This is a genomic window from Yinghuangia seranimata (assembly GCF_029953285.1).
GTDB lineage: Bacteria > Actinomycetota > Actinomycetes > Streptomycetales > Streptomycetaceae > Yinghuangia > Yinghuangia seranimata.
This window is the reverse complement of sequence record NZ_JASAOI010000047.1, coordinates 1-115,343: the sequence shown is the minus strand read 5'-3', so window position 1 is coordinate 115,343 and position 115,343 is coordinate 1. Positions and strand designations below refer to the sequence as shown.

At 72.4% G+C, this 115,343-nt stretch carries 99 protein-coding genes, 1 tRNA gene and 2 pseudogenes (1 of these 102 running past the window's edge); 62 read left to right on the top strand and 40 right to left on the bottom strand.

Annotation, left to right across the window (positions count from 1 at the left end; genetic code table 11):
* The 6 genes from QI554_RS29025 to QI554_RS29000 all read right to left on the bottom strand — a co-directional run.
* Positions 1–187, bottom strand: partial view of a glycosyltransferase gene (locus QI554_RS29025; RefSeq protein WP_281473903.1) — the beginning only. 713 nt of this gene lie to the left of the window's left edge; only the first 187 of its 900 coding nucleotides appear in the window; its start codon is at positions 185–187; its stop codon lies beyond the left edge, outside the window.
* The gene (locus QI554_RS29020) at positions 184–1,308 is read right to left on the bottom strand and encodes a glycosyltransferase family 4 protein (protein WP_281473902.1); all 1,125 of its coding nucleotides are present in this window, start codon (positions 1,306–1,308) and stop codon (positions 184–186) included. Before QI554_RS29020 ends, QI554_RS29025 begins: the two co-directional genes overlap by 4 nt.
* Positions 1,301–2,524: a glycosyltransferase gene (locus QI554_RS29015; RefSeq protein WP_281473901.1), complete on the bottom strand. Its 1,224-nt coding sequence runs from the start codon at positions 2,522–2,524 to the stop codon at positions 1,301–1,303. Before QI554_RS29015 ends, QI554_RS29020 begins: the two co-directional genes overlap by 8 nt.
* Before the next feature lie 4 nt (positions 2,525–2,528).
* Positions 2,529–3,704 carry an ABC transporter ATP-binding protein gene (locus QI554_RS29010; RefSeq protein ID WP_281473900.1) on the bottom strand — a complete coding sequence of 392 codons (1,176 nt, stop codon included), beginning with the start codon at positions 3,702–3,704 and terminating at the stop codon, positions 2,529–2,531.
* Positions 3,694–4,776 carry an ABC transporter permease gene (locus QI554_RS29005; RefSeq protein WP_281473898.1) on the bottom strand — a complete coding sequence of 361 codons (1,083 nt, stop codon included), beginning with the start codon at positions 4,774–4,776 and terminating at the stop codon, positions 3,694–3,696. The genes QI554_RS29010 and QI554_RS29005 overlap by 11 nt, the downstream gene beginning before the upstream one ends.
* A gap of 243 nt (positions 4,777–5,019) precedes the next feature.
* Positions 5,020–6,171 (bottom strand): glycosyltransferase family 4 protein, encoded by a 1,152-nt coding sequence (locus QI554_RS29000; protein ID WP_281473895.1) that lies wholly within the window; start codon positions 6,169–6,171, stop codon positions 5,020–5,022.
* A gap of 196 nt (positions 6,172–6,367) precedes the next feature.
* Between QI554_RS29000 and QI554_RS28995 the strand changes: the two genes are divergently transcribed.
* From QI554_RS28995 to QI554_RS28970, 6 genes are all read left to right on the top strand, one after another.
* Positions 6,368–7,522 (top strand): glycosyltransferase, encoded by a 1,155-nt coding sequence (locus tag QI554_RS28995; RefSeq protein ID WP_281473893.1) that lies wholly within the window; start codon positions 6,368–6,370, stop codon positions 7,520–7,522.
* Between the two features lie 141 nt (positions 7,523–7,663).
* Positions 7,664–9,676, top strand: coding sequence for a tyrosine-protein kinase domain-containing protein (locus tag QI554_RS28990; RefSeq protein ID WP_281473891.1), 2,013 nt, complete (start codon positions 7,664–7,666; stop codon positions 9,674–9,676).
* Positions 9,673–10,923, top strand: a complete 1,251-nt coding sequence (locus tag QI554_RS28985) for a glycosyltransferase (RefSeq protein WP_281473876.1) — start codon at positions 9,673–9,675, stop codon at positions 10,921–10,923. Before QI554_RS28990 ends, QI554_RS28985 begins: the two co-directional genes overlap by 4 nt.
* A complete protein-coding gene (locus QI554_RS28980) occupies positions 10,920–12,104 on the top strand; it encodes a GNAT family N-acetyltransferase (RefSeq protein ID WP_281473874.1) in 1,185 nt (394 codons plus the stop codon). Before QI554_RS28985 ends, QI554_RS28980 begins: the two co-directional genes overlap by 4 nt.
* On the top strand, positions 12,101–13,576 hold the full coding sequence (locus QI554_RS28975; protein ID WP_281473872.1) for a hypothetical protein: 1,476 nt from the start codon (positions 12,101–12,103) through the stop codon (positions 13,574–13,576). Before QI554_RS28980 ends, QI554_RS28975 begins: the two co-directional genes overlap by 4 nt.
* Positions 13,567–14,754 (top strand): DegT/DnrJ/EryC1/StrS family aminotransferase, encoded by a 1,188-nt coding sequence (locus QI554_RS28970; protein ID WP_281473871.1) that lies wholly within the window; start codon positions 13,567–13,569, stop codon positions 14,752–14,754. Before QI554_RS28975 ends, QI554_RS28970 begins: the two co-directional genes overlap by 10 nt.
* Positions 14,755–14,902: 148 nt before the next feature.
* Here the strand turns inward: QI554_RS28970 and QI554_RS28965 are convergent, their stop codons facing one another.
* A complete protein-coding gene (locus tag QI554_RS28965) occupies positions 14,903–15,937 on the bottom strand; it encodes an ADP-ribosylglycohydrolase family protein (RefSeq protein WP_281473869.1) in 1,035 nt (344 codons plus the stop codon).
* A 299-nt stretch (positions 15,938–16,236) separates the two neighbouring features.
* On the opposite strand from QI554_RS28965, the gene QI554_RS28960 reads away from it, so the two are divergent.
* Complete coding sequence (locus QI554_RS28960) at positions 16,237–16,830, top strand: DUF6643 family protein (protein WP_281473867.1); 594 nt, start codon at positions 16,237–16,239, stop codon at positions 16,828–16,830.
* 376 nt (positions 16,831–17,206) lie between these two features.
* Positions 17,207–18,424, top strand: coding sequence for a beta-ketoacyl-[acyl-carrier-protein] synthase family protein (locus QI554_RS28955; RefSeq protein ID WP_281473865.1), 1,218 nt, complete (start codon positions 17,207–17,209; stop codon positions 18,422–18,424).
* Between the two features lie 51 nt (positions 18,425–18,475).
* Here QI554_RS28955 and mshC read toward each other — a convergent pair whose 3' ends face one another.
* The gene (mshC, locus tag QI554_RS28950) at positions 18,476–19,702 is read right to left on the bottom strand and encodes a cysteine--1-D-myo-inosityl 2-amino-2-deoxy-alpha-D-glucopyranoside ligase (RefSeq protein ID WP_281473863.1); all 1,227 of its coding nucleotides are present in this window, start codon (positions 19,700–19,702) and stop codon (positions 18,476–18,478) included.
* Between the two features lie 180 nt (positions 19,703–19,882).
* Here mshC and QI554_RS28945 point away from each other — a divergent pair, with 180 nt between their 5' ends.
* On the top strand, positions 19,883–20,638 hold the full coding sequence (locus QI554_RS28945) for a TetR/AcrR family transcriptional regulator (RefSeq protein ID WP_281473861.1): 756 nt from the start codon (positions 19,883–19,885) through the stop codon (positions 20,636–20,638).
* Positions 20,639–20,749: 111 nt separating this feature from the next.
* On the top strand, positions 20,750–22,303 hold the full coding sequence (locus QI554_RS28940) for an MFS transporter (RefSeq protein ID WP_281473859.1): 1,554 nt from the start codon (positions 20,750–20,752) through the stop codon (positions 22,301–22,303).
* Between the two features lie 136 nt (positions 22,304–22,439).
* On the opposite strand, the gene QI554_RS28935 is transcribed toward QI554_RS28940, so the two are convergent.
* The 3 genes from QI554_RS28935 to QI554_RS28925 form a co-directional block, all read right to left on the bottom strand.
* Complete coding sequence (locus QI554_RS28935) at positions 22,440–23,279, bottom strand: SCO1664 family protein (protein WP_281473966.1); 840 nt, start codon at positions 23,277–23,279, stop codon at positions 22,440–22,442.
* A gap of 35 nt (positions 23,280–23,314) precedes the next feature.
* Positions 23,315–23,881: a DUF3090 domain-containing protein gene (locus QI554_RS28930; RefSeq protein ID WP_281473964.1), complete on the bottom strand. Its 567-nt coding sequence runs from the start codon at positions 23,879–23,881 to the stop codon at positions 23,315–23,317.
* A gap of 100 nt (positions 23,882–23,981) precedes the next feature.
* The gene (locus QI554_RS28925) at positions 23,982–24,752 is read right to left on the bottom strand and encodes a histidine phosphatase family protein (RefSeq protein WP_281473858.1); all 771 of its coding nucleotides are present in this window, start codon (positions 24,750–24,752) and stop codon (positions 23,982–23,984) included.
* A gap of 82 nt (positions 24,753–24,834) precedes the next feature.
* Here QI554_RS28925 and corA point away from each other — a divergent pair, with 82 nt between their 5' ends.
* Both corA and QI554_RS28915 read left to right on the top strand, forming a co-directional pair.
* On the top strand, positions 24,835–25,809 hold the full coding sequence (corA, locus tag QI554_RS28920; RefSeq protein ID WP_281473857.1) for a magnesium/cobalt transporter CorA: 975 nt from the start codon (positions 24,835–24,837) through the stop codon (positions 25,807–25,809).
* A gap of 365 nt (positions 25,810–26,174) precedes the next feature.
* A complete protein-coding gene (locus QI554_RS28915) occupies positions 26,175–26,750 on the top strand; it encodes a hypothetical protein (protein ID WP_281473856.1) in 576 nt (191 codons plus the stop codon).
* A gap of 24 nt (positions 26,751–26,774) precedes the next feature.
* Here the strand turns inward: QI554_RS28915 and QI554_RS28910 are convergent, their stop codons facing one another.
* The gene (locus QI554_RS28910; RefSeq protein ID WP_281473962.1) at positions 26,775–27,821 is read right to left on the bottom strand and encodes an LLM class F420-dependent oxidoreductase; all 1,047 of its coding nucleotides are present in this window, start codon (positions 27,819–27,821) and stop codon (positions 26,775–26,777) included.
* Positions 27,822–27,989: 168 nt separating this feature from the next.
* On the opposite strand from QI554_RS28910, the gene QI554_RS28905 reads away from it, so the two are divergent.
* Complete coding sequence (locus QI554_RS28905; RefSeq protein WP_281473854.1) at positions 27,990–28,970, top strand: aldo/keto reductase; 981 nt, start codon at positions 27,990–27,992, stop codon at positions 28,968–28,970.
* A 45-nt stretch (positions 28,971–29,015) separates the two neighbouring features.
* Positions 29,016–31,673, top strand: coding sequence for a helix-hairpin-helix domain-containing protein (locus tag QI554_RS28900; RefSeq protein ID WP_281473853.1), 2,658 nt, complete (start codon positions 29,016–29,018; stop codon positions 31,671–31,673).
* A 227-nt stretch (positions 31,674–31,900) separates the two neighbouring features.
* Here QI554_RS28900 and QI554_RS28895 read toward each other — a convergent pair whose 3' ends face one another.
* A complete protein-coding gene (locus tag QI554_RS28895; RefSeq protein WP_281473852.1) occupies positions 31,901–32,527 on the bottom strand; it encodes a hypothetical protein in 627 nt (208 codons plus the stop codon).
* A gap of 112 nt (positions 32,528–32,639) precedes the next feature.
* On the opposite strand from QI554_RS28895, the gene QI554_RS28890 reads away from it, so the two are divergent.
* Together QI554_RS28890 and QI554_RS28885 are read left to right on the top strand one after the other, a co-directional pair.
* Positions 32,640–32,825 carry a DUF5703 family protein gene (locus QI554_RS28890; RefSeq protein WP_281473960.1) on the top strand — a complete coding sequence of 62 codons (186 nt, stop codon included), beginning with the start codon at positions 32,640–32,642 and terminating at the stop codon, positions 32,823–32,825.
* A gap of 321 nt (positions 32,826–33,146) precedes the next feature.
* Positions 33,147–33,695 (top strand): hypothetical protein, encoded by a 549-nt coding sequence (locus tag QI554_RS28885; protein WP_281473968.1) that lies wholly within the window; start codon positions 33,147–33,149, stop codon positions 33,693–33,695.
* Between the two features lie 20 nt (positions 33,696–33,715).
* Here QI554_RS28885 and QI554_RS28880 read toward each other — a convergent pair.
* The 3 genes and pseudogenes from QI554_RS28880 to QI554_RS28870 form a co-directional block, all read right to left on the bottom strand.
* A pseudogene (locus QI554_RS28880) lies at positions 33,716–33,943 on the bottom strand (chaplin); the annotation flags it as partial.
* A gap of 254 nt (positions 33,944–34,197) precedes the next feature.
* Positions 34,198–34,437: a chaplin gene (locus QI554_RS28875; RefSeq protein ID WP_281473850.1), complete on the bottom strand. Its 240-nt coding sequence runs from the start codon at positions 34,435–34,437 to the stop codon at positions 34,198–34,200.
* A gap of 125 nt (positions 34,438–34,562) precedes the next feature.
* Positions 34,563–35,897: a M20/M25/M40 family metallo-hydrolase gene (locus tag QI554_RS28870; protein WP_281473848.1), complete on the bottom strand. Its 1,335-nt coding sequence runs from the start codon at positions 35,895–35,897 to the stop codon at positions 34,563–34,565.
* 173 nt (positions 35,898–36,070) lie between these two features.
* On the opposite strand from QI554_RS28870, the gene QI554_RS28865 reads away from it, so the two are divergent.
* Positions 36,071–36,154: transfer RNA gene (locus QI554_RS28865), tRNA-Leu, on the top strand.
* 256 nt (positions 36,155–36,410) lie between these two features.
* Here the strand turns inward: QI554_RS28865 and QI554_RS28860 are convergent.
* A complete protein-coding gene (locus QI554_RS28860; protein ID WP_281473846.1) occupies positions 36,411–37,268 on the bottom strand; it encodes an aquaporin in 858 nt (285 codons plus the stop codon).
* A gap of 245 nt (positions 37,269–37,513) precedes the next feature.
* Between QI554_RS28860 and QI554_RS28855 the strand changes: the two genes are divergently transcribed.
* A complete protein-coding gene (locus tag QI554_RS28855) occupies positions 37,514–39,217 on the top strand; it encodes a serine/threonine-protein kinase (RefSeq protein WP_281473845.1) in 1,704 nt (567 codons plus the stop codon).
* 148 nt (positions 39,218–39,365) lie between these two features.
* Here QI554_RS28855 and QI554_RS28850 read toward each other — a convergent pair whose 3' ends face one another.
* Positions 39,366–39,734, bottom strand: a complete 369-nt coding sequence (locus tag QI554_RS28850) for an ArsR/SmtB family transcription factor (protein ID WP_281473843.1) — start codon at positions 39,732–39,734, stop codon at positions 39,366–39,368.
* Between the two features lie 105 nt (positions 39,735–39,839).
* On the opposite strand from QI554_RS28850, the gene QI554_RS28845 reads away from it, so the two are divergent.
* The 5 genes from QI554_RS28845 to QI554_RS28825 all read left to right on the top strand — a co-directional run bounded on the left by QI554_RS28845 (position 39,840) and on the right by QI554_RS28825 (position 44,749).
* Complete coding sequence (locus QI554_RS28845) at positions 39,840–41,381, top strand: FAD-dependent oxidoreductase (RefSeq protein ID WP_281473841.1); 1,542 nt, start codon at positions 39,840–39,842, stop codon at positions 41,379–41,381.
* The gene (locus tag QI554_RS28840; RefSeq protein ID WP_281473839.1) at positions 41,374–42,666 is read left to right on the top strand and encodes an MFS transporter; all 1,293 of its coding nucleotides are present in this window, start codon (positions 41,374–41,376) and stop codon (positions 42,664–42,666) included. The genes QI554_RS28845 and QI554_RS28840 overlap by 8 nt, the downstream gene beginning before the upstream one ends.
* 97 nt (positions 42,667–42,763) lie before the next feature.
* Entirely contained in the window at positions 42,764–43,198 is a 435-nt protein-coding gene (locus QI554_RS28835; protein ID WP_281473836.1) for a hypothetical protein, read from the top strand.
* Positions 43,199–43,313: 115 nt separating this feature from the next.
* Complete coding sequence (locus QI554_RS28830; RefSeq protein ID WP_281473834.1) at positions 43,314–44,495, top strand: urease accessory protein UreH domain-containing protein; 1,182 nt, start codon at positions 43,314–43,316, stop codon at positions 44,493–44,495.
* Entirely contained in the window at positions 44,492–44,749 is a 258-nt protein-coding gene (locus tag QI554_RS28825) for a heavy-metal-associated domain-containing protein (protein ID WP_281473832.1), read from the top strand. Before QI554_RS28830 ends, QI554_RS28825 begins: the two co-directional genes overlap by 4 nt.
* 134 nt (positions 44,750–44,883) lie before the next feature.
* On the opposite strand, the gene QI554_RS28820 is transcribed toward QI554_RS28825, so the two are convergent.
* Positions 44,884–45,342, bottom strand: a complete 459-nt coding sequence (locus QI554_RS28820; protein WP_281473829.1) for an ArsI/CadI family heavy metal resistance metalloenzyme — start codon at positions 45,340–45,342, stop codon at positions 44,884–44,886.
* Between the two features lie 139 nt (positions 45,343–45,481).
* Between QI554_RS28820 and QI554_RS28815 the strand changes: the two genes are divergently transcribed.
* From QI554_RS28815 to QI554_RS28800, 4 genes are all read left to right on the top strand, one after another.
* Complete coding sequence (locus QI554_RS28815) at positions 45,482–45,841, top strand: ArsR/SmtB family transcription factor (RefSeq protein ID WP_281473828.1); 360 nt, start codon at positions 45,482–45,484, stop codon at positions 45,839–45,841.
* A gap of 75 nt (positions 45,842–45,916) precedes the next feature.
* Positions 45,917–46,222 (top strand): ArsR/SmtB family transcription factor, encoded by a 306-nt coding sequence (locus QI554_RS28810; protein WP_281473827.1) that lies wholly within the window; start codon positions 45,917–45,919, stop codon positions 46,220–46,222.
* 60 nt (positions 46,223–46,282) lie between these two features.
* Entirely contained in the window at positions 46,283–47,059 is a 777-nt protein-coding gene (locus QI554_RS28805) for an aquaporin (protein ID WP_281473826.1), read from the top strand.
* Between the two features lie 84 nt (positions 47,060–47,143).
* Positions 47,144–47,554, top strand: coding sequence for an arsenate reductase ArsC (locus QI554_RS28800; RefSeq protein ID WP_281473824.1), 411 nt, complete (start codon positions 47,144–47,146; stop codon positions 47,552–47,554).
* A 103-nt stretch (positions 47,555–47,657) separates the two neighbouring features.
* Here QI554_RS28800 and QI554_RS28795 read toward each other — a convergent pair whose 3' ends face one another.
* Positions 47,658–48,332, bottom strand: coding sequence for a class I SAM-dependent methyltransferase (locus tag QI554_RS28795; RefSeq protein ID WP_281473823.1), 675 nt, complete (start codon positions 48,330–48,332; stop codon positions 47,658–47,660).
* A gap of 175 nt (positions 48,333–48,507) precedes the next feature.
* Here QI554_RS28795 and QI554_RS28790 point away from each other — a divergent pair, with 175 nt between their 5' ends.
* The 7 genes from QI554_RS28790 to QI554_RS28760 all read left to right on the top strand — a co-directional run bounded on the left by QI554_RS28790 (position 48,508) and on the right by QI554_RS28760 (position 53,230).
* Entirely contained in the window at positions 48,508–48,843 is a 336-nt protein-coding gene (locus QI554_RS28790; RefSeq protein ID WP_281473822.1) for an ArsR/SmtB family transcription factor, read from the top strand.
* The gene (locus QI554_RS28785; protein ID WP_281473821.1) at positions 48,843–49,556 is read left to right on the top strand and encodes a cation efflux transmembrane domain-containing protein; all 714 of its coding nucleotides are present in this window, start codon (positions 48,843–48,845) and stop codon (positions 49,554–49,556) included. Before QI554_RS28790 ends, QI554_RS28785 begins: the two co-directional genes overlap by 1 nt.
* 185 nt (positions 49,557–49,741) lie before the next feature.
* Positions 49,742–50,137: an ArsR/SmtB family transcription factor gene (locus QI554_RS28780; RefSeq protein WP_281473820.1), complete on the top strand. Its 396-nt coding sequence runs from the start codon at positions 49,742–49,744 to the stop codon at positions 50,135–50,137.
* Positions 50,121–51,020 carry an alpha/beta fold hydrolase gene (locus QI554_RS28775; protein ID WP_281473818.1) on the top strand — a complete coding sequence of 300 codons (900 nt, stop codon included), beginning with the start codon at positions 50,121–50,123 and terminating at the stop codon, positions 51,018–51,020. The genes QI554_RS28780 and QI554_RS28775 overlap by 17 nt, the downstream gene beginning before the upstream one ends.
* 5 nt (positions 51,021–51,025) lie before the next feature.
* A complete protein-coding gene (locus tag QI554_RS28770; protein ID WP_281473816.1) occupies positions 51,026–51,544 on the top strand; it encodes a DUF2306 domain-containing protein in 519 nt (172 codons plus the stop codon).
* Positions 51,545–51,680: 136 nt separating this feature from the next.
* Positions 51,681–51,998, top strand: coding sequence for a DUF190 domain-containing protein (locus tag QI554_RS28765; protein ID WP_425528074.1), 318 nt, complete (start codon positions 51,681–51,683; stop codon positions 51,996–51,998).
* Positions 51,995–53,230: an MFS transporter gene (locus tag QI554_RS28760; RefSeq protein ID WP_281473812.1), complete on the top strand. Its 1,236-nt coding sequence runs from the start codon at positions 51,995–51,997 to the stop codon at positions 53,228–53,230. Before QI554_RS28765 ends, QI554_RS28760 begins: the two co-directional genes overlap by 4 nt.
* 111 nt (positions 53,231–53,341) lie before the next feature.
* Here QI554_RS28760 and QI554_RS28755 read toward each other — a convergent pair whose 3' ends face one another.
* Both QI554_RS28755 and QI554_RS28750 read right to left on the bottom strand, forming a co-directional pair.
* A complete protein-coding gene (locus QI554_RS28755) occupies positions 53,342–56,179 on the bottom strand; it encodes a hypothetical protein (RefSeq protein WP_281473810.1) in 2,838 nt (945 codons plus the stop codon).
* 291 nt (positions 56,180–56,470) lie between these two features.
* Complete coding sequence (locus tag QI554_RS28750) at positions 56,471–58,402, bottom strand: sialidase family protein (RefSeq protein WP_281473809.1); 1,932 nt, start codon at positions 58,400–58,402, stop codon at positions 56,471–56,473.
* Positions 58,403–58,787: 385 nt separating this feature from the next.
* Here QI554_RS28750 and QI554_RS28745 point away from each other — a divergent pair, with 385 nt between their 5' ends.
* The 3 genes from QI554_RS28745 to QI554_RS28735 are packed head-to-tail and all read left to right on the top strand — an operon-like array spanning position 58,788 to position 60,405.
* On the top strand, positions 58,788–59,147 hold the full coding sequence (locus tag QI554_RS28745) for an ArsR/SmtB family transcription factor (protein WP_281473808.1): 360 nt from the start codon (positions 58,788–58,790) through the stop codon (positions 59,145–59,147).
* Positions 59,144–59,893: a methyltransferase domain-containing protein gene (locus QI554_RS28740; RefSeq protein ID WP_281473807.1), complete on the top strand. Its 750-nt coding sequence runs from the start codon at positions 59,144–59,146 to the stop codon at positions 59,891–59,893. The genes QI554_RS28745 and QI554_RS28740 overlap by 4 nt, the downstream gene beginning before the upstream one ends.
* A 41-nt stretch (positions 59,894–59,934) precedes the next feature.
* Positions 59,935–60,405, top strand: coding sequence for a GNAT family N-acetyltransferase (locus QI554_RS28735; protein WP_281473805.1), 471 nt, complete (start codon positions 59,935–59,937; stop codon positions 60,403–60,405).
* 220 nt (positions 60,406–60,625) lie between these two features.
* Here the strand turns inward: QI554_RS28735 and QI554_RS28730 are convergent, their stop codons facing one another.
* Together QI554_RS28730 and QI554_RS28725 are read right to left on the bottom strand one after the other, a co-directional pair.
* Positions 60,626–60,949: a hypothetical protein gene (locus QI554_RS28730; protein WP_281473804.1), complete on the bottom strand. Its 324-nt coding sequence runs from the start codon at positions 60,947–60,949 to the stop codon at positions 60,626–60,628.
* Positions 60,950–61,130: 181 nt separating this feature from the next.
* Positions 61,131–62,771: a carboxylesterase/lipase family protein gene (locus QI554_RS28725; protein ID WP_281473803.1), complete on the bottom strand. Its 1,641-nt coding sequence runs from the start codon at positions 62,769–62,771 to the stop codon at positions 61,131–61,133.
* Positions 62,772–63,205: 434 nt separating this feature from the next.
* Between QI554_RS28725 and QI554_RS28720 the strand changes: the two genes are divergently transcribed.
* On the top strand, positions 63,206–63,862 hold the full coding sequence (locus tag QI554_RS28720; protein WP_281473801.1) for a zinc-binding dehydrogenase: 657 nt from the start codon (positions 63,206–63,208) through the stop codon (positions 63,860–63,862).
* Positions 63,863–64,286: 424 nt separating this feature from the next.
* Here the strand turns inward: QI554_RS28720 and QI554_RS28715 are convergent, their stop codons facing one another.
* The 3 genes and pseudogenes from QI554_RS28715 to QI554_RS43615 form a co-directional block, all read right to left on the bottom strand.
* Positions 64,287–66,983 (bottom strand): SpoIIE family protein phosphatase, encoded by a 2,697-nt coding sequence (locus tag QI554_RS28715; protein WP_281473799.1) that lies wholly within the window; start codon positions 66,981–66,983, stop codon positions 64,287–64,289.
* A gap of 203 nt (positions 66,984–67,186) precedes the next feature.
* Positions 67,187–68,083 (bottom strand): glycosyltransferase, encoded by an 897-nt coding sequence (locus QI554_RS28710; protein ID WP_425528073.1) that lies wholly within the window; start codon positions 68,081–68,083, stop codon positions 67,187–67,189.
* Positions 68,084–68,548: pseudogene (locus tag QI554_RS43615) on the bottom strand (glycosyltransferase); the annotation flags it as partial.
* A 324-nt stretch (positions 68,549–68,872) separates the two neighbouring features.
* Between QI554_RS43615 and QI554_RS28705 the strand changes: the two are divergent.
* From QI554_RS28705 to QI554_RS28685, 5 genes are all read left to right on the top strand, one after another.
* Complete coding sequence (locus QI554_RS28705; protein ID WP_281473797.1) at positions 68,873–69,175, top strand: hypothetical protein; 303 nt, start codon at positions 68,873–68,875, stop codon at positions 69,173–69,175.
* 302 nt (positions 69,176–69,477) lie between these two features.
* Complete coding sequence (locus QI554_RS28700) at positions 69,478–70,767, top strand: molybdopterin-dependent oxidoreductase (RefSeq protein WP_281473957.1); 1,290 nt, start codon at positions 69,478–69,480, stop codon at positions 70,765–70,767.
* A gap of 2 nt (positions 70,768–70,769) precedes the next feature.
* Positions 70,770–71,240, top strand: coding sequence for a hypothetical protein (locus QI554_RS28695; protein ID WP_281473956.1), 471 nt, complete (start codon positions 70,770–70,772; stop codon positions 71,238–71,240).
* Positions 71,241–71,325: 85 nt separating this feature from the next.
* Positions 71,326–72,543: an NAD(P)/FAD-dependent oxidoreductase gene (locus QI554_RS28690; RefSeq protein ID WP_281473796.1), complete on the top strand. Its 1,218-nt coding sequence runs from the start codon at positions 71,326–71,328 to the stop codon at positions 72,541–72,543.
* 18 nt (positions 72,544–72,561) lie between these two features.
* Positions 72,562–73,521, top strand: coding sequence for a sigma-70 family RNA polymerase sigma factor (locus tag QI554_RS28685; protein ID WP_281473794.1), 960 nt, complete (start codon positions 72,562–72,564; stop codon positions 73,519–73,521).
* Here the strand turns inward: QI554_RS28685 and QI554_RS28680 are convergent.
* The gene (locus QI554_RS28680) at positions 73,508–75,694 is read right to left on the bottom strand and encodes a caspase, EACC1-associated type (RefSeq protein WP_281473792.1); all 2,187 of its coding nucleotides are present in this window, start codon (positions 75,692–75,694) and stop codon (positions 73,508–73,510) included. The two genes, QI554_RS28685 and QI554_RS28680, sit on opposite strands and share 14 nt — an antisense overlap.
* Before the next feature lie 3 nt (positions 75,695–75,697).
* A complete protein-coding gene (locus QI554_RS28675) occupies positions 75,698–76,117 on the bottom strand; it encodes an effector-associated constant component EACC1 (RefSeq protein WP_281473790.1) in 420 nt (139 codons plus the stop codon).
* Positions 76,118–76,334: 217 nt separating this feature from the next.
* Here QI554_RS28675 and QI554_RS28670 point away from each other — a divergent pair, with 217 nt between their 5' ends.
* The 5 genes from QI554_RS28670 (at position 76,335) to QI554_RS28650 (ending at position 85,661) form a co-directional block, all read left to right on the top strand.
* Positions 76,335–76,997 (top strand): TetR/AcrR family transcriptional regulator, encoded by a 663-nt coding sequence (locus QI554_RS28670; RefSeq protein WP_281473788.1) that lies wholly within the window; start codon positions 76,335–76,337, stop codon positions 76,995–76,997.
* 643 nt (positions 76,998–77,640) lie between these two features.
* Entirely contained in the window at positions 77,641–79,809 is a 2,169-nt protein-coding gene (locus QI554_RS28665) for an MFS transporter (protein ID WP_281473787.1), read from the top strand.
* Between the two features lie 3 nt (positions 79,810–79,812).
* Positions 79,813–82,683, top strand: a complete 2,871-nt coding sequence (locus QI554_RS28660) for an ABC transporter permease subunit (protein WP_281473785.1) — start codon at positions 79,813–79,815, stop codon at positions 82,681–82,683.
* Entirely contained in the window at positions 82,680–83,990 is a 1,311-nt protein-coding gene (locus QI554_RS28655; protein WP_281473782.1) for an ABC transporter substrate-binding protein, read from the top strand. The genes QI554_RS28660 and QI554_RS28655 overlap by 4 nt, the downstream gene beginning before the upstream one ends.
* Positions 83,991–84,056: 66 nt before the next feature.
* On the top strand, positions 84,057–85,661 hold the full coding sequence (locus QI554_RS28650; RefSeq protein ID WP_281473780.1) for a family 20 glycosylhydrolase: 1,605 nt from the start codon (positions 84,057–84,059) through the stop codon (positions 85,659–85,661).
* 153 nt (positions 85,662–85,814) lie between these two features.
* On the opposite strand, the gene QI554_RS28645 is transcribed toward QI554_RS28650, so the two are convergent.
* Genes QI554_RS28645 through QI554_RS28635 form a run of 3 tightly spaced genes read right to left on the bottom strand, consistent with a single transcriptional unit; the run spans position 85,815 to position 88,335 of the window.
* Positions 85,815–86,765, bottom strand: a complete 951-nt coding sequence (locus tag QI554_RS28645) for a metallophosphoesterase family protein (RefSeq protein WP_281473778.1) — start codon at positions 86,763–86,765, stop codon at positions 85,815–85,817.
* The gene (locus tag QI554_RS28640) at positions 86,762–87,451 is read right to left on the bottom strand and encodes an HAD family hydrolase (protein WP_281473777.1); all 690 of its coding nucleotides are present in this window, start codon (positions 87,449–87,451) and stop codon (positions 86,762–86,764) included. Before QI554_RS28640 ends, QI554_RS28645 begins: the two co-directional genes overlap by 4 nt.
* 8 nt (positions 87,452–87,459) lie before the next feature.
* Positions 87,460–88,335, bottom strand: coding sequence for a MurR/RpiR family transcriptional regulator (locus tag QI554_RS28635; RefSeq protein WP_281473776.1), 876 nt, complete (start codon positions 88,333–88,335; stop codon positions 87,460–87,462).
* A gap of 59 nt (positions 88,336–88,394) precedes the next feature.
* On the opposite strand from QI554_RS28635, the gene QI554_RS28630 reads away from it, so the two are divergent.
* The 3 genes from QI554_RS28630 (at position 88,395) to QI554_RS28620 (ending at position 90,926) form a co-directional block, all read left to right on the top strand.
* Positions 88,395–89,246: an MgtC/SapB family protein gene (locus tag QI554_RS28630; protein WP_281473775.1), complete on the top strand. Its 852-nt coding sequence runs from the start codon at positions 88,395–88,397 to the stop codon at positions 89,244–89,246.
* A 9-nt stretch (positions 89,247–89,255) separates the two neighbouring features.
* Entirely contained in the window at positions 89,256–89,912 is a 657-nt protein-coding gene (locus QI554_RS28625) for a TetR/AcrR family transcriptional regulator (RefSeq protein ID WP_281473773.1), read from the top strand.
* Positions 89,913–90,074: 162 nt separating this feature from the next.
* Positions 90,075–90,926: an esterase/lipase family protein gene (locus QI554_RS28620; protein WP_281473771.1), complete on the top strand. Its 852-nt coding sequence runs from the start codon at positions 90,075–90,077 to the stop codon at positions 90,924–90,926.
* Between the two features lie 58 nt (positions 90,927–90,984).
* On the opposite strand, the gene QI554_RS28615 is transcribed toward QI554_RS28620, so the two are convergent.
* On the bottom strand, positions 90,985–92,022 hold the full coding sequence (locus tag QI554_RS28615) for an Lrp/AsnC family transcriptional regulator (protein ID WP_281473769.1): 1,038 nt from the start codon (positions 92,020–92,022) through the stop codon (positions 90,985–90,987).
* A 114-nt stretch (positions 92,023–92,136) separates the two neighbouring features.
* Between QI554_RS28615 and QI554_RS28610 the strand changes: the two genes are divergently transcribed.
* The 5 genes from QI554_RS28610 to QI554_RS28590 all read left to right on the top strand — a co-directional run bounded on the left by QI554_RS28610 (position 92,137) and on the right by QI554_RS28590 (position 99,105).
* Complete coding sequence (locus tag QI554_RS28610) at positions 92,137–93,618, top strand: MFS transporter (protein ID WP_281473767.1); 1,482 nt, start codon at positions 92,137–92,139, stop codon at positions 93,616–93,618.
* A gap of 79 nt (positions 93,619–93,697) precedes the next feature.
* A complete protein-coding gene (locus tag QI554_RS28605) occupies positions 93,698–95,419 on the top strand; it encodes an alpha/beta hydrolase family protein (RefSeq protein WP_281473765.1) in 1,722 nt (573 codons plus the stop codon).
* A gap of 100 nt (positions 95,420–95,519) precedes the next feature.
* The gene (locus QI554_RS28600; RefSeq protein WP_281473763.1) at positions 95,520–97,562 is read left to right on the top strand and encodes a protein kinase domain-containing protein; all 2,043 of its coding nucleotides are present in this window, start codon (positions 95,520–95,522) and stop codon (positions 97,560–97,562) included.
* Positions 97,563–97,715: 153 nt separating this feature from the next.
* Positions 97,716–98,165, top strand: a complete 450-nt coding sequence (locus QI554_RS28595) for a cupredoxin domain-containing protein (RefSeq protein WP_281473761.1) — start codon at positions 97,716–97,718, stop codon at positions 98,163–98,165.
* A 130-nt stretch (positions 98,166–98,295) separates the two neighbouring features.
* The gene (locus QI554_RS28590) at positions 98,296–99,105 is read left to right on the top strand and encodes an SDR family NAD(P)-dependent oxidoreductase (protein ID WP_281473760.1); all 810 of its coding nucleotides are present in this window, start codon (positions 98,296–98,298) and stop codon (positions 99,103–99,105) included.
* A 72-nt stretch (positions 99,106–99,177) separates the two neighbouring features.
* Here the strand turns inward: QI554_RS28590 and QI554_RS28585 are convergent, their stop codons facing one another.
* The 3 genes from QI554_RS28585 to QI554_RS28575 form a co-directional block, all read right to left on the bottom strand.
* On the bottom strand, positions 99,178–101,889 hold the full coding sequence (locus QI554_RS28585) for a SpoIIE family protein phosphatase (protein WP_281473759.1): 2,712 nt from the start codon (positions 101,887–101,889) through the stop codon (positions 99,178–99,180).
* A 92-nt stretch (positions 101,890–101,981) separates the two neighbouring features.
* The gene (locus QI554_RS28580; RefSeq protein ID WP_281473756.1) at positions 101,982–102,857 is read right to left on the bottom strand and encodes a hypothetical protein; all 876 of its coding nucleotides are present in this window, start codon (positions 102,855–102,857) and stop codon (positions 101,982–101,984) included.
* On the bottom strand, positions 102,854–103,852 hold the full coding sequence (locus QI554_RS28575) for a quinone oxidoreductase family protein (RefSeq protein ID WP_281473754.1): 999 nt from the start codon (positions 103,850–103,852) through the stop codon (positions 102,854–102,856). Before QI554_RS28575 ends, QI554_RS28580 begins: the two co-directional genes overlap by 4 nt.
* 142 nt (positions 103,853–103,994) lie before the next feature.
* On the opposite strand from QI554_RS28575, the gene QI554_RS28570 reads away from it, so the two are divergent.
* The 5 genes from QI554_RS28570 (at position 103,995) to QI554_RS28550 (ending at position 110,510) form a co-directional block, all read left to right on the top strand.
* Positions 103,995–104,618, top strand: a complete 624-nt coding sequence (locus QI554_RS28570) for a TetR/AcrR family transcriptional regulator (protein WP_281473752.1) — start codon at positions 103,995–103,997, stop codon at positions 104,616–104,618.
* A gap of 62 nt (positions 104,619–104,680) precedes the next feature.
* Positions 104,681–105,307, top strand: a complete 627-nt coding sequence (locus tag QI554_RS28565) for a TetR/AcrR family transcriptional regulator (RefSeq protein ID WP_281473751.1) — start codon at positions 104,681–104,683, stop codon at positions 105,305–105,307.
* A gap of 160 nt (positions 105,308–105,467) precedes the next feature.
* On the top strand, positions 105,468–106,835 hold the full coding sequence (locus QI554_RS28560) for a GH1 family beta-glucosidase (protein ID WP_281473750.1): 1,368 nt from the start codon (positions 105,468–105,470) through the stop codon (positions 106,833–106,835).
* A gap of 12 nt (positions 106,836–106,847) precedes the next feature.
* Positions 106,848–108,209 carry an ABC transporter substrate-binding protein gene (locus tag QI554_RS28555; RefSeq protein ID WP_281473749.1) on the top strand — a complete coding sequence of 454 codons (1,362 nt, stop codon included), beginning with the start codon at positions 106,848–106,850 and terminating at the stop codon, positions 108,207–108,209.
* A 66-nt stretch (positions 108,210–108,275) separates the two neighbouring features.
* On the top strand, positions 108,276–110,510 hold the full coding sequence (locus QI554_RS28550) for a GH92 family glycosyl hydrolase (protein WP_281473748.1): 2,235 nt from the start codon (positions 108,276–108,278) through the stop codon (positions 110,508–110,510).
* A gap of 25 nt (positions 110,511–110,535) precedes the next feature.
* Here QI554_RS28550 and QI554_RS28545 read toward each other — a convergent pair whose 3' ends face one another.
* Both QI554_RS28545 and QI554_RS28540 read right to left on the bottom strand, forming a co-directional pair.
* Positions 110,536–110,718 carry a hypothetical protein gene (locus QI554_RS28545; RefSeq protein WP_281473747.1) on the bottom strand — a complete coding sequence of 61 codons (183 nt, stop codon included), beginning with the start codon at positions 110,716–110,718 and terminating at the stop codon, positions 110,536–110,538.
* 345 nt (positions 110,719–111,063) lie between these two features.
* Positions 111,064–112,092 carry a magnesium and cobalt transport protein CorA gene (locus QI554_RS28540; RefSeq protein ID WP_281473745.1) on the bottom strand — a complete coding sequence of 343 codons (1,029 nt, stop codon included), beginning with the start codon at positions 112,090–112,092 and terminating at the stop codon, positions 111,064–111,066.
* Positions 112,093–112,309: 217 nt separating this feature from the next.
* Here QI554_RS28540 and QI554_RS28535 point away from each other — a divergent pair, with 217 nt between their 5' ends.
* Entirely contained in the window at positions 112,310–112,978 is a 669-nt protein-coding gene (locus QI554_RS28535; protein WP_281473743.1) for a response regulator transcription factor, read from the top strand.
* Between the two features lie 135 nt (positions 112,979–113,113).
* Here QI554_RS28535 and QI554_RS28530 read toward each other — a convergent pair whose 3' ends face one another.
* Together QI554_RS28530 and QI554_RS28525 are read right to left on the bottom strand one after the other, a co-directional pair.
* Positions 113,114–114,496 (bottom strand): sensor histidine kinase, encoded by a 1,383-nt coding sequence (locus QI554_RS28530; protein WP_281473741.1) that lies wholly within the window; start codon positions 114,494–114,496, stop codon positions 113,114–113,116.
* 65 nt (positions 114,497–114,561) lie between these two features.
* Complete coding sequence (locus QI554_RS28525; RefSeq protein WP_281473739.1) at positions 114,562–115,170, bottom strand: phosphatase PAP2 family protein; 609 nt, start codon at positions 115,168–115,170, stop codon at positions 114,562–114,564.
* Positions 115,171–115,343: the final 173 nt, after the last annotated feature.

Sequence of the window (115,343 nt, the reverse complement as noted above, 5' to 3'; positions counted from 1 at the left end):
ACTCGGCGGCGAGCATCTCGGCGGTGTCGTCGGTGGAGGCGTTGTCGACGACGACGACCTCGTCGACCGGGCGCGTCGACCCGGCGAGCGCGGTGAGCGTGTCGCGCAGCAGCGCCGAGCGGTTGAACGTGACGAACACCGCCGCCACGGACGGTTCCCGGCGTGCGGGCGGCTCCCCGGACGTCATGCCAGCCCTTCCACGATCGTCTGGGCGACGTGCGGCCACGTCATCGTGGCGCGCAGCACCGCGCCGTGCTTCTCGGCGCGGGCGCGCAGTTCCGCGTAGTCGCGGTGCAGCGCGCGCAGCGCGTCCGTGAGCGCGTCGACGTCGCCGGGTGGGACGAGGACGCCCGCGTCGCCGACGATGGTGCGCTGGTTGCCCACCGTCGTGCCGACGCACGGCAGGCCGCGGGTCAGCGCCTCGACGAGCGCGATCCCGAACGGCTCTCGGTGCGTGGGGATCACCAACGCGTCGGCCTGCGCGTACAGTTCGGGCATCCGTTCGTGCGGGACCCGGCCCGCCGACGTCACGCCGGGCGGTAGCGCGCCCTCGGGGGCGCTGCCGGCGAGCGTGAGCCGCCACGACGGCTCCTCGGCCCGCACCCGCCGGAAGGCCTCCATGAGCTCGGGGCCGCCCTTGCGCTCCCACTCGACGCCGACGAACAGCAAGTGCGGCGTCTTCTCGGGCAGTTCCCGACCCGCGGGCACGTCGCCCTCGGCGGGGACGTTGACGCCCGCGCCGACCACGACCACGCGCTCCTCGGGAACGCCGTAGCGCTCGACGACCGCGTCGGCGGTGCTCTGGCCCATGACGAACACCCTGTGGGCGCGGGCGATCATGGCGCGTTCCCGCGCCAGCCAGCCGCGTGTGTAGCGGGACCGGTGCTCGCCGGTGCCACCCGCCGGGTCGTGCCGTTCGCCGGCTCCGTCGCCGCCTTCGGTGCCCTCGAGGCCGACGCGGTCGGTGTAGACGCCGTAGCGCACGCCCGCGGGCGGGAGCAGCGCCGGCAGCGTCTGCACGATCAGCAGGGGGCGGCCCTGTTCGAGCAGTCCCCGCCGCTGCACGTACCGCTGGACGGCGGCGGGCCACGCGGCGGTCTTGGTCCACGGCGTCCCGGCCCCGGTGCGCCGCGCCTCGGCCGTCGCGCGCAACCGGGCGGCGGCGAGCCGGGGTTCGCGGGCGAGCGGCATGAGGTCGAACGCCGTGACGCCGGTGCCGCGGCCGCGCAGCGCCTTGAGCAGCCCGGGCGCGGAGCCGGAGAACGCCCCGGCGTGCAGGAAGACGAGGTCGTCGGACCGATCAGCCATGGGCCCCTCCTCGCGACCGCCGTGCCCGCACGGCCTCCGTCAGCTTGAACCCGGCGAGCCGCCCGAAGGTGCCGGCCGCGTCGGCCGTGCGGCCCACCGCGCCGCGCGCCTTCCGGGCCTCGACGGCCGCCTCGTAGCACGCCAGGAGCACTCCGGCCTGCCGTTCGAGGCTCATCCGGTCGACGACCAACTTCCTTGACCAGGCCGCGAGTTCCCCGCGGCGTGCGTTGTCCGCGAACAGCTCGCGCAGCAGCCCGGGCAGCGGGTCCGCGGCCGGGTCGAGCCCGGAGCCCACCCCGTGGAAGCCGAACCGGTCGAACACCGGCACGGTGTCCGGCCGCACGGGCTCGGTGAAGCCGCGCTCGCCGACCACCACCCCGGCGACCCCGAAGGACATGCCGCGCAGGATCGAACTGCCCATCCCGCACACCACGTCCGCGCACGCGTAGGCCGCCCGCGGGTCGTCCATCGCGCCGGTCATGACGACCGCCCGGCGCCCGAGTCCGGCGTTGACCTTTTCGACCCGGCGCCGGATGTCGTCGCCCGCCGAGCCGTCGCCGACCACCACCGCCCGGACACCCGGCACGTCGGGGTCCAGTGCGGCGACCGCGTCGACCACCCGCTCGACGCTCTCCTGCTTCATGTTGCGCGCGAGCCGCGACACCACGGCGAGCGTCGGCGGGCCCTGCGGGAGGTCGTGCGCGGCGCGGAACGCCGCCAGGTCGACGCCGTCGGCGTCGACGCTGTCGTACACCGTGTCGATCGGCGGCTCCAGCAGCGTCGCGCCCGCCCGCGCCGCCCACGGCTCGGCGCGGACCTCGTCGTACAGGTCGCCGTAGCCGAGCGTGAGCGTGACGCGCGGGATGTACGGCGGCAGGCTGCCCATCGACATGATGGTCCCGACCGTCGCCGCCCCGGACGCGCCGAGGTGGCCCTCCAGCGTCGGCCAGTACTCGTAGCCGTGCACGACGTCGATCCGGTGCCGCCGTACGGCCGCGCGCACCGCGCGCACGACCGCGGGGGACGGCCGCAGCCGCATCTCCTCGGGCGCCTCGACGAGCGGGAGCCCGAACGCGGCCATCCGGTCGCGCAACGGCCCCTGACGGGCCATCACCCACACCTCGTGGCCGCGCTCGCGCACGGTCCGCGCCAGGTCCAGCGCGTTGATCGAACTGCCCCCGAGCTGCATGTCGTGCGGAACGACGAGGACGCGCACGCGATCAGGACTCCCAGACGTGGTCCACGTACACCGGCGCGGCCATGACCACGGCGCGCGGCGGGGTGTCGAGGTCCGGGCCGGCGACGTCGAACTGTTTGGCCGGCGCCCACGACATGAGCGGGTGGCCGTCGCGGTCGTAGATGCCGACCCACAGGGCGTAGCGGCCGCGCGGCAGCGGCAGTTGGCCGATGGTGCAGCGGGACTGGTTGCCCGCCCAGCCGAGGTAGATGTCGCGCCGCGCGGTGAACACCGGGCTCGCGGTGCCCTCGGTGACGCCGATGTGCAGCACGGCCGGGCCGGTGCGCTCGGTCTGGAAGTCGAGGTCGACGACCATGGGTGCGCTGGTGGTGACGCCCGGGGTCTCGCCGCCCCGGATGTCGCAGTACGTCATGTGGACCGGCTCGTCGGTCCGCACCCGCAGCCCGGTCTCCGCCTCGACGCTGTCGCGGTAGCCGCGCAGCGCGGCGCGGATCGGGCCGTCGGCGCGGATGTCGCCCTGTTCGAGCCAGATGCCGCGGGTGCAGATCGACTCGACGGACGCGAGGTCGTGCGACACCAGCACGAGCGTGGTGCCCTGCTCGAGGACGGCGCGCATGCGGTCGAGGCACTTCTGCTGGAACAGCGCGTCGCCGACCGCGAGGACCTCGTCGACGAGCAGCACGTCGGGCTCGAGGAACGCGGCGACCGCGAAGCCGAGCCGCATCTGCATGCCGGACGAGTACCACTTGACCTGCCGGTCGATCGCGGTGCCCAGCTCGGCGAAGTCCACGATGTCGTCGAACCGCGCGGCCACCTCGGCCCGCTTGAGGCCGAGCAGCGAGCCGTACAGGTAGGCGTTCTCACGGCCCGTCAGGTCGGGGTGGATGCCGGCGCGGACCTCGATGAGCGCGCCGATGCGGCCGCGGACGTCGATGGTCCCCGCGTACGGGTACATGACGCCGGTCAGCATCTTGAGCAGCGTCGACTTGCCGGATCCGTTCGAGCCGATGAGGCCGACCGCCTCGCCCGGCTGGATCTGGAAGTCGATGTCGCGCAACGCCCAGCGCCAGTCCGCCGCGTCGCGCCGCGTGATCTTGCGGACCATCCGGCCGAGGTTGTCGCGCAGCAGCATGCGGCGGCTGTCGGCGCGGAACCGCTTCCAGAGGTGGTTGGCCTCGATGCTCCCGTTAGGCAACATCCGCGATCCCCGTTTCGAGCTTCTTGAACACCCGGTAGCCGACGAGCAGCATCAGCGTGGCCGAGGCGGCCGCGACGCCGGTGAGCTTCCAGTCGGGCATCTGGCCGTACAGGATGGTGCGCCGGTAGCCGTCGATGACGGCGGCCAGCGGGTTGGCGGCGACGTACGGGACCAGCCACTCCTTGGTGATCTGGTCGAGGCCGTACGCGACCGGGGTGGCGAACATGCCCATCTGCATCAGCAGCGGCAGCATGTGCCGGATGTCTCTGAAGTAGACGACGGACGCCGACAGCAGCAGCGCCGCCCCCATCGCGACCTCGATCTGGATCACGAGGAACAGCGGTGCGACGTACACGGTGTGCGCGGGCAGCTGCGTGTAGACGCCGAACAGCACGACCAGCACGATCGTGGCGATCATCATGTCGAACAGCGCGACGATGATGGTGGCCAGCGGGAAGACCTCACGCGGGCAGTAGACCTTGTTGAGCAGCGGGCCGTTGGACACGATCGCGCTCGCGCCCTGGGTGACCGCCGCCATGAAGAACGTCCAGCCGAGCAGGCCGACGTAGCTGAACAGCGGGTACGGCGCACCGTGCGAGCGGGCGATCTTGCTGACGTCGCCGACGCGTTGGAACACGACGGTGAAGACCAGCATCAGCATGACCGGAGTCAGGATCGCCCACGCGAAGCCGAGCACCGCCTGCTTGTAGCGGGCCCGCAGGTCGCGTTCGGCAAGGGTGCGGACGAGCTCCCGGGCGTGCCACAGCTCGCGGACGCCGCGCAGCAGGCCGACCTTGCGCTTGAAGCGCAGCTCGGGCGGCGGCGCGTCCGGGATGTCGGTGCGCGGCTGGATGACGGCGGACGCGTGTGCGCCGAAGTTGCGCGGCGGCGTCCCCCCAGGCGCCGCGCCGCGGCCGCCTTGCTGCCCGGCCTGCGGCCTGCCCTGCCCGTTCGGCCCGGCGGGGCGTGTCTCCTCGACCGCCGGCCCCGGCCTGGCGTGCCGTCCGCCGCGCGGTGCCGCCGTCGGCGCGGCCGTGCCGAAGCCCTGGCCGACCGCCGGTGCGGGCCCCACGCCCGCGCCCGGCGCGTGATGGTGTGTCTGACCGTTCATCTGGGTGTGCGGCCACGCGCCTTCGCCGCGCGCGCCGACAGACCCCCCCACAGCGTCCCCCACGGACTCCCCCTCCCTGGCCCGCCGACAACTCTGGCACATGGCTCAGCGCCGCGAACGCGAATCACTCGTATGAGATCAACCGGATGTTCGTGGGCATACGTATTCGGACCCCCGCCCGAACTCCCCCAACCCACTCCCCTGTTACGCCCTGTCTACCATCCCTGCGGGTCCCGCGAGGGCGTCCAGGAGATCTTGCCAGGCGTCCACCACGCCATCCATCGCGTAGGTCGCGAGGCAGTGGTCGTACGCGCGGTCGCCCAAGGCGGCGCGGTCGGCCAGCACCCGGTCCAGGGCCGCGGCGATCGCTACAGGGTCGTTCGGCGGGGCCAACGCGCCCGTCTCGCCGTCGAGGACCACGTCGCGCACGAACCCCACATCCGTGGCGACCGCCGGGATCCCCGACAGTCCGGCCTCGACCAGCACGCCCGGCACGCCTTCGCTGTCGCTGGTCAGCAACAGCGCGTCGGCGGCGCGGTACACCCGTCCCGGATCGGCGACGGTCCCCAGGAACCGTACGCGGTCCGGCGCGAGTTCGTCGGCGATCCGCGACAACCGGTCACGCTCCGTACCGTCGCCGGCGACGAGCAGGAGCCTTTCTCCGACCGGAAGTTGACGGCCGGAAGCGGAACGCGCGACCGAATTTCCGGTTGGCCCGTCGACGCGTTCGCCGGCGGATGCCGCGGCGCGCCGGGCGAAGGCCCGGACGGCGAGGTCGACGCGTTTCTCGGGGCCGAGCGCGCCCACGACCGCGACGACTTCGGCGTCCTGGTCGATGCCGAGCTCCTTGCGCGCCGAGGCCCGCGACTCGGCGTCGACGCGCGGGAACGCCTCCGGACGGCGGCCGTTCGGGATCGCCCGCACACGCGCCGACGGCAGCCCGTAGCGGGCCACGAGCAGGTCGCGGCCCTGCGGCGACACGGACGCGACGGCCGCCGCGCGGCGCAGCATGAAGCCGACGCGCGCCCGGCGGGCCGGAGTGGCCGCCCAGTGCCGCGGGTCGCCGATGTTCACGTACACGAACGGCACGCGCGTGGGCGCGAGCGCGAGGGCGCAGGCCGGGAGCGTCGAGGAGCCGTGCGCGACGACGACGCGCGCCCGGCGCGCGCGCCGGTACAGGGCGCGCAGGGTCGCGGGTGCCAGGCGGCCGGATCCGAGCGCCGGGACGTCGAGCGGATCCTCCGCCCCGGTGCCCGCGAGCGCGACGACCGACGAGTCCGCACCGCGGGCGAGCAACTCGCGGTGCAGGTCGACGGCGAACGTCTGGGCCCCGCGGCGGCGCGGGTCGGTGATCACGTGCAGCACCCCGGACCGGGGTGGTGTGCGGCGCATAAGAAGGCAGGTTGTCACACATCCCGCTGCGCGGAGGCGGTTCTGATGACATGCTCATGCCGGGGACCGTCGTCGGGGAGTGCGGCGGTCGCACTCGGGGTCGAACTCGGGGTGGTACCGGGGCGCGCGTGGGACGCGCACCGGGGAGACATTGGGGGTTGTGCCCGTGCACGTGTTGCACGTGATCGACAGCGTCGACCGGGCCGGGGGGGCCGAACAGGCGCTCGCCGTGACGGCTTCGCACCTGATCCGGCGCGGCGTCGAGCTGGACGTCGCGTATCTGCTCGACATGGACGGTTTCCAGCCGGAACTCGACGCCGCAGGGGTCGCGCTCTTCGGCGTGCACCGCGACTCGCGCGCCGGTTCGGCCGCCGGGCTGCGCCGGGTGATCCGCGACCGGCGCCCCGACCTGGTGCACACGACGCTGTTCGAGGCGGACGTCGCGGGACGCGCGGCCGCCGTGGCGTGCCGTGTCCCGGTGGTGTCCAGCCTGGTCAACTCGGCCTACGGCCCCGAGCAGTTCGCCTCGCCCACGCTGCGCCCCTGGAAGCTGCGAGCGGCGCAGGGGCTCGACGCGGCGACCGCGCGCGGTGTGCGCCGGTTCCACGCGCTGACCGAGCACGTCGCGGACGTCATGGCGCGCCGGTTGGCGGTGCGTCGCTCGCTGATCGACGTCGTGCCGCGCGGCCGCGACCCCGAACTGCTGTCCGCGGCCCGCACGCGGCGCGCTGTGGTGCGCGACGAACTCGGCCTGGCGGCGGACACTCCGATGCTGCTGGCCGCGGCGCGGCAGGAGTACCAGAAGGGCCTCGACGTCCTGATCGAGGCGTACGGCGAGGTCCGCAAGGCGGTCCCGGAGGCCGTGCTCGTGCTGGCCGGCCCGTCCGGCAAGGAAACGGAACGGTTGCGCGCCGCCGCGGAGGCGGTCGGCGGCGAGGAGTGCGTGCGCTTCCTCGGGGAGCGCACCGACGTCCCGGAACTGATGGGTGCCGCCGACGTGTTCGTGCTGTCCTCCCGCTGGGAGGGGCTGGGCAGCGTGGTCATCGAGGCGATGGGCTGCGGGACCCCGGTGGTGACCACCGACCTGCCGCCGGTGCGCGAGATCGTGGGCTCGGACGCCTGCGCCGCGCTGGTGCCGGTCGAGGACGCGCCCGCGCTGGCCGCCGCGCTCACCGCGGCGCTGACCGACCGCCCCGCCGCCGAGGCCCGCGCGGAGGCCGCGTTGGCGCGCTTCACGGACACGTTCACCGTCGACCGGGTTTGCGACCGAATGGTCGACTTCTACGCACGCGCACGGGCAGGTAAGCGCAAGTGACCCACCAGTACCGCGAAAACCTCCACAGTTCCGGCACACCAGCGCGCCACCCCGGCGACCGCGAGCAACTACCGTTGACCTGCCGCGGGAACACGCCGTGCCCGTCCGCTCACTCCTTGACCGCGAACCGGAGGGGGACCGGTGGAGACCTCTAGCTACTTCTCCGTCCTGCAGCGCCGCTGGAAGCTCGTGCTGGCGTGCCTGGCGGTGGGGTTGATCGCCGGTTTCATGCTCACGCCGAAGAACCCCAAGGCGGTGGGGAACCAGTGGAGCAGCACCATCGACCTGGTGAAGGCCCCCGAGTCGATGGACAACGAGCAGTTCAGCCTCATGCAGGTGAAGCTGGTCTCGGAGTCGGGCGACGTCGCCAAGGACGTCGGCACCAAGACCCACCAGGACCCCGCGCTGATCGGCGCGCGTGTGAACATCGGCGTCGACACGCAGGCGGGCACCCTCTCGGTCACCGCCAAGGGTGCCTCGAAGAACGACGCCGAGCTGCTGGCCCGCACCTGGGCGGAGTCCCTGCGGGACGCGTTCGCCGCGAAGACCCGCGCGAATTTCCAGCAGAGCGCGGACGGCGTCAAGCCGGAGATGCAGAAGGCCGAGGCGGACATCGCCGCGCTGCAGAAGCAGGTCGACCAGCTCCCCGAGGCCAAGCGCGCTACCAGCACTCAACTGGCCAACCTGAACGCCAAGTTGGACAGCTACAACAAGCTCGTCAAGAACTACGAGAAGTGGTCGTCGTCGGTCAACGACCCCAAGGTGCTCGTGCAGGACAACATGCGCAGCACCCCTCAGGCCGCCACCAGCATCCTCGCGCCGACTTCGCGCCCGCTGCGGCTCGCGCTCGCCGCCGCGCTCGGCCTCGCGCTCGGTCTGGTCGCCGCGCTGATGGTCGACCGGATGGACATGCGGCTGCGGAGCCGGATGCAGGTCGAGGACGCGTTCGGGATGCCGGTCATCGCCGAAGTGCCGGTCGCGTCCCGGCGCATGCGGGCCGGGCACGCGGTGCTCGTCGCGGCGCGTCCTGACAGCCCGGTGGCGGAGGCGTACCGCGCGCTGCGGTCGGCGCTGCTGCTCTCCGGCCCGCCCGGGCTGGCGTTCCGGCTCGGCGAGGCGCCGCGCACCGGACGCACGTCGTCGCTGCCGGCCCGGCAGTTCACCGACCCGGCGCCGGTCATCCTGGTGGTGTCGCCCAAGCCCGGCGACGGCCGCACCAGCACGGTCGCCAACCTGGCCGCGGCACTCGCCGAGGCCGGCCGCTCGGTGCTCGTCCTCGACTGCGACTTCCGCAACCCGGAGACGCACCTGTACCTGGGCGCGAAGCCCGGCACGGGGCTGTCCGAACTGCTGCTGTCCGAGCGGGAGACCGACCTGGTGCACGTCATCCGGTCGACCGAGATCCCGCACGTGAAGGTCATCACCGGCGGTGCGCCGACCAGTTACCCGGCCGCGCTGCTGCTGCGGGTCGGCGACGTCATCGCCCGCGCGCGGCACCACGCCGACGTCGTACTGCTCGACAGCGCGCCGCTGCTGTTCGCCAACGACACCAACGACCTGATCCAGCACTCCGACGCGATGCTGGTGGTCACGCGCAGCGGCAACCTGACGCCCGACCAGGCGTCGCGGGTCTCCGAACTCCTCACCCGCACCGGCGTTCCGGTGGCCGGCATCGCGCTGATCGGCACCGACCCGTCGACGGTCGGCGTGCGCGGCCGGGGCTTGGGCGGGCTCGCCGTGCCGGGCTCGGGCCTGATCCTGCGCGGCCGCGGCGGCGCGGCGGCGCTGGAGGCGGCGGACGACGGCCAGCGCTCCGCCCCGAGTTGGGCACGCCGCGAGATCGGCGACGGCTCGGCCCCGCCCGCGGTGGTCCGCCCCGGCGGCGGCGAGGACGACGACCTGCCGCGGGGCTCGCAGCCCGCCGACCCGGACTCGTTCATGCACACCGCCGAGCTGCGCACGATCAGCGTCCGCCCGGGCGAGCCGCGCGGCGGCTTCCCGTCGCCGGCGTCGGACGACGACAGCCGCTTCGAGCGCCCGCAGAACAGCTACGGCGGCGGCTTCCTGGACGACGACCCGGCCGACCACGGCCACTTCGGCCGCCCCGGCGGGCGCCAGGGCGGCGGCAGGTCGGACTCCGAGGGCCGCCCGTGACGGCGGAGGAGGGCGCCGGGGCCACGCGGCCCGACCCGTCCTCTTCCCTCTCCCCCGCTCCAGGGCCTGGCGCGGTGCCGCCCGAGAAGGTGCGCGTCCTGTGGCTCACCAAGGGCCTCGGGCGGGGCGGGGCCGAGCAACTCCTCGTCAACTGCGCCCGGCACGTGGACCGGGAGCGGTACGAGGTCGAGGTCGCCTACGTGCTGCCGTGGAAGGACGCCCTCGTCCCCGCGCTGCGGGACGCCGGGGTGACCGTGCACTGCCTCGGCGACCGGGCCGGGCAGGCCGCGGGTGACGCCGCCGAACTCGACACGGCGCCCGAACACGCGGACCGGACGTGGCCGTTGCGGCTGCGCCGGCTCGTCGCGGCGCGCGGGTACGACCTGGTGCACACGCACATGCCCGTGCCCGCGGTCGCCGCGCGCATGCTGGTGCGGCGCGGGGTCGTGCTCGTCCACACCGAGCACAACCTGTGGCACCGGTACCGCGCGCCCACGCGGCTGGCGAACGCCTGGACGTACCGCCGCAACGCCGCGGTCATCGCCGTCTCGCAGGCGGTGGCGCGCACCGTCGACCCGGCGCGGCTGCCGCGCACCCGGGCCGGCGTCGAGCCGCTGCGCGTCGTGTACCACGGACCCGACCTCGGGGGCGCGGTACCGGGCGCCGGCGGCCGGGAGCGGGCGCGCAGGCTGCTCGACCTGGACCCGGACGCCTTCACGTACGGCGTGGTCGCGAACTTCACGCCGAAAAAGGACCACACGGGCCTGTTGGAGGCGCACGCACTGCTGCGCGCGTCCGAACCCCACGCCACACTGGTACTGATCGGCCTGGGCCCGTTGGAGGCGACGCTGCGCGAGCGGGCGTCGCGCCCGGACCTGGCCGGTTCGGTGGTGTTCACCGGCTCCCGCGGCGACGTACCGGAACTGCTGCCCGCGTTCGACGTGTTCGCGCTCGGCTCCCGTCAGGAGGGGCTGCCGGTCGCGCTCATGGAGGCGATGGCCAGCGGACTCCCGGTGGTGGTCACGGACGTCGGCGGCATGCCGGAGATCGTGACGGACGGCGTGGAGGGTCGGGTCGTCCCGCCGGGCGACCCCGCGGCGTTGGCCGCGGCGCTGACCGAGGCGGCGGCGGACCCGGCGCGGCGCCGGGCGTGGGGCAAGGCGGCGCAGCTGCGTTCGGAGACGTTCGACGTCGCCGCGGCGCAGGCGCGGATCGAGGACGTGTACCGGGAGGTACTGGCGCGATGACGAGCGCGGGCGAAGGCGGCTTCCACCTTCGGGAGTTGGCGAAGGACGACGATCCGCAGGTGCTGGCGCTGCTCGAGGCCGCGCTGGCCGGCGGGCCGACGGGCGAGCGCACGCAGGCGTTCTTCGACTGGAAGCACCGGGACAACCCGTTCGGTGCGAGCCCGGGCCTGGTCGCCGAGGACGCGGACGGCCGGATCGTCGCCGTACGGCTGTTCCTGCGCTGGGAGTTCGTGCACCAGGGCGAGGTCGTGCGGGCGGTGCGGGCGGTGGACACCGCGACGCACCCGGCGGCGCAGGGCCGCGGCCTGTTCAAGAAGCTCACGTCGGAGCTCCTCGATCGGCTGTCGGCCGACACGGACCTGGTGTTCAACACGCCGAACGCCAACAGCCTGCCGGGCTATCTGAAGATGGGCTGGCGCGAGGTCGGCAAGGTGCCGGTGTCGCTGCACCCGATCCGGCCGATCGCGTTCGCGAAGGGGCTGCGCGAACTGCGCGGCGGCGAGCCGGACAAGCCGCGCTCGGACGCGGGTTCGGACGGTTTCGGGCGGCGCGGCGCGGTGAGCAGCTCGTACGCGGGCGGGCGGGACACCTCCCTGCTGCCGCCGTTGCCCGACGCGGCGGCCTCACGGGCGGACGGCGCGGAGATCCGCTGCCGGTTCCCGACCGCGCGGCAGTTCTTCGCCGACCCGGTGGCCACGAACGGCCTCGCCGAGCTGATCGGCGACGCGGACTCGGCGGACGCGGCGCTGTGGCCGGACCGGCTGCGGACCCGGCCGACGGACGCGTACCTGCGCTGGCGGTACGGCGAGGCGCCCGGCCTCGACTACCGCGTGGTGGCGGCGTACCGGCGCGGCGTGCTGGACGGCGTGGCGTTCGGCCGGCCGCGGATGCGCGGCCCGTTGGCCGAGTTCACGCTGTCGCAGCTGCTGATCCGCCCCGGCGACCGGCTCACCGCGCGGCGGCTGCTGTCGGCGGCCGGCCTGTCCGGCTGCGACCACGTGGCCACCCACCTGACGCCCGGCTCGGACGCGGCGCGCGCCGCCCGCTACGCCGGTTACGCGGTGCCGCCGCGCACGGGCATGCTGCTCGTCGCCCGACCGCTGCGGCCGCTCCCGTACGACCTGGACCCGTACACCCTGAACTCCTGGCATCTGGCCCTGGGTGACCTGGAGGTCTTTTGATCGGGTCGGCGCTGCCGCGCCTCCCCTCCGTGCCGTGGGCGGGGGTGGCCGCGACCGGGGTCGTCGGGTTCTACGTGGCGGCGTTCGCGTGGTCGATGGAGCACCGCGCGTACGACATGTGGGGCGCGCTGATCGTGTTCCCGCTGCTGCTCACCCTCAGCATCCCGATCCTCGAGCGGCTGACCCGGGACGACGACGTCTGGGTGCAGAAGCTCGTCGTGTGGGCGCTGGTCGCCAAGCTGGTGGCGTCGTTCGCGCGGTACTGGATGGCGTTCGTGCTGTACGGCGGCAACGCGGACGCGGCCACCTACGACCTCGTGGGCCGCGACCTGGCGGTGCACTTCCGGGACGGCGACTTCACGGTGGACATCCACCGGAAGGTGATCGGCACCGGCTTCATCATGATCATCACGGGGATCGTGTACGCGTTCGTGGGCCAGTCGATCCTGTCCGGGTACCTGGTGTACTCGTGGTTCGGGTTCTGGGGCCTGTTCCTGTGCTACCGGGCGTTCTGCATCGCCTATCCGGACGGTGACCGCAAGCGCTACGGGAAGCTGGTGTTCTTCCTGCCGTCGCTGTTGTTCTGGCCGTCCGGCATCGGCAAAGAACCATGGATGATGCTGTCGCTCGGCATGTGCGCGTACGGGTGCGCGCTGCTGCTCGTGCGGCGACGCGGCGCGTACCTGTTGCTGCTGCTCGGCATGACGGGCACGACGATGGTGCGGCCGCACGTGACGGTGCTGATCATGTGCGGGCTGATCGTGGGGTACCTGCTCCGCACGCGCCCGCAACAGGTGTCCGCGCTGGGGCCGTTGCGCGCGGGGTTCGGCGCGGTCGTGCTGGGGGTGGGCGCGGTGGTCGCGCTCAAGCAGGTCGGCAAGTTCTTCGGGACGGCCGACCTGAGCGCGGGTTCCGCGACCGAGGTGGTCAACCGCACGCAGACGCTGACGTCGCAGGGCGGTTCGGCGCAGCAGACGGCGGAGCAGTCGAGCGCGATCGACCCGGCGCACCTGCCGCAGTCGCTGATGACCGTGCTGTTCCGCCCGTTCCCCTTCGAAGCGCACAACCTGCAGGCGCTGTTGGCGTCGTTCGAAGGCGTGTTCCTGCTGGCGCTCATGGTGACGTCGATGGCGCGGCTGAAGAAGATGCCGACGCTGTTGGTGCGACGGCCGTACATGGCTTTCGCGCTGGCGTATGTGCTGGTGTTCGCGATGGCGTTCGCGAACATCAAGAACTTCGGGATCCTGACGCGGGAACGGGTGCAGGTGTTCCCGTTCGTGCTGATCCTCCTCGCGGTGTCCAAACCCGAGGCGCCGGACGGGCCGACGCCCAAACGGCGCCGCCGGGTTCCGGCCAAACCGCGGGGCACGGCGGGTGTCGTGCCCGTGGGTGGGGCAAGTGGTGGGGCAGGTTCGAGTCCGGCCGGGACGGGGATCCCGGCCGCAGGGAGGGGGGATCCGCAATGGCGGTGACAACGGGCGAGGCCGGGCTTCCGGCGGCCCTGGGGGGTACGGCGGCGTTCCCGGAGGGGCTGCCGCTGACGCGCGTCGAGGTGCCGGACCGGGAGGAGCTGACGCGGCGCTTCGACGCCGTGCTGGACAGCGGCCAGCTGACCAACGGCACGACGGTGCGCGAACTCGAGGAGGCCGCAGCTGAGTTCCTCGACGTGCCGCACGTCGTGGCGGTGGCGAACTGCACCAGCGGACTGATGCTGGCGCTCCAGGCCTTCGGGGTCGCGGGCACGCGCGTCGTGATGCCGAGCTTCACGTTCTCCGCGACCGCGCACGCGGCGCACTGGGCGGGCGGCACACCGGTGTTCGCCGAGATCGAGCGGGACACGCTCACCCTCGACCCCGCGGACGCCGAGGCGGCGCTGGCACCGGGGGTCGGGGCGCTGATGGCGACGCACGTGTACGGCACGCCGTGCCGCGTCGAGGAGCTGCAGAAGATCGCCGACGAGGCCGGCGTACCGCTGCTGTACGACGCGGCGCACGGCCTCGGCAGCCGCCGCGCCGGCCGGCCGATCGGCGGGTTCGGCTCGGCGGAGGTCTTCAGCCTGAGCCCGACCAAGGTCGTGGTCGCGGCCGAGGGCGGCCTGGTGGCCACGCACGACGAGGCGCTCGCCGAGGCGGTCCGCCTCGGGCGCGGCTACGGCAACCCGGGCGACTACGACTGCGTCTTCCCGGGCCTCAACGCCCGCATGTCCGAACTCCACGCGGCCCTGGCCCTGGTGTCGCTCCGTTCGCTGCCGGAACGCATCGCCCACCGCACCGCGCTGGTCGGGGCGTTCGCGTCCCGCGTGCAGGGCCTCCCGGGTCTGCGCCTCCCGGCGCTGGCGCCGGAGGACACCTCGACGTGGAAGGACCTGACGCTGATCCTGGACGCCGAGGCCTTCGGCTGCGGAGCGGTGGCCCTCGCCGACGCCCTGAAGGCCGAAGGCATCGACTCCCGCCGCTACTTCCACCCGGCGGTCCACCGGCAGAAGGCCTACGCCGACCTTCCGGAGAAGCGCGAGCTTCCGGTGACGGACGAGATGGCCGAACTGGTCCTGACGGTCCCACTGTGGTCCCACATGGACGAGGCCACGATCCTGAAGGTGGCCGACGCGGCGATCCGCATCCAGGCGCACGCCGACCAGTTGCCGAAGTAGTACCGACGAGGCGGCCGCGCACGGCTCCGACGCTGTGCGCGGCCGCCTCGCTCCACACCGGCCGGACCGCCCTCACTCGTCCAGCAGCCGCCACTCGGAGACCGGTGTTCGTCGGGTACGGCATCCGTCGGGGCGCGTAGGGCCCCGGTCAGGCGAGGGCCAGTCTGGCGACGGCGTAGGTGCGGCCTGCGAGGTCGGCGATGCGGCAGTCGCCGGCGTCGGGGACGGCGGTGCGGACTCGGTCGGTGGCGGCTTGGCGCCATTCGGCGGGGATGCCTTGGGTGCCGGCGAGGACGCCGGCCACCGAGCCGGCGGTGGCGGCGTCTACCGGGGTGTCCCAGCCGCCTTGGACGGTGAGGGTCAGGGTCGCGGTCCAGTCGCCCTCGCCCCACAGGAGGCCGGCGGCGATCAGGCAGGCGTTGCCGACGGTGTGGTGGGGGCCGTGGTGGCCGTGAGTGGCGTGGATTTCGTCTATGACGTCCTGCCAGGCGCGGCCGCGGGCGTGGGCGACGAGGACCTCGCACAGGGCCTCGAACAGCCGGGACTTGGAAGGGATGTGGCGCAGGGAGATCGCCACGGCCTCCGTCGCGTCGTGGGCGGTGAACGCCGCGGAGGTCAGCGCGGCGACCCACATCGCGCCGTAGAGGCCGCTGGCGGCGTGGGAGAGTTGCGCGTCCTTGCGGGCCAGCCGCGCGGCGCGGCGGGGGTCGCCGGGGGCGATGTAGCCGTAGAGGTCGGCCCGCGGGAGCGCGCCGTCGCCTTCCTGGTGGGCCTCGGGTGTCGGGATGCTCCCCGGGCGGGTGGTGCCCGGCGTCTGGGCGCCGTTCACGAGCATGCGGTAGGCCGCCCGCTCCGCGCCGCCCGGTCGGAGGAACGGCAGCGTGAGCAGCCACAGGGACGCCATCTGCTCGTGGGTGAAGCCCGGTCCGTAGGTCTCCAGCAGTCGGAGGGTCAGCACCGCGCGGTCGACGGCGTCGCAGCGTTCGAGCATCTCGCCGGGGTGCGCGAGCATGTGCGCGCCCGCGCAGCGGCCGAGCCAGCCGCCCTGGATCCGGTCGAGGAGTACGTCGTCGGGCGGCGGCGGGTCGGGCGGGCCGACCGGCGGCAGGCCGGCGTCGATCGCCTCGTCGCCGGCGGGCTCTCCTTCGTCGGCCGCGGACTGGCCGGTTCGTTCGGGTCGCACGTGGTTCTCCCCGTCCCTCCCCCGTCGGGCGGGCGATGCGTTACAAGTAACGGACGCCCTTGTCGGGTTGCCGACGGCCATCATGCTCCGTGTCGGCGATTATGGCCACAGTTCGGCGCACATCCGCACGCCGACGGCTCAATGGGAGCGAATCGGCCGAAGCCGACCGCCCGAAGTTACGCGGAGGTTGCGTGCTAGGGCGGTGCTCCGGGTCCTTGGCGTAAAACCAACGCGTACCCCGGAAATTCGACAGGCCGAAGGGGGTTCGCAACCGGCGCGGATCGCGTACCTTATCGGCCATGACCTCGGCTCGTGCCTTTGACGGCGGCATCTATTCGCCGTATTCGGAGACCCCGATCTACGACCGTCTGGTGGCCGAGCGAGGCCGCCCGGAGATCGGGCCCATGCATGTGCCCGCGCCGGACTTCTCGGGGCTCGGACACTACTCGCGCTTCGGCGACCGCCCGGCCCTGCCGGCGCTGCCCGCGCTCCCCTCGTCGTACTCGTCGTCCTCGTACGGCGGTTCGTCGTATTCGTCGTCGTCGTTCGGCGCCTCGTCGAGCAGCTACAGCGGTGCCCAGTACGGCAGTTCGTCGTACGGCAGCACCGGCTACAGCGCGCCGGGGTACGCCGCGGCGGCTCCGGCCGGGCCCGCGCCGCTGCCGTTCTCGCAGATCCCCACGCAGTCCGGCGGGTACGCGGCCCCGCAGCCGCAGGCGCCCGTGCAGGCGTTCTCCGGCGGCCAGCCGCTGCCGCAGGGCTACCGGCCCGCCCCGGGCGCGCCGCAGGGCTACCGGCCGGCGCCGGGCGCCCCTCAGCAGTACGTGCAGCAGGTTCCGCCGCCGCGTGTGGCGGGCCGTCCGGACCAGGGCGGGTTCCAGGACCGCTACTGATCCAACGCGCGCGGCGGCACTCGCCGCGCCACCGAATTCCCTCCGCGCCGCCCGGGTTTCCGCCCGGGCGGCGCGGTCGTTTTCCGGGCGTCTTCCGCGTCCGTTCCCAGGCGCCTTCCGGGTCCGTTCGCGGACGTCTTCCGTGTCCGTTCCGTGCGTGTTCCGGGTGTGTTCCGGTCCCCGGTTTTCGGCAGGCTATTTCGCCGGCCCGTCGCTGGGAAACACGTGAAACCTACAAAGCCGTCTGTGCGGACTCGGTTGATCACGACATCGGGTCATACGTATTTCCCCTGACAGAGTCGCAGGCAAGTCGATCTTCCCGGCCGGCACCGCCAGCCGGGGGGTTGTCACTTCGCCACAAGAGGGGGCTGAACTCATGTCTGTCGGCACCGACTTCGCGACCGTCACCGGACTCGGCGCTACGACGCCGTTGGGCGGCGACGTCGCCACCACATGGGCCGGGCTGCTGGCCGGCCGCAGCGGCGTCAGGGCACTCGACGCGGACTGGGCGGCGGGTCTGCCGGTCCGCATCGGCGGGCCGCTCGCCGTCGAACCCACCGACGTGCTGGACCGGGTCGCGGCACGCCGCCTGGACCGCTGCGAGCAGGTCGCGCTGATCGCCGCGCGCGAGGCGTGGGCCGACGCGGGCGCGCCCGACGTCGACCCGGAGCGGCTGGCCGTGGTCATCGGCACCGGCACCGGGGGCGCGCTGACCCTGCTCGGGCAGGACGACGTGCTGGAGCGCTCGGGTCCGCGGCGGGTCTCGCCGCACACGATGCCGATGGTGATGGCGAACGGCCCGGCCGCGTACGTGTCGATGGAGCTCGGCGCGCGGGCCGGTGCGCACACGCCCGTCAGCGCGTGCGCGTCGGGCGCGGAGGCCATCGCCTACGGTCTCGACCTGATCCGGCTCGGCCGCGCCGACGTCGTGGTCGCGGGCGGCGCGGAGGCATGCCTGGCGCCGCTGCCGCTGGCCGGCTTCGCGCAGGCGCAGGCGCTGTCCACGCGTAACGACGAACCCGCGCGCGCCTCGCGGCCGTTCGACGTCGAGCGCAACGGCTTCGTGATGGCCGAGGGCGCGGCCGTGGTGGTGCTGGAACGGGCCGGCTTCGCGAAGGCGCGCGGGGCCCGCCGGTACGCCTCGCTGGCCGGCGCCGGCGTCACCTCCGACGCGTACCACATCACGGCCGGCGCGCCGGAGGGCCAGGCCCGTGCCATCAACCGCGCGCTCGCCTCGGCCGGGCTCACACCGCAGGACATCGACCTGGTGCACGCCCATGCGACGTCCACCCCGCGCGGCGACCTCGCCGAGGCGGAGTCGGTCACGACGGCGATCGGCACCCACCCGGCGGTGACCGCGATCAAGTCGATGACCGGCCACCTGTGCGGCGCGGCAGGCGCGTTGGGCGCGGTCGCGACGATCCTGTCCCTCCACGAGGGCACGGCCCCCGCCACGCTGAACCTGGACAACCAGGCCCCCGAGGTGAAGCTCGACGTGATCACCGGCACCCCGCGCAGGTCCGCCTACACCGCCGCCCTGACCAACGCCTTCGGCTTCGGCGGCCACAACGCTGCCCTGGTCTTCACGGCCTGACGCGCGGCAGCCCCGCCCGGCACCGTGTGCGGGCGGGGCTGCGCGTACGAACTACAGGGCCACGCCGAGGATCGCGTCGACGGCGCGGGAGGTCACGCCTGGGGCGGCCTCGTCGGTTCCGCCTTCGGTGAGGGCGCGTTCGGCCCAGGCGTCCATGGCGCGGAGGGCGCCCGGGGCGTCGAGGTCGTCGGTCATGCGTTCGCGGATCGCGGCGAGCAGGTCGTCGGCCGGGGGGCCGTCGGGGCGGGAGACCGCGGCGCGCCAACGGCCGAGCCGCAGTTGGGCGGTGGCGAGGACGTCGGCGGTCCACTCCCAGTCGGAGCGGTAGTGGTGGGCGAGCAGGGCGAGCCGCATCGCCATCGGGTCGACGCCTTCGGCGCGCAGCTTGGAGACGAAGACCAGGTTGCCGCGCGACTTGGACATCTTCTCGCCGTGCAGCGCGACCATGCCGGCGTGCACGTACGCCTTGGCGTAGGGCGCGTCGCCGGTGAACACCTGGGCGTGCGAGGCGCCCATCTCGTGGTGCGGGAAGACCAGGTCGGAGCCGCCGCCCTGGACGTCGAACGCCATGCCCAGGTGCTCCAGCGCGATGGCGACGCACTCGATGTGCCAGCCGGGCCGGCCGGGGCCGAGCGGGCTGGGCCACGACGGCTCGCCGTCGCGCGCGGCGCGCCACAGCAGCGGGTCGAGCGGGTTCTTCTTGCCGGGCCGGTCGGGGTCGCCGCCGCGCTCCGCCGAGAACTTCAGCATGTCGGCGGTGCTGAAGCCGGAGACGCCGCCGAAGCGTTCGTCCGAGGCGACGGAGAAGTACACGTCGCCGTCGACGTCGTACGCGGCGCCCTTGGCCTTGAGGTCGACGATGAGCGGCACGATGCGGTCGATGGCCTCGACGACGCCGATGTAGTGGTCCGGCGGGAGCACCCGCAGCGCGGTCATGTCCTCGCGGAACAGCGCGGTCTCGCGCTCGGCGAGGTGGGTCCAGTCCTCGCCGTCGCGGGCGGCGCGCTCGAGGAGCGGGTCGTCGACGTCGGTGACGTTCTGGACGTAGTGCACGCGGTGGCCGGCGTCGCGCCAGACCCGCTGGAGGAGGTCGAAGGCGACGTAGGTGGCGGCGTGCCCCATGTGGGTGGCGTCGTACGGCGTGATGCCGCAGACGTACAGCCGGGCCACCGGCCCCGGGGAGGTCGTCACAAGGTCCCGGACGGCGCTGTCATAGACGCGCGGGGACGCGCCCTGACCAGGCAGGACGGGCAACTCGGGTGCGGGCCAGGCATACATGCCTATGAGCCTAACGGCAGCGGGCGATCACACGCCGTCGGGCCGGTCCCCGGCGCCGCGGAAACGATGAACGGAGAAAATCTCTCCACTTCACTGGAGAATTTTCCTCCACTTCTGCTAGCGTCGGAGTCAAGCGGAGAGAAACCCTCCACCTGGGCACCGGCAGAGCGGGAGACGGCGATGGGCGGCACGACACAGCGGCACTCGGAGACAGCCGCGACCCCGGCCGCGCCCCTGCGGGCGGACGCGCAGCGCAACCGCCAGCTGGTGATCGACGCGGCCCGCGAGGTCTTCATCGAGTCGGGCCCCGACGCGCCGCTGGACGAGATCGCCCGCCGCGCCGGCGTCGGCATCGCCACGCTCTACCGCCGCTTCCCCGACCGCGAGGACCTGATCCGCGGCGTCGTCGTGGACACGTTCGACAAGGTCCGCGCGGCCGCCGAGCGCGCCGACGAGGAGTCCGCCGAGCCGCTGGAGGCGCTGCGCTCCTTCATGCACTACGCGCTCGACGCCAAGATCGCCGCCACCATGCCGGCCCTCATCGGCCGCGTCATGGTCGACGAGGAGTTCGACGCGATGCGCCGCTCGCTCGGCGAGCACGTCGAGGCTCTCATCCAGCGCGCCCAGGCGGCCGGCAAGATCCGCCCCGACATCGTGTTCGGCGACATCACGCTGATGCTGATGCGCCTCTCCCGCCCGCTCGCCCCGGTGACCGACGCGCTCCTCGGCCAGCCCGCGGGCGACCCGCTGGCGCACCGCCAGCTCGACATCTACCTCGACGGCCTGCGCGCCGGCGGCCACGACGAGCGCCACGAACTGCCCGAACCCCGCTTCACGCTCGCCGACTTCGACCGCATCCGCGACGTGGCCGCCGCCATGCACGACGCCGACCGGGCCGAGCGCAAGCGCCGCGACGACGAACGCGCCGACGGCTGACCCGCCGCCCCCGGCACCGCGAGCACTGCACGGCACACCAGGAACGCACCCACCGCACCGCGTCCCCTGTCCTGCACCACCCGCACACAGCAGACGAAGAAGGCGATCCGCATGAGCACCGCCGCCACCCCCGCCAACAGCAGGCCGCAGCACGGAGACGACAGCGCGGGCACCACACCGACCGCCACGACTCCCCCGGTCAACCCGCGCCGCTGGCTGGCCCTCATCTTCATCGCGATCGCCCAGCTCATGGTGGTCGTCGACGTCACCATCGTGAACATCGCCCTACCGTCGGCCCAGGATTCGCTGGGCGTCTCCGACGGCGCCAAACAGTGGGTCATCACGGCCTACACGCTCGCGTTCGGCAGCCTGCTGCTGCTCGGCGGACGCATCGCCGACTACACGGGACGCAAGAGGACGTTCCTCATCGGGATCGTCGGCTTCGCGGGAGCCTCCGCGCTCGGCGGCGCGGCGCAGTCGTTCGGGATGCTGCTCGCGTCCCGGGCCCTGCAGGGTGCTTTCGGCGCGCTGCTCGCACCGTCCGCGCTGTCGCTGCTGGCCGTCAACTTCACCGAGCCGAAGGAACGCGCCAAGGCGTTCGGCGTGTTCGGCGCGATCGCGGGCGGCGGCAGCGCGCTCGGGATGGTCCTCGGCGGCGTGCTGACCGAGTACCTGGACTGGCGCGCGTGCTTCTACGTCAACGTGCCGATCGCGGTCATTGCGGGTGTCGGCGCCTACATGGTGCTTACCGAGACGCGTATGCCGGGCCGCACCCGGTTCGACATCCCCGGCGTCCTGCTCGTCACCAGCGGACTGTTCGCCGTCGTGTACGCACTCAGCGAGGCCGAGTCCAAGGGCTGGGGCTCCGCGCTCGTGCTCGGCCTGCTGGCGGCCGGCGCGGTGCTGCTCGCCGTGTTCGTGTACGTCGAGTCGCGCGCCGAACGGCCGCTGCTGCCGCTGCCCATCGCGCTCAACCGCACCCGGGGTTCCGCGTACCTGGCGATCGGCCTCTCGGTGATCGGCATGTTCGCGATGTTCCTGATCCTGACCTACTACTTCCAGGGCGTGCGGCACTACTCGCCGCTGAAGGCCGGTCTGGCGTTCCTGCCGATGTCGGTGGCCGTGGTGGTGGCCGGCGGCGGGATCTCCGCGCGGCTGCTCCCGAAGGTCCCGCCGCGCGCGCTGATGGTGCCGGGCCTGCTGATCGCCGCGTGCGGCATGTTCCTGCTCAGCCAGATGACGGTCGACTCCTCGTACGCGGCGGTCGTGCTGCCGGCCGAGCTGCTGCTGGGCGGCGGCATGGGCCTGGTGATGGCGCCCGCGATGAACTACGCGACGCACGGCGTCGCCGCGAAGGACACGGGCGTGGCGTCGGCGATGGCCAACACGGCGCAGCAGGTGGGCGGTTCGATCGGCATCGCGCTGCTCAACACCATCGCGACGCGGGCGACCGGCACCTACATGGAGGACCACCGCGCCGAGCTGATGAAGGACCCGTCGGTCAAGTTCGACGGCGTCGTCCACGGCTTCTCGGTCGCGACCGGCTGGGCCACCCTGATCCTGGTCGCCGCCGCCGCGCTCGTCGGACTGCTCATGAACACCCCGCGCCCCAAGATCGCCGAGGTCGGCGCGGACGCCCCGGCCCCCGCGGTGCACGTGGGCTGACGGGCCGGACCGCAACGACGAGAGGGACGAACCCGTGCGGGTTCGTCCCTCTCGTCGTCGGCGTCGGCGGCGTCGTCCGCGTCGGCGATCTGTGTTCTGTGTTCTGTGTTCTGTGTTCTATGTTCTGCGTTCGACGTCAGATCAGCGGCCACGGAACCGCCGGGCGCCGCCCCGGGGTCGGGAGCGGGTGGCGGCCGGTGTCCAGGAGGCGGGCCACACGGGCTCCCACGGCCTCGACCTCGGGCTTGGTCAGATGGGCCGCCAGGGCGGCGTCCAGGCCCGTCGTGAGGGCGTCGCGCAGGCCGCGCAGGGCTTCCAGGGCCTCGTCGGTCAGCGGTTCGTCGGCCCAACCCCACAGCAGCGTCCGCAACTTGTTCTCGGTGTGCAGGCAGATGCCGTGGTCGATGCCGTACACGTGGCCGTCCGGGCCGGGCAGCAGGTGCCCGCCCTTGCGGTCGGCGTTGTTCACGACGGCGTCGAACACCGCGATGCGGCGCATCGGTTCGCTCGCCAGGTGGCACAGCAGCGCCGGCTTCTGACCGCCTTCGCCGTCGTCGACCGCGACCTGCGCGATCGGCAGCCAGCCCGGTTCGGGCTCGGGCCCGTCGGTCAGGCCCACGAGGCCCTCGCCCGGCTCGCCCGGCATCCACAGCTGGCACATGCCCGGGCCGTAAGGCCCCTCGCGGTGCACGGTCGGCGGCACGATGTTCCAGCCGAGGGCCTCGGACAGCGCGTACGTCGCGACCTCGCGCCCCGCGAGCGTCCCGTCCGGGAAGTCCCACAACGGCCGTTCGCCCGCGACCGGCTTCCACACGCACTCGCGCTCGACGCCTTCGTACGCGATGCGGCAGTACAGCGTCGCGTTCGACGCGTCCCGCAGCCGCCCCTCGACGGTGATCTCGCCGCGCGTGAGCAACTCGTCCACGGCGGCCGCGTCCAGGCCGCCGGTCGGGTCGGGCGTGGTCGGCGGAGGCACGTTGCCCACGTCGCCTGCGGGGCCGTTCGCGGCGCTCAGCGGCGGTATCCGTTCGCGCGGGGGCAGATGTGGCCGTCGGCGTCCATCGGGAGCCCGCAGAACGGGCACGGGGGACGGCCGGCGGCGACCACGAGCAGCGCGCGCTTGGCGAACGCCCGCGCCATCGGCCCGGTCAGCCGCACGCGCAGCAGCGGCGGCCCTTCTTCGTCGTCCTCGCCGAGCAGCGTGTCCTCGGGGTTGTCGTCGTCGGGGACCTGTGCCTGCGCCTCGACGACGAGCCGGTCGTCGTCCGAGTCCCACGCGAGCGCCATCGTCCCGACCCGGAACTCCTCGAGGATCGGCGCCTCGAGCGGCGCGGCGTCCTCCAGGTCCGGCGGCGCGACGGCCGGCACGGGGGTCTCGCCGCCGCTGCGCCGCACCAGTTCGTCGAGCAGTTCGTCGACGCGTTCGGCGAGGACCGCGACCTGCGCCTTCTCCAGCGCGACGCTGGTGACGCGCCCGCCGGCCGAGGCCTGCAGGAAGAAGGTGCGCTGCCCTGGTTCGCCGACCGTGCCTGCGACGAAACGGTCCGGGGGGTCGTACAGGAAGACCTGGCGGGGCACGAGCTGCTCCGTACTACTCATTCACGGGTACTGGACAAGGACTGCGGGGGTGCGACGTCTTGCGGGGTGCCTCCAGGAGCGCATACCCCTCCGGTGCACCTTATGGGGCTCCGGCTCCGCCTCCCACCACCGCGTCGTCGGTTGCCGCCGCGGATTTCCGGGAAACGCCGGATTTGCCGCCCGAGGACGCCTTGGCGCGGCGGCGCTTGGGCGCGGGGATCAGCCCTTCGACGCCGCCGCCCGTGTCGTTCAGGCGGGCGACGAACGGCCGCATGGTGCCGTACCGGACGACCGTGAGGGAGCACGGGTCGACCATGATGCGCTGGAACAGGTCGAGGTGCAGGCCGAGCGCGTCGGCGACGATCGCCTTGATGACGTCGCCGTGCGAGCACATCAGGTACTGCGCCTCGGGGCCGTGCTCGGCCTCCAGGCGCGCGTTCCAGTCGCGCACCGCGGCGACCGCGCGGGCCTGCGTGTCGCGCAGCGCCTCGCCGCCCTCGCCGGGGAAGACCACCGCGCTCGGGTGGTTCTGCACGACGGGCCACAGCGGGTCCTTGACCAGCGTCTTGATCTCGCGGCCCGTCCAGTCGCCGTAGCGGCACTCTCCGACGCGGTCGTCCACCTGCACGCCGGCGTCGAGCGCGAGCTTGGTGCCCTCGCGGACGGCGGCGATCTCGGCGGACGTCTCGCGGCACCGCTCCAGCGGGCTGGAGACGACGGCGGCCAGCGGCACGTCGGCGATCCGGCGGGCGAGCGCGGCGGCCTGCTCGCGCCCCCGTTCGTCGAGGCGGACCCCTGGGGTCCAGCCGGCCAGTACGCCCGAGGAGTTCGCGGTGGTCCGGCCGTGCCGGACCAGGAGCAGCGTCGCCATCCGATCACTCTACGGCCGGGACGGGTCCGGCGTGCCGGACGGTGTCCTCCCACCTGGGCCGCGCACCCGACACAATGGCCAGGTGATCGTGGACTGCGCCATCTACCGCAACGGGGTACGCACCCAGGGCCCGACCGACTTCTCGGACGCGCTCGACGAGGCCAGGGCCTCCGGCGACGCCTTCCTGTGGATCGGCCTGCACGAGCCCACCGAGACGGAGTTCGACATCGTGACCAGCGAGTTCGGGCTGCACCCGCTGGCCGTCGAGGACGCGCTGCACGCACACCAGCGCCCGAAGCTGGAGCTCTTCGACGACTCGGTGTTCGTGGTCCTCAAGACGCTGTACTACATCGACGAGACGTCGAGCGTGGAGACCGGCGAGCTGATGGTCTTCGTCGGCGACTCGTTCATCGTCACGGTGCGGCACGGCCACGGCAATCCGCTCGGCCAGGTCCGCAAGCGCCTGGAGGCGAAGGAGGACGTGCTCAGGCACGGGCCCGGCGCGGTGCTGTACGCGGTGTGCGACGCGGTCGTGGACGCGTACGTGGCGGTCGCGAACGAGCTGGAGATCGACCTCCAGGAGCTGGAGAGCCGGGTGTTCTCGGCGCACCGCGACAACGACGCCGAGTCGATCTACCTGCTCAAGCGCGAGGTGCTGGAGTTCCGGCGGGCGTCGCTGCCGCTGAGCGAGCCGGTGCGGAGGCTGTCGTCGGCCGAGGTGATGTACGTCCCGACGGAGACCCAGCCGTTCTTCCGGGACGTCGGCGACCACCTCTCCCGGGTGAACGAGCAGGTCGAGTCGTTCGACCGGCTGCTGTCGGACGTGCTGAGCGCGAACCTCGCGCAGGTCGGCGTGCGGCAGAACGAGGACATGCGCAAGATCTCGGCGTGGGCGGCGATCGCCGCGGTGCCGACGATGATCGCCGGCGTCTACGGGATGAACTTCGACCACATGCCCGAGCTGCGGCAGGCATGGGGCTACCCGACGGTGCTCCTCGTGATGGCGGCCGCCTGTGTGGGCATCCACAGAATGTTCCGGCGCCGCGGCTGGCTGTGACGCCACCCACATCCGTGCGGCGCGCCCCGTCACCCACACGAGTGGGCTCGGCGGTTTCCGCCGCGTCGGCCCACAACCCTTTCAGGGCACGGTCGTTGGAATGGATGACGGCCGCGGCGGGGCTGCTCGAACCCCCCGCCCCGGCCGTAATTACGTGCCGATGTCGAGCCTGTGACGTGGCAATTACGTGCCGGGATCGGCGTGATGCACTCTTTCGTGATCCCCCGGAGCGGGCTTCAGCACCCCGCCCCGGCACTTCCCACGCCGATCCCCGCTTAGGCTGGTGCGGTAAGCAGGCCAGGGGAGAGCAGGTGGGGATGTTCGGCAGGCCGGGTAGGCAGCGCATGTCGCGGACGGAGCCACCCGTGGTTCCGGGTTCCGGTGCCGCGGGCGCCGACTGGTCCTCGCACCGCGAACTGGAGGACGCGGTGCGGGCGTACCTCCTGCACCCCGACATCGCCATGGAGGCGCTCGGCTCGGTGCTGGGGCGCCGGCCGGTGCGTGGGTTCACCCTCGAACGCGTCGTGGACATCAACGCGAACGGCACCTCCGTGTGGCAGGAGGCCGCGGTCTGCGACGACCACCGGCTGGTGCTGTGGCACAGCGAGGACATGACGGACGCGTCCGCGCCCGGCGGCACGGTGCTCGACTCGTCGGTGCAGGTCATCCCGCTCGGGTCGGTGTCGCACGTCGGCATAAGAACCCTCGTCGGCACCGGTGCCGACGGAGAGCGCGAGATGCGCGGGGCGTACGTGTTCCTGGCGACGCCCACACTTCAGGAGATCGCGACCGTGCGGGGCGAGGAGGGCACCTCCACCGGGCGGTTCCGGCAGGAGGCGTACCGGTTCAGCAAGTCGCTGGACGACGGAGGCCCGGGCCAGATCCGCCGCCTGCTGGAGTTCGCGCAGGTCGTGGCGGACCGGGTCCCGGGCCCCCGGTAGCCGGTCGGGCGGTCCGGCGGGGGGTCAGCCCCGGCCGGACAGCTCCAGCGCCTCGGCGATCGTGCGCAGCGTCGCGATGCGGCCCTCGAGGCTGTCGGCGGTCGGCGCGACGGTCAGGGTGGTGACGCCGCTGTCCGCGTACGCCTGCATGCGGTCGGCGATGCGCTCCTTGGTGCCGAGCAGCGCGGTCTTGTCGATGAGGTCGTGCGGGACGGCCATGCCGGCGCCCATGTAGTCCTTCGCCAGGAACTTGTCCTGGATCTCGACGGCTTCCTTCTCGTAGCCCATGCGCACGGCGAGCTTGTTGTAGAAGTTCTGCTCGCGGCTGCCCATGCCGCCGATGTAGAGCGCGGCGTACCCGCGGACGGCGTGCGCGGCCTCGACCGGGTCGTCGCCGAGCGAGACCATCGCGGTCGGGACGACGTCGAAGCCGTCCATGCCCAGGCCGGCCTTCTCGCGGCCCGCCCGGACGTGCGCCAGGGACTCCTCGGCGTGCTCGGGCGCGTAGAAGACGCCCAGCCAGCCGTCGGCGATCTCGCCGGTCAGCTCGAGGTTCTTCGGGCCGACCGCGGCGATGTACAGCGGGATGTGCTCGCGCACGGGGTGCACGGTCAGCTTGACCGGCTTGCCGGGGCCGCCGGGCAGCGGCAGGTCCCAGTGCGCGCCGTGGTGCTCCAGGCGCTCGCGGCGCATCGCCTTGCGGATGATCTCGACGTACTCGCGGGTGCGGGCGAGCGGCTTGTCGAAGCGGACGCCGTACCAGCCCTCGGAGACCTGCGGGCCCGAGACGCCGAGGCCGAGCCGGAAGCGGCCGCCGGACAGCACGTCGAGCGTGGCGGCGGTCATCGCGGTCATCGCCGGGGTGCGGGCCGGGATCTGGAAGATCGCCGAGCCGACGTCGATGCGCTCGGTCTGGGCGGCGACCCAGGTCAGCACGGTGGCGGCGTCGGAGCCGTACGCCTCGGCCGCCCAGCACACCGAGTAGCCGAGCCGGTCGGCCTCCTGCGCGACGGCGAGGTTGTCGGCGTCGTTGCCCGCGCCGAAGTAACCGAGGTTGATGCCGAGCCGCATGCCCATGCCGATACCCCTCTTGTGTCGGTCTGTGTCAGGACGGACCCTACCGCTATTACTACCGCTCAGTAACCTGCCTGGGGCAAGACCGTGGAACGGCACACGGCGCACGCTCGTACGGCCCCGCCATCCGCGCCCCGTCCCCCGGAACGGCTAGTCTCCCGATCCATGGAGCAGCGACATCTGGGCCGCACCGGACTGCGGGTATCCCGGACCGGCCTCGGCACGATGACCTGGGGGCGGGACACCGACGAGCAAGACGCCGCGGACCAGATGAAGGCCTTCCTCGACGCGGGCGGCAACCTCGTCGACACCGCCGACGTCTACGCCGACGGCGAGGCCGAATACCTGCTCGGCCGGCTGCTCGACGGATACGTGCCGCGCTCCGAAGTGGTCATCGCCACCAAGGCCGCCAGCGTGCCGTACAGCGAACGCCGGTTCGACGGCTCGCGCGCCCACCTGCTGCAGGCCCTCGACGCGTCGCTGGCCCGCATGGGCACCGACCACGTCGACCTGTGGCAGCTGCACGCCTACGACCCGGCCACGCCGCTCGACGAGACCCTCCACGCGCTCGAACTCGCCGTCTCCAGCGGGCGCGCCCGGTACGTCGGCGTGTCCAACTTCTGCGGCTGGCAGCTCGCCAAGGCCGCCACGTGGCAGCTCGCGGCGCCCGGACGGGTCGTCGTCGCCAGCGCGCAGATGGAGTACTCGCTGCTGCAGCGCGGCATCGAACGCGAGGTCCTGCCGGCGGCCCTTGACCTGGGCGTCGGCCTGCTCCCGTGGTCCCCGCTGGGGCGCGGCGTGCTGACCGGCAAGTACCGGCACGGCATGCCGGCCGACTCGCGCGGGGCGTCCGCCGACATGGGCCCGTTCGTCGCCACCTACCTCGACGCCGACTCGCGCCGCATCGTCGACGCGGTCGCCACCGCCGCCGACGGCCTCGGCGCCGCCCCGATCGAGGTCGCCCTGTCCTGGGTCCGCGACCGCCCCGGCGTCGTCGCCCCGATCGTCGGCGCCCGCAACGCCGGCCAGCTCCGGGCCTCCCTGGCCGCCGAGGGTCTGACCCTCCCGACGGAGATCCGTGCCGCCCTGGACGACGTGTCCGCGCCGCTGACGGGGTATCCCGACCACGACTGGAGCCAGGCGTAACGGCGGACGCGCCGCCACGCCGACCGACCGCTTGAGATGACGAGAATGAGCCCCCGTTCGAACGTCCCCGACCCCCAACCGGGCCCCGACGCCACCCTGGCCGACCTCCGTGCCGCGGTAGCCGCGATCGACGCCCGCCACGCCGCGGAAGCAGCCGCCCAGGCGGCAGCCGAGGCCGAGCAGGAGGCCCCGCCACCCCCGGCCCTACCGAAGCAGTCGAAGGGCGAGGGGGACACCCCGGGCCCCGACGAGCCGAAGCCGAAGACGAAGGGCCCCCGGAAGCCCGCCGCGGCTGAGAGCGACGAGGGCGGCTCCGCCGAGACGCAATCGCCCGCGGAGCCGGTCGGGGCCGCCACCCAGGGCGCCCCGCCCACCGCGACGCCTGGCGGCGCGTCGAGCGACGGGTCTCAAGCCGACGCGTCCGCGACGGAGTCGCTGGACGACACCACCGGCCGGCCCGCGGTTGAGGACGAGGAGCAAGCCCCTGCTGCGGACGCTGGCGCCCGTGCGCGCGCAAAGTCGTCTTCCGCTGCAGCTGGATCGTCTGCGCCGCCCAGCGAGGCCACGCGGAGCGCCGCGTCGGCGACGGGGCTCGACGCCACCGAGCAGGCCGACTCCGCCGCTCTGGGGTCGACAGCGCCTGGCGGCGCGTCGTCGCGCCAGGCCGCCACGTCGTCCAGCCAGGCCATCCCGTCGGTCCGCCGGGTCGTCCGGGACGATGCCGACGACATTCCCTGGGCCGTGCCCGGTGCGCTCCCCCACACCGGCGCCGCCGAGCCCGAGCGTGTGCCCGATGAGCCTGCGGCGCGGGTCGAGCGGCGGGTGCGGCCCAAGGCCTCCGCCGGGCGGGCTCCCGTCGACGGCGACGCGCTTGATGCGCCTGTCGACGAGGCGGCCGTTGCCGCCGTCGCGGCGCTGCTCACCGCCGGTGGGGCGCCTGCCGCGCTCGCTCCGCAGGTGATTGCGGCGGTCGGGGCGGAGGCCGCCGAGTTGCTGGGCGCCGATCCCTGGGTGCTGCTCGCTGTGCCCGGTGTGTCGCCGGAGAAGGCCGATCTGTTCGCGCAGGAGGCCGAGGGGCGGGTGCCCGACCCCGGGGACGAGCGGCGGGCGCATGCGTTGGTCTCGTGGCACCTGACGCGCGCCGCCTATGAGGGCCACACGGCCGTCGACGCGGCCGCGGTCCGCGATGTGCTGCGGCACTTCGGTGTGCCCGATCCCGGCGCCGCCCTGCGTTCCGCCTATGAGGCCGGTCGCGTCATGGCGTTCGCCGAGCGTCCCGAACCGACACCTGTCGTCGAGGACTTCGCGGATTTCGACGAGCCCGACGACTACCCCGACTTCGACGAGTTCGGCGAGGACGACTTCGAGGACCCGGACTTCGCCGACCCGTTCGCGTCGGACCGCCCCGTCCAGGTCGCGTTGGAGCGCTACGCGCTCGCGGAGGAGAGCATCGCCGACGCCGTCGTGCGCCTCGTCTCCACCGTCGAACCGTCGGACGACCCGGCCCTGACCGCCGCGGAAGGCGCCGCGGGCAAGGCCCTGGGCGCCGCCCTGCGCGGCGCCGCGGTCGTGCTGTTCGCCGTCGGCCCCGGTGAGGCCGTTCCGGGCGGTCCCGTGGCCCTCGCCGCGCGGGCCGCCGCGGAAGGCGTCCGTGCGGTCGTCGCCGCGCCCACCACCGACGGCCGGGAGCTGCTGCGCGCGTCCGCGCCGGAGAGCGACGCCGTGTCGCTGTCAGGCCTGCTGCGCGGCGCCGAGGGCCCCGGCCGGGACGTCGACGGCCTGCTCGACCTCGACCTGCTGGTCGTCGTCGACGCGCATCTGCTGGACGTCGAGGCGGCCGCGGCCGTCCTCGAGGCCCTCCCCGACGGCGGCCGCGTCGTGCTGGCCGGCGACTCCGGCGAGCTCGAATCGGCCGGTCCGGGGCGGGTCTTCGCCGACCTGCGGGACAGCGGTCTGCTGCCCGTGGTCACGTCGGACGGCTCCGCTCCGGGTGTGCTCGGCCGGCTCGCGGGCGGCGTACGGGGCGGCCGGCTGCCGCAGGTGGAGTCGCCCGACCGGCAGGTCGTGCTGGTCGCGGCCCGGTCCGCCGCCGAGGCGGTGCACCGGTGTGTGCAGCTGGTCGGCGACTCGATCCCGCGCGCGCTCGGCATCCCGTCCGAGGACGTGCTGGTCGTGACCCCGGCGCACGGCGGGAGCGCCGGCAGTGCCGCGCTCAACACGGCGCTCAAGGCGCGCCTCAACCCGGGCCCCGGCCAGTTCGCCGGCTTCGACGTCGGCGACCGTGTCGTACGCGTTCCGCCGCCGCGGTCGACCGGGCTCGTCGAGGGCCGGGTCGTCGAGGCGGTCGCGGACGGCCTGGCGGTCGCGTTCCGGGACGCCCCCGAGCGGCCGGTGGTGGTCCCGCGCGGCCGCCTGCACGAGCTGCGGCACGGCTGGGCGGTGACGGTCGCGCAGGCGTCCGGTGTGCGGCGTCCCGGCGCGGTCGCGATGATGCCCGGCGACGCGGCGCAGCTCCTGACGCGGCCGCTGGTCTACACGGCGTTCACGCGTGGCACCCGGCACCTGTCGGTCGTGTACGCCGCCGGTGGAACGCTGCCGCAGGCGGTCGCCCAGCAGCCCACCGGTGCCCGTACGACCCGGCTCGCGGACGCGCTGAAGGCGGCGGCCTCGGAGTCGGGGCTGGTCGAGGAGGGGCCGGCCTGACGCCGACCACCCGGCCGAACGGCCGGGTCGGGCGCGGCCATGTCCGGCACGGCCGGGCCAGGCGCGGTCCGGCAGGAGCAGCCAGGTCAGCCTGGGGCGGGCGTCCGTCGCGGCGTCCGCCCCGATCCCACCGGCGGCAGGTCAGGCCCAGGCGGGCATCCGTCGCGGCGTCCGCCCATAACCCGGGCCTCGTCGGCGGCCGACCCCGACCGTCGGCCCGTCGCGCGTCAGCGCAGGTCTTCCTCCAGCGCCTCGAGGTCGTCCTCGTACGCCGTGCTCGTCTCGAAGCGGTAGATCACGCCGCGCGGGTCGATGTCGTCGAACGGCGCGTCGAGCCACTCCCCCGGGTCGCCCTGCTCGACGGCCGCGACCCACAGCGTCGAGTCGCCCGACTCCAGCCCGAGTTCCTCGGCGCGTGCGGCGATCTCGTCGGGGTCGTAGACGTCGAACAGCACCGCGAGCGCGGTGGACGTCGTCTCGACGCCCTCGCCGCCGCCCGGCTCGTCCGACTCGGCGTCGGCGCGGCGGGCGTGGTCGAGGAGCGTGAGCGCGTCCTTGACGATGTAGTCGCGACGGATCAGCACGCTGATGGCGTCCGGGTTCTCCGGGCCGAGGTAGTCCTCGGCCTCGGAGCGGTCGGGCACCTCGAACGGCGTGACCTCGTCGTAGACGTCGTAGAGCACCTCGTCGTACGCCTCGGCCGCGGCGGCCAGTTCGTCGTACGCGGCGAACACGGCCGGGTCGCTCTCGCCCTGCCGCCGCTCGACGGCGGCCAGGTGGCGGTCGACGGCCGACTTGAGTGCCTCAGCGGCTGCTCGGACCTGCTCGGGGGTGGGCTCAGCAACACCGGTCATGGCATGACGCTATCCGCAACAGCCCCGGTTGCGCACAATGGTTGTGATGCCGGATGCCGATACGTTGGTGAATCGGTGGTTCGTAACTGTCCGGGCTATGTGGGGTGATCGATTGGCGGACTACGAGTTCCAGCAGCTGCACCTGCCGCGCGGCACGTCGCGCGGCGACGCTCGGCGCATCCTGACCGAGCACGCGGAGTACGGGCTGTGGGAGTTGGATCGGCTGACGATCCGCAGGGACGGCAGCCGCAAGGTGGTCCTGCGCCGAAGGATCATCCGTCAGCTGCGCACGTTCTGACCCTCCCGCACCACACGTAAGGTCCCGTCCTCCGCACGGCGAAGGCCGCCCACCCGCTCTACGCGGAGTGGACGGCCTTCGCTGTTTTCGTGCTTCTCGCCGGTTGCCCTAGGGCACCCTCAGTGCCGCGCTCAGCCCTGGTTCGGCCGGGAGCGGCGGTAGAGGATCACACCGCCGAGCAGGAACGCGACGCCCGCGGGAGCCAGCACCATGGTGGCGGCGCCGGTCCTCGCGAGACCGTGCTTGGGGGGAGTGGTGTTGCCCCCGGTCGTACCGCCACCGTTGGTCCCGGCCGGCGGAGTGCTGGCGGGCGGGGCCGTCGTGGGCGGCTTGGTCGACGGCGGACCGCTGGTGGGCGGCTTGGTCGTCGGCGGCGTCGTCGTGGGCGGCGCCGTGGTCGGCGGCGTCGTCGTAGGCGGCGTGGTCGTCGGCGGGGTCGTCGTCGGCGGCGCCGTGGTCGGCGGCGTCGTCGTAGGCGGCGTGGTCGTCGGCGGATGCGTGGTCGGCGGCCTCGTCGTCGGCGGATGCGTGGTCGGCGGACGCGTGGTCGGCGGGCACGTCGTGGGCGGCGGAGGCGGCGGGCACGACGTCGTGGGCGGCGGCGGCATCGTCCACGGCGGCTTGTGCGACGTCGGCGGCGGAGGCGGCATCGTCGACGGCGGCCTGTGCGTCGTGGGCGGCGGCATCGTCGTCGGCGGCTTGTGCGTCGTCGGCGGGCAGGTCTCGACCGGAGCGCACGCCGGCGGCTTGTGCGTCGTCGGCGGCTTGTGCGTCGTCGGCGGCGGAGGCGGCGACGAAGGCGGCGGGCCCAGCGTGGGCGGGCAGGTCGGGTTGGTGCCGCAGTGCGGCGTCGTGTGCGGCGGCTTGTAGCCGGACACGTTCGCGCACTTGTTGCCGAAGGCCGGGTTCAGGAGACCCACGACATTGACAGTGTTGCCGCATACGTTCACCGGCACGTGGACCGGTACCTGCACGACATTGCCCGAAGCCACACCCGGTGAGCCCACGGCGGCCCCTTGCGCACCGCTGCCGGCGTTGGCGATGCCGACGGACGCGGACGCTAGTGCGCCCGAGGCCGCGACAGCCACCAACAGCCCCTTCTTGGCAAGCTGTTGCATAGGAGTTCCCCTGTGTCTTCCGTGTGAGGGGCGGGAGATACCCCGCAACGGCATTAACAGGGTTCGATCAGTTCAAGTCACTTAACTCGGCACGTACGGACGTTATTTTCGCTCGTTCGGATGAGATTCAGGATTTCCTACGACCATCCCATTCCCCCATTCGTGGACCTCCCCCGTCGGGCTCGAACTCCGTACGCGGGCATGCGAAACAGCCCCGGAACCGCAGGTCCCGGGGCCGTTCGCTACGCGACGAATCAGGCGTTGGCGCAGAAGTTGCCGAACGTGGGGTTCAGCAGGCCGATCACGCTGACGCTGTTGCCGCACACGTTCACGGGGATGTGGATCGGCACCTCGATGTCGTTGCCCGAGCCGACACCGGGGGAGCCCACGGCCGCGCTGTTGGCGTCCGCGTCCGCCATCGCCGCGCCGGTGCCCGCGAGCGCCAGTCCACCGGTCGCGAGGGCCAGAACCGCGACCTTGCCCATCTTCTTCATGTGTTTCAGTCCTCCTTGTCGGAACCACGGCCCGCTTGGGAGCCGCACAAGGGGAAACGACATCGGTTTGGCGAGGCTACGCACCCGGTCGGCGATTCACCTTTTAGGGTTGATCTTGCGGAGGGTCAGCAGGCGTCGATGAACCGGTCGAGCACGCGCACGCCGAACTTCAGGCCGTCCACCGGAACGCGCTCGTCGACGCCGTGGAACATGCCCGCGAAGTCCAGGTCCGCGGGCAGCTTCAGCGGCGCGAAACCGAAGCACCGGATGCCCAGGTCGGCGAACGACTTGGCGTCCGTCCCGCCCGAAAGGCAGTACGGTACGGCCCGCGCCGCCGGGTCCTCCGCCTTCAGCGCGGCCGCCATGGCCTCGACCAGGGCGCCGTCGAAGTCGGTCTCCAGCGCGCGGTCGCCGTGCACCCGCTCACGCCGGACACGCGGGCCCAGCACGGCGTCCAGCTGCTCGAAGAACTCGTCCTCGTAGCCCGGCAGGAACCGGCCGTCCACGTGCGCGGTCGCCTGGCCGGGAATCACGTTCACCTTGTAGCCGGAGCCGAGCATCGTCGGCTGCGCCGTGTTGCGCACCGTCGCGCCGATGATCCGGGCGATCGGCCCGAGCTTCTCGATCGCCGCCTCGGGGTCGTCCGGGTCCAGCTCGATCCCGAGCGCGTCCGAGACCTCCTCCAGGAACGCCCGCACCGACTTCGTCAGCCGCAGCGGGAACTGGTACTCCCCCAGCCGCGTGATCGCCCGCGACAACTCCACGATCGCGTTGTCCTTGTTGATCATCGACCCGTGGCCGGCCGTCCCGTCGACGACCAGCTTCATCCACTCCATGCCCTTCTCGGCCGTCTCGATGAGATACAGCCGCAGGTCGTCGTTCACCGTGAACGAGAACCCGCCCACCTCCCCGATCGCCTCGTTGCACCCCTCGAACAGCTCGGGCTTCTGGTCGACCAGGTACCGGGCGCCGTACGTGCCGCCGGCCTCCTCGTCCGCCAGGAACGCCAGCACCACGTCGCGCGGAGGCTTCCGCCCGGTCCGCAGCCGGTCCCGCATGACCGCGAGCACCATCGCGTCCATGTCCTTCATGTCGACCGCCCCGCGGCCCCACACGCAGCCGTCGGCGATCTCCCCGGAGAACGGGTCGTACGTCCAGTCGGCCGCGTTCGCCGGCACCACGTCCGTGTGCCCGTGGATCAGCAGCCCGGGCCGGCTCCGGTCCTCCCCCTCCACCCGCACCACGACACTGGCCCGCCCCTTGGCCGACTCGAAGATCTCCGGCTCCAGCCCCACCTCGGCCAGCTTCTCCGCGACGAACTCCGCCGCCCCGCGCTCCCCGGGCCCGCTCCCGTCCCCGAAGTTGCTCGTGTCGATCCGGATCAGGTCCCGGCAGAGCTCCGCGACCTCCGCCTCGCCGCCACCCACAGCACCCGTCCCCACGCCGGCACCCTCAGCCATCACGCCTCCTCGTCGTCCACACCTCTGCCCGCCCCATCCTGCACCCCGCCTACGTCCCCCACATGTCCCCGCCCACCCCGCCGCGCCCACCACACCCCCGGCCGGCCCACCCCCCGATCTTTGATACAGTTCTCCACGTCGGCACGGCCCCAAAGGCCACGCCCACACACCCGGTCCGGGTGGCGGAATAGGCAGACGCGCTAGCTTGAGGTGCTAGTGCCCGCAAGGGCATGGGGGTTCAAGTCCCCCCTCGGACACTTTCACTACGCACATAGACGGTGATGGTCGAGTTTCGACCATCACCGTTCGCGTTTTGTGGTCGTAGCGCAGGCGCAGCCCCAGCAGCTCATAAACCTCGTGCTTTGCGGCCGAGTCGCCCCTCTTCAGGATTCCAGGCAGCCCGCCGAGGGATTCAACGAGTGTGCGGATCTCGTTCCGGTCCATCAGTCCCTGGCCGGTCACACGGTCGGTGAGCTGGGCGAGCTGGACCTGGGACGGCCTGTCCTGGACAGGTCAGGCGCGCCGATCTGTCGGGCGGCCGAAGAGGAGGGCCGCCAGGGCGAGGCCGACCGCGCCGCCGAGGCACTGGGCGGCTATGAATCCCGGGACCGATGCCGGTTCTATGCCGGTGAAGGTGTCGCTGAAGGAACGCCCGACGGTCACCGCGGGGTTGGCGAACGAGGCGGACGAGGTGAACCAGATCGCGGCACCGACGTACGCGGCGACGGCGACCGGCGCGAACCGCAGGCGGCCCGTCCGGGCGAGGCCGGACACCAGCAACACCAGCCCCGCTGTGGCGACGACTTCGCCGAGCAGGAGGTGTCCGGCGGACCGGTCCTGGGTGGACCACTCGACGAGGGCGCGGTCGAACATCGCGTCGGCGAGCACCGCGCCGCAGATCGCGCCCGCGGTTTGGGCGGCGACGTATGAGGCGACCTCCCGGGCGGTGGCGCCCGCTGCTCGGTGCCGGGCGGTCCACCACTCGGCGAGCGTGACCACGGGGTTGAAGTGCGCCCCGGAGACCGGTCCGAGCAGCAGGATCAGCACACCGAGCCCGAGAACCGTCGCGAGGACGTTGGCGAGGAGCTGGACCCCGACGTCGGACGACAGAGTGGTGGCCTGGATGCCGGAGCCGACCACGACCGCGACGAGGGCCGCCGTCCCGACGAACTCCCCGGCCGCGCGCCGCGCGAGGGGTATGGAGGGTGCCGGCGGGGCGGCCTGCTGATCCGCCGGTTCGGGCGGCGTCGCGGGCGTCGCCGCGCTGCGCGGTGGCTCCTGGACGTCGCCGCGCCGCGCACGGGGCGACGGTACGCGGAGCGGCAGCACCGTGGTGGCGGCGTCCGGAAGCGGCGGCGGCTGGTTCGGCATGTGCCGATGCTGGCATCGGCGGTGGTCCGGGGAACATTGGCCATACCGACAAATGCCGTACCGGCAAACCGCCCTTCGGCTGGAGGTAGGCGCATGCCTTCGCGCCACGGTCCGGCCCGAACGGGCCCGACCGCCGGTCCAGGCCGTCGCCTGTACTCCCCGCCGACCGACGCCTACGCGGCAGGATAGGGGCGCTCGTCCGCAGTCCGGGGTGGAGCGGGCGTTCGAGTACGGGGGTTGCAGACGTGCGGGTGCTGGCGGATCGGTACGAGCTCGTGCGGTTCCTGGGCCGCGGCGGCATGGGCGAGGTCTGGGAGGGGCGGGACCGCGTTCTGAAGCGGCGGGTGGCGGTCAAGCTGCTGCCGAGCCGGAACGGGGACACGTCCGGGGCCGACCTGTTCTTCCGCGAGGCCCGCACGGCCGGGGCGCTCAACCACCCCGGGGTGGTGACCGTGCACGACCTCGGCCGCGATCCGGCGGACGGATCGCTGTTCCTGGTGATGGAGTTCGTTGAGGGCCGCGACCTGGCCACCGTGCTGCGTGACGACGGGCCGCCTCCGGTGAAGGACGCCGTGCGGTGGGCCGCCGAGGCGGCCGCGGCGCTGGTCCGCGCTCACACGGCCGGGATCGTCCACCGGGACCTGAAGCCGGCGAACCTGATGCTCACCGGCGACGGGACCGTCAAGATCCTGGACTTCGGCATCGCCCGGTTCATGGAGGCCACCGACCGGTCCAGCAGGGTGCTGGGCACCGTCGCGTACATGCCGCCGGAGCGCTTCGACGAGCAGCCTGGAGACGCCCGCTCGGACCTGTACTCGCTCGGCTGCGTGCTCCACGAACTCCTCACCGGCAGGGTCCCGTTCGAGGCCACGGGGATGGTCTCGATGATGAACGCCCACCTGCGCAAGGCACCGACCCGGCCGGGCGAGCAGCGGCCGGGCGTCCCTGCCGACCTCGACGCGCTGGTCTTGGCCTTGCTGGCCAAGGAGCCGAAGGACAGGCCGTCCACCGCGGACGAGGTACGGACCCGTCTGCGTGCCATCACCGTCCCCGGCGTGCCTCCGCCGATCGACCCACTGCCGGGGAGCCATGCCGCGCCACCCGACGTTCCCCTGCGGCTGGTCGACACGGAACCGAACCCGCGGATCCCACCGGGCGACTGGGACAAGCCCACCGAACCGCGACCGCACCCCCCGATCCGCCCCAAAGGCCGCCGACTCCCCTGGATCGCCGCCGGCGGCGTGGCGGTGTGCGCCGGGCTGATCGCGGCGGTGCTGACCCTGACCGGGGGCGACGATTCGGGCGGTCGCGGCACGGGGGCGGCGAAGTCCCCGGCCGACGGCGGAACCCCTCGGTCGGTGCCGCGCACCTTCAACACGGCCGCCCTGGACGACGCCGCTGTCGACCCGGCGCCGCTGACCGGCGCGGCGCTGCTTCCGAAGACGGTCACGAACCAGCTGGGAGCGGTCTTCACGCTCGCCTCGAGCGACGTCCAGCAGACGTGCTCCATGCCGTCGATGAGCCGCGAAGTCTCGGAGCAGCTGACCGCCCCCGCCTGCACCAGGGCTCTGACCGCGCTGTACACGGGCCCGGGTGCCCGAGGCGATGCCTCGCCGATCCTCGCATCGGTCCAGATCTTCCCGTTCGCGAACAGCCGGCAGTCCGAGAACACCGGGAACGAGCTGAACCAGATCGTCCACCACCCGCATGCGAGCGGAACCTCGTCGTTCGGGATGGCCTGTCCGGCGTCGGGCCCGGCGGCCGACCTGTGCCGGCAGGCGCAGGGCGCGGACGTGAACAGCTACATCAGCGTCCAACAGCGGTACGTCATCGTCGTGACGGCGATGTACGCGGACGGCAGGACCCAGGTCGACAACTGGACCTCCGCTACGCCCAGCGCCATCGCCGACGCCTGCGGACCGGCCTACTACATCGCGACGCAGAAGTAGCCGAAAGATCAATCGGCCCTCGTCAGGCGGCTCTGGTGTCCTGAGTCTTTGATTGGCCGAAGAAGTAGGCCGCCCTCATGGCGCGTATGGGACGACCGACAGTCGAAATGGCGCAAGCGGTTCGCGGCCGACCCGTGCGCGCCTGTTGTCAGTCGCAGGCGCCGTCGGCGGTGCGGCAGGCGTCGAGGCCCTCCGGGCTGGAGGAGGCCAGGGTGGCGAGCAGGCGCATGGGGGTGACGAGGGCGTCGCAGCACAGGGCGTAGACGTTGGCGCGGCCGCGCGGGGTGACGGTGACCAGGCCCTGGTCGCGGAGCGGGGCGAGGTGGTGGCTGACGAGGGTCTGGCCCATGCCCGTGGCGTCGGTCAGCTCGCGGACGGTGTGGGGGCGTTCGGCGAGCAGGAGGACCAGGGTGAGCCGGTTCTCGTCGCCGAGCGCCTTGAGCAGCGGGGCGAGGGCCGCGGCGCGGGTGGCGGCGGTCTCGGGCTCCAGGAGGTGGATGTCCAGCGTCTGCGTCATAACCACCATTGTGCCACAGCACCTGTTGGCATCAACAGCGATTGCTGTTTATAGTCGTGGTCGTTGTCAGGACCCGTTTCCCGTGGACGACCGAGGAGTCATGCCATGAGCACTGCCCAGGACCAGGCTGCGGCCGAGCTGCCGGTCGTCGTGATCGGCGCCGGCCCGATCGGGCTGGCCGCCGCGGCCCACCTCGTCGAGCGCGGCTTGGAGCCGCTCGTGCTGGAGGCGGGTGACAGCGTCGGCGCGGCGATCCAGGAGTGGGGCCACGTGCGGCTGTTCTCGCCGTGGGAGTTCGACACCGACGCCGCGGCCCGCCGCCTGCTGGAGCCGACCGGGTGGACCGCCCCGCCGGCGGAGGTGCTGCCGACCGGCGCGGAGTTGGTCCGCGACTACCTCGCTCCGCTGGCCGCCACCGCGCAACTCGCTCCCAGGATTCGTACCAACACGCGCGCGGTCGCCGTGTCGCGGCGCGGCATCGACAAGACCCGCACCATCGGACGCGAGGACCACCCGCTGTTCGTGCGCACCATCGACGGCGAGGGTTTCGTGCGCGACATCGAGGCCCGGGCGATCATCGACGCGTCGGGGACGTGGGGCCGGGCGAACCCGCTGGGCGACTCCGGGCTGGCGGCGGTCGGCGAGGCGGACGCGGCGCCGTACCTGACCGGCGCCCTGCCGGACGTGCTCGGCCGCGACCGCGCCCGGTTCGCCGGCAAGCACGCGCTCGTGGTCGGCATGGGGCACTCCGCGGCGAACACGCTGCTGTCGCTGGTCGAGCTCGCCGAGGCCGAGCCGGGCACCCGCGTCACCTGGGCGGTGCGTGGCGCGTCGGTCGCGCGCTTGTACGGGGGCGGGGACGCGGACGGGCTGCCCGCTCGCGGCGCGCTCGGCTCGCGGGTCAAGCAGGCCGTGCAGGCGGGCGTGATCACCCTGGTCCGCAGCTTCACCATCACCAAGTTCGAGGTCCCCGACGGTGCTTCGGACCCGGTCGAGGTCGTCGGCAGCACTCCCGACGGTACGCAGCGCATCGCCGCGGACGTCGTCGTCGCGGCGACCGGCTTCCGCCCGGATCTGGACATGCTGCGCGAGGTGCGCCTGGAGATCGACGCCAGCACCGAGGCGCCGGTCAAGCTCGCGCCCATGATCGACCCGAACTTCCACAGCTGCGGCACCGTGCCGCCGCACGGCGAAAACGAACTCGCGCACCCCGAAAAGGACTTCTATATCGCGGGAATGAAGAGCTACGGACGTGCGCCGACGTTCCTGATGGCCACCGGCTACGAGCAGGTCCGCTCGATCGTCGCCGCGATCGCCGGCGACCGCGAAGCCGCGGACAACGTCGAACTGGAACTGCCGGAGACCGGTGTGTGCTCGACGAACCTGCCCGGCGAGGACGAGGCGGGCGGCTGTGGCAGCTCGTGTGGCACCACTGCGGAGCCTGTCGCCGTGCAGCCGGTCGCGGTGTCGTCGTGCGGTAGCGGCGCGGAGGCTGGCCCATCCTCGTGCGGCACGGCCGACGCGCCCGTCGCCGAGGCGGGCTCCTGCTGCGGTTCCTCCGCCCCGGAGCCCGTCAAGATCGGCGTCGGTTTCGCCACCGGCCTGCCGAACGGCCTTGCGGGCGCCATCGAACGCGGCGATGCCTGACCGCGACCCGGCCGAGGCGATAGAGCGCGCGGGCGTCGATGTCGACGCCCCGCCCGCTCTTCCCGCCCCGGCAGCCGAAGCCGTGGCCGATGACCTTCATCGGCCACGGCTGCGCGCCGTCCTGATCGCGCTGTGCATCACCGAGATCACCAGCTGGGGCATCCTCTACTACGCGTTCCCGGTCCTCGCGGGTGCCATCAAGGACGACACCGGGTGGTCCAGCTCGGCATCCACCGCCGCGTTCTCCGTGGCCTTGGTCGTCTCCGGGATCGTCGGCATCCCCGTGGGCCGCCTGCTGGACCGGCGCGGCCCGCACCTGCTGATGACCGCCGGATCCACCGTCGCGGTCGGCGCCGTCCTGACGGTGGCATGGGCACCGAACCTGCTCTGGTTCACGGCCGCGTGGGTGCTGGCAGGCGTCGCGATGTCCGCGGTCCTCTACCAACCCGCGTTCGCCGCGCTGACCCGCTGGTACGGGCCACAGCACCTGGCCGCGCTCACGACCGTCACCCTCGTCGCCGGGCTGGCCAGCACGGTCTTCGCGCCGATCACCGTCGCGCTGTCGCACTGGCTGTCCTGGCGCGGCGTGTACGTCGTCCTGGCCGGCGTGCTCGCCGTCGTCACCATCCCTCTGCACGCGATCGTGCTGCGCCGCCCCTGGCCACCCGCTCCCGTGTCCGTGCACCACGCCGAAGTGCCAGGCGACGTCAAGTCGGTCGTCCGCAGCCGGCCGTTCGTGATCCTGGTCGTCGCGATGGCGCTCGGCTCGTTCGGCATGTACGCAGGCCTGGTCAACCTCGTCCCGCTGTTCACCGAACGCGGCTCCAGCACCACCGTCGCGGCCTGGGCGCTCGGGCTCGGCGGCGCCGGCCAGGTCCTCGGACGCCTCGGCTACGCCGCCCTCACCCGCCGCGCCGGAGTCCTCGCCCGGACGGTCGGGATCCTGGGCGCGACGGCCGCGGCGACCGCGCTACTCGCGTTCGTCCCCGGCCCGATCTGGCTGCTTGTGGTCATCTCCGTCATCGCGGGAACCGCGCGCGGCGTGGCGACGCTGCTCAGCGCGACCGCGATCACCGAGCGGTGGGGCGCGGCGTCCTATGGGACGTTGTCGGGCATCCTGTCGGCGCCCGCCATGGCCGCGTCCGCGCTCGCGCCGTGGGCGGGAGCGGCGCTGGCGGGCCCGCTGGGCGGGTACGCGCACATGTTCGCGTTGCTCGCGGCCCTCGGGTGCGCCGCCGCGCTGCTGGCGTTCGGCACGATCCCACGAGGAGCCAAGACCGCATGACCCACCGCCCGCACCGCCACGACGTCGCGGTCGTCGGCGCCGGCCAGGCCGGGCCGGCCCCCAGCCGGGCCGCGGCGCCTGGCCTAGCATGACGCGGGTGACGCGACGGGAGCTGCACCAACACCGGGCCTGGGCCCTGGTGCTGATGGTGTGTGCGCTCGTTGCGTGCGTGTCCGGGCTCGCCCGGCCCTCGATGGCCGGATCCATGCCGATGGCGATGCCGGACACGCGGACGGACCTGCGCTCCGCCGAGTCCCATGCATCCGTGGTTCAGGTGCCGACTGGCGCCCCGGCTGCGATGGAAGGGATGGGCGCCGCGTCAGCGGACCGCGGGGCGGAGCACTGCCCCATGGTCGACAAGCAGTGCGAGGTCCGCGCGACCGCGCTGGTGCACGGCGCCGGCGTCGCCTCTGCCGTGTCCACGCGCCCGTCGGGCGCGGCGTGTTCGGCCGACTTGCCGCGTCCGCAGGCGAATGCGCCGCCGGCGACACCGCCTCCCGACCTGCACCGGTTGTGCGTGTCGAGGACGTGAGGAACCGCCGCTCGCGCGGCTGAACGCCGCGCGGGCTGCCGCCGTTCCCACATCCACCTCGGCACACTCTCGATTGCGTGTGTGCCGTCGCTCCCTGAAGAGGAGTTCTCGACGCATGCCGTCGTCTATTGCTCTGCTCGTCACCGGTGTCAGCACCGGTCTGCTTGCCGGCGGCGCCTCGTGCGCGGTCGTGCAGGGCGGTCTGCTGGCCGGGGCGGTGACTCGCCGCGATTCCGGGCCGGCCGCCGCCGCGGCCGAGTCCGCCTCCGTTGCGTCGCCCCGGCCGCCTTCCGGGGCTACCGCCGCCCGCGAGGAATCCCGGCATCTCGCGCCGGTCGGCGCCTTCCTGACCGGAAAGCTCGTGTCCCACACCGCGCTCGGCGCGCTGCTGGGGGTGTTCGGCGCCGCGCTGCAGCCCACGCCGCGCACCCAGGCGCTGCTGATGCTCGGCGCCGCCGCGCTGATGGTGCTGTTCGCGCTCGACCTGTTCGGCGTCAAGGCCGTCGGGCGCCTGGTGCCGAGGCCGCCCGCCGCGTTCGGGCGGCTGGCGCGGCGCAGCGGCAGGTCCGCGTCGGCGTCCGCCCCGATGGTGGCCCCGGCCGTGGTGGGGCTCGTCACGGTGCTGGTGCCGTGCGGGGTGACGCTGTCGGTGGAGCTGATCGCGATGACCACCGGCTCACCGGTCGCGGGGGCCGCGGTGATGGCGGGCTTCGTGCTCGGAACCGCCCCGCTGTTCGCCGTCCTCGGCTATCTCTTCCGCCGGTCCAGTCGCGCGCTGTCGGGACGGCTCGGCATCGCCACCGGCGTGGTCGTGCTGGCGATCGCGGTGTGGACCGTCCGATCCGGGCTCCAAGCGGGCGGCTGGGCCACCTTCTCCGACCCCGGCACCCCGGTGGCCGCCGCGCCTCCACGTCCGGCAGGCCCGGTCTCGCCCATGGGCACCGAGCCGCCCGAAAGCACCCCTACGCCTGAGGAGTCCGAGCCGGATCCGGCCACGGCCGCGGTGCACATCGACGCTACGGGACGGCAGATCCTCACCCTCACCGTGACCGACGGCTACCACCCGCGGGCCTTCCTCGCCACCGCAGGGATGCCGACCACCTTGCTGCACGGCGACGACTCCGGGGGCTGCGCACGGGCGTTCACCATCCCCTCCCGCGGCATCCAGGAGATCGTGAAGCGCAACGGCGACACCCCCGTCGACCTCGGCACACCCAAGCCCGGCACGCTCAAGTTCTCCTGCTCGATGGGCATGGCCACCGGCCAGATCACCTTCAAGGAAGGAACCGCCCCGTGACGTGGTTGCGCCGCAACAAGCCCGCGGAGACCGGCCCGCAGACCGTGCTCCTGGTCGACGGCACGCACTGCTCAAGCTGCGGCCTGCTCATCGACGACGAACTCGAGGACGTCCCCGGGGTCCGCTCGGCCAGCACCGACGTCCGCACCGGCCGGACGGTCGTCCGCTTCGCGACCGACCCCGTCAACCCCGAACTCCTCGTCGCCGCCGTCGAACGCGCCGGCTACCGGGCCACGACCGCCGACTCGCCATGACCTGACAGCGCGTCAGGTATCAGCATCGTGAACCGACCGCACGACCGGCGTCGGTGACAGCGACCGGCCCGCTTGCGGGAAAACCGAGGGCCCGCGACGAGTACGTCGCGGGCCTTTCCGTCGGTGCGGCGGGATCAGCAGCAGCCACCAGCCGCGGGCTGGAGTTCGAGCGCCTCGGCCCCGGCCGGGAGGCAGCAGGCGCTTCCTTCGTCGCGCGGGAGCTGCTCGGCGTCGGCCTTGACGACGTAGACCTCCCACGGCTCGGCGCCGGGGCCGTGGACCCAGACCTTGTCCTGGACGGCGTAGCAACAGGTGGTGTCGTTCTCCTCGACCGTCGCGAGCCCGGCGTCGGCGAGGCGGGTGGTCGCGGCGGAGACCTGCTCGGTGGTGTCGACCTCGACGCCGAGGTGGTCCATCACCGTCGGCTCGCCCTCCGCGCCCTGGATCAGGACGAGCTTCAGCGGCGGCTCGGCGATGGCGAAGTTCGCGTAACCGTCGCGGAGCTTGGCCGGCTCGGCGCCGAACAGCTTGGTGTAGAACGCGATCGAGGCGTCGAGGTCGGCGACGCGGAGCGCGAGCTGGACACGGGACATGATGCGACCTCCTGGAGGTACGGCCCGTTCTCGGATTCGGGCCGTGGCGGAACGCGCCGTAGGCGCCGGTCATCTTGTTTCGACATCTGTCGATATCTCGAAGCTTGCCCCCGGAATCGACGGCTGTCAATATTGATGCATGTCGAATCTGCGAGAGCTTCCGATACTCGAGACCGCCGCCACGGCGCCGTGCTGCGCGCCGCTGGCCCGCGAGCCGCTGACCGTGCCCGACGCGGAGCGGCTTGCGGTGATGTTCAAGGCGCTCGGCGATCCGGTGCGCCTGCGGCTCTTCTCGATGGTGGCCTCGCACGAGGGCGGCGAGGCGTGCGTGTGCGACATCCAGGACGTCGGCGTCTCCCAGCCGACGGTCAGCCATCATCTGAAGAAGCTGCGCGAGGCCGGCCTCGTCACTTCGGAGCGGCGCGGCACCTGGGTCTTCTACAAGGTCGTTCCGGAGGTCACGGCGTCGCTCGCGGGACTGCTGGGACAAGAGGGGTGACGGGCGGGACGCGTCGCCAAGAGTTCACCGTTTGTTGGCTGGCATCAGTCGCGGCTGATCTGTGAGCATCAGCCCATGCTGACGTCAGCCAAGACTGATCTGATCAAAGTGCTGGCCGATCCGATGCGCCTGCAGATCGTCCAGCTGCTGGCCGTCGAGACCTTGTGCACCACGCACCTGGTCGAGATGACCGGCGCCAAGCAGACGAACCTGTCCAACCACCTCAAGGTGCTGCGCGACGCGGGGGTCGTGGAGACCGAGCCGTGCGGACGCTTCAAGTACTACCGGCTGTGCCCGGACGTGCTTGAGTCCGTCGCCGAGTCGTTCGCCGAGCTGGCCGCCACCGCGCGCGCCAACGCGGACAACAAGCGCGCCTGCTGACCAGCCACGCCCCCACCACAACCTGATCGTGTCCGACCTGCCCGGTTCCCAGGAGTCCCGTTGACCGCCACCAAGCAGCCCGCCGACAACGCGGAGCCCGCCATAGCCGCCGAGCCGCAGCCCGCGCCCGGGGCGACGCCGCCGCGCGTCCCCCTCGCCCGGCGGGCCGCGGCGGAGTTCCTCGGCACGGCGGCACTCGTGGCGGTGGTTGTCGGCTCCGGCATCCAGGCCACCGAGCTGTCCAAGGACGTCGGCGTCCAGCTGCTCGCGAACTCCCTCGCCACCGTCTTCGGCCTCGGCGTGCTGATCCTGCTGCTCGGGCCGGTCTCCGGCGCGCACTTCAACCCGGTGGTCACGCTCGCCGAGTGGTGGACCAAGCGCCACGGCGAGGGCGGGGTCACCGCGCGCGAGCTCGCCGCGTACCTGCCCGCCCAGGTCGCGGGCGCGATCGGCGGCGCGATCCTCGCGGACGCCATGTTCGACAAGCAGCTCGTCGACTGGTCCACCCACGACCGCTCCGCCGGGCACCTGCTGATCGGCGAAGTCGTCGCCACGGCGGGCCTGGTGCTGCTGATCTTCGGGCTCGCCCGCACCGACCGACTCCAGTACGCGGCCGTCGCCGTCGCCTCCTACATCGGCGCGGCCTACTGGTTCACCTCCTCCACCTCGTTCGCGAACCCCGCCGTCACGATCGGCCGCGCCTTCACCGACACCTTCGCCGGCATCGAACCCGCCTCGTTGCCGGGGTTCATCGCCGCGCAGCTGATCGGCGGCGCCGTCGGACTGGCGCTGGTGGCGGTGGTCTTCGGACGGCACAGACGGGACGGGAAGCCGTGATGGGCTCCGTCGCCGACCCGGTCCTCGAACGGCTGTGACCATCCCACCGTCCGACCCCTTGCACCACACCCCGGAAGGAACCCCATGTCCGACAAGCCCTCCGTGCTGTTCGTCTGCGTCCACAACGCGGGCCGCTCCCAGATGGCCGCGGGGTTCCTCCGCCACCTCGGCGGCGGCAGGGTCGAGGTCCGCTCCGCCGGCTCGATCCCGGGCGACCAGGTCAACCCCGTCGCGGTCGAGGCGATGAAGGAGGTCGGCATCGACATCGCCGACCAGCAGCCCAAGGTCCTCACCACCGAGGCCGTCCAGGCGTCGGACGTCGTCATCACCATGGGCTGCGGCGACGCCTGCCCGATCTTCCCCGGCAAGCGCTACCTCGACTGGGCGCTCGACGACCCGGCCGGCCAAGGCATCGACGCCGTGCGCCCGATCCGCGACGAGATCGAGAAGCGCATCAAGGGCCTGCTCGCCGAACTCCTGCCCGGTAACGCCTGAACCGGTCCTCCCTTCCCTTGGTGGGGAATCAGCGCGAGCGGGTCCGGCCGGACGGTGAGGCCGGAACCCGGAAGGCGTCCGCGCGTGTGCGTCGCCGACCGGGTCAGGCGTCGTCCGCGGGCAGGGTCTGGGTGATCCGCCACAGGCGGCGGGGCAGGTCGCCTTCCTCGAAGGGGTGGACCTCGTCGAGGCGCCATCCGGCGGCGAGGTCGTCGACGAGGCGGCGGGGGAAGAAGTGCACGGCGAATCCGCCGTGCTCGTAGATGTCGTCGCCGTGGGCGATGCCGGTGCCGTGGTGCGCGTCGCCGGTGTGGCGGACGGTGTAGACGAACACCCCACCCGGACGCAGCACGCGGCGCACCTCGCCGACGACAGCGTGGAGCTGCTGGGTGGACAGGGCCATGCACAGCAGCATGTGCGCGAACACCGCATCCACGCTTGCGTCCGCGAGCGGCAGCGGGTCGCGTACGTCGTGGACGCTCGCGGTGACTCGCTCGTCGACGCCCTGGGCCCGGGCGGCGTCGCGGAGCTGGTCCAGGCCGGTGGCGCTGAAGTCGGTGGCGTGCACGGTGAACCCTTCGCGGGCGAGGAACAGCGCGTCGCGGCCGTGTCCGGCGCCGAGTTCGAGGACGTCGCGCGCGCCTGCGGCGCGGAACACCGTCGCGGCGTGCACGGCGGGGGCGGAGGGCTGCTCGCCGTACATGCCCGGGTGGGCGGTGTAGGTGTCCTGCCAGTGCGCGCGCTGCGCTTCGGCGAGGTCCCCGTCGTGCTCGGTCACCGCTGCGCTCCCTCTGTTCGGCCGCCGTGCCTCGTCGCCGGGTGTCGTCGGCAAGCCTAGGACCGGGGCGGCGGCGGCCTGCGCAGGCAGCCACCGGAGCGGCGCGGACGGCTTACTCCATGGAACCCGATAGTTCACGGTTCCTTGAATTCATTCATACGTGTACTCTCGTGGGATGCTGCATCCCGCTGCCGACATCGACGTGCTGACCCGGTTCGGCCGGGCGCTGGCCGACCCGATCCGCTGCCGCATCCTCCTCGCACTCCGCGAGGCGCCGGCACACCCGTCCGACCTGGCCGACACCCTCGGCATCTCGCGCACCCGCCTGTCGAACCACCTGGCGTGCCTGCGCGACTGCGGCCTGGTCGTCGCCGTGCCGGTCGGCCGGCGCAGCCGCTACGAACTGGCGGACGCCCGCCTCGGCGTCGCGCTGGACACCCTGCGCGCCACCGTCCTGGCGGTCGAGGCGGACCCGTCCTGCCCCGACGCCGAGACCCAGGGCTGCTGCTGATGGCCACCCCGATATCCCTCTCGCCGGGCCCAAGTCCGGCCCGCCGCGAGGCACTCGCCCGCCGCATACGGCTGCTGGTCGCCGCCACGATCGCGTACAACGTCGTCGAAGCCGTCGTCGCGCTGACCGCCGGCACTGTCGCGTCCTCGACCGCGCTGGTCGGCTTCGGCCTGGACTCGGTCATCGAGGTGTCCTCCGCCGCGGCGGTCGCCTGGCAGTTCTCCGCCCGCGACCACACCCTGCGCGAAGCCCGCGAGCAGCGCACCCTGCGCATCATCGCCGTCTCGTTCTTCGTCCTCGCCGTCTACGTCACCGCCGACGCCGCGCGCACCCTGGCCGGGGACGGGGAAGCGGACCGGTCGATCACCGGGATCGTCCTCGCCGCGCTGTCGCTCGCCGTCATGCCGTTCCTGTCCGCCGCACAGCGCAGGGCCGGACGTGAGATCGGGTCCGCGAGCGCGGTGGCCGACTCCAAGCAGACGCTGCTGTGCACCTACCTCTCCGCCGTCCTCCTGGTCGGCCTGGTCCTCAACGCGACCCTCGGCTGGACCTGGGCCGACCCGCTCGCCGCCCTGGTCATCGCCGCGATCGCGGTCAAGGAAGGCATCAACGCCTGGCGCGGCGAAGGCTGCTGCGCGCCTGCGGCCACGGGCGCGGCCGCCACGGCAGGCGACGCCGGGTGCGGGTGCGGGGCAGGCTGCTCCTGCTGCTGACCGGTCCCGGGCGGTCCCGGGCGGTCCCGCCGGCCGAACGGCCGGCGGTGCGCCATGGCGTCCCGTCCGTTCGAGGCACCCGAGGGTCGACCGCCGGCCTCGGCGGCATGCCCAGTCCGCCGACTGATCGTTGTAGATCCGCCAGGCTCCTGGCTAGTTACACAATATCGTGTAATAGTTGGTCCATGGCTTCGAAGACCGTGTCCTGTACGCCCGCGGGGGTCTCGACGGCCCTGGAGGGCAAGCCCGCCCTGGCCGACCGTCCGCTGATCAACTCCGCGCAGGCCACCGATCTGGTGGGGCTGTTCAAGGTGTTGGCGAACGACACCCGGCTGCGGCTGCTGCACGCGCTGCACCGCGGCGGCGAGGTGCCGGTGGGCGAGCTGGCCGAGCAGGTCGGAATGCGCCCGCAGGCGGTCTCCAACCAGCTCCAACGGCTCGCCGACCGGGGCATCGTCGCCACCCGCCGGGACGGCAACCGGATCTTCTACTCGATCGCGGACCCGTGCGTCCCCAGCGTGCTCGACCTGGCACTGTGCCTCATCGAGGAGACGGAGGCAGGCGGTGACAACCCGACCTGAGCTCGACCAAGGGCCGCCCCTGACGCAGAGGTTCGCGCAGCTCGGCGAAACCCGCGTCGCCTACCTCGACACTGGCACCGGCCCGCCGCTCGTACTGCTGCACGGCTGCCCGTTCTCCTCGTTCGTCTGGCGCGGCGTGGTCGCCGAACTCGCCGACCAGTTCCGGTGCATCGCCCCCGACCTCCTCGGCCTCGGTGACACTGAGACCCCCGCCGACGCCGACTGGACGCTGCCCGCCCAAGCGCACACGGTGCTCGCACTCCTCGACCACCTCGGCCTGGACCGGGTTGCGCTGGTCGGCCACGACCACGGGGGCGCCGTCGCCCAGCTCGTCGCCACACAGCAGCCCGCCCGGCTCACGGCCGTCGTGCTGGCCGACGCCGAGGCGTACGACAACTGGCCCTCCGCCGAGGAACGGCCGTTCGTGCGCGCCACGCAACTGCCCGTCGCGGGCAGGCTCGTGCTGTGGGCCTGGTCCCGCCGCACCTTGTTCCGGTGGGCGCTCGGCTCCGGGCAGGCCGTGTACGACCGCGCGGTACTGACCGACGAACTCGTCGACGGCTACATCGCCGCCAACCTGGCCGACCCGCACCGCCGCGCCAAGACCCGGCGGTTCCTCGCCACCCAACTCGACCCCGGCAACCAGGCCCACACCCAGGCCGCAGCCGACGCCCTACCGCATGTGCGCCTGCCGGCACTGATCCTGTGGGGCGAACGCGACGTGCACTTCGGCCCGGAGTGGGGCAGGCGGCTGCACGCGGACATCCCTGGTTCCCGCCTCGAGATCCTGCCCGACACCGGGCACCTGCTCATGGAGGAGCGGCCCGCCGAAGTCGCCGCGCTGATCGCCGCCTTCGTCCACGCAACCGCAGCGCGGGGGTGAGACCCGTGCTCGGGATCGTCATCGTCGTCCACATCACCGCCGGCGCGACCGCCGTCCTGTGCGGCGCCGCCGCGATGCTCGCCCCCAAACGCGCCGGCCGACACCCGCACCTCGGCCGGGCGTACCTCACGGCCCTGGGCGTCGTCTTCGCCACCGCGGTCGCCATCGTCGCCGCCCGGCCGCACACCGCCTACCTGCTCATCCTCGGCACGATCGCGCTGACCGCGGCAACCGCCGGCTTCCTCGCACGCCGTCGGCACCGACCGGGGTGGCTGCGCCGGCACATCGCCGGCATGGCCTTTTCGTACACCGCGCTGCTCACCGCGTTCTACGTCGACAACGGCCCGCGCCTGCCACTGTGGCGGCTCCTACCGCCGCTCGCGTTCTGGTTCCTGCCCGCCGCCGTGGCCGTCCCGCTGCTCCTGCGCGCGGTGCGCCGGCACACCATGCGGCGACCGCAGCAGGCACCCCCGCACACCGCTCGGCCGCCAACGGCCCCTACGCGTGATTTCGGCGCACCCTGAAATACAGGAGTGCCACACCACGTAGGAGGCAGCGCTCATGCAGGGTCCCGACCCCTCGGTCCGTACGGCCGCAGAGCCCGTCGATCCCGACGTCGACCTGCACATTCCCGCGCAGCGCAGGGAAGCCGTGCGCGCGATGATCTCCGTGGACGAGACCGACACCTGGCACCGCAAGAGCGTCGCGGTGGACGTCGTGCACCGCGCGCACGCCGCCGGGCCGGCCGGGGCGACGATGTTCCGCGGCATCGAAGGCTTCGGTACCCCCGGCCTCGTCCACACCGCGAGGTTCCTGTCCCTGAGCGACGAACTCCCGATCGTCATCGTCGACGAACCCGAGCGGCTGCGCGCCGAGGGAGGCGGCCGCGTGTTCGCGGGCGCCGACGTCACCGGCAGCGTGTTCGCCGGACTCGGCGCCGCCCCCCTCGGCCTGTCGGTCGGGTTGGTTGCCGGATGACCCAGCCCTCACAGACCCCCGCCGCCCTTGGTCGCCCCCGGCTTGGCGCCTGGCGGTTCGTCGTCACCTTCGGCGTTCTCAGCCTCCTGGCCGACTTCGTCTACGAAGGGGCCCGCGCCGTCACCGGCCCCCTCCTCGCCCACCTGGGCGCGTCCGCCACCGTGATCGGCGTGGTCACCGGCGTCGGCGAGGCCGCGGCCCTCGGCCTGCGGCTGGTCTCCGGGCCGCTCGCCGACCGCACCGGACGGTTCTGGACGCTCACCGTCGCCGGGTACGCCCTCACCGTCGTCACCGTGCCTCTGCTCGGCGTCGCCTCCGTGCTGTGGGTCGCCTGCGCGCTCGTCATCGCCGAACGGATCGGCAAGGCCGTCCGGTCCCCGGCCAAGGACACCCTGCTCTCCCACGCGACCGCCGTCACCGGCCGTGGACGCGGCTTCGCCGTCCACGAAGCCCTCGACCAGATCGGCGCGGTCATCGGCCCGCTCACCGTCGCCGCCGTGCTGGCCGCGACCGGCAGCTACACGCCCGCGCTCCTTATGCTCGCCCTGCCCGGCACCGCCGTCCTGGCGCTGCTCGCATGGCTCGCGCTCCGCGTCCCCGAGCCGGCCGCGTACGAGGACCACCCGGTGCCGGAGGCCGCATCCCAGCCGCAGCCCGACGCCGAAGTACGGGCCCTGCCGCGGGCGTTCTGGACCTACGCCGCCTTCACCGCGGCCACCACCGCAGGGTTCGCCACCTTCGGTGTGCTCGCCTTCCACCTCGTCCAGCGCCACCTGCTGTCCGCCTCCGCCATCGCGGTCCTGTACGCGGCGGCGATGGCCGTCGACGCGGTCGCCGCCCTCGCCAGCGGCTGGGCATACGACCGGTGGGGCGCGCGCGTGCTCGCCGTACTCCCGTTCCTGGGCGTCGGCGTGGCGGTGTTCGCGTACACGAATACCCTCGTCCTGGTCATCGTCGGCGCGCTGGTGTGGGGCGCCGCAACCGGCATCCAGGAATCCACTCTCCGCGCCACGGTCGCCGACCTGGTCCCGCCGCCGCGCCGCGCCACCGCTTACGGTGTCTTCGCCGCCGTCGTGGGGGTGGCGACCGCCGCAGCGGGCGCGCTCGCCGGAGCCCTGTACACCGTCTCCATCCCGGCGCTGATCACCACGACCATCGCCATCCAAGTGCTCGCCCTGGCATTCCTCGCCGTGATGCGTCGTCCGGCTGGACCGAGCCCGGGAAGCTCGTAACCTCGCGCATACGCGCCGCCGGCGGGGTCGGGTCGCCCCCAACCCCGCCGGCGTGCAGGAGCTCAATGCCCCCGGGCGATGTGCCGTGGCACAGCCCCTGGGCGGTGTGACTCAGGTCAGCGTGACATCGTCGACCTTGGTGTAGGTGGCGTCGCCGGTGTAGTTGTCATCGTGGCTGCTCACCGTGAGCGTGTACGAATGCCCCGCCGTGATCGAGGCGTTGACCGGGGTCCAGCCGGAGCTGGCGACACACGTCTTCGCCAGGACCGTCGTGGTCGTCCCGGTGGTGTTGTCCTTCAACGTGGCCGTCGCCCAGTCGTAGGTCACGGTGTCCGGGCACGTCACGTTGTAGTAGAAGGACAGGGTCGCGGTGCCGACGGGCGCCGTGAAGGTCTGCGCGACCGACGAGTCGCCGTTGGTCGGCGACGTCGACCCGATCAGCGCGGCGTAAGTCCCGCCGTGCGCACCGCTGTTGCTCACGCCGGTCGCCGGGCCGGTCCCCGTCCAGCCGGACAGGCTGCCGGTCTCGAAGCCGCCGTTCGTGACACCGCCGCCGGTGACCGTCGACAGCGCGACGTCGTCGACCTTGGTGTAGGTGGCGTCGCCGGCGTAGTTGTCGTCGTGGCTGGACACGGTGAGCGTGTACGAGTGCCCGGCGACGACCGAGGCGGTGACCGGCTTCCACCCGGAACTGGCCACGCAGGTCTTGGCCAGCGGGGTGGTGGTCGTGCCGGTGGTGTTGTCCTTCAGCGTGGCGGTCGCCCAGTCGTAGGTCACGGTGTCCGGGCACGTCACGTTGTAGTAGAAGGTCAGCGTGTTGTTGCCGGTGGGCACGGTGAAGGTCTGGGCGATCGACGAGTCGCCGTTGGTCGGCGACGTCGACCCGATCAGCGCGGCGTAAGTCCCGCCGTGCGCACCGCTGTTGCTCACACCGGTCGCCGGGCCGGTCCCCGTCCAGCCGGACAGGTTCCCGGTCTCGAAGTCGCCGTTGGTGATGCCTCCGCCGCCGGTTCCGGTGACGGTCAGCCCGAAGGTGGCCGTGTGGGTCGCGGACGCCCCGGTGCCGGTGACGGTCACCGTGTACGCGCCCGGCGGGGTGGACGCCGAGGTGCTGACGGTCATCGTGGACGAGCCGCCCGCCGTGACCGAGGCCGGGCTGAACGACGCGGTCGCGCCGGCCGGCAGGCCGGACGCCGACAGGTTGACGGTCTGCGCGCTACCGGCGGTCACCGCCGTCGACACGGTGCTCGTCGCCGGCGAACCGGCGGTGACACTGGCCGACGTCGGGCTGAGCGTCATCGAGAAGTCGTTGGTGCTCGTCACGCAGCCCGGCAGGGTGAACGACGAGATGCGGGTGCGCCAGTTGAAGTTGCCGTTGGTGGGGATGTACTCGTCGGTGTACCAGAAGGTGCAGTCGTCCGCGGGGTCGATCGCCATCGAGGTGTAGTCGCCCCAGCGGCTGTACGACGTCTGCGATCCGCCGCCGGTCACCGCGGTCGTCTCGCCCTGCGTCATGGTGCCCGGCGAGTCCCCGGCCAGTCGCCCGGTGAACCGGATCGACGGGTTGGTGCTGCTGGACGACTGCGAGTAACCCAACGCGATGTTGCCGGCCTTGTCCTGCGCGATGGAGCCCATCCAGCGGAACGTGGAGTCCGGGGCGTAAGTGCCCTGCTGGAACACGGACGGGGAACCGTCCGAAGCCAGCCGCAACTCGTACCAGCGTGCGCCGACCGAACTTCCGGCCGTGACCGAGTTGTTGACCACGACCGATTCGTGGTCGCCGTAGTTGCGGTACGCCAGCCGGTACATCACCCGGTCGGACAGCGAGTCGAGTTGCTGTGTGGTGCCGCCCTGCGGGATGCACGTGCCGCTGGTTCCGCACGCGGTGGTGTACGCGGCGACGGTCAGGGCCGTCGGGCCGGTCCAGGTGGAGTTCGCCGGGGTCGCCCAGTCGACGTGGAACTTCCAGTAGGCCAGCGTCGTGGCGGTCGTCCCCAGGGAGACGAAGAGCGCCGGCCGGCCGGCCGGAGGAGCGGTGGAGCCGTCCAGGTCGGAGCCCAGCAGGCCGCCGTACGACGAGGACGTCGTGAAGCACTGCTGCGTGGCGGTGGTGCCGGCCAGCATGTTCGCCCGGTTCATCGCGCAGACTTCCGCGTTGATGAAGGTTCCGGACGGCGTGAACATGTTGTAGCTGGTGTAGTACGCGTCCGGCCACACCGAAAGCTTCGGGTAGTCGGGGAAGTTGGTGAACTGGAACGAGTAGCGGTTGTAGCTCCCGGTCGCGTCGGCGCTGGTCGAGACGGCCACGCACTCGTAGTACGGGCCGGAGCTCGAGGTCACGTTGGCGAACTGCTGGATCACCCAGCGGTTCGCCAGGGTGTCCCAACGCACGGTCGCGTCGCCGTCGTTGGCGGTCTGGCACGAGCCGCCGAATCCGGACCACAGGGTGCTGGTGTTGGTCGGCGCGAGCAGCGTGGCGCCCGTCTTCGAGTACACCGCGTACGCGGTGTTGACGACCTCGACGATCTGCGTGGACCCGACGGAGGCGTTCGGGTCCGGCGGCACGCCGGAGATCGAGTAGTTGCCCGAGCCGATGCCCTCGAACCCGAGCCCGACGGCCGGGGCGCCCGCGCCGCCGACCTCGTGCTGCACGACCGGGTCCGGGATCCGTGCGGGCGGCGGGTGGGGCAGCCGGTCCTCGTCGTCGTCGTGGTCGCGACCCTTGTGCTTGCCCGGATTGGAGTCGGGCGTGGCCCGCATGTTGCGGAGCGGGGGCGAGGTGTCGTGGTGCACTTCGGCACCCGAGTCGGCCGCCTGCTGAACCACCGTGTCGGCGGCGGCACTCGGCGCGGCCGAAGCCGTGGGGACGCCGAGCCAGAAGGCGGGGACGGTTGCGAGCATCGCCGCGAGCGCGGCGAACCGGCCAGGCCGGGATATGGAGCGTGACACTGAACATCCTTTCGGCATCCGGGGATCACCCGGGAGGCAGGGGAGAAGGACGTTCGCGCATGGTGCACGCGTGTTCGCAATTGGTGAGTGTGGCCCTGGTGTTGGCCGCGGACAAGAGGTCGTGCGGTGAGACGGTCGGGTGTGCGCGAAGATTTACGCAGAACTGACGTTCATACGCACGCTCTTGGGTCGCGGTGGCCGGCGGCCCGGCGGCACACTCGCCGCCGGACCACCGTCATGTCGCGCAGCAGGTAGCCGGCCCGTGGGCATCACGGGTCGTCAGTTCGCCGGTCAGCGGCCGGGGATGTCGACGCCGTTCGTGAAGATCTCCTCGTCGTTGGCCACCGGGGCGTTCGGCGCCGAACCGGTGCACACCTTCGGCGGATTGCCCGGCGTCCCGGTGCCCGGGCAGAGGAACCGGTCGACGGTGCGCGTGTCCGACCAGACGGGGTACGCGGTGTCGTTGGTGACCGCGAGGCCCGCGTAGTCGCCGTAGAACGTTCCGCTGAACTGCGTGGGCGGAGGCATGCTGCTGCTGGTCGCGCGCGTGTCCGAGAACCGGGTCAGGTCGCGCCCGGACGCCGCCGAGACGGTGATGTCGGAGTAGCCGGTGGTGGCGTCGTCCCCGTACTGGCGGTCGTAGTAGCTGACGACGAGCGTGCCGCGCGGGGTGAACGCGGCGCCCTGCCAGAACTGGTCGCTGCGGCCCTGGCCGCCGGCTCCGACCGACGGCAGCCGGCGCACATCGGTGTTCGTGCCGGCGAAGCTGCGTCCGCCGTCCGTCGACACCGACATGACGATGTCGTTGTTGCAGCCGCCGTTCTTGACGCCGTCGTACAGGTTGATCCCGGTGGTCGCGGAGAACCCGGCCGGGGTGCAGCCGTTCGCCTCGTTGGAGTTGCGGTTGACGTAGGAGCCGTACGTCACGACCACGCGCGACGGGTCACGCGGGTCGGCGGCCGCTGCGGGCGCGTTGCCGGCACGGAAGATCGAGTTGGTCGACGTGCCCTTCTCCGGCAGGCAGGCCCGTCCCGCGTCGGCGCCCTGGTAGGTCAGGCAGTCGGGCAGGTCGTAGTAGTCGCCGACCTTGACCGGGTCCGAGAACGTCGCGCCGCCGTCGGTCGAGCGCGCGAGCATGACCTGGTTGCGGTTGTCGTTGCCGGTCACCGTGTTGTTGAAGTTGTTGTAGACCACGTACAGCATGCCGTCGGCGCCGACGAACGGCTGCGAATCCTGGTTCTCGTTGCACTTGCCCTGCGGCGTGGGCAGCCCGAAGGTGTTGGTGCACGCGGCGCTGTCGCGGCTGACCAGCACCGGCGCGCTGAAAGTCTGGCCGTAGTCGGCGGAGTACGCCTCGTAGATGTAGCCGGTGCCGTCGGCCGCAAAGGTCGTCCACGACACGTACACGCGGTCGGCGAACCGGCTGCGCGCGTTGTTGTCGACGGCCATCAGCTGCTTGTCGAGCAGCGCCCCGCCGGTGCCGGGCAGGTCCGGGATCTCGGCCACGGGGTGCCCCGTGAAGTTCCAGGACGCGCCCGCGGTGCCGGTGGACCGGTAGATGTAGAACGCGCTGGAGGCGTCCGGATTCCCGGACGTCGCGCCGCCGCGGTTGAACATCTGGCACGACAGGTACGCGTTGCCCTTGGAGTCGTACGCGACCGATGTGTCGCCGCCGCTCTGCCAGTACTCGCGGGCGTTGCCACCGAAGCCGCCGCCCCGGGTGAAGCCGTTGGGCGTCGTCGAGTCGGCCCAAGTACGGCCGCCGTCAAGGGAGTACGAGACGCCGCACGTCCCGTCGCCGCGCCGGTAGTCGTTGTAGCTGGCGATCAGGTGCCGTGGATCGTTGGGGTCGACGGCCGTCCAGGTCTCGTTCTGCGCTTGACCCCGGCCTTGCAGATCGCTGTCGGACACGTTGAGGCAGTTCTGGTTGACCTTGACGTTGTCCGCGAGCCGAGACGAACACCCGTTGCCTGACGGCCGGTACGGCTCGGCCGCATTGCCCGCCGCGAACGGCGCGGCGGCGCGGGCCTTGCCGGCGTCGTCGTCGCCGTTGAGGATCGACGTTGCCAGGCCGGATAAGTGCCGCTGCTGAACGGGGTTCAAGGACTTGTAGGTGAAGGGCTGCGCCTGCGCTGACCCTCCGCCGAGGACGGTCAGCGACGCCGCGACTGCCGCGGTCGCCGCCCCGGCGGCGATGGCCGCCCGGATACGAGCCGACTTCATACGCGATCTCCCCGAGTATCGGTGTGCACTGATGGAACGCGTGCGATCGGGAGGAGCAGGTGAGAAGTTCGTGCGCGTGCGAGGCGAATGCTTCCAGCGGTACGGACGCACCTACAAGCGGACAACTCGACGGTCCGCGCATGCGACGGCAAAGACTTGGTAGATCACCGAACGGACGGGCAACGCCGCTCATGCCCGGACGAGCCGAACCCGACGACCTGAGTCCGCGAGCTTGCCGGTATGGATCAGCTGCCGCGCGGCGCGTACATGATCACGCCGACGCCGACCAGGCAGATCAGCGCGGTGCGGACGGTCTGCAGATCCGCGATGCGCTCGTCGTTTTACCCTGGTGTCGGCACCTAGGATCGACTATCGTCGATTAACGATGAATAAGCGCACTGTATCGCCGAGCCTCCTCGACGCGGCCACGGCCACGACCTACGCCTCCTGGTTCAAGGCGCTCGCCGACCCGACCCGGGTGCGGCTGGTCAACCTGCTTGCGGTCGAGCGCCGGCCGATGAGCGTCGGCGAGATCGTCGAACGCTCCGAGGTCGGCCAGTCGACCGTCTCACACCACCTCAAGCTGCTCGCCGAGGTGCGCTTCGTGCTCGCCGAACGGCGCGGCACCTCGACGTACTACCGCGCCAACGAGAACTGCCTGTCCTGCTTCCCCAGCGCCGCCGACGCCGTCATGGGCCACCCCGCCCCCGACCCGGCGTCCGTCCCCTGCGAGGAACCGACATGAGCGACAACAACCCGACCACCACGTCCGATGTCGTCGAGCGCGTACGCGACCGCTACGCGAGCGCCGCCACCCGGGCCGCGGGCGGCGAGACGTTGATCGACCCGTGCGCCACCCCGGTGTTCGGCTCCCAGCTGTACGACGGAACCGAAGCCATGGAGGCCCTCCCGATCGGCGCAGCCCAGGCCAGCCTGGGCTGCGGCAACCCGCTCGCCGTCGCCGACCTCCACGAGGGCGACACCGTCCTCGACCTCGGCTCCGGCGGCGGCATCGACGTCCTGCTGTCCGCCAAGCGTGTCGGCCCCACCGGACGCGCCATCGGCCTGGACATGACCGACGAGATGCTCGGCCTCGCCCGCCGCCACGCCGCCGAAGCAGGCGCCGCCAACGCCGAGTTCCTCAAGGGCCGCATCGAGGACATCCCGCTCCCCGACGCCTCCGTCGACGTCGTGATCTCCAACTGCGTCATCACCCTGTCCACCGACAAGCCGCGCGTCTTCCGCGAGATCGCCCGCGTCCTCAAGCCCGGCGGCCACCTCGGCATCAGCGACCTCATCGCCGACAGCGACGCCACCCGGACCCTCGACATCGACCCCACCGGCTGCGGCACCACCGCCGTCACCCCCGACGAATACACCGCCCACCTCGAAGCCGCAGGGCTCGTGGGCATCACCATCAAACCCACCCACCAGGCCGGCCCCGGCCTCACCGCGGTCATCGTCCGCGCCCACCGCCCGGAGGGAGCGTGACCGCGCCCACCCGCCCCGCAACGGCCTTCACCCTCACGGCCATGCGCCCCGATCACGCCGACCAGGTCCTCGCGATCTACCAGGCAGGCATCGACACCGGCAACGCCACCTTCGAGACCACCGCCCCCACCTGGGACGCCTTCGACACGTCCAAGCTCTCCGGCCACCGCCGCGTCGCCCTCGACCCCGACGGTCGCGTCCTCGGTTGGGTCACTGCCACCGCCGTCTCGGACCGTTGCGTCTACGCCGGCGTCGTCGAACACTCCGTCTACGTAAGCCCCGACGCGCAGGGCCGCGGCATCGGCCGAGCCCTCCTCGACGCCCTCATCGACTCCACCGAAGCCGCCGGCATCTGGACCGTCCAGTCCGGCATCTTCCCCGAGAACACCGCCAGCCTCGCCCTCCACCACGCAGCCGGCTTCCGCACCATCGGCACCCGCGAACGCATCGGCCAACACCACGGAGTCTGGCGCGACGTCATCCTCCTCGAACGCCGCAGCACAAGCGTCTGAACCTGTAAGTACCGAACCAGAGGGCGTTGCGAGTTGGGAACTGCTTGTCGCGGTGGGCGGTGCCGCGTTGGTCCGGTCGTGTGACGGTGTGGCGGGTCGGCCGGTCGGGACGTGCCGCAGGTCGGTCTTCGTCGTTGGAACCGTGCATGACTGCATCTCGTCTCGGCCGCGCAGGCCTGTCCCTGAGCGCCGCCGTCGTGTTCGGCGTCGGCGTCGGCGCCTACACCCCGGCGTCCGCCACGACCGTGACCCTGACCAACGCCGACAGCGGGAAGACCGTTCCGGCCGCGCCGGGCGACACGGTCAAGGTGACGCTCACCCCGAAGCAGGACCAGGGCCTCAAGTGGACCTGGCGGGTTCCCTCAGCCTCCGACTCGGGCGTGCTGGAGCGCACCGCCGGCAGCACGTCCCCTAACGGCGGCGCCACCGCGGCCTTCAGGATCCAGGAGCCCGGAACGGGCACCATCACGGCGCAGGCGGTGTGCAAGCCCGTCACGTCCGGCGCCAAGTGCCCGTCCACCACCAGGACGTGGAAGGTCACCATCGTGGTCGACTCGCCCCCCCGGCGCGCCCGCGCCCCCGTGGGGGGCAGCGGGACCGACGTCTGGGACGACACAGTCGCGCACGGCCAGGGCTCCCGCGAGTGCCCAAGCCGAGAGATGGGTGGCCGCCGCCGGGGCGGCGGCCACCGTGTCCTGGTGTCCTGGTGTCCAGATGTCCTGGTGTCAGGCGCGGCCGAGGGCCTGCCAGAAGGGGTAGTGGTGTTCGGTGGCGGCGTCGACGGTGCGGATGCCGCCCGGGCCGGGAGCGAGGGCGAGGACGTCGGCCGGGTCGCGGTAGCGGGGCCAGCACGGCTGGCCGGGGGCGTTGGGTTGGCCCGTGGCTGCGAAGCGGGTCCAGTAGCGGATCATCCGGTCGCTGAGAGCGGTCTGCTGGGGGGTGAGGGTGACACCGGCGTCGAGCAGGTAGCCGAGTTCGGTGGTGTGGGTGGCGCCGTAGCCTTCCAGGCCGGGGAGGTAGGAGGGGGCGTTCTCGTCGGCGAACTCGTAGACGTAGACAGGGGTGCGGCCCTGGTAGGTGTACGTGCGGGCGGTATCGAGCGTCTTGCACCACGACAGCGGGCCGCCGCAGTCGCTCTGGGCCGCGAAGAACGCGAGGGTGGGCGTCCGGTAGGAGCTGAGCGGGTACCTGGCGAGGACCTGGTCGGCGTCGGCGCCGTACAGGGCGCGGACCATCTGCGGGTACTGCTCGGCGGTGATGGGGCGTCCGGCACCGTCGTAGGACAGGGCGCCCCACAGGTTCATCTCGTCTTTGGTGGCGCCGAGTACGACCGGTACGCGGTTCCACGTGCCCTGGGAGATGGCTTCCTGCGGCTGGCGGGGCAGCAGCGTGCCGCCCACGGCGGGGGCCCAGCGTCCGTCGGGAAAGGCGCCCTGCGCGGCGATGGCCGCGGCCGGAGCGGCGCGCAGGCACGCGGCGGCGGACGCCGGGTCGGAGCAGCCGAGTGCGGCTGCGGTCTCCCTGCCGGTCTGCTCGGCGGCGGCCTGGGTGGTGAACGGGTCGTGGCAGGCGCCCGATTGCTCGATGGCCTTGTCGAACAGGCCGCGCGCCGCAGGCGAGATCAGTTGTCCGCAGACGCTGATGCCGCCGGCGGACTCGCCCATGATGGTGACATTGCCGGGGTTGCCGCCGAAGAAGGCGGCGTTGGCGCGGACCCAGCGCAGCGCGGCCTGCTGGTCCATCAGGCCGTAATTGCCGGACGCGCTGCCGGGGTTGCCGAGGGCGGGGTGGGCGAGGAACCCGAAGGCGCCGAGCCGGTAGTTGACCGAGACGACGACGGCGTCGCCTCGGGCGGCGAGGCGGGTGGCTGGCAGTTCGGAGGCGCTGCCGTAGAGGAAGCTGCCGCCGTGGATCCACACGATGACCGGACGCCCGTGCGGGGCACGGCCCTTGGCGTCCACGGGTGTGGTGACGTTGAGGTAGAGGCAGTCCTCGCTGCCGAACGGCGCCCCCATGCCGCCTGCGGCGTACTGGGTGCAGGTGTTGCCCGGTTGGGTGGCTTCGCGTACGCCGGTCCAGCGAGCGGCCGGCTGCGGCGGGCGCCAGCGCAGGTCGCCGACGGGCGGGGCGGCGTACGGGATGCCCTGGAAGGCGCGGTGACCGTCGGCGACGGTGCCGTGCACGAGGCCGCGGTCGGTCAGCGCGTACGCCGACGGGCTCGGGCGCTCGTACCGCCCGGCGGCTTGAGCTTTCGGCGCGGCCGACAGCGCGGTGACCGCGAGAGCGGCGGCGACCACGATGCGGCCGAGGGTGCGGGCAGGGGTTCGGGGGCGAGGTGGGCGCGGTACGCGGCCTCTGCTGGACACGTCGTCCTCCTGGGGGACGCAGGCGGGCAGGTCGACACCGCGGCGGCCCGGAACAGGGGCGCCGCGTGCCACGGCCCTGGACGGTGGCCGCCGCGATCGAGCCGCTCCACGCCTGCACGGTGTACCGCCCGCAGTCGCAGGGTGAAGCCGTCGTTCCGCTCGTCGCGCGGCATTCGTACCGCAGGGGTCATGGCGCGGCCAGAGGCATCAGCGGGTGACGAAATCCGCCGAATTTCAGGCTGTTTCCTTCACCGCTCCGCTGTCGGCCATGCAGGTTGACCTCTCGCGCCGGCTCCGACGTTCTGGTCGCGCAACGATCGCAACAGCCACCGGAACAGCAAGGGGGCGTACGTGGATCGGTTCACCGCGACGGGGGCGGGCGGAGTCGAGCCGGCAGGCGTGGAGTTCGGCGGCGAAGGCCCCGCGGCGAACGCATGTACGGCGTCACCCTGGACGGCGGCATGGCCGACCGCGTGCTGGTCGACTCGGCCATGGTCTTCACGCTGCCGGACGGCGTCGACGTCCGCGACGCGGCCCTGGTGGAAGCGCTGGCCGTCGCCCTGCACGGCGTCAACCGCGCGGGGCCGGTCGCCGAGCGCCGCGTCCTGGTCGTCGGCGGCGGCCCGATCGGGCTGTGCGCGGTCGCCTGCGCGCAACACGCGGGCGCGGAGGTGACGCTGACCGAGCCGCAGCGCTACCGCGCCGAAGCCGGCGAGGCGCTCGGCGCGCGGATCGGGGCGCAGGGCGAGTACGACGTCGTCATCGACGCCGCCGGCGTGCAGGCGTCCTTCGACCTGGCCGTCGAACACGCCCGGCCCGGCGGCACGCTGGTCCTCCTCGGATCCTTCTGGACACCGGTGTCCATGAGCGTGACAGTGCAGATGAAGGAGATCGGCATCGTCCCGGCGTTCACCTACGGACACCACCACGGCACCGAGGAGTTCGCCGCCGCCGCCGAAGTCCTCCGCGACGTCCCGCACCTGCCCGACGTGCTGGTCACCCACCGGTTCGGCCTCGACGACGCCGCCGAAGCATTCAGCCGCGCCGCCGACCCGACCGCCGGCGCCATCAAAATCGTGCTGGCGCCCTGACACGGGACCGCCGTTCATCGGGTCGACGTCCAAGCATGGGAGGCGAACCCCGCGGCGCGCGAGCCCACGAGTCGCATGCGGCCCTGCGTCCACAAGCCGATAGCCGTACGGCGGCCGCCCGCCGAGACAGCGGCCTTGGTCCGGGGCCTGCAGGGTCATCGTCATCCGCGCCCGGATCCGAGCACGGACGACCTCGCGCTTGGCCAAGTCACCCAGCAACACCATCAGTTCGTCATGCGCAGCAATCTCCGGGTCGACTTCGCCGCCGAGCTCGGGCAGCCACACACATGCTGCGGTGGCCGACCTCCAGCATCTCTTCAATGCGGGCGCCGGTGAGACGGAGAACTCCACCGATGCCCGGGCCGCGAACGCGCGCGGTTCGAGGGCCGAGCCGTCGGCGTCGGGCACCGCTCAGTGTCCGCGCTCAAAGCTCATCGTCGTCCCATGCGGCGAGGAGGGCGTCGGGGTCGATGTCGTCGGGCCGGTCTGCGGGGCGGAGGGACTGTTGTTCGCACCAGATGACCTTGCCGCGCGCGGTGTAGCGGGTGCCCCATCGGTCCGCGAACTGCGCGACCAGGAACAGGCCGCGCCCGCCCTCGTCGGTCGCTGCGGCGCGGCGCAGGTGCGGCGAAGTGCTGCTGCCGTCCGAGACTTCGCAGGTCAGGGCGTGGTCGTGCAGCAGCCGCACCTGGATGGGCTGGGTCGCGTACCGGATGGCGTTGGTGATGAGCTCGCTGAGGATGAGCTCGGTGGTGAAGGCGATCTCGTCCAGTCCCCATGCCTGCAGCCTGCCGGTGCACGCCGCGCGGACACGGGCTACCTCCTGGGGGTCCGAGGGCACGTCCCAGGTGGCGACGTGGTCGGGTGGGAGGAGCCGGGTCCGGGCCACCAGGAGCGCGATGTCGTCGCTCGGGTGTTCAGGCAGCATCGCGTCCATGACCGCCGTGCACGTCTGCTCGGGGGTGCGTTCGGTCCCCCCGGCGGCCAGTGCCGTGCGCAGCCGCTGGAATCCGGCGTCGATGTCCGAGCCGCGGTGCTCGACCAGGCCGTCTGTGAACAGTACGAGCCGCGAGCCTTCGGGCAGGTCCAGTTCGGTGGATTCGAGCGGCTGGTTGCCTGCCAGGCCCAAGGGCGGGGACCCGGGGATCTCGGGGAAGGTGACGCTGCCGTCGGGCAGCACGATCGCGGGCCCGGGGTGTCCGGCCCGTGCCAGGGTGACCCGGCCGATCACCGGGTCGTAGATCGCGTACAGGCACGTCGCGCCGGTGATCTGCGCGATCGTGTCCTCCTGCTCCTGGTCGATGCGGGTGACCACTTCGTCCAGGCGGCCGATGAGTTCCTCGGGCGGCAGGTCGAGCGTGGAGAAGTTGTGGGCGGCGGTGCGAAGCCGCCCCATGGTGGCGGCCGCGTGCAGGCCGTGGCCGACGACGTCGCCGACGACCAGCGCGACCCGGGCTCCGGGCAGCGGGATGACGTCGAACCAGTCGCCGCCGACGCCGGCTTGGGCCGGCAGGTAGCGGTAGGCGACCTCAAGCGCGTCCTGGTCGGGCAGTTCGCGTGGCAGGAGGCTGCGCTGGAGGGTGACGGCGAGGGTGTGCTCGCGGGTGTAGCGGCGCGCGTTGTCGATGGACAGCGCGGCGCGGGCGGCCAGCTCTTCGGCGACCGCGCGGTCTTCCTCGTCGTACGGCTCGGCGTCCGCACGTCGCCAGAAGGTCGCCACTCCCAGTACGACGCCGCGGGCGTGGAGCGGCACAGTGATCAGCGAGTGGAATCCGGTTTCGGCGAGCCGCCGGGCGTGCTCCGGGTCGTGGCCCCGGCCGTCGGCGGCGGCCAGGTCGGTGTGGAGCACGGCGTGGCCGTCCTCGACGGCGGCGGCGACCGGCGTGCCGGGGGTGAGATCGAACGGTTCGCCGACCGCTCGCAGAGGGTGGTCGTCCGGCCCGCCGCGCAGGGCGGTGCGGCGCATGGCGGTGCCGGTCGGCTCCTCGCCCCGCAGCACCGGTTCCAGCAGCTCGACGGTGGCGGTCTCGGCGAAGCGCGGCACGGCCACGCCCGCCAGCTCCTCGGCGGTGCGGTGGACGTCGAGCGTGGTGCCGATCCGAACGCCCGCGTCGTACAGCAGGCGGAGCCGCTCGCGGGCGATGTCGGCGCGCCCGGCCAGCGCCCGCAACTCGGTGGTGTCGCGGAGCGTCACCACGCTGCCTCCATGGCCCCCGTACGGCGCGGTGGGCCGCTTGTTGACGGCCAGCAGCCGGTCCCCCGCGAGGTGCACCTCGTCGTTGGCGACCCGGTCCGAGGCCAGCAGCGAGGCGAGCGTGGGGTCCACGGGCAGGTCCGCGACGGCGCCCTGCTCGACGTCGGGCGGCAGGTCGAGCAGTCGGCGCGCCTCGTCGTTGGCGAGCAGCACGCGCCCGTCCGCCCCGGTGATCAGCACGCCTTCGCGTACCGCGTGCAGGACGGCGTCATGGTGCTCGTACATCCGCGTGATCTCGGCCGGCCCGAGATCATGTGTCTGGCGCTGCAGCCGCCGGCTCACCAGCGCGGTTCCGCCCGCGGAGAGGGTCAACGCGACGGCGGCGCCGCCCAGCAGCAGGGGCAGCTGCCGGTTCACGGTGTCGCCGACGCGGCCGGTGGTGATCCCGGCGACGACGACGCCGACGAAGCGGCCGTCCGAGGCGAAGACCGGCGTGGTGGAGACGATGGACCGGCCGGCTGTGGCCGAGACCGTTGTGACCAGTGTTTCGCCCTGGACCAGTCGCCGGCGCACGTCGGCGGGAATGTCGAGGCGGAGACCGATCCGGCCGGGGATGGTGTGCGCGACCCGGACGCCGTCGGCGTTGAACACCGCCACGTAGGCGACGCCGGTACGCTCCACGGTGCGCAGGGCGGCGGGCTGCAGCGCGGCGGTCGGATCAGGGCTCTCTATCGCCTCCGCCGTCCCCGGCGCCTGCGCAAACGCCTCGGCGACACCGACCGCCTCGTGGCGTGCCTTGTCGGTGCTGTCCCGGTAAGCCTGCACGACCAACGCCGCCGCCGCGGCGGCAGCCAGCAGCACCACCACCGCCACCTGCAGCCAGAACACCTGACCGGCGAGGCTCCGGAGACTCAGCAGCCCCCACATCCGGCGCTTCGGGGCTCCGGGCCGCGAGGACGCCCCGCGCGACCCGGACCCGATACTGCTCGGAGACGGCGAGCGCGTCGATCGACGACGGCGCCAAGCCATGTCCCAGTTGTAACACTGTGGCCAGTCTCCTGCCCGGCGCGCCGAGCGCAGGACTCCCCAGAGCGACCGGCGGTTCGCGTTTCACGATGTCGTGACCGGCGTCAGCGGCTCGACGGACGGCGTGTCTCCGGGAGGCCCGCCACACGGCGGATGGTGGAGTCGACAGGCGTGATGGCGTCCTCCGCGGCCAGCCGCGCGGCGACGGCGCGGGCTCGGGCGACGTGACTCGGATTGCGCGTGGCCTCGGCAAGGGCCGGAGCCAGGGCATCGGCGGTCAGCGTGCGCAGCGGCACAGTGCAGGGGGCGATTCCGAGTCGGACGAGGCGGCGGGCCCAGAATCCGGCGTCGAATTGGATGGGGACGGGGACGGCCGGGACGCCGGCCCGCAGGCCGGCGGCGGTCGTACCGGCCCCGCAGTGGTGGACCACCGCGGCCGTGCGCGGGAAGAGCAGGTGGTGAGGTACGTCGTCCACGGTCAGCATGTCGTCGCCGTCGGCCGCGAGACCGGCCCATCCCTGCTGGATGACGCCCCGTAGGCCGGCCGCACGCAGGGCCGCGACGACTTCGGCGCTCACCCGGGCGGCGTCGGGGACGGTGGCACTGCCCAGGCCGACGAACGCCGGGGCGGGACCGGACGCGAGGAAGTCCTCGACTTCGTCCGGCAGCCGGCGCTGGTCGTATGTCCACCAGTAGCCCACCGGGTCGAGGCCCGGCCGCCAGTCGCGTGGGCGCGGCACGATCGTGGGGCTGAACCCGTACCGCACGGGCCAGTGCCGACGCTCACGCTCCCGGCGCGAGGCGGCCAGCCCGACCGGCGGCAACCCCAACCGCGTGCGCAAGTCGCGCGCCGCGTCGGTGAAGATGCGGTCGACCGCCCTGTCGACCGCGTGCCCGGCCATGAGGTTGACGGCCGGGCCGAACGACCGAGCCGACACCACCGGTGGCGCGAACACCCGTGTGGGATGCAGCGGTTGCAGGTACGCGCCGACACTGGGCACCCGAAGCGCCTCGGCGAGCGTACAGACCACCGGCGCCAGAGACGTGGACGTCAGCAACACATCGTGACCGGGCGCGACGCCGACCAGCCCGTCGGTCAGCTCGCCGACGAGCTCACGGGCCAGCGCGACCATCCGCATCAGCTTGCCCGGCCCGGTGGCACTGCGGTGCAGCCCCCGCCCGCGTTCCGAACGCAACTGCTCCTGCGGATCGACCGGGAGGGCGTGGAACCGCATGCCCGTCCCCGCCGCCAGCGGCTCGAACCGGGCATGGGTCACGAGCGTGACCTCGTACCCCCTCCGCACGAGCCCCGCACCCAACCCGGTGAACGGGGCCACATCCCCTCGCGAACCCGCCGTCATGATCGCAACACGCACAGCGAGATTATTCCGATCCACCCTCTTTCCACCCCGCAGGAACACGCCTGCGCCACCTGAAGCGCCCCCGGGCACACCCAAGCGCCCCACCGGTCACGGCGCCCCAGTCCGGAGACGGCGGTCGTCACGGGCTGCCGACCAGGAGGAAGACCCCGTCGTCCAGGCCGCGCTTGATCAACTCCTGGTGGCCGGCCATGTGTTCGCCGGCGGAGCCGGAGTTGGCGGAGAAGCGGAGGGAACCCTGAATGCCCGGTTACGCGGAATTGATGCTTCTACGACCGGTTTGCGCGTGGCGTACAAGCCGCTCAGCAGGGCGACTGCCACGATGGCGGCGGCAGCCGTACCGGCCTTCCTCCGGTGCGGTAGCAGCCACCGGCCATGGAATTTGGGTCCTGCAACGGAAAGGCGATCGCCGTGTACATGATGCGCGAGGTGTACAGAGCCGAACGAGGGAAAGCGCCGGAGATCGTGGCGGCGTTCAAGGCCCTCTTCACGGTGTTCGAAGAAGCCGGGTTTACGAACCGGCGCATCTACGTCGACTACGCCGGCCCTATGGACACGGTCGTCGGCCAATGGGAATTCGACAGCCTCGACGAGTACTTCACCATGGAGCGAGGGTTCTTCGTGAATCCGGATGCGGACGCGCAGTCGCTGATCGACGCGTTCAACAGGAACGCAACATCCGGCTACAAGGAGATCTACGAGGTCATCCAGTAGCGGACCATCGAGGCAGACCCCGGCTCGCGATTCGGCGTTGCGGCGTGGGACCCCCTGCGGCGGCCGTGTCGTCCATGACCATGACGCCGCCGGTGTGGCAGGCCGGGCACACGGCCGTGTACCGCCGTTCGGGTGAACTGCGTTGTGCTGTGGGGGATGTCGGCCGGGCTGTTGCGGTACCGGCGTGATCCTTTAGTGGTATCGCCGGACCCGGGAGGAGGCGCGGCTTGCCCGAGGACGACGCGGAGGAGCAGAAGCCGGGCCGGATCAGCCGGGCGGTCCACGCCGCCGCCGGTCCGGCAGTGCGGGGACAGGAACGGCTCGCCGCGCATCCGCCGCCGGGCCCGTTCCGGCCCGGGTTCTGGCGCAGCCCGATCCGCGGGCCGTGGCTCACCGCCGTGTTCGGCCTGGTCCTCCTGTTCGGGATCACCACGCTGATGGTGACGGGCCTGCTGTCGTACGCGGCCTACGACCCCGATGTCGATCCCGTCAACGACCTGACGCCAGACAAGGGGATCCTCGGGTTCTACCTGTTCGACTGGCCCACGCGGCCGTACTGGCTGTACCGGCTGCTCCAAGGCGTCCACGTGACGCTCGGCATCGTTCTCGTGCCGGTGCTGCTGGCCAAGCTGTGGTCGGTGATCCCGAAGCTGTTCACCTGGCCTCCCGCCCGGTCGGCGGCGCAGGCACTGGAGCGCCTGTCGCTGCTGCTCCTGGTCGGCGGCGTGATCTTCGAGTTCGTCACCGGCATCATGAACATCCAGCTGTGGTACGCGTTTCCCGGCTCGTTCTACCGGCTGCACCTGTACGGCGCATGGGTGTTCATCGGCGCGTTCGTCGCGCACGTGATCCTGAAGACGCCCCGGATGCTGTCGGCCCTGCGTTCGCGCAGTCTGCGCGCGGAGCTGCGGACCGACACCGCCCACACCGTGCCCGAACCGCCCGACCCGGACGGGCTGGTGGCCGCCGACCCGGCCGCCCCGACGATGTCCCGGCGCGGCGCGCTCGCCCTGGTCGGCACGGGTTCACTGGTGCTGCTCGCGACGACGGCCGGGCAGAGCATCGGAGGCGCGTGGCGCGAAACCGCGCTTCTCGCGCCCCGGGGCCGCGAACCGGGCTCCGGCCCGAACGGCTTCCAGATCAACAAGACCGCCGCGTACGTCGGCATCACGCCTGAACAGATCGGACCCGCCTGGCGGCTGCGCCTGTCGGGCGGCCCGGCCGAGCAGACCCTGAGCCGCGAGGACCTGCTCGCGATGCCCTTGTCGACGCACGCGCTGCCGATCGCCTGCGTAGAGGGCTGGTCCACCGACGACCAGGACTGGACGGGCGTGCCGCTGCTGCGCCTGGCGGAACTGGCGGGTGTGCCGCGGCCCAGCGCGGTGCTGGTCCAATCGGTGCAGACCGGCGGGCCGTTCACGGCGACGGTCCTGGCCGGCAACCAGGTCCGCGACCTGCGCTCGCTGCTCGCGCTGCGCGTCAACGGCGCCGACCTGTCCGCCGACCACGGCTACCCGGCCCGCGTGATCGTCCCCGCGGCTCCGGGGGTGCACAACACCAAATGGGTCGGCCGCCTCACCTTCCGGACGTGACCATGGCACGCTTCCGCCGCTGGTACGGCGCGAGTCCGCTGCACCTGCTCGCCCTCGCGGGCTGCTTCGCCCTGGCCGCGTACGCCGCGATCCGGCTGTTCGACTACGAGCCGCTCCGCGTCGCGATCTGGTTCGTCGGCGCCGCGGTCGTCCACGACCTCGTGCTGTACCCGCTCTACTCCGTCGGGGACCGGACCACGCAGGAGGCTGCTTCGGCGGTGAGTCGCGGACCGGCCGCCCCCGGCGTCAACTACGTGCGGTTCCCGGCCTGCCTGTCGCTGTTGCTCCTGCTGGTGTGGCTGCCCGAGATCCTCCGCGTGGTCGTCGACACCTTCGACCGCTCCACGGGGCTGGACGGATCGATCTTCCTGCCGCGCTGGTTGCTGATCACCGCATGCCTGTTCGCCGCCTCAGCCGGTGTGTGGGGCCTGCGCAACCTCCGCCGACTCCGCAGGCGCCAGCATCGGCTGTGACGCACGCCACATGCCGCTCCTGTCAGGAATCGGCGCGCTGTCCCGCTCAAGTCCCCGAGAGCAAGCGAACCGACAGGAGCGACCCATGAAGCACCGCATCGTCGTCCTCGGCGCCGGCTATGCCGGGGCCTACGTGGCCGGGAACCTGGCACGCCGGCTGTCGTCGGCGGATGTCGAGATCACCGTGGTCAACGCCGCGCCCGTCTTCGTCCAGCGGTTGCGGGGGCATCAGCTCGCGGCCGGCCAGGAGATAGCGGCCCCGCAGCTCGCCGACGTCTTCTCGGGCACGGCGATACGGCTGCGCCTGGCCCGGGTCACCGCCGTCGATCCCGAACGCCAGGTAGTCGCCGTGGCCGACGCCGACGGCGGCGGCGAACTCGGCTACGACACGCTTGTGTACGCGCTCGGCAGCCACGTCGCCGACCACGGCGTTCCCGGCGTGGCCGAGCACGCCTTCGACGTCGCCGGCCGGCCCTCGGCGCTACGCCTGCGCGAGCGCCTGGACGGCCTCGACGTGCAAGGCGGCGGGAGTGTGCTGGTCGTCGGCGACGGGCTGACCGGCATCGAGACCGCCACCGAACTCGCCGAGTCCCGGCCCGGCCTGTCGGTGGCGCTGGTCGCCCGCGGCGAGCTGGGTGCCCGGCTCTCCGCCGGAGCCCGCGATCATCTGCGCCGGGCCTGCGACCGACTGGGCATCACCGTCTGGGAGCACACCAGCGTCGAGGCCGTCGAAGCCGCGCGGGTGCTGTGCGCCGACGGCACCGTCCTGGCGTCCGACGCGACCGTGTGGACGGCCGGGTTCGCGGTGAACCCCATCGCCGCCGCCGGCGGGCTGGAGGTCACCGAGCACGGCCGGATCGTCGTCGACCGCACCATGCGGTCCGTCTCGCACCCGAATGTCTACGCCGTGGGCGACAGCGTCCACGCGATCGGCGACAACGGCCGGCCGTTGCCGATGTCGTGCGCTTCGGCGGGCTACACCGGCATGCAGGCGCTGAAGGCGATCGTGGGACACCTGACCGGCCGCAAGATCGCGAAGGTCAAGCTGGCCTACACGTTCAACCACATCAGCCTCGGCCGACGGGACGGCATCCTGCAGCCGGTCGACGACCAAGCGCGGCCGAAGCCCAAGTACGTGCGCGGCCGGAAGGCCGCACGGATCAAGTCGGGCATCCTCAAGGGCTCGCTGTGGACCACCTCGCATCCGACGTTCGGCCTGCCCACGCGCAGGCACCGCCTGACCGCGACGCCGGACGCGCCCGCACCGAAGCTGAACGTGCCCGCCGAGAACGCGGCCGCATAGCCCCCTAGGGTGACCCACGTGGACAGCACCGCCACTGACCGCTTCGACACCGGTCGCTTCGAGGCCAGCCGGTTCCGGCTGGCCTCGCTGGCGTACCGGCTGCTGGGCTCCGCCGCCGACGCGGAAGACGCCGTACAGGACGCGTTCCTGCACTGGCAGGCCGCCGACCGGCAGCGGATCAAGGTTCCGGAGGCATGGCTGACCAAGGTCGTCACCAACCTGTGCCTCGACCGGCTCCGCTCGGCACAGGCCCGCCGGGAACGCGCGGTCGGAGCTTGGCTGCCCGAGCCGCTCCTGGACGGCGACCCGATGCTCGGCCCGGCCGACACGTTCGAGCAGCGCGAATCGGTTTCGCTGGCGGTGCTGACGCTCATGGAGCGTCTGTCACCCCTCGAACGGGCGGTCTACCTTCTGCGCGAGGCGTTCTCCCACAGCCACGCGGAGATCGCCGAGATCCTCGACATCACCGAGGCCGGAAGCCAGCAGCACCTCCACCGCGCCCGGTCTCGCATCACCGCCGCGCGCTGCCGCAGCGGGAGCGAGGTCGATCCAGCTTCCGCGCGCAGGATCGTCGAGGAATTCCTCGCCGCCGCCTCCTCTGGCCGCACCGAGCGTCTGGTGGCGCTGCTCACCGACGACGCGACCGCGATCTCCGACGGCGCCGGCCTGACCGAGAAGCTGTTGCGCTACGACACGGCTGAGCGGATCGCCGCCGTGGCCCGGGCCGGCTTCACACCCACACCCGCGAAACGACGCCTCGCCGGCGGCACGTCCGCCGTCCACTACGCGCTCGTCAACAGCGCCCCGGCCATCCTCTTCGTGGTCGGCGACCAGGTCGTCGGCGCCGTGACGTTCGACATCACCGGCGGCCGGATCGCGACCGTGCGCGGCATCGCCGCCCCTGCGCGGCTGGTCCGCCTGACCGAAGCTTGGCGACTGCACGAACAGGAGGACGCGCCGCTCATCACCCAGTGGTAGACGTCTGGACCGTCGGGGGCGGCGGCGGGGGGCCGACTTTGGACACGAGGGACGTGGTCTTGTCGATCACGTACACCGCGTCCACACCGGAGCCCGCGCCGACCATCCACCCGTCGCCGCGGTGTTGCCACTGCAGCTTCCCGTCGGCCAGCGCAAGGGAGTAGACGTCGTCGCCGTTGCTCACGTAGACGTGGCCGTCGTGTATCTCGGGTTTATCTCCACCTGTGCCGATGTACGTGGACCACATCGGCTTTCCCTTTCCCGGGTCGAGCCTGATGATCCGGCCGTTCCCCTGGACCACCAGGGCGCCGTCGGCGAACGTCAGCCAGTCGCCCCTTCCAGAGGAAAAGCCCGCGAACGTCCAGCGCCACACGCCTGTCTTGGCGACCACCGCCCGGAGGCCCGCCTCGGTCTCGACGTAGGCGGTCCCGGTCGCCTCCCCCACATCGACCGCTTTGGCTCCTGGGACGTTCCATGCCTGTGACCCGTCGGTCAGATCGAGGGCGTAGGCGTCGGACGGACCGCCCGACGCGGTCCCGCGGAGCGCCACGAACACCTCGCTACTGACGATCTGCCGCCAGCCGGCGCAGATGTCCGAGTTGCTGCCCAGTTCGTTGTGGTCCATGAACCTGGTCCACCGGGTCTTTCCGGTCTTCAGGTCGAGCGCCGAGACGGTGTAATTGGCCGCGTTCGTCGCAGCGAGCGTGAAGACGACGAGCACGGCTTCGGAAGAGGCCGAGCACTCGACGGATCCCGTGCCGACGTCGAACTGCCATTCCTTTTTTCCGGTCGCCGAGTTCAGCCCGATCACGTTCGGCGTAGCCCCGTCGTCCGACTGCCGCAGTACGACGGTCAGCGGACCGGCCAGCCTCGCGGACGTGATCGGAGTGCCGGCGGCGTATCCCCACACTTCCTTGCCCGAAGCCGAGTCGACCAGCGCGACGTCGCCGTTTGCCCGGCGGATGAGAGTGCCCCGCTCGCGGTCCGCGTCGAGCAGGCTGCCCTGCGTCTGCCATTTGACTTGGCCGCTGTCCGCCGCCAGCGCTTCGACCACCTGCTGGGGTGCCGCGGTCACGACGAGATCGCCGAGGACGCGGAAGGTCTCGAAGCCGCCGGAATTGACCACCGCGCTCTTCCACAGCGGTTGTGCCTGGACTTTGGCGGTAGGGATCGAGGGCGAGCCGCCCGCGAACAGCCCGGGCCCGAAGTAGACAGCGGCGGTGCCCAGGGACGCCACCAGGACGGTGACCAGCAGGCGCCGCGACCATCGCGCGACCCGGCTCCCGGGCACGGGCACGCGGACCGCGGGTGCCAGCGGTCCCAGATGGTCGGTCCTGTCGCCGGCGCCGTGCAACGGCTGACTCGCACCCGGGTCAGGGACCGCGACCGGTGGCGGACCCGGCGGGAAAGGGTCGGGTTCCGGTGGCCGATAGCACCGGTTCCGGGCCAGGGCCAGGCGGCCGGCGGTGTCGCGGCTTCGCTTGTGCGGCTTCGGCAGCCCGTCGGCCGCGAGCGCGATGCGCAGGTGTCGAAACAGGGTGTCCATGTCGATGAGTTCGGGGCCGTCGTCGACACCCTCGGTGAGCACGGTGACCAGAGCCCCGGTGAACGCGGTGAGCCGCTCACCGGCCGGCGACAGCGCGACCTGGGTGGCCGAAGTGGCGGTCAGGACATAAGACCCTTCGATCTCCGTCTCGTCGGCGAGGCTCGTGCCCCCGCTCATCGACTCGCCCAGCGCGCGGCCGCTGAAGCAGCAGTCGACGATGACCACGGTGCGCATCGCCGGCTTCCGGTCGTGCCGGATCACGTCGGCGACGTCGTCGTAGCACAACGCTGTGAACCACTTTTCCGGCTGCGTACCCGGCAGCGCGAGAAACAGGTCGGCGCTCTTGGGCTTGGTGAGCCCGTGTCCCGCGTAGTAGACGACCAAGGTGTCCTCGGCTCGCGCCGCCAGCCCGTGGAGCGTGTTCAAAACGGAGACAGAGCTCTCCGGCTGGTCGAGGACGACGCATCGGGAGGGCGGAATCCCCCAGACCAGCGGGTTCGTGAACGCAGCGCGCAACGCCGACAGATTGCGGGCGACCGCAGGCAGGTTCGGCAGATCCGGTGCGGCGTAGGTGTGCGCGCCGATCAGCAGCACGCACGACTTGGCCGGGTCCGGCAGGACCGTCATCGGTCAGCCCCGGCTCTGCTCGCCCGTGTCAGCGGCGTCACTCGGCGGCGCAGGGGCCGACGCCGCGTCGGGGATCCGCAACGCCCGCACCACCCGGGCCACGGTCTCCGGCGAGCCGTCCTCCACGACGATGGACACGCCGTCGTGCTCCACGCGAATCCCGCCCGTCCCGCGCCTCGAACGCTGAGACCGCCAAACGGCCAGGGAGAGCAGCAGGTTGCCCAGGTCGACAGCTTGGTTGACCACGAGTTCGACGACCTCGTACACGCTGCCCATCTCGCCCGGACCCGGCACTTTCCCGGTCAGCGAAGGCCCGGTGGCCCGCCGCACATCGAGGTCGTCCATGAGCCATTCGTAGAGCTCGAGGGTCGCTTCGCCGTCCTCGGTCGCGTCGTCGCCCTGCCACGAAAGCCGGATCTCCATGCCGTCCCCCCACGAACGAGCAACTCCCCACTCGGCCAACGGCATCGTAACGTCGGCACTTGCACGTCCGAGGCGAAGTCGACCCAACTGCCTTCGAGAGCTCAGGCCGGCCCCGGGTGTCTCCGGCGCCGTCCTGCCGGCGCACAATATTTGACCCCCGTTGACAAACCTCTTAGCCTCGCTTCGCCGGGGGTGTCGGGTGACGCTGGGAGTTGGTATGACCGCGGGGCAGCGCGGCCGGGGGCGTCCGGCGAAGATCGACCGGGAGCGGATCCTTCAGGCCGCGCTGGAGGTGGCGGCCGACGGGGAACCGCTCAGCATGAAGGCGGTCGCCGACCGGCTCGGGGTGCAGCGGCCGAACCTGTACCACCACGTCCCGGACCGGGAGGCCCTGGTCGCCATGGTCTCGGCGGCGCGTATCGACCAGGTGATGGACGAGGCCTGGATGCCCACGCCCGACGCGGGATGGCGGGCGTGGCTGACGGCATTCGCGTACGCCGCGCGCGACGCGATGCTGAAGCTGCCGTCACAACCGGACTACGTGCTGCTCGAAGGCCCCCTGGGACAGCGCCAGCTCGACCAGGTCGAGAAGCTGCTCGAGGCTCTCGTGCGGGACGGTTTCGAGGTCGTCGCGGCGGCGCGGTGCGTGACGATGATCGCCGAGCTCGTGCACATGCACGTCCGGTCCGTCTTCGCGCTGCGGGGCCGCGAGAACGAGCCGCACCGCGGGTCGATCGTGGACGCGCTGGAGCAGCAGGGGGGCAGGTGGCCCTTGCTGCGCGCCGCCGTCGCCGAGCCGCACGACGCCGCGGCCCAGTTCCGCTTCGATGTCGAGGCCGCGCTGGACGGGCTGGCGAAGGCCGGCGCCCGGCAGGCCTGATCCCGGGCCGCGGCCGGACGGGCGGCCCGGCCGGCCGGGTCCGGTCTCCGCCGCGGCGCGCTTGACCGCTGTCAGGCGGGCGCGCGCATGACTGCGCGTTTTCTACGCCTCGGATCCGATCACACGGCAACTCCCCTGTCCGTCAAGGCTGTTGGCAGCGTCGTATCGCCGGAGCGGCACGCGCCCGGGTCGCCGTAATTCGACTTCCCTTCCGCGCCGGATCGCACGCCTGCGGCCGCGCGTGCGAGTGCCGATCGGCCGTCGTCCCACGCCCTGCCCTGTGACCCCGCGCGCACGCGTACGCGCCGGTGGTGCCGTGCGGCGTGCCCGGAAACCGGTGGCGGCCGGGCTCTGGACTTTTTTTGTACGCGCGTAAACAATCGTGCTCGCCACGCCGGGGGATCGCGCCGCGTGCCGGGCCCGCACGGGTCCGGCACGCGGGCGCGAGCGTGCCGTCACGCCCGCACCCGGGTTCCCCGCCGTCTTCCGGCCGGGCGGGCCCCCGTGCCGACCGTCTGGAGATTCGCATGCCGCTTGGCAGACGCCGGCCCACGAGACCGCAGAGACCGGCCGCCGCACGCCGCACGCCCTCGCGGGCCTCGCGGTGACCGCCCCCCTCGGCCCGTCGCGGGGTGCCGCGGCCATGACGGCCGCGGTGATCGAGGCGGAGTCGGAACGCACCGCGCGGGCCCGGGCCGAGCGCGAGGTGGTCTTCGCCGACGACCTGCTGCCCGGCGTGGGCCCGCAGCAACTGACGCTGCGCCAGGGCTTGGCGGCGGGCGGGTCGGCGACCTTCCTGACCCTCACGACGCTGTCCGCGTTCGACGAGTTGGAGAGCGCGGCCCTCGGCGTCCTGGCGCCGGACATCCGTGATTCGTTCGGGATGGGCGACGGGGCCATCGTGTTCCTGTCGGCGGCCTCGGGGGCGTTCCTGGTCCTGGGCGCGCTGCCCATGGGCTGGCTCGCGGACCGCTGCAGGCGCGGCCGGGTGGCCGGCTGGGCGGGCCTGGCGTTCTCGGCGTTCGTGTTCTCCTGCGGCCTGGTCGCCAACACGTTCCTGATGTTCCTGGCCCGGCTGGGTGTCGGCGTCGCGAAGTCCAGTGCGCTGCCCGTGCACGGGTCGCTGAACGCGGACACCTACCCGATCGGAGTACGCGGCCGACTCGCGGCGGCGACCGGGATCGCCGGGCGCCTGGCCGCCGTGCTGAGCCCGCTGGCGGTCGGCGGGATCGCCGCTCTCGCAGGTGGTGACGACGGCTGGCGCTGGGCGTTCTTCGTGCTCGGTGTGCCGAGCGCGCTGGTGGCGGTCTTCGCGTTCCGGCTCCCCGAACCGCCGCGCGGCCAACACGAGATGAAGTCCGTGCTGGGCGAGGTCGTCGAGGCGGACCGGGCGATGCCGATCTCGGTCGAGGCGGCGTTCGCACGGCTGATGCGCATCCGCACCACGCGGACCGTGGTCATGGCGTTCGCGGCGATGGGCTTCGGCCTGTTCACCGGACCGGTGCTGACGAACCTGTGGCTGGAGGAGCGCTTCGGGCTGGGGACGTTCGAGCGCGGCGTGTTCGGGACGTTGGGCGGGCTGGGCGTGCTGGCCGTGCTGCCGTTCGTCGGGCCGCGGTACGACCGGCTCTACCGCGCCGACCCGGCACGCGCGTTGCGGCTGGTCGGGTACCTGATCCTGCCGGTGGCGTTCTTGACGCCGGTGGTCTGGTTCATGCCGAACGCGACGGCGTTCGTGGTCGTCGGGACGGTCCCCGTCGTCCTGTTGTCCTCGGCGTTCGCCATGGTCGGTCCGGTGATGCAGTCGGTGACCCCTTACCGGCTGCGCGGCCTGGGCTCGGCGCTGGCGGCCATCTACATCTTCTTCATCGGCGCGACCGGAGGCTCGCTGCTGTCCGCGCTGCTGCTGGACTCGTATGACGCGCGTACTGCCGCCGTGCTCATCGGCGTCCCCTCGACGCTCGTCGGCGCGCTGATGCTGGTCCGCGGAGCGTCGTTCATCAAACACGACCTGTCCCAGGTGGTTCACGAGTTGCGTGAGGAACTCGCGGAACGGGACCGGCAGCGGCAGGACCCGGCGGACGTCCCGGTGCTCCAGGTGCACGGCGTCGACTTCGAGTACGGCAACGTGCAGGTGCTCTTCGACGTCGGCTTCGAGGTGCGCCGCGGCGAGGTCTTGGCGCTGCTCGGCACCAACGGCGCCGGCAAGTCGACGATTCTCAAGGCGGTCTGCGGGCTGGGCACGCCCTCGCGCGGCGTGGTCCGGCTGAACGGCCGCACCATCACCTACGTCGCACCGGAGCAGCGCGGCCGCCTGGGCGTCCGGCTGCTGCCCGGCGGCAAGGGCGTCTTCCCGGCCATGACGGTGCGCGACAACCTCGACATCGCGGCTTTCCAGCTGCGTGACCGGGATGCCGGCTTTCTGGCGCGGCGCCGGTCCTACGTGCTGGACGTGTTCCCCGACCTCGCGGCCCGGCTCGGGCAGCGGGCGGGCAGCCTTTCCGGCGGCCAGCAGCAGCAACTCGCACTGGCGATGGTGCTCGTGCACGACCCCGAGGTGCTGCTGATCGACGAACTGTCGCTCGGGCTGGCGCCGGTCGTGGTCCAGGACCTCCTCGCGGTCGTCGAGCGCCTGAAGGCGGACGGACTGACGATGATCATCGTCGAGCAGTCCCTGAACGTGGCGCTGGCGATCGCGGACCGGGCGGTGTTCCTGGAGAAGGGCCAGGTCCGTTTCAGCGGCGACGCACAGGAGTTGGCCGGGCGCGACGACCTCGCCCGCGCGGTCTTCCTCGGCAAGGACGGGGGCTGACCGGTGACCGTGACCCGCCAACTCGTCTTCGACGGCCTGGTCAACGGCCTGGTCGTCGGACTGCTCGCGATGGGCGTCGTGCTCGTCCACCGCGCCACCCGCGTCGTCAACTTCGCCGTCGCGAACATGGGCCTGGTCGGCTCCGCGCTCCTGGCCCTGCTCAACGTCCGCTACGGCGTGCCGTTCTGGATCGCCCTGGCCCTCTCCCTGGCCGCCGGCGCCGCGTTCGGCGCCGTCACCGACCTGGTGGTGGTCCGCCGGCTGTTCACCGCACCGCGGGTGATCCTCCTGGTCGCCACCATCGGCGTCGCCCAACTCGCCCTCGTGGTCGTGACCGCGTATCCGCAGGTCGACGGCACGAGGACGTACCCCGTGTGGTCGACGGCCACGTGGCGACCGGCGGGCGTGGAGGTCACCGCGACGCAGCTCGCGGTCCTGGCCGTGGTGCCGCTCGCCGCCGCCGGGCTCGGCTGGTTCCTGGGCCGCACCCTGCTCGGCAAGACGGTCATGGCGTCCTCGGACAACCCCGAACTCGCCCGCCTCAACGGCATCAGCCCCAAGGCCGTCTCCACCGCCGTGTGGACCATCGCGGGGCTTGTGGCCACCGTGTGCCTGATCCTCGTCTCGGCACGCAACGGCTCGGTCTCCTCACCGGCGGTGCTCGGCATGACGACGCTCATGCGGGCGCTGGCCGCCGCGATGATCGCGCGCATGACGTCCTTCCGGACCGCCCTGCTGGCCGGCGGGGGCCTCGGACTCCTCGAATCGGTGGTCCAGTTCACCTGGCTCGACCAGCCCGGCCTGACCGACCTGGTGGTCTTCGCCCTGGTCCTGGCCGCGGTCGCCGTCGCACCCCGCGGCAAGGCCGACGACGGCACCGCCTTCTCCTTCGCGCCCCGGGTGCGGCCGGTCCCGGAACGCCTGCGCGGGCTGTGGTGGGTCCGCAACATGGAACGCCTCGGCTTCGCGGGGCTCGGCCTGGTCGCCGTCGTCCTGCCGATGATCGTCACGCAGCCGTCCCGGCACCTGCTCTACACGGTGATCCTCGCGTACGCGATCTGCGCCGCCTCGATCACCGTCCTCACCGGTTGGGCGGGCCAACTGTCCCTGGGACAGATGGCGTTCGCCGGAATCGGCGCCCTTACCGCGGCGAGCCTCTCGCGCGGGCTGCGCCTGGACATCGGCGCCGGCAAGGTCCTCGTGGTCGAACGCCTCACCTTCCCCACCGCGGTGGGGGCCGCGGCGATGGTGACGGCTGCGGCCGCACTGGTGGTCGGCCTCGGCGCGCTGCGCGTGCGCGGGCTGCTGCTCGCGGTCACCACGGTCGCGTTCGCGGTCGCGTGCGAGCACTGGCTGTACGCCCAGGACGTGTTCCATGACAGCCCGTCACTCGCGGTCGCGTCCTTCCCCCGCAGCGACGTGTTCGGGATCGACGTCACCTCGCAACGCTCCTACTACTACGTCGTGTTGGCGGTCCTGGCGGTCGTGCTCGCGATCACGGGGCGGCTGCGGCGCACCGGGGTGGGCCGGACCACGGTGGCGGTGCGCGACAACCCCGCCACGGCGGCCGCGTACACCGTCCACGCAGCGCGCGTGAAGCTGCGGGCGTTCGCGCTCGCGGGCGGCGTGGCCGGACTGGGCGGAGCGCTGCTGGCCGGGGCGCTGCAGACCGTGCCGTACACGGACGCGTACTTCCGCAGCGAGGACTCCCTCATGCTCGTGTCGGTCGTCGTCATCGGCGGCCTCGGCTCGACCTCGGGACCGGTACTCGGCGCGCTGTGGGTGATCGGCCTGCCCGCCTTCTTCCCCGGGAACGACCTGGTCCCGCTGCTGGTCTCCAGCGTCGGCCTGCTGTTGCTGCTGCTGTACTTCCCCGGCGGCCTCGTCCAGATCGGCTACAGCGCCCGGGACGCCCTGCTGGTGTGGGCGGACAAGCGGTCGGCGCCGGCCCCGGTGAAGAGCACGTCGGCCGCCTTGCCCGCACGTCCGCCACGGTGCCGCGCGGAACAGCCTTCCCCGGAGCCGGTGTTGGTGGTCCGCGACCTGCGGGTGCGGTTCGGGGGCGTCGCCGCGGTGGACGGGGTGTCCCTGGAGGTCGGTGCGGACGAGATCGTGGGTCTGATCGGCACCAACGGCGCCGGCAAGTCCACGCTGATGAACGCCGTCGGCGGGTTCGTCCCCGCCGCCGGAACCGTCGAACTCCTCGGCCGGGACGTGTCGAAGGCATCACCCGCCGCCCGCGCCGCCCTCGGCCTGGGCCGCACCTTCCAGGCCGCCACGCTCTTCCCCGAACTCACCGTCGCCGAGACCGTGCAGGTCGCGTTGGAGGCCCGCGGCCGCACCGGGCTGCTCTCCTCCGCGTTGGGCCTGCCGAAATCCACGAGGGGCGAGCGGGCCAAGAAGGCCGAGGCGCACGACCTGATCGACTTCCTCGGTCTGGGCCGCTACGCCGACGCGTTCATCGCCGACCTCTCCACCGGGACCCGCCGCATCGTCGAACTCGCCGGCCTGCTGGCCCTCGACGCCCGGGTCCTGTGCCTGGACGAGCCCACCGCGGGGGTGGCGCAGCGCGAGACCGAGGCGTTCGGCCCGCTCCTGCACGAGATCCGGCGCGAACTCGGTGCCGCGCTCATCGTCATCGAACACGACATGCCTCTGATCATGGGCATCAGCGACCGCGTCTACTGCCTGGAGACGGGCCGCGTCATCGCTGCCGGCACCCCCGACGACGTCCGCAACGACCCCCAGGTCGTCGCCAGTTACCTCGGCACGGACGAACGCGCCATCAACCGCAGCGACTCCGGTGCCGCTCCTGCGCCCACCACCTCCGCAGCCGCATCCCCCGACGCCCACGAGAGGACCTCGTTCGCATGACCACCACACGACGCACCGTCAGACAGACGCCCGGAACCCGCTGGGTCTCCGTGCTTGCCGCCGTCGCCCTGGCGGTGGGCGCCGCCGCCTGCACGGTCGAGGACAAGGAGAAGCCGAACGCCGCTCCCGGCGGCGGCGCCCCTGCCGCCGCGGTCGCGCCCGGCGTCACCGCCGACCGCATCAAGATCGGCGTCGTCTACCCCGACATGGCCGCCCTCAAGCAGTTCGTCAACCTCGACCTCGGCGACTTCGAAGCCGCGTACCGGGCCCTGATCGACAAGGCCAACGCGGCCGGCGGCATCAACGGCCGCACCATCGTCCCGGTGTTCGGGAAGATCAACATGCTTTCCCCGTCCGCCGCCCAGGAGACCTGCGTCAGGCTCACCGAGGACGAGAAGGTGTTCGCGGTCCTCGGCCTCGTCACCGAGACCGCGCAGGCGCTCTGCTACACCCAGGCCCACAAGACGGCCCTGATCGGCGGGCCCGTCAGCCCTCAGCTGGCCGCGCAGGCCGGGGCACCGTGGTTCAGCGACACCGACGCGGACGTCGCCGCCGAGGCCGTGCGCGTCCTCGCCGGTCGCGGCGACCTGACCGGGCGCAAGGTCGCCGTCGTCTCCAACGCCCACGACCAGGCCACGACGGAGAAGAACGTCCTCCCCGCCCTCCAGAGGGCCGGAGTCAGCCCGGTCACCACCGGCTTCCTCGCCGAAACCGGCACCGACGCGGCGGCGCTGGCCCAGCAGTCCGGCGTCCTGTTGCAGAAGATGCAGGCGGCCGGCGCCGACACGGTCCTGGCGGTCGGCAGTGTCTCCGCGACCTTCCCGCAACTGCTCGAGAAGACCTCGTGGCGGCCCCGGCTCCTGTTCACGGTCAGCCCGGTCGGCTACCTGATGGACAAGGCCAAGCACGACTACGGCACCCTGAAGGACGCCGTCACCGCCGCCGCGGTCCAGGACTGGGACGACCCCGCGCTCAAAGACTGCGTCGCCACGCTCGAACAGGCCGACCCGACGCTCAAGGGCAAGCTCGTCGAGCCGGCCACCGTGCCCGCGGGACAACCCACCCCCGGCGCTTCCCTGCAGGTCGCCTGCGTGGACATGGCCATCTTCAAGGCCATCGCCGACAAGGCCGGCCGGGACCTGACCCACGCCTCCTTCCAGGCCGCCGGGTTCGGCCTCGGCCCGACCCATGTGCCCGGATACCGCGAATCCGCGACGTTCGGACCGCAGACCCCGCACGGCGCGATCCCCGTCCGGGCGCTGGTCTACGACCCGGCCGGCAAGAGCTTCGTCCCGACCCCCTCGTGACCGGCGACACCGCGTCGCCCTTCCCTCCGCTGTAGCCGCGGACCGCCACCACTCCCAAGGACACCCATGACGGCCGTCATCCCCAGACCCACCAGCCACACCGCGCAGCCGGGAAGGCTCCGCTCCACGGGCCCCTGGCACGTGACCGCGGCGGACCCCGCCCTCGAACCGGTCGCCGCGGTCGCGGCCGCCCTCCTGGCACCGCACCTGAGCGTCAGCGCCACCACTGCGCATGCCGACACACCGGTCCCACCGCGCACCCTGACCCTCACGCTGGGCGCTATCGCCCGCGGGCCCGAACCTGTCGGGCAATCGCCCCAAGGCGATGTGGAGCCCGTCGACGAGTCCTACGAACTCGTCGTCGCGCCGCACGGAATCGACTGCCGGGCCCGCACCCCCGAGGGAGCGTTCCGCGCCGCGACGACCGCGATACAGCTGATAGCCGCGGCCCCGGGCGGCGAACTCGGGTGCGGCATCTTCCACGACGCCCCGCGCTACGCCTGGCGCGGCCTCATGCTGGACCCCGCACGCGGCTACCTCGCCCCGGACGAACTGCGCCGGCTCATCGACCTCGCGGCGCTGTACAAGCTCAACGTCCTGCACCTGCACCTCACCGACAACGAGGCCTGGCGGCTCCAACTCCTGGACACCCCACAGCTGTCCGCCCCCGGGACACACGGCACACCGTGGTACACCGCCGACGAGTACCGCGACCTCCAGGAGTACGCGGCCACGCGCTTCGTCACCGTCGTCCCCGAGATCGACCTGCCCGGCCACAGCGCCGCACTGCGCGCCGCGCTGCCCGACCTGGCCGACGCTCCCATGGACGACCGCGTACGGGAGTTCCTGGGACGCCTGGAAGGCCTGGTCCCCTTCGCGCCGCCGCTCGACCTCGCCGACGACGCCACGCACGACGTGGTGGCACGCATCCTCAAGGAGGTGTGCGCGCTCACCGTCGGCCCGTACGTCCACATCGGCGCGGACGAAGCCCTCGGTATGACCGACGAGAACTACGCCGTGGCCGTGCAGCGGCTGCGCGACATCGTGCTCGCCTCCGGACGGCAGCCGCTCGCCTGGCAGGAAGCCTCCCGGGCCGGCGTCCGCCCCGCCGACATCCTGCAGTTCTGGACCCGGCCCTCGATGATGGACGCCGCGGGCACCCAGGCGGCCGCGGCACTGGGCGACATCTTCGACACGCTGAAGGAGCTGTTCGCGCCGACCGAGCACGACCTGGCCCGCATCGTCGCGGCAGGCGGCCGCGTCATCCTGTCCCCGCAGTCCCACCTCTACCTGGACCGCCCCTACGACCCCTCGGAAGTCCCCGAAGGCCAGCAGGCGGACGGCGCACGCCTCGGCTTCCCGCTCTACCCGCCCAGCACGGTACGCCGCACCGCCTCGTGGCGGCCCGACAGCCACGGCGTCCCGGAAGCCAACATCGCCGGGATCGAGGCGACGCTCTTCGGCGAGACGGTCGAGGGCATGCACGACGCCTGCGTGCTGCTCCTCCCCCGGCTCCCCGGCATCGCCGAGACCGCATGGGCCGGCAACCCCGCCGAATGGGACGAGTACCAGCACCGACTCGCCGCACAGGCCGTGCTCTGGGACGCGCGCGGGCTCCACTACATGGCCTCCCGCCACGTGCCGTGGCCGACGGCGGGACACGGCGCTTAGAAATCCTGCGCCCGCCGTGGGCGGGGCCCCGGCCGCAGATGCCGCCGGGGCGCTCGCCCGCCCGCCGTACGACGCGCGTCCAGCCGGATGCGTCGAACGCGACCATCCCGTGGGCCCGTTCAGGGCTTCACCGACGACGTGTGGGCGTCGGGATCATTCGAGGAGTCGGCCGTGGTGGTCGCGGAGCCCTTCGAGGGTGACGTTGGCGATGCGGGGGCCGTCGGGTTCCATGGTGATGAGGGTGATGTGGTCGAAGTTGCCTTCGTCGCCTTCGGGTTTGACCCACAGACCGCCGGTGGGGCCGAGGCGGATGTGGTCGCGGCCGTCGATGACGGCGTTCTTGTAGTTGTGGACGTGTCCGGCGAACATCGTGTACGGGCGGTCGCCGAGCGCGGCGCGGATGCGGTGGATCGCCGGGTGGCCCTCGCCTTGCCATATGGGCTGGTGCATGAGGACGAACGTCCAGCGGGCGTCGGCGTTTTCGCGGATGACGTTCTCGGCCCAGGCGGTCTGCTCCTCGGAGACACGGGCCATGGCCTGGTCGCCCTCCCAGTCGACGGACTTCTCCACGAGGCGGCGGAGGCCCTCGGGGTCGCGCTCGGCGTAGGCGTGCATCTTCGCCAGCGCTTCGAGTGCTTCGGGCGACTGCTCGACCGGGGGGTCCTGGGTGTCGAGGACGAGGAAGAGGACGTCCTTGTAGCGGAAGTGGTGGTGGAGCCGGCCGTACCTGCCCAGCCAGTGCCGGCGCGCGAGGTCGTCGGAGACGTCGTGGTTACCCGGCACCAGGAAGAGCGGCATGTCCAAGGGCGCGACGATCCGGTCGAGTTCGGCCCACGCCTCGGCGAGGACGCCCTCGTCGTCGGTGTATCCCTCGATGAGGTCGCCGAGTTGGACGGCGAAGGCGGGGCGGAGCAGGTTCAGCGCGGCGATGCCGCGTTCGAAGACGCCGGGGCGGGCGATGCCCGTGCGGTCGGAGATCAGCGCGAAGGTGAACCGCCCGGGGGCGTCGGCGATGTCGAGGTGGGTCCAGGGGCCGGTGGCGGGCGGCTGGTCGGGTGTTCCGGCCCGGTCGGGCGCGGCCTCGACGGAGAGGTGCGGGTTCATGCCGGGGTTCCTCCGATGGGTGCGGGCGTCTTCGCGCGCAGGGCGGCGATGACGCCGGGGAGTTGGTCGAGCCGGTCGACGGCGGCGTCCGGTCGCACGGCTGCCAGGGCGTCGGCGGGGCGGTAGCCGCCCGTGATCGCGACGGCGAGGTAGCCGGCGGCGCGGGCGCAGTGGATGTCGTACTCGGTGTCGCCGACGTAGTAGGCGCGCGCTCGCGTGGGGCGCTGGCTGAGCAGGGCGGACGTCTTGGCGGGGACCCCGGCCAGGACGACGTCGAAGCGGCCGTCGAGGCCGGTGTGGCGGATGTCGTCCGTGACGGCCTGTGCTCCTGCCGCGGAGACCACGCCCACGCGTGCGCCGCGGGCGCGCAGGGTGTCGAGGGTGGGGTGCGCGTCGGGCCGCAGCGGCGCGGGCTCGGTGGCGAGGGCGCGGTTCCAGTGCCGTTCGGCGGCGTCGGCGTCGGCCACCCCGAGGCCGCCCAGGAACGCGGACAGGGGGAGCTTCCAGCTGGACCGGAAGGCCGTGGCGGACAGTCGCGGCAGGCCGCGGTGGGCGAGGACGGCGTTGGTGGCGCGGACGGCGCGGTCGGTGTCGGCGACGAGCGTGCCGTTCCAGTCGAACAGCACGAGCGTGTCGGTGAGATCGAGGCGCGGCGGCGCGAGCGAGTGGTGCTCGGTGGGCGGCATGAGGGTCCTCAGTAACGGTGCTCGGTCAGGAGGTCTTCCGTCGCGGCGAGCGCGTCGCGGGCGGGGCCGTGGCGGAGCGCGACGGTGACGTAGAGCGCGTCGAGCACGGCCAGGTGCACCAGGCGGCTGCTCATCGCCTCGACGCGGTACGCGGTCTCGCTGCTGCCCGCGACCAGCACCAGGTCCGCGGAGTCGGCGATCGGCGCGCCGGCGAAGCTGGTCAGCACCGCGGTGGTCGCCCCGACGGTGCGCGCGGTCCGCAGCGCGGCGATCGTCTCGCGGGTCGCGCCGGTGTGGCTGACGGCGAAGCACACGTCGCCCGGCCGCAGTGTCCGGGAGGTGACGTGCTGGAGGTGCGTGTCGCCCGGGAAGACCGCGTCGAGGCCGAGCGTGGCCAGGCGGTACGCGGCGTCGGCGGCGGGCGGCGCGGACGTCCCCACCGCGGTGAACAGGATCCGCCGTGCCCGCAGCAGCGCGTCCGCCGTGGCCTGGACCGCCGCCGGGTCGACGACGCGGACCGCCTCGTCCAGCGCGCGCGCCGAGGCGGACAGCACCTTGCGGGCGATCTGTCCCGCGTCGTCGCCGGGCGCCACGTCGTCGGCCAGCCGTCGGTGCGTCGGGGCGGACTCCCGCGCGAGGGCGAGCTTGAGGTCGTGGAATCCGCGCAGGCCCAGCTTCTGGCAGAACCGCGTCACCGAGCCGACCGAGGTCTGCGAGGCGGCGGCCAGGTCGCTCACGGACATCTGTACGACGTCGGCGGGCGCCTCGGCCACCACCTGGGCGACCCGCTGCTCGGCGGGCGACAGGCCGGACGCCCGGCGTGCCAGCTCGCGCAGCGGCGGCGAGTCGTCGGCGACGGAAACCGTTGTGGAAGGATCGTCCATGCCGACATGATTATCTGGAATATTCCTCCAAAGCAAGAGTCGACCAAGGGCGGGTACGCATGGGCGGGACGATGACCGCGGTGTCCGGGATACCCGGGCCCAGCCTGGCCGCGCCCCTCCACCACGGCGCCGGATGGCCGCAACTGTGGGAAATCCTGCTGGCGTTCGTGCTGTCGAGCGCGATCGGCGCCGAACGCGAGATCCGCAACAAGAGCGCCGGGCTACGCACCCACGCCCTCGTCGGCGTCGGGACCGCGCTGTTCGTCGAGGTCTCCAAGTACGGCTTCGCCGACGTCCTGCCTCCCGGAGCGCAGGGCTACGACCCCTCCCGCATCGCGGCGCAGATCGTCTCGGGTATCGGCTTCCTCGGCGGCGGCCTGATCTTCGTCCGCCGCGACAGCGTCAACGGCCTGACCACCGCGGCCGTCGTCTGGCTCACCTGCGCCGTCGGCATGGCCTGCGCCGCCGGCCTTCCCCTGCTCGCACTCGCCGTGACGGCGCTGCACTTCGTGGTCGTCTTCGGCTACACCCCGCTCATCCGGCGCTTCAGCACGGTCGACCGCCAGGTCGCCGAGCTACGCCTGACCTACCTGCCGGCGCACGCCGTCCTGCCCCGCACCCTCGTCGCCGCCGTCGCCCACGGGTTCCGCGTCACCGACGTCGCCGTCCACCACCGCGACCACGACCCCGCCGCATCCGGCGCCCCCGACCCCGTCGACCGCATCCGCGGACGCGTCACCCACGTCGTCCTCCACCTCGAAGCACCCCCGGCGCGACGCACGGACCGACGCACCGCGCCACGCGCCGAACCATCCGCGGAGCCACAGGCCTTGATCGCCGAACTCGCCGAAATCGACGGCATCCTGACCGTCGCCGCCGGTGACCGACAGCCCACCGGGTCGGGAGGGTAGGTTGTGCCCGTGGCCGACTCGAAGATCACCGGCGGCGCCGGGCGGCGCATCCGGGGGCTGGACGCCGAGCAGCGGCGGCTGCGGCGGCGGGACGACCTGCTGGACGCGGCTTTGGCGCTGTTCGCCGAGCAGGGCTACCACGAGACGTCCATCGAACAGATCTGCAAGCGGGCGTTCGTCGGGACCAAGAGCTTCTACGAGGTCTTCGACGGCAAGGAGGCCGCCTACCTCGCCCTGCAGGAGCGGATCGTCGCCGATGTGACCGGCAGGCTGGCCGAGACCCTCGACGAGGCCGGGGACACCGGGGAGGACGACGCGTCGCGGCGGCTGGTCCGGCTGTTCGCGCACGCGTTCGTCGACGACATCCGCGTCGCGAAGGTGACCTTCGGGGAGGGGCGGGCGATCACTCCCCTCGCCGAGCGCCTGCGCCGGGCCAACCGCCGGTGGGCCGCGTCGTTCGTCGAATCGGTCTGGGCGCGGTTCGGGGTGCGGTCGGCGGGCGACCTGCACGGTGTGGCGATCGGCGTGATCGGCGGGCTGTTCGACATCATCGCCGACTGGCTGCTGGACACCGTCGATACGGCCGATCCGGCGGAGCGGACCCGGCTGGAGGAGTCGCTGCTCCGGTTCTACTCGGCGGTTCGCGCGGGTATCGCAGCGCCCTGAGTGGCGCGTCCGCCCCCCAACTGCCCACGCGCCGAGGGGCTTTCGATGGGCGTACCCAACTGCAATCAGGGTTCGTTTTTTGGAAACGAGCTCTTGTTTCCAATATCCCGCCGTGCTCTACTCCCGGGTAACAACCGCACGCGACCTGACCAGGAGCACCGCATGCGAACCCGCCTGAGAACCGCCGTGGCCCTCGCGATCGCCGCCGTGGCCGCGCTGTCCCTCTCCACTCCGAACGCCTCGGCCGCGACGCCGACGGCCGGCTGGAACAACTGGGCCTGCACCCCGAGCGCCGCCCACCCCGAACCGGTCGTCCTCGTCCACGGACTCGGCGCCAACGACCTGGAGAACTTCGCCACCCTGGCGCCGACCCTCGTGGTGAAGGGCTACTGCGTCTACTCGCAGACGTACGGCGAGACGGTCCTGGGCCCGCAGGCCGCCGGGCTCGCCCCGATGGAGGACAGCGCCGCGCAGCTCGGCGCGTTCGTGGACCGTGTCCGCGCGGCCACCCGTGCGGCGAAGGTCGACATCGTCGGCCACTCCGAGGGCACCACCGTCCCCGCCTACTACATGAAGTTCCTCGGCGGCGCGGCCAAGGTCGACCACTTCGTCGGCTTCGGCGCGAACTACCGCGGCACGAGCCTGGACGGACTCGCGACCCTCGCCTCCGCGCTCCACCTCCAGGGGCTCCTCGACGGCGTCGGGTGCCCGGCGTGCGCGGAGTACCTGCCCGGCTCCGCGTTCCTGTCCGCCCTCGACGCGGGCGGCGTCGCCGTCCCGGGACCGACGTACACGAACATCGTGTCCCGCTACGACACGGTGGTGACCCCGTACACCAGCGGTGTCATCCCCGGAGCGAACGTCAGGAACATCGTCCTCCAGGACGTGTGCCGGCTGGACTTCAGCGGCCACCTCGGCCTCGCGGTCGACCCCAACGTCGCCGCCCTGGTGCTCAACGGGCTCGACCCGGCCCACGCCAGGCCGGTCGTCTGCCTGCCCTTCGTCGCGCCCTGACGCCGGGGGCCGCCGACCGATCGGGGAACGATCCACCCGGCGTCGGCGGCCTCGCCGGCTAACGGCCGCGGATGTCGATGGAGACGATCTCGCGGGCGTAGCCGTCCGGGTCCACGAGTCTGCTCATGAGGCGGACCGGGCGGAGGACCACCTTGCGGTCGGTGGTCTCCAGGTCCGGCAGGAGCCGGTTGAGCCGGGTGTCGAACCGGTGGATGTCGGCGAGGTCCCGGAAGACGGCCTTGAAGACGAGGTTGTTCGGGCCGGCCACCAGGGTGACCGCCTTGATGTTCGGCATGCCGGTGATGGTCGCGGCCGCCGTGGTGAGCGCGTGCACGGGGGTGCGTGCCGTGTACCAGGCGGTGAGCGGGGTGGAGGTCTGTGCCGCCGCGACCTCGACCATCATGCGCAGCGCGCGCAGCTTGGTGAGTTTGGCCAGGCGTCGGCGGACGGTGGCCTCGCTGACGTCCAGGTCCCGGCCGAGCGCGCTGAGCGGGCGGCGGCCGTCGCGGCTGAGGACGAGGCACAGGGCCCGGTCGAGGTCGTCGATGCCGTCGGACGCGCCGGTGATGCGGCCGTGGTCGGGTTCGGGGAGGCGGGTCAGGGCGGCCTTGTCGAGTGCCGCGTGTCCGATGTGGGTGCCTTCGGAGTGCACGGTCAGCACCGGGTGGGTGTGGATCGCGGTCACGCCCGGTGTGGTGCCGAGGCGTCCGAGGATGTACGTCGACATCGGGGCCATGCCGTCGGTGACGACGGTGGCCAGGACGTTGCCGGTGCCGGTGACGACGTCCACGAACTGGGCCTGCGGATCGCGGGCGATCTTCTCCGCGGTGGCGAGCGCGGTCGCCGGGGTGCAGGCGAGTTCGACGATGGCGACGGCGAGCGAGGTCACCAGCACCGGATAGCAGGTCACCCACGCCGTCCCGCTGCGTTCCATGAGCTCCCAGCGCCGGGCCGCGGTGGTGGGGTCGACGCCCACGGCCGCGCCGATCACCGCCCAGGACGCCCGTGGGGACCGTTCGACCGCCTGGATGACCGCGAGGTCGAGCTCGTCGACGGCGACGGGGCCGGCCGGGGAATCGGTGACGGAATCAGGCATGAACAGCACCTTACGCGCAGGTTTCCGGTGTCTCGAAGCTCTCGATGACTTGGGCGTCACTATCGGGGCTGAGACGCCCTGCCGTGCTGTACCGGCCCTCGTGGAGAGTGGACGATGACACCTGATTCCTCCCCCGCCGCCAGACCCACGCGCCCGGTCTCCCGGGTGGTCCTGCTGGTGACCCTGCTGCTCGCGATCTCCGCCTTCCAGGTGGCGGCGGTGATGATCACCCCGGCGCTTCCGAAGATCGGCCCGAAGCTGGGGGCGTCGGCGTCGCAGATCTCGCTGTCGCAGGCGCTGTTCTTCGCGCTCGGCGGGCTGTCCGCCGCCGCGCTGCCGGTCAGCGACCGGTTCGGCAGGAAGCGGATGCTGACGGTGGTCCTTGCGCTCGGGATCGTCGGCAGCGTGCTGGTGGCCACCTCGGGGAACCTGGCGCTGTTCGACCTGGGGCGGTGGCTGCAGGCGACCGGGGTGGTCGCGCTGCCGCTCTCGTTCCTGATCCTGCGCGACCAGGTGCCCGCCGAGGAGTACCCGCTGTACCTGGGCTGGCTGAACGCGCTCAACAGCGGCGTCAGCGGCATCGACGTCTTCATCGCCGGGCGGGTGACGGACACGGTCGGCTACCGGGGGATCTTCTGGATCGCCACCGGACTCGGTGCCGTGGCCCTGGTGTGCGTGCTCGCGTTCGTACCCCGGTCCCAGGCGATCTCGCAGCGCACCGACTGGCTGGGCATCGCGACGCTCGGGGCGGGTGTCGTCGCGGTCTCGACCGGGCTCGCGCAGTCCGGCACGTGGGGCTGGACCGACGCCGGCACCGTCCTCCTGCTGGTCGCCGGGGTCGCCCTGATCGCCGCGTTCGTCGTCGTGGAGCGGGTCTCGGCGCACCCGATGGTCCAGGTCGGCCTGCTCGCCAGCCGCCGGGTGTGGGGCCTGGCGGTGATCATCCTGTTCGGCATGGCCGGGTTCATGGGGGCCACCAACATGCTCATGCCGTTCTGGGCCGAACTTCCCAAGGCCGTCGGCGGGTTCGGGTTGAGCGCGACCGACTACTCGCTGGCCGTACTGCCCGGCACGTTCCTGACGGTGTGCTTCGCCCCGACCATGGGCCACCTCGCGCGCCGGGTCGGATGGCGGCCGATCCTGATCACCGCGACGGCGGTCGCGGGTGCGGGGCTGGTGGGACTCGCCCTGTGCATGGACTCCACGGTTCCCGCGTTCGTGTTCGCCACGCTGGTCACGTGCGTCTTCGCGGGTGCGGCGATGACCGCGGCGACCGGGCTCGGTGTGCTGTTCTCCCCGCCGGAGACACCGGCGTTCCTTCCCGGGATCGTGTCGGTGATGTTCTCGTTCGGGTCGTCGCTCGGCTTCGCGATCAGCGGATCGGTGCTGGCCCGGGACACCGTCTCCGTGCCCGGCGCGCCGCCGCTTCCCACGCAGGACGCGTTCACCCATGCGTTCGCGCTCATGGCCGCGTTCATGGTCCTGGCGGCGGTGCTGACCCTCGTGGTTCCCCGCATCCGCTCCCAGGCGCACGCCCCCGCCCGCACCGGCACCGGCACCGGCACCGCGCCGGACGTGCAGACCGCCGAAGCCTGACCGCACGGCATCCCGAGAACGCCCCGCGCGGCGACCCGGCGCACGGCCGCCGCGCGGGGCCCCGTACCCAAGGACGACGATGAACGAGCGCAGCCTGACCATCCCCGGCGACCTCGGTGGCATCCCGGCCACCATGGCGACACCGCCCGGGGACGGGCCCTTCCCCGCCGTGGTTCTGCTGCACGGCACCGCGAGCCACCGCGACGAGGTCGGCGGGATGTTCGCCCGGCTCGCGGCCGCCCTCGCCGCCCGCGGCGTCGCCTCGCTGCGGATCGACTTCGCGGGCTGCGGCGCTAGCACCCTGCCGCAGACCGACCTGACCGTGACCAGCGAGGTCGCCGACGCCCGCACCGCCTACCGGTGGCTCGCCGACCACGACGACGTCGACGCGGCCCGGATCGGCGTGCTCGGCTTCTCCCAGGGCGGGATGATCGCCACGCTGCTCACCCGGGCCGAGCCCGGGCTCGCCGCGCTGGCCTGGTGGTCGTCCGGCCCCGCTTCCCCCTTCGGCCACCCCTTCGCGGGCCTGGCGCCCGCGTTCGCCGGCGACGCCGATCCCGTTCTCGTGGACGTGGGCTTCGCCCGGTTCACCTTCTCGCGGACCTGGTGGGAGGAAGTCCAGAACATGGACCTGCCCGCCGCCCTCGCCGCGTTCGACCGCCCGATCCTGGGGCTGGCCGGGGGCGCCGACACCGTCATCGACATCGCCGCGTCCGCCGCGGCGCTGCGCAAAGCCCCCGGCACCGACGTCACCGTCACCGAACTTCCCGGCGCCGACCACATCTTCAACGTGCTCGACCCCGACAGCGACCAGTCCACCCCCGTCGTCGTCACCACCGCGGACTGGTTCGCCGACCGCCTCGCCGCGGTCGCGCCCGACGTGATGCCGATGAGCCCGGCCGAAGCCGAGCTGATGACGTTCGCGGACTACGAGTTCCCGCGCCCCGAAGAGCTGGACGACCGCGTCCGCTTCCACGACGGCCTGGTCGCCCGCATCCAGGGCCACCGACCGCTCATGATCGACGTGGACGTACCGCGCCCCTCCGACGGCAGGCCGGTGCCCGTCGTCGTCTGGCTGCACGGCGGCGCCTGGATGTGGGGCACCAACAAGCACACCGCCACCCCCATCGACACCGAACGCATCCGCGAGGAACTCCTCGCCGCCGGCATCGCGTTCGCCTCGGTGCAGTACCGGCTCAGCGGCGAGAGCCGCTGGCCCGCGCAGCTCCACGACATCAAGAGCGCGGTCCGCTGGCTCAGGCACCACGCCGACCGGCTCGGCATCGACCCCGAACGCGTCGCCGCCTGGGGCGAATCCGCCGGCGGGCACCTTGCCGCGCTCCTCGCCACCACCGGCGACCGGCCCGACCTCGAGGGCCACGTGGGCGTCACAACGGGCACGAGCCGTATCCAGGCGGCCGTCTCGTGGTACGGCCCGACCGATCTGGCCGCCATGGTCGAGAACGGATTCGCGGCACCGGCGTACGAACTGCTCGGAGGCCGGACCGAACTGGCGCGCCAGGCAAGCCCCTTGCACCATGTCGGCGGCGGTACCGCCCCGATGCTGCTGATCCACGGCACCGACGACACGCCCGTCCCCGCCGACCACAGCCGACGCCTCGCCGACGCCTGCACCGAGCACGGCGTCCCCGTCGAGCTCGTCCTCGTCCCGGACGCGGGCCACGCCTTCGCCGGAACCGACCACGTCCCGTACATCGCGCGGAGCGTCCTCTACCTCGCCCGTGCCCTCCGCGGCGACACCTCCGACCCGGCGCCTGGGCAGTTGCTCGGGACACCGTGACGGCCCGACTCACTCCGCGACGGCGCCTCCGACTCGTCCGACCCCGCCCACTGGTCGGTAGCCTCGGCGGCGCGGAATCGGCGGGCGGGGAGTGGTGCGTGTGCGTGTGCTGGCGGATCGTTACGAGCTGGTCCGATTCATCGGCCGTGGCGGGATGGGCGAGGTGTGGGAGGGTCGTGATCGGCTGATCGGCCGCCGCGTCGCGGTCAAGCTTCTTCGGCCGGACGGCCGCGATGCGACCGCCACGGCACTGTTCATCCGCGAGGCGAACACCGCGGGCGCGTTGCACCATCCGGGCGTCGTCACGGTGTTCGACCTGGGCGAGGACGCCGCCGACGGCACGCTGTTCCTGGTCATGGAATACGTCGACGGCCGCGACCTCGCCGAGGTGTTGCGCAGCGAAGGACCGCCCGCTGTGGGGGTCGCGGTCGGCTGGGCGGCGCAGGTCGCCGCGGCGCTGGCCAGAGCGCATGCGGAGGGCGTCGTGCACCGCGACCTCAAGCCCGCCAATCTGATGCTCACCGCCGAAGGCGCCGTCAAGATCCTGGACTTCGGGATCGCGCGGTTCGCGGACGTGACGAGCCGGTCGAGCAGGGTCATCGGGACGCTCGCCTACATGCCGCCCGAGCGGTTCGACGAGCAAGGCGGCGACGCCCGGTCGGACCTCTACTCGTTCGGCTGCGTCCTGTATGAACTCCTCACGGGGGAAATCCCGTTCGACGCGTCCGGGCCTGTGGCGATGATGAACGCCCACCTGCGGACGCCCCCGCCTCGTCCCGGCCTCCGACGCGACGGCGTCCCCGCGGCCCTCGACGACCTCGTCCTCGAGTTGCTGGCCAAGGACCCGCTCCGTCGGCCCGAATCGGCCGAGGCGGTCGGCCGACGCCTCCTGGCGCCGGCCCAACCCTCGCCCGAAGATCGGGCCGTCGCCCGGCCCGCGGCGACCGCAACCATCCCGGCCGACGAGGCCGAGACGGAACTCCTGCTTGCCGGGCCCACGTTGCCGGCGCCGGAACGGATGGGCCGACGCAGGTTCCTCGGTGTCGCCGGAGGCATCGCTGCGGCTGTCGCGGTCGGTGGCGGCATCACGGCGGCGGCGCTGAATCTCGGGAGGGACGACCGCGCGGGGCCCTCCTCTCCCGTCGCGCGCACGCCGTCCGAGCCGTTCAGGCCGTGGCGCTTCAAGGCCGGCCGACCGTGGAACACGGCTCCTGTGGTCACCGGAGGCCTGGTCATCGCGGGCAGCGACAGCGAGGGCCTGCACGCGGTGGACTCCGCGACCGGCGCGCCGCGTTGGGCGACCTCGTTCAACGGGTTCGGCGTCGAGTCCCGGCCGCCTACCGTGATCGACGACGTCGTCTACGTCGGGTCCTCGGACAACAAGCTCTACGCCGTCGATGCCGCAGGCGGCTCCGAGCTGTGGTTCGTCGTCACCACGAACCCTCTGTCGCCGGCTCCGGCGGTCGCCGGCGAGACCGTGTTCGTCGGTGGTCGTTCCGACGCCGTCCTTGCGGTGGACATCCGCAAGCGGAAGCTGCGCTGGAGCTTCGTCGGGGTGCACGCTTCCGGCCTCGTGGTGTCCGGCGAGAGCCTGTACATCGCCGGCGTGGACGACAAGGTGCACGCGCTGAACACGGCCACGGGCGAACTCCGTTGGACCTTTGCCGCGAACGGCCTTGCGGGCCGCAAACCCGTGGTCTCCGACGGCGTCGTCTACGTCGGCGGCCAGGACGGCCGCGTCCACGCCGTCGACGCCGCGGCCGGGACCGAGCGCTGGTCGTACACCGCGGGGAAGCGGGCCGTCGTGACGTCTGCGCCGGCCGGCGGGAGGCTGTACGTGGGTGCGGGCAACGTTCTGCGCGCGCTTGACGCCGCCGACGGCACCCCGAAGTGGGAGTTCGACGCCCAAGCGCCGATCACGGTCGAACCGACGGTCGCTCAGGGGCTCGTGTACGTCCCGACGCAGGCCGGTGACCTCCGCGCCGTCGACGCGGCGACCGGCACACAACGCTGGTCGTTCGGTGTTCAGGGCACCTGGGCGGTCACTCCGGTCACCGCGGCCCAGAGCGCGGTGTACTTCGGCACCCTCAACGGAACCCTCTTCGCGCTGGACGCCGCGACGGGCGCGGGCCCGACGGGATGATCGCCGGGCAACGCCGCGTCCGTCCGGGTGTCGTACGTACGGCACCCGGATTGCGGCTGACCACCGCGGGCACCGGTCTCGACCGGAACCGTTTCCCGCCCCTCGGGGCCGCGCGTCCGCGCGGCCCCGACGCCGACCAGCGAGGCCATCGTCTTGAGCATCCCCACCCGTGCACTCGGCCCCCGCGGCGCCGTCCTAGCCGCCATGTTCCTGCTGTTCCTGCTCGCCGGTTGCAGCAGCTCCTCCTCGTCCGGCGGCTACGGCGGCAAGGCGACGGCCGCATCGGGGCCCGCATCGCACAGCGCAGCACAGACGACGGCCACGTCCGGGCCCGCGTCGCACAGCGCTGCACAGACCACGACGGTCACCATCGAGAACTTCAAGTTCACGCCCGCCGCGTTCAGCGTCGCACCCGGTGCCACCGTCACCGTGGTCAACATGGATCCCGTCCCACACACGCTCACCGCGAACAACAAAGCCTTCGACACCGGCACCATCGCCGCAGGCGCCACGGCCACGTTCACCGCACCCACCGCGCCGGGAACCTACCCGTACCTGTGCACCATCCACACGTACATGACCGGCACCCTCACCGTGGGCTGACACCCGCGGCCACGGCAGGCGAACCCGTCCGCCCGCGGGCGCGGGGATTCTCCGAACCGCTATGTCATTTGGCTCCAAATGACATAGCGTGTGACGCGACGGAGAGCGCGATGCAGTCGGAGGAGAAGGCGTGAGCCTCAAGGGCAAGGTCGTCATCGTCACCGGCGGCGGCAGCGGAGTCGGCGCGGCCGTTGCCGAGGCCGCGACCGCCGCCGGCGCGCGGGTCGTGATCAGCGGGCGGCGCGCCGACGCCCTCCAGGCGGTCGCCGACCGCACCGGCGCCCTGCCGTGCCCCGGCGACGTCTCGCGCGCGGAGGATGTGGGCACCTTGATCGCGACCGCCCTCGAGTACGGCGGGCGCATCGACGGGGTGGTCTCGAACGCCGGAATCATGCGCCCGGGCAGCGTCCTCGACGTGACACCCGACGATTGGGACGCCACTTTGGCGACCAACCTCAGCGCGCTGTATCGGCTCGCCCGCGAGGCCCTTCCGCATCTGCTCGCCGTGAAGGGGGCGATCGTGTCGGTCAGTTCCATCGCGGGGCTGCGCGCACCTGCGGGAAGTGCCGCTTATGCCGCGTCCAAAGCCGGGATGATCATGCTGACGCAGTCCCTCGCGGTCGACTTCGGCCGGCGCGGGGTGCGCGCCAACGTGGTCTGCCCGGGCTGGGTGCGGACGGAGATGGCCGACGAGGAGATGCGGGAGTTCGGCGGCCCCGACGGACTCACGGTCGACGAGTCGTACGAGGCGGTGACCCGACTCAGCCCGCTGGGACGGCCGGGAACCGCTCCCGAGATCGCCGCGGCCGTGGTGTGGCTCCTCTCGGACGGGAGCTCCTACGTGAACGGCGCCGTGCTCACCATCGACGGCGGGACCACGGTGGTCGACCCGGGAACGGTCCCCTTCGACTTCCACCTCCGGAGGAAGGATCACTCGTGAAGGCCCGCCGAACGGCCGCGTGCACTCGTGACCTTGAATGGTCTTTCCGAACCCGCGAGTTGCGGGCAGACGTCACTCGCCGGAGCCGGTGTCCAGGTCCAGGCCCAGGTCGAGGGAGGGGATCTGCTGCTCCGCCCAGATGATCTTGCCCTCGTGGGTGTAGCGCGTTCCCCAGCGCTCGGTCATTTGGGCGACGAGGAAGAGGCCGCGGCCGCCCTCGTCGGTGCTGGTCGCGTAGCGCAGGTGGGGTGAGGTGTTGCTGCCGTCGGCGACCTCGCAGATCAGGGTGCGGTCGCGGAGCAGGCGCACCCGGATCGGTGGGGAGCCGTAGCGGATCGCGTTGGTGATCAGTTCGCTGAGGATCAGCACGGTCGTGAACTCCAGGTGGGCCAGCCCCCATGCGTCGAGCTTTTCGGCGACGGCGTCGCGGGTCACGGCGACGGCGGCGGGGTCGGACGGTACGTCCCACTCCGCGACGTGGTCCGCGTTCAGGGTGCGGGTGCGGGCGATGAGCAGCGCCACGTCGTCGGCGGGGCGGGCCGGGAGCAGCTCCTTCAGGACCGCCTGGCAGCTCTCCTCCGGCGAGCGGCCGACGTGGGCGAGGGCGTTGCGCAGCAGCTCCATGCCCACGTCGATGTCCCGGGTGCGGTCCTCCACCAGGCCGTCGGTGTACAGGACGATCTGGGTGCCGACCTCGAGTTCGAGTTCGATGGTCTCGAACGGCATCGCGCCCAGGCCCAGCGGCGGTCCGGCCGGGACGTCGGGGAAGTCGACGGTTCCGTCGGGGTGGACGAGCGCGGGCAGCGGGTGCCCGGCCCGCGCCATCACGCAGCGTCGCGAGGTCGGGTCGTAGATCGCGTACAGGCAGGTCGCGCCGATGATGCCGGAGCCGACGTCGGCGTCCGCCTCGTCGAGGTCGATGCGGCCGACCAGGTCGTCGAGGTGGCCCAGGAGTTCGTCGGGTGGCAGGTCGAGGGTGGAGAAGTTGTGCACCGCGGTGCGCAGGCGTCCCATGGTGGCGGCCGCGTGCAGCCCGTGGCCGACGACGTCGCCGACGACCAGCGCCACGCGACAGCCCGACAGCGGGATCACGTCGAACCAGTCGCCGCTCACGCCGGACTGCGCGGGCAGGTAGCGGTGTGCGACCTCGAGCGCGCTCTGCTCCGCGAGGACGCGGGGCAGCAGGCTGCGCTGCAGGGTCACCGCCATGGCGTGCTCGCGGGTGTAGCGGCGGGCGTTGTCGATGCTGATGGCGGCGCGCGCGACGAGTTCCTCGGCGACGGACAGGTCCTCGTCGTCGAACGGCTCGGGCTTCTCCATGCGCCAGAAGTTGGCCACGCCGAGCACGACGCCCCGGGCCTGGATCGGGGCGGTGATGAGCGAGTGGATGCCGTACGCGACGACCCTTCCCGTCCGCTCCTTGTCCTGGGCCAGCCATCCGTGGGCGGCGGAGAGGTCGGCGAGCACCTCCGCCCGGCCGCTGCCCATGCCCCGCGCCTGCGGCGTCGAGGGGATGAAGTCGATCCGCCGGCCCAGCGGGTAGAGGGGGTGGTCGTCGCGGACGCCGCTGACCGCGACGCGGCGCATGTCCGATCCGTTACCGGTCGGCTCCTCGCCGGTCAGCACCGGATTCGCCAGGTCCACGGTGACGAAGTCCGCGAAGCGGGGCACCGCGATCGCGGCGAGCTCCTCGGCCGTCCGCGTGACGTCCAGGGTGGTGCCGATGCGGACACCGGCGTCGTACAGGAGCTTGAGGCGCCCGCGCGCCGTCTCCGCCTTGCCGGAGAGCGCCTGCAGCTCCGTCGTGTCGCGGATCGTCGTGACCGTGCCGGCGCGGTCGCCGGGGTCGTCCGTGGGCCGCTGGTTCACCGCCAGCAGCCTGTTCCCGGCCAGGAGCACCTCGTCGGTGGCGGTACGGCCGGAGGCGAGCAGTTCCGCGGTCTCCGGGTCGAGGCCGGGAAGGTCCGCGATCCGCCTGCCCTCGGCGTCGGGCGGCAGCTCGAGCAGCCTTCTGGCCTCGTCGTTCGCCAGCAGCAGCCGCGTGTCGCCGCCGACGATGAGCACGCCCTCACGGACGGCGTGCAGCACCGAGTCGTGGTGCTCGTACATGCGGGTCATCTCGGCCGGGCCCAGGCCGTGGGTCTGCCGCCGCAGCCGCCGGGCCACCAGCGCCGTCCCGGTCGTGGCCAGCACGAGCGCGGCCGCGCTGGTGCCGAAGATGATCGGCAGCTGCTGCTCGACCGCCCCGGTCACCTTCGCGACCCTGAGGCCGGCGACGACCAGGCCCACGACCGACCCCTTCTCGTCGAACACGGGGACGACCGCCTGGACCTCGCGGCCGAGCGGACCGTTGACGTACTCCACGACGACGTGCCCGGCCAACGCGGGATCGATGTCGGCGACGACCTGCTTGCCGATCAGCTCCGGCCGCGGGTGCGTGTACCTGAGCCCCTGCGTGTCGGTGACGACGATGAAGTCGACGTGGGCGTCCTTCAGCGCCGCCTGCGTCAGCGGTTGAAGGGTGGCCGAGGGATCAGGGGACCGCAGCGTGTCCACCAGGCCGGGCGAATGGGCGAAGGTCTGCGCCACAGCAACCGACCGGTTCTCGGCCTCCCGGTCGACGCTCTGCCGGGACTGCAGGACGAGCGCGAGCACCATCCCGGCCACGAGCAGAATCACCACGGCCACTTGCAGGATGAAGACCTGCCCGGCGACGCTTCGCGGACGCTTGTCGGACAGTGAGTGAACCGATGCGTCCTGCGACCGGCCAGCACCGGCGGCCATACTTACGTTCTAACACCTTTCCGGCCCGTGCCGCAGCTGCGACGGCTGGGGAAGCTGTTCATCCCTGGGGTGAGCCGGCCGCCGGTACGGGCTCAGTTTCGCGCGAGTTCGACGTCGAAGCCGAGGGTGTCCCGGGTCGCGAAGCTCGTCCGCGGCCACCGGTCGGGGTCGGCGACCGCGAAGACCGCGGTGGTGATCCCGGCGCCGCGTTCGAGCAGCCGGTCGCGGAGTGGGCCGTCGACGAGGGGCTGTTCGTACTGGAGTTCCAGGCCGCGGAGCGCTATGCGGGCCGAGCGGGTGGCGCCGTCGTCGCGGTGGCCGTACGCGTCGGTGCGGTCCCGCTCGTCGACGAGGCGAACCAGGTTGCCTATGTAGTGGTCGACGTCGTCGACCAGGACGCGGAGGCGGACGAGCCGTTCGACCTTGTCCTCGACGACCGGCCGCGGGTACGTGAACGCCGGGTACATGTAGCGCTGCTTCGCCGCGTCGTACCAGGGCGCTTCGGAGAACTCGAAGTCGAAGCCGAAGAGGTGGCGCGTGCCCATGTAGAAGCCCTGGGCGAGCTCCTCGTCGGGCTTGGCGTTGCCCTCGCCGAGGAACTCCCGCCACGATCCGCCCTGCGTCTGCCAGGCGGCGCGCGTGGTGGCCCCGGCGGCTTCGAGGAGGTCGCGGGTGCCGGCGGCGTCGGCGACGAAGAACGTCAGGTTGCTGACGCACGGCCCGACGCGCCGCAGTTCCTCCGCGGTGAAGACGTCCTCGATCAGCGGGCTGCAGAACTGGAACATCGCGTCGCCGCAGCCGCGGTGGTCGATGTCCAGGACCACGCCGGAGATCCGGCTCACGAGCTCCTGCTCGATCGGGCCGGCGCCGAGGAGGTCCTCGAACGCGGCGCAGGCGGCCGGCACGTCGCGGACCGCCGACTCGATCTGGAGGCAGTTGGTCTCCAGCTTGATGGTCCGGTGGGTCACGAGGCGTCGCCTCCGGTCGCCAGCACCAGCTTGCCGACCGTCTCGCGGTTCTCCAGGAGGCGGTGCGCCTCGGCGGCCTCCTCCAGCGGCAGGGCCGCGTGGACGAGCGGCGCCAGCCACCCCTCCCTGACCCCGGACCACACCCGGTCCGCGGTGCCGAGCACCTCGGCGCGGTCGCGCAGGAAGTTGGTCATGTAGCCGCCGGACACGGTGATCGACCGCGGGATCAGCTCCATCGGCGAGAACGCCTCCGGGAGGCCGGCCGCCTGCCCGAAGACGCAGACGCGGCCGCGGTCGGCGACGGCCCGCAGGTCCCCGCGGAAGGTTCCCGCGCCCACGCCGTCGACGACGTAGTCCACGCCGCGGCCGCCGGTCAGGCGCAGCACCTCGTCGGCGAAGTCGGTCCGCGTGTAGTCGATCACGTGGTCCGCCCCCGCCTCGGCGGCGACCGCGGCCTTGGCCGCGCCGCCCACGGTCGCGAACACCGTGGCGCCGAGGTGGTGCAGCCAGCGCACCGCCGTGCGCCCGGTCCCGCCCGCGGCGGCGTGCACGAGGACGGTGACGCCCGGCCCGACCGGGTGCTGGTCGTGGACGAGGTAGTGGGCGGTCAGCCCTTGCAGCAGCACCGCCGCGGCGGTCCGCAGCGAGACGTCGTCCGGCACCGGCACGGCCTGTTCGGCGCCGATGACGGCCAGGTCCGCGTACGACCCGACGCTGGAGGCCGCCCGGACCGGGGCCCACGCGACCCGGTCGCCCGGGGCGGCGGTGTCGACGCCCGGGCCGACCGCCTCGACGACGCCCGAGCCCTCGACGCCGGGTGTGAAGGGGAACGGCCCGGCGCCCAGGCCCCGGCGCATGAACACGTCGGCGAAGTTGACCCCCGCGTACGCGGTGCGCACCAGGACCTCGCCGACCCCGGGTTCGCGGACCTCGGCCTCCCGCACGCGCAGGACCGACGCGTCCCCCGCCTCGGCTGCGATGACTGCTCTGGGCACGGGTCTCCTCGCGGGTCGCGGCCGCGGTGCCCGGCCGGAGCGTGGCACCGCCCTGAATAAGTGCGACGGATAGTTGCAGATATTCAGGACGGTGACAAGATGTACGCTGCACGCTTCCATCCACCCCCGCGAAGGACCAGCCATGGCCGCCGGCTCCCCTGACGCCCCGGGCACGCGCGGGCGCGGCCGTCCCCCGGGACCGAGTGCCGCCGTGCGCGACGCGGTCTTCCGCGCGGTCAGGGACGAGCTGGTCGAGCACGGCGACGCCGGATTCCGGATCGAACGCGTCGCCGAGCGCGCGAACGTCCACAAGGCGACGGTCTACCGGCACTGGCCCACCCGGACCGCGCTGGTCCGCGCGGCGACCGCCGACTGGCAGAGCACCCGCGTCGACCTGCCCGACACGGGTTCGTGGCCGGGCGACGTCCGCGCCTTCTGCGACGTGTTCGCGGACCTCCAACGCGCCGAGTACACACGCGCGTTGCTCCGCACGATCGTCTCCGCGAACGTCGGCGACCGCGAGCTGCGCGACGAACTCCACGACACCTGGCGCCGCGTCGCCGCCCCGCTCCGCGAACCCGTCCTCCGCGCCCGGCGCCGCGGCGAGGTCGCGCCGGACTGCGACCCCGACCTCGTCATCGAAATGATCGCCGGGCCCATGGTCCACCGCACGGTCGTCACCGACACTCCGCTCGACCGCGCATTCGTCGACGCCGTTGCCGAGTTCGTGATCGCCGCGACCTGGCGCGGGCCTACGGGCCGGTGACGGGCCGGGTCACCCGCACGGACCTGCTACGGTCGCGTCGTCCGACGACCCGGGAGCCTGTGGTGGACGAAGTATCGAGGCCGCAGCCTCGCCTGCGGCGGCAGCCGCAGCAGGCGCGCAGCCGTGCCCGGGTGGAGGCGGTGCTCGCCGCCGCGGACCGGATCCTCGCGCAGGAGGGGTTCGAGGCGCTGACCATGCGGCGGATCGCCGAGGAGGCGGGCGTACCGGTCGGCAGCATCTACCAGTTCTATCCCGACAAGGGCGCCGTGGTGGACGCGTTGGGCCGGCAGTACCTCGAGTACTTCGAGGTGGCCGTCGGCGAACTCGTCGAGCGGGCCGCCGCCGGCGAGTTGCGCGAACCGGTCGACACGATCGTGGACGTCTACGCCGACCTGTTCCGGCGCCAGCCCGGCGGGGCGGCCCTCTGGGCGGGGCGGCACCTCAGCGCCGAGCTCGCGCGGGCCGACGAGGCCAGCAACGCGGTTGTGGCGGAGGGTGTGCGCCGCATCGCGGAGCACCTGACCGGCGAGCCGGGAGGCGAACGCCTGGAACGCGCCTCGCGGATGGTCGTCTGGGTCGCCGACGCCGTCCTCCACCAGGTGTTCCGGGAGGGCAGCCCGGCGGATCCCGAGACCTTGGACGAGCTCAAGCGGATGCTGCGGCTGTACTGGCGGGACCTGGGCGTCTAAGGGACTTCGCGCGCTTTCACGCGGCTCCGGCACGCCCGGGGCGGCGCGCCGAGGCATGCGCCGATCCCCTTGTGACCCGCATCACATGGTGGAGCTCCCGCCGTGCCCTGTAAACAAGACCCGAACATCGGTTCATGTTTCTCTCGCGAAAGCGGTGTGCATGTCGGCCTCACCCCCTCACCCGACCCCGTCGCCCCGGTTCCCCGCGTCCTTCGTCTGGGGCGTCGCGACCGCGTCCTACCAGATCGAGGGCGCGGCCGCCGAGGACGGCAAAGGCCCGTCGATCTGGGACACCTTCGTCCGCCGGCCCGGCGCCGTCCGCGACGGGCACACCGGCGACGTCGGCTGCGACCACTACCACCTGCTCGACCAGGACGTGGAGCTCATGCGCCGGCTCGGCCTGGACGCGTACCGCTTCTCGCTCTCCTGGCCGCGCGTCCTGCCGACCGGCTCCGGCACCGTCGAGCCGCGCGGCCTGGACTTCTACGACCGCCTGGTCGACCGCCTGCTCGAGGCCGGCGTCACGCCCACCCCGACGCTGTTCCACTGGGACCTGCCGCAGGCCCTGGAGGACGAGGGCGGCTGGCTGAACCGCGAAACGGCGGACCGGTTCGCGGAGTTCACGTCCGTGGCCGCGGAGCGTCTGGGCGACCGGGTCAAGCGGTGGATCACGCTCAACGAGCCGTTCATCCACATGGCGTTCGGCTACGCCTTCGGCACCCACGCGCCGGGCCGCGCGCTCATGCTCGACGCGCTGCCGGTCGCGCACCACCAGCTGCTCGGCCACGGCCTGGCAACAGCCGCGCTGCGCGCCGCCGTTCCGGACGCGCAGGTGCTGATCTCCAACAACTGCACGCCCGTCCGGCATCGCTCCGACGCCCGGTCCGACGCGGACCTGGCCGCCGGATCCGCGTACGACGCGCTGCACAACAGGATGTTCAACGACCCGCTGCTGCTGGGGAGTTACCCCGACCTGTCGGCCTACGGCATGGAGGACCCGGCCTGGGGCGGAGTCGTGCGCGACGGGGACCTGGCGACCATCGCCGCGCCCTTGGACGGGCTGGGCATCAACTACTACAACCCGACCTGGGTCACCGCCCCCGCCGATTCGGCCGCGCTCCTGCCCTTCGACCTGGCCGAGCCGGAAGAGGCCTACCGGCGCACCGCCTTCGACTGGCCGGTGGTCCCCGACGGGCTCACCGAGCTGCTGACCGGCCTCAAGGCCCGCTACGGCGACGCGCTCCCGCCCGTCTGGATCACCGAGAACGGCTGCTCGCAGCCCGCCGGACTGGACGACCGGGCCCGCATCGACTTCCTCGCCGGACACCTCGGCGCCGTCGCCGACGCGATGGCCCAAGGGGTGGACGTGCGCGGGTACTTCACCTGGTCGCTGATGGACAACTTCGAGTGGGCCGAGGGCTACCACCAGCGCTTCGGCCTGGTCGAGGTCGACTTCGACACGCAGACCCGCACCCCGCGCGCGAGCTTCGACTGGTACCGCGACCTGATCGCCTCTCAGCGGGCCTAGGAGGTCTACGACATGCGTTTCCCGTGGGCGCGCAAGCGCTCGACACGGCGCGGCCTGGCCGCGACCGCGGCCGCGGCCCTCGCGCTCGCGGCCGCCGGGTGCGGCGGCGGCTCCGGCGGGTCCGGCGGCTCGCCGGACACCGGCAAGAAGGTCGACCCCTCCGCCGTCCAGGGCGCGTTGGACAAGCCGGCCGAGATCACCTTCTGGACCTGGGTGCCGAACATCGACAAGACCGTCGCGCTGTTCGAGAAGAAATACCCGAACGTGAAGGTCAACATCGTCAACGGAGGCCTGTCGAAGGACGAGTACATCAAGCTCACCACCGCCCTGAAGGCGGGCAGCGGCGCCCCCGACGTCGTCCAGGTCGAGTACTCCGCGCTTCCGCAGTTCGCGCTCACCAAGTCGCTGGTGAACCTCGCCGACTACGGCGCCTCCGACCTCAAGGACAAGTTCACCCCGTCCGCCTGGTCGCAGGTCAACGTCGCCGGCGGCGTCTACGGCATCCCCCAGGACACCGGCCCGATGGCGATGTTCTACCGCAAGGACGTGTTCGACAAGATCGGCGCGACCCCGCCCAAGACCTGGGACGAGTTCGCCGCGGTCGCCAAGAAGGTGCACGACGCCGACCCGACCGTGTCCATGACGTTCGCCGACCCGGACGACCCCGGCACGGCGACCAGCATGATGTGGCAGTTCGGCGGCAAGCCCTTCACGGTCAAGGGCACCGACATCGCCGTCGACCTCAAGTCCGACCCCGGGGCCAAGACGTACGCGGAGGTCTTCGGGCCCCTGGTGAAGGACAAGCTCGTGGACGGCACCGCCGGCTACAGCAGCGACTGGTGGACGTCGATGGCGGCCGGCAAGTACGCGGTCTGGATGGCCGGCGCGTGGGCGCCCAACGTCCTGGAGCAGTTCATCCCGCAGAGCAAGGGCCAGTGGGGCGTCGCCCCGATGCCGGGCGGCGGCAGCGCGGAGAACGGCGGCTCGTCGGTCGCGGTCACCACGCAGGCCAAGAACAAGGAGGCGTCCATCGCCTTCGCCGAGTGGCTCAACTCCGACCCGGAGGCCGTCAGGTCACTGAACGGCGACGTCGGCCTGTTCCCCGCCACCAACGCACTGTTGGACGACCCCGCGTTCCGCTCCGCCGAGGTGCGGTTCTTCCCGGGCCAGAAGCCCAACGAGGTCTTCTCCGAGATGTCCAAGGCCGTGCGCCCCGGCTGGCAGTACCTGCCCTACGAGGTCTACGCCGACAGCGTGTTCAAGGACACCGTCGGCCAGGCCCTCACATCCGGCGGCGACCTGGGCGCGGCGCTGGCGGGCTGGCAGGACCGGATCAAGTCGTACGGCAAGGAACAGGGCTTCACCGTCAAGTAGGCCGTACCGCCCGGGGGCAACGCGCCCCCGGGCCCGCGTCCGGTCCGTACTGCCGATGGAGGCGTAATGCGTGTCCGCGTGGGTCTGGCTCTGGCCGCCGTGCTGGCGGTCCTCGTTCCCCTGATCGTCTTCTGGCCCGGGTCGGACGGCGGCGGGCACAGCGACGAACGGCACGGCTCCAACGTGGACTTCGTGGACCCCTTCATCGGGACCACCGGCGCCGCCGGAGCCGAGTACGGCGGCATGATCCCGAGCACGGCGCCGCCCTTCGCGATGACACGCTGGTCGCCGATGACGCGCACCAACACCGTCAGCCTGCTGCCGTACCACTACGACGACACGAAGTTGTCCGGCTTCATCGGCACCCACCAGCCCGCGATCTGGATGGGCGACTCCGGGTACGTCGTCGGCATGCCCGGCGTCGGCGACGTCAAGACCGCCGAGGCGGACCGGGGCGTGCCGTTCAGCCACGCGGAGGAGCAGGCCTCGCCGGAGCGGTACGCGGTGGACCTGCACCCGTCCCCCGGTCGGACGCTGCGCACCGAACTCACCGCGACGTCCCGGGTCGGTGTCATGCGCATGACGTACCCGGGCGGCGCGGGCGCGAACTTCGTCGTGCAGGGCACGCGTTCGGGGGTCACCGGCCAGGTGCACGTCGACCCCGCCCGCCGCGAGATCAGCGGCTACAACCCCGACCGCCAGGACGCCAACCTCGGTCCGTTCAAGGCCCCCGGTTTCAAGGGCTACTTCGTGGCGCGCTTCGACACCGCGTTCGCCGGGCTCGGCACGGCGACGGGCGCCACGCAGGCAGACGGGCAGGCCGACCGCACGGACCAGGAGGTCTCGGCGTACGTGCGGTTCCCCGCCGACGCCACGACCGTCACCGTGCGGATCGCGACCTCGTTCATCTCCGTCGACCAGGCGCGGGCCAACCTCGACGCGGAGGTCCCCGACGGCACGGGCTTCGACGCCGTCGTCGCCGCGACGAAGGCCGCCTGGGCGGACAAGCTCGACCGGGTCCGCATCAGCGGCGGGGCACCCGACCAGCTCGCGACCTTCTACACCGCCATGTACCACGCCCTGCAGTACCCGTCGGAGATGTCGGAACAGGGCCGCTACTACAGCGCCTACGACGACACGGTGCACTCCGGGGTCAGCTACACCGGCTACTCCCTGTGGGACACCTTCCGGGCGCAGAACGCGTTCCTCATCCTGTTCGCGCCCGAACGCGTCGACGACATGGTCACGTCCATGCTGCAGGACTACCGGCAGGGCGGCTGGCTCCCGCTGTGGAAGAACATCACCGAGACCAACATCATGGAGGGCACCGGCGCCGAGTCGGTCATCGCGGAGGCGGTCGTCAAGGGCTTCCACGGCTTCGACCGGAACCTCGCGTGGGAGGCGGTCTTCAAGAACGCCATGACCCCGCCCGACAAGGACACCGAACTGCGTTACGACGACCGCGAGGTCTGGACACCGGTCGAGGCCCGGGCCGGCCTGACGTGGTACCAGCGCAACGGCTGGGTCGCGGCCGACCGCACCGCCGAAGCGGGCACCCGCACACTGGACTTCGCCTACGGGGACTACGCCGCCTCGCAGCTGGCCGCCGCCCTGGGCAGGACCGACGACGCCGCGAACCTCCTCAAGCGCAGCGGCGACTACAAGACCGAGTACAACGCCGCGACCGGCTTCATGCAGGCACGCAACCTCGACGGCACCTGGGCCTCCGGAGGCTGGACCGAGGGCGACGAGTGGGTCTACACGAACGACGTCCTGCACGACGTCCCCGGCCTGATCGCCCTCAAGGGCGGCGACGCCGCGTTCGCCTCGTGGCTCGACGGCTACTTCGCCGGCGGCCACAACAACCACACCAACGAGCCCAGCCACCACGTCCCGTACCTGTACGACTATGCGGGCCGGCCGTCGCGCACGCAGGAACTCGTCCGGCAGATCGCCGCCACCGACTACCACCGCAGCCCGGGCGGGCTGTCCGGCAACGACGACTGCGGCCAGATGTCGGCGTGGTACCTGTTCTCCGCGATGGGCTTCTACCCGGTCAACCCCGCGTCCGGCGAGTACGCGGTGGGCAGCCCCTTCTTCGACAAAGTCACCCTCGACCTCCCCGGGGCGCGCCGCCCGCTCGTCGTCTCGGCCGCCCAGGCGCCGTCCCGACCCTACGTGCAGGGCCTCAGCCTGAACGGCGAGAGCATCGCGAAGCCGTTCCTGAGCCACGACGCCCTGCTCCGCGGCGGCGAGCTCACCTTCACGATGAACGCGAAGCCCCAGACCTGGGGTTCATGACCCGGCGGTCAGATCGCGGCGCGGGTCACGGGATGTACCACTGCTGAGCCGGGCTGCCCGGAACGCAGGCGGCGAAGGTCGCCTGCGTCCCGGGCCCGTTGTCGGTCAGGCCCTGCGAGAGGTGCGTGATCACGGAAGCGCCCGGGGTCGACGCGGGGGTGAAGGTCAGTCCGGAGGTGTTGCACGACGCGGCGTTCTGCCACGGCACGGCCTGCGCCGGCGCCCAGGTGAAGGGGGCGGGCGCCGCCGCACGAGTGCAGGGCGAACAGCGTGGTCGCGACCCACCGCCCGAGCGCGGCGTCCTCCGCCCACCACACCGAGGCCGTGCTGCCGTCGGTCAGCAGCTCGGCCAGGGTGTACCGGCCGCCGAAAACCGTCCCCGGTGCCCACATATCGCGCTCCCCGTAAAGCGTGAACGCCATTTCGCGGGTGATTCAGACGCGCGGTGCGGAAGCAGGCTACCGACGGCCGACTCGGCCGGGAACGGCACTTGAGCGAAAACCGAGGTTCGCCGTTTCCGGAACAGGCAATTCCGAAATCGGCGCCCGACGGGTCAGAGCCAGCCGTTGCGCCGGAACGCGCGGTACAGGAAACCGCAGACCGCCGCCATGAACCCCAGCGCCGCCGGATACCCCCACGTCTCGTGCAGCTCCGGCATGTGGTCGAAGTTCATGCCGTAGATCCCGGCGACCAGCGTCGGCACGGCGAGGAGCGCGGCGGAGGCACTGATTTTGCGCATATCGGTGTTCTGCTGAATTCCCACCCGGGCGAGGCTCGCGCTCAATACGCCGTCCAGCAGCTCCGCATATCCGGCGAGGCGTTCGCGGACATGCGCCAAGTGGTCGGCGACATCGCGCATATAGCGTCGCATTTCGTCGTCGACGAGCGGCACGCCGCCGCCGGCGAGCGCGTCCAGCGGGCGCACCAACGGACCCGCCGCGCGCTGGAACTCCATCAGCTCGCGCTTGAGCTGGTAGATCCGCTCGGCCTCGTTGGTGGTCGCGGTCGGCGAGAAGACCTCGGCTTCCAGCTCCTCGAAGTCGTCCTCGATGGCGTCGGTGACCGCCAGATAGTCGTCCACGGTGCGGTCCACGATCGCGTGGACGACCGCGGCGGGGCCGTGCGCGAGCATCGCCGGGTCGGCCTCCAGACGGCGGCGCACCGAGATCAGCGGCGGCGCGCTGCCGTGCCGTACCACGACGACGAACTGCGGCCCGGCGAAGACCATGATCTGCCCCGTGTCGACGACCTCGCTGGTCGCGGTCAGCTCGGCGTGCTCGACGTAGACGATGGTCTTCAGGACCAGGAACAGCGAGTCGCCGTACTGCTCCAGCTTCGGCCGCTGGTGCGCCTGCACCGCGTCCTCCGCCGCCAGCGGGTGCAGGCCGAAGACGTCCGCGACGTCGGCGAAGTCCTCGGCGCTCGGCTCGTGCAGACCGACCCAGACGAAACCGTCGGGCTTGCTGCGCGCGAGCTCGTACGCCTCGCGCACGCCGAGGTTCCCCGGCTGCCGGACCCCGTCGAGGTACACCCCGCAGCCCACCATCGCCGGCTTCCACGGCCCGACCAACTGCTTCGGCACCGCCCGGGCGCCTGTCCGCCCCGGCCGACCGATACTGCGCCACCTCGGCATGTGTCTCCCTCCCGGTCCCCAACACCCACGACTGCCCTACGCCTGCCGCGGCCCTTCCCGTTGCCTGTCCGCGATCGCGGCCGCCACGCCGATCCTGGCAGCGGCGACGCTTCCGCACCGCCGATACGCTCACCGGAGCGGCAGGCGACCGGGCGTTGGAGCGTACATGCGGGTGCTGGTGGTGGAGGACGAGGTCCGGCTCGCCGAGACCGTCCGGCAGGGCCTGGCCGACGCCGGCTTCAACGTCGACGTGGTCCACACCGGCACCGACGGGCTCTGGGCGGCGACCGAGCGCGCCTACGACGTGGTCGTCCTCGACATCATGCTGCCCGGCCTCAACGGCTACGAGGTGTGCCGGCGGATGCGCGCCGCCGGGGTGTGGACGCCGGTGCTCATGCTGACGGCGAAGGACGGCGAGTACGACCAGGCGGACGCCTTCGACCTGGGGGCCGACGACTACCTGACCAAGCCGTTCAGTTTCGTGGTGCTGGTCGCGAGGCTGCGCGCGCTGGTCCGGCGCGGGGCGCCCGCCCGGCCGGTCGTCCTCGAGGTCGGCGACCTGGCGCTCGACCCGGCGCGCCGCCGGGTCGAGCGCGCGGGCGAGGAGGTGGCGCTGACGCCGCGCGAGTTCGCGCTGCTGGAGTTCCTGATGCGGCGGGCCGGCGACACGGTGTCCAAGACGGCGATCCTGGAGAACGTCTGGGACGCGCACTACGAGGGCCCGGCCAACGTCGTCGAGGTCTACGTCGGCTACCTGCGGCGCAAGCTCGACCGGGCGCGCGCCAGGGCGAGGATCGAGACGGTCCGCGGGGCCGGCTACCGCCTCGTCGGCTGACCGCGGGTCCACCAGGACGACAGCCAAGTCCGTCGGCGGCCGCCCGGTGGCGCGAGTCGGCGCCGGGCAGTGGCACGCGGCCGCGGCCCGAGGCCACGTGTTCGCGCTGCGGACCGCACCCGGCGGCGGCCCGGGTCAGTCGGTCGGCGTCGGGACCGTGACGCGGAACAGCGCGCCGCCGCCCGGCGCGGCCGTCACCTCGACCGTGCCGCCGTGCGCGGTGACGAGTTCGCGGACGATCGCGAGTCCCAGGCCCGAGCCGCCGGAGGCCCGCCCGCGGCTCTCGTCGAGCCGGACGAAGCGGTCGAAGACGCGTTCGCGTTCGGCCTCGGGCACGCCGGGGCCGTCGTCCCGCACCTCGACGACCGCGCGGGCGCCGTCGGGGAAGAGGCGCATGGCGACGGTGGACGCGGCGTGGGAGGCGGCGTTGTCGGCGAGGTTGCGCAGCACGCGCGCGAGCTGTCCGGCGTCGCCGCGCACCCGCACCGGGACGACGTCCGCCGTGACGGTCAGGGCCGGGTGCTGTGCGGCGAGGCGGGCGCGTTCGGCGGTGACCAGGTCGTCGAGGTCCACGTCGCCCGCGGTGTGCGGGATCCCGCGTTCGTCGGCGCGGGCGAGCAGCAGCAGCCCGTCGACCAGGTCGCCCAGGCGCACGGTCTCGGCGCGGAGCATCCCGACCAGTTCGGCGTCGCGGCCCCGGGCGCCGCGCGCGTCGAGGACCTCCAGGCCGGAGCGCAGGGTGGCCAGCGGGCTGCGGAGCTCGTGCCCGGCGTCGGCGACGAAGCGGCGCTGCGTCGCGACCTGGGACTCGATGCGGTCGAGCATCATGTTCATCGTGGTCGCGAGCCTGGCCACCTCGTCCTGGGCCTCGGGCACGGGCACGCGTTCGGCGAGGCGGGCGGCGGTGATGCCGGCGACCTTGCGGCGGATCGCCTCGACCGGGGCCAGCGCGCGCCCGACGAACACGTAGGTCGCCGCGGCGACGACCAGGACCAGCAGCGGGTACCCGATGATCAGCAGGGCCGCGGCGTCCTCGACGCTGTCCTCCGTCGGGCCGAGGGATTCGGCGGCGAGCGCGGTGTACGTGCCGGCGGGCGTGGCCGCGCCGACGGCCGCGATCCGGTACCGGCCGCTCTCGCCGGGCCCCAGGCGGCGGTCCTCGTGCCGGACCTCTCCGTCCGCGGCGCGCAGCGGCGAGACGGGCGGCTGCCCGGCCAGCGTCGGCGATGACGCGACGACCGCCCCGCCCGGGTCGACGATCTGCACGGCGGCCAGCGCGCTGCGCGCGGGCGTCAGCGCGGCCGCGGGCGGGCCGCCGCGCTCGACCTCCGCCGCCACGGCCTGGGCACGCTGGGTCGTGGCGGCGTCGACCGTGCGGACGAGCTGCCGGTGGTAGAGGAACACGAACGCGGCCGCCGCGACGCCGAGCACCACGGCGACGACGACCGCGGCGGCCAGCGCGGACCTGACCCGCGCGCCGGAGCGCTGACGGATCCACGCACGCACCCGGGTCACCATGCCGGAAGCCTAAATCGTGCCGAACCGGCCACGACCGACCCCCAGGTGTCCGTGCCGGGTCGTGCTCACCGTCGGGCCACCACCGGCCGCAGCGGCGACGTGCGCAGCCGCTCGACCCACGGCGCGGCGCGTCCGGCGGCGAGCATCAGCGGCACGGCGAGGAGCACACCGAGCAGGACGCCGGCCACGACGTCGTGCGGGTAGTGGACGCCGACCCACACGCGCGACGCGGCCATCGCCAGCGCGGCGACGGCCGCCACCACGCCCAGGGCCCGGTTCAGCAGCCAGATGACGACGGCCGCCGAGGCGGCGATCACCGCGTGGTTGCTGGGGAACGACCAGTCCCCGGTGCCGGGGCAGGCCTCCACGGTGTACGCGCCGGGCAGCGTCTGGCACGGGCGCCGCTCGTGGACGGCGCTCTTGAGCACCATGTCCGCCGCGTACACCAGCACGACGATCAGCGGCGCGGCCAGGGCCCGCGCCATGCGGGCCGAGTCGTGCTCACGCGCCTGCCACCACGCGGCGACCATCAGGACGGCGAACACTCCGAGCCCGAAATCCGTCCAGTAGGAGACGACGTCGTTGAGCACCGTGGGGGTGTGCGACGCCAGACGGGTGATCCGCAGGTACAGGCCACCGTCGACGTCCGATCCGGAAAACGCGAGAACAGTCACGCCCCACCGTGCCGTGCCGGACCTGAGAATCCGCTGAGAGACGCGTCTAGGCCGTGTCTGATGAATGTGATCGTCGTTTGATGTGATGTGGGTGTTCGTGGTGGCCTGACCGATGGCCAGTGGGCGTTGATAGAGCCGTTCCTGCCGGACCGCACGCCGCAGCGCGGTGGTCA

What these genes read in the sequence shown, in the direction of transcription:
- QI554_RS29020 (WP_281473902.1), bottom strand. Translation starts at nt 1,308, where the DNA reads ATGGCTGATCGGTCCGACGACCTCGTCTTCCTGCACGCCGGGGCGTTC.
- QI554_RS29010 (WP_281473900.1), bottom strand. Translation starts at nt 3,704, where the DNA reads ATGTTGCCTAACGGGAGCATCGAGGCCAACCACCTCTGGAAGCGGTTC.
- QI554_RS28980 (WP_281473874.1), top strand. Translation starts at nt 10,920, where the DNA reads ATGACGAGCGCGGGCGAAGGCGGCTTCCACCTTCGGGAGTTGGCGAAG.
- QI554_RS28970 (WP_281473871.1), top strand. Translation starts at nt 13,567, where the DNA reads ATGGCGGTGACAACGGGCGAGGCCGGGCTTCCGGCGGCCCTGGGGGGT.
- QI554_RS28960 (WP_281473867.1), top strand. Translation starts at nt 16,237, where the DNA reads ATGACCTCGGCTCGTGCCTTTGACGGCGGCATCTATTCGCCGTATTCG.
- QI554_RS28955 (WP_281473865.1), top strand. Translation starts at nt 17,207, where the DNA reads ATGTCTGTCGGCACCGACTTCGCGACCGTCACCGGACTCGGCGCTACG.
- mshC (WP_281473863.1), bottom strand. Translation starts at nt 19,702, where the DNA reads ATGTATGCCTGGCCCGCACCCGAGTTGCCCGTCCTGCCTGGTCAGGGC.
- QI554_RS28945 (WP_281473861.1), top strand. Translation starts at nt 19,883, where the DNA reads ATGGGCGGCACGACACAGCGGCACTCGGAGACAGCCGCGACCCCGGCC.
- QI554_RS28940 (WP_281473859.1), top strand. Translation starts at nt 20,750, where the DNA reads ATGAGCACCGCCGCCACCCCCGCCAACAGCAGGCCGCAGCACGGAGAC.
- QI554_RS28925 (WP_281473858.1), bottom strand. Translation starts at nt 24,752, where the DNA reads ATGGCGACGCTGCTCCTGGTCCGGCACGGCCGGACCACCGCGAACTCC.
- QI554_RS28910 (WP_281473962.1), bottom strand. Translation starts at nt 27,821, where the DNA reads ATGCGGCTCGGCATCAACCTCGGTTACTTCGGCGCGGGCAACGACGCC.
- QI554_RS28905 (WP_281473854.1), top strand. Translation starts at nt 27,990, where the DNA reads ATGGAGCAGCGACATCTGGGCCGCACCGGACTGCGGGTATCCCGGACC.
- QI554_RS28900 (WP_281473853.1), top strand. Translation starts at nt 29,016, where the DNA reads ATGAGCCCCCGTTCGAACGTCCCCGACCCCCAACCGGGCCCCGACGCC.
- QI554_RS28895 (WP_281473852.1), bottom strand. Translation starts at nt 32,527, where the DNA reads ATGACCGGTGTTGCTGAGCCCACCCCCGAGCAGGTCCGAGCAGCCGCT.
- QI554_RS28875 (WP_281473850.1), bottom strand. Translation starts at nt 34,437, where the DNA reads ATGAAGAAGATGGGCAAGGTCGCGGTTCTGGCCCTCGCGACCGGTGGA.
- QI554_RS28870 (WP_281473848.1), bottom strand. Translation starts at nt 35,897, where the DNA reads ATGGCTGAGGGTGCCGGCGTGGGGACGGGTGCTGTGGGTGGCGGCGAG.
- QI554_RS28860 (WP_281473846.1), bottom strand. Translation starts at nt 37,268, where the DNA reads ATGCCGAACCAGCCGCCGCCGCTTCCGGACGCCGCCACCACGGTGCTG.
- QI554_RS28850 (WP_281473843.1), bottom strand. Translation starts at nt 39,734, where the DNA reads ATGACGCAGACGCTGGACATCCACCTCCTGGAGCCCGAGACCGCCGCC.
- QI554_RS28845 (WP_281473841.1), top strand. Translation starts at nt 39,840, where the DNA reads ATGAGCACTGCCCAGGACCAGGCTGCGGCCGAGCTGCCGGTCGTCGTG.
- QI554_RS28840 (WP_281473839.1), top strand. Translation starts at nt 41,374, where the DNA reads ATGCCTGACCGCGACCCGGCCGAGGCGATAGAGCGCGCGGGCGTCGAT.
- QI554_RS28830 (WP_281473834.1), top strand. Translation starts at nt 43,314, where the DNA reads ATGCCGTCGTCTATTGCTCTGCTCGTCACCGGTGTCAGCACCGGTCTG.
- QI554_RS28820 (WP_281473829.1), bottom strand. Translation starts at nt 45,342, where the DNA reads ATGTCCCGTGTCCAGCTCGCGCTCCGCGTCGCCGACCTCGACGCCTCG.
- QI554_RS28815 (WP_281473828.1), top strand. Translation starts at nt 45,482, where the DNA reads ATGTCGAATCTGCGAGAGCTTCCGATACTCGAGACCGCCGCCACGGCG.
- QI554_RS28810 (WP_281473827.1), top strand. Translation starts at nt 45,917, where the DNA reads ATGCTGACGTCAGCCAAGACTGATCTGATCAAAGTGCTGGCCGATCCG.
- QI554_RS28800 (WP_281473824.1), top strand. Translation starts at nt 47,144, where the DNA reads ATGTCCGACAAGCCCTCCGTGCTGTTCGTCTGCGTCCACAACGCGGGC.
- QI554_RS28790 (WP_281473822.1), top strand. Translation starts at nt 48,508, where the DNA reads ATGCTGCATCCCGCTGCCGACATCGACGTGCTGACCCGGTTCGGCCGG.
- QI554_RS28785 (WP_281473821.1), top strand. Translation starts at nt 48,843, where the DNA reads ATGGCCACCCCGATATCCCTCTCGCCGGGCCCAAGTCCGGCCCGCCGC.
- QI554_RS28780 (WP_281473820.1), top strand. Translation starts at nt 49,742, where the DNA reads ATGGCTTCGAAGACCGTGTCCTGTACGCCCGCGGGGGTCTCGACGGCC.
- QI554_RS28765 (WP_425528074.1), top strand. Translation starts at nt 51,681, where the DNA reads ATGATCTCCGTGGACGAGACCGACACCTGGCACCGCAAGAGCGTCGCG.
- QI554_RS28760 (WP_281473812.1), top strand. Translation starts at nt 51,995, where the DNA reads ATGACCCAGCCCTCACAGACCCCCGCCGCCCTTGGTCGCCCCCGGCTT.
- QI554_RS28750 (WP_281473809.1), bottom strand. Translation starts at nt 58,402, where the DNA reads ATGAAGTCGGCTCGTATCCGGGCGGCCATCGCCGCCGGGGCGGCGACC.
- QI554_RS28745 (WP_281473808.1), top strand. Translation starts at nt 58,788, where the DNA reads ATGAATAAGCGCACTGTATCGCCGAGCCTCCTCGACGCGGCCACGGCC.
- QI554_RS28740 (WP_281473807.1), top strand. Translation starts at nt 59,144, where the DNA reads ATGAGCGACAACAACCCGACCACCACGTCCGATGTCGTCGAGCGCGTA.
- QI554_RS28735 (WP_281473805.1), top strand. Translation starts at nt 59,935, where the DNA reads ATGCGCCCCGATCACGCCGACCAGGTCCTCGCGATCTACCAGGCAGGC.
- QI554_RS28730 (WP_281473804.1), bottom strand. Translation starts at nt 60,949, where the DNA reads ATGGTGACCTTCCACGTCCTGGTGGTGGACGGGCACTTGGCGCCGGAC.
- QI554_RS28720 (WP_281473801.1), top strand. Translation starts at nt 63,206, where the DNA reads ATGTACGGCGTCACCCTGGACGGCGGCATGGCCGACCGCGTGCTGGTC.
- QI554_RS28715 (WP_281473799.1), bottom strand. Translation starts at nt 66,983, where the DNA reads ATGTGGGGGCTGCTGAGTCTCCGGAGCCTCGCCGGTCAGGTGTTCTGG.
- QI554_RS28695 (WP_281473956.1), top strand. Translation starts at nt 70,770, where the DNA reads ATGGCACGCTTCCGCCGCTGGTACGGCGCGAGTCCGCTGCACCTGCTC.
- QI554_RS28690 (WP_281473796.1), top strand. Translation starts at nt 71,326, where the DNA reads ATGAAGCACCGCATCGTCGTCCTCGGCGCCGGCTATGCCGGGGCCTAC.
- QI554_RS28680 (WP_281473792.1), bottom strand. Translation starts at nt 75,694, where the DNA reads ATGACGGTCCTGCCGGACCCGGCCAAGTCGTGCGTGCTGCTGATCGGC.
- QI554_RS28675 (WP_281473790.1), bottom strand. Translation starts at nt 76,117, where the DNA reads ATGGAGATCCGGCTTTCGTGGCAGGGCGACGACGCGACCGAGGACGGC.
- QI554_RS28670 (WP_281473788.1), top strand. Translation starts at nt 76,335, where the DNA reads ATGACCGCGGGGCAGCGCGGCCGGGGGCGTCCGGCGAAGATCGACCGG.
- QI554_RS28665 (WP_281473787.1), top strand. Translation starts at nt 77,641, where the DNA reads ATGACGGCCGCGGTGATCGAGGCGGAGTCGGAACGCACCGCGCGGGCC.
- QI554_RS28655 (WP_281473782.1), top strand. Translation starts at nt 82,680, where the DNA reads ATGACCACCACACGACGCACCGTCAGACAGACGCCCGGAACCCGCTGG.
- QI554_RS28650 (WP_281473780.1), top strand. Translation starts at nt 84,057, where the DNA reads ATGACGGCCGTCATCCCCAGACCCACCAGCCACACCGCGCAGCCGGGA.
- QI554_RS28645 (WP_281473778.1), bottom strand. Translation starts at nt 86,765, where the DNA reads ATGAACCCGCACCTCTCCGTCGAGGCCGCGCCCGACCGGGCCGGAACA.
- QI554_RS28640 (WP_281473777.1), bottom strand. Translation starts at nt 87,451, where the DNA reads ATGCCGCCCACCGAGCACCACTCGCTCGCGCCGCCGCGCCTCGATCTC.
- QI554_RS28635 (WP_281473776.1), bottom strand. Translation starts at nt 88,335, where the DNA reads ATGGACGATCCTTCCACAACGGTTTCCGTCGCCGACGACTCGCCGCCG.
- QI554_RS28630 (WP_281473775.1), top strand. Translation starts at nt 88,395, where the DNA reads ATGGGCGGGACGATGACCGCGGTGTCCGGGATACCCGGGCCCAGCCTG.
- QI554_RS28620 (WP_281473771.1), top strand. Translation starts at nt 90,075, where the DNA reads ATGCGAACCCGCCTGAGAACCGCCGTGGCCCTCGCGATCGCCGCCGTG.
- QI554_RS28615 (WP_281473769.1), bottom strand. Translation starts at nt 92,022, where the DNA reads ATGCCTGATTCCGTCACCGATTCCCCGGCCGGCCCCGTCGCCGTCGAC.
- QI554_RS28610 (WP_281473767.1), top strand. Translation starts at nt 92,137, where the DNA reads ATGACACCTGATTCCTCCCCCGCCGCCAGACCCACGCGCCCGGTCTCC.
- QI554_RS28605 (WP_281473765.1), top strand. Translation starts at nt 93,698, where the DNA reads ATGAACGAGCGCAGCCTGACCATCCCCGGCGACCTCGGTGGCATCCCG.
- QI554_RS28585 (WP_281473759.1), bottom strand. Translation starts at nt 101,889, where the DNA reads ATGGCCGCCGGTGCTGGCCGGTCGCAGGACGCATCGGTTCACTCACTG.
- QI554_RS28570 (WP_281473752.1), top strand. Translation starts at nt 103,995, where the DNA reads ATGGCCGCCGGCTCCCCTGACGCCCCGGGCACGCGCGGGCGCGGCCGT.
- QI554_RS28560 (WP_281473750.1), top strand. Translation starts at nt 105,468, where the DNA reads ATGTCGGCCTCACCCCCTCACCCGACCCCGTCGCCCCGGTTCCCCGCG.
- QI554_RS28555 (WP_281473749.1), top strand. Translation starts at nt 106,848, where the DNA reads ATGCGTTTCCCGTGGGCGCGCAAGCGCTCGACACGGCGCGGCCTGGCC.
- QI554_RS28550 (WP_281473748.1), top strand. Translation starts at nt 108,276, where the DNA reads ATGCGTGTCCGCGTGGGTCTGGCTCTGGCCGCCGTGCTGGCGGTCCTC.
- QI554_RS28535 (WP_281473743.1), top strand. Translation starts at nt 112,310, where the DNA reads ATGCGGGTGCTGGTGGTGGAGGACGAGGTCCGGCTCGCCGAGACCGTC.
- QI554_RS28530 (WP_281473741.1), bottom strand. Translation starts at nt 114,496, where the DNA reads ATGGTGACCCGGGTGCGTGCGTGGATCCGTCAGCGCTCCGGCGCGCGG.